Raw genomic sequence first — 109556 nt, 5'->3', positions numbered from 1 at the left:
GAGGTGTACATTAAGAACAGCATGTCCTCGGCGTCGCGGGTCACCGGCTCGACTTCGGCGCCCTCGTGGTCCGCGACGAGGTCGTCGTAGTCAAGCTGGTCGTCGCCGAGGTCGTGACCGAAGCCGTCGTCGTTCGGCCCGAGTCGATCGACGACGACCGTCGTCGTCTCGTGGTCGACGCCCGCGAGCCCCTCGTTCGCCTTGTCGAGGTGGTCGAGCGGGTCGCCGCGGCGGTAGTAGCCGTCGCAGGTGACCAGGTACTCGGAGTCCGCGCTGTTCATCCGCGTCGCGAGCGCGTCGGCCGAGAACCCGGCGAAGACGACGCTGTGTGGCGCGCCGATCCGCGCACACGCCAGCATCGCGATCGGCAGCTCCGGGATCATCGGCATGTACATCGTCACCACGTCGTCTTCCTCGACGCCCTGCTCCCGGAGCGCGGCCGCGAACTCGTTTACCTCGCGATGGAGTTCTTCATAGGTGTACGAGCGGTCGTCCTCGTCGACGGGCTCGCCGACCCACTCGATCGCGACCTCGTCGCCGCGCTCGTCGAGGTGTCGGTCGAGGCAGTTGGCCGACGCGTTCAGTTCGCCGCCCGTGAACCATTCGTAGAAGGGCGGGTTGCTGTCGTCGAGCACCTGATCGTAGTCGGTTTCCCAGTCGAGCAGGTCGGCGGCCCCCTCCCAACACTCCGGCCAGTTCTCCTCGAACTCGTCGTACACGTCGGGATCCGAGACGTTCGCCTGTTCGACGAACGACTCCGGCGGCTCGAACACCTCCTGCTCTGCGAGTCTCGCTTCCAGTTGACCTTCGCCCTCTGTCATGGTACGGACGTACCCAACCGATCTCACCATATAAACGGCGACGCTAAATACGAAAAATCGTGATAGATCCACCCGCGGATCACCGCCGCGAGGGCGTTCGCGGTCGGTTCAGTCCCGGTCGGCCCGCCGAGTCCGCGGCCCGTCTTCAAAGAGTCCGTCGAGGAGCTGCCGCTGTGCCTTCCGGAGGTGGTTGTGGAACGTCGGCGAGGAGACGCCCATGGCGTCGGCGACTTCCTCCGCCGTGCTCCCCCGCGGCCAGTCGAAGTATCCGCCGTGGTACGCGGCCGACAGCGCGGCCCACTGGCGGTCCGTGAACCGGTCGGCGACGCCCTCCCGAAGCGAATCCTCGCTCCGCGGCTCCCGCGGGACGGACCGCTTGCTCGCGAGGCGCGCCCCGGTGAAGGCGGTCCGCAGCCCGTCGGCGACGGGCCGCACGTCGGCGCCCTCGGGGAGGTGCGCGACGACGCGAACCCGGCCGTCGTCGGCGGTCGCGTCCCGGACAGTCGCGCCGTGTTCCGTGAGCGTGCGCACCGCGGAGCCGCCCGTGACGCGGACCGACACGTCGCAGCCGGCCTCGCGCGTCTCGATGACGCGCAGGTCCGAGACGCCGGACGCCCCGGCGATCACGTCGGCGAGCGGCTGGGGACGCGCGCCCTCGACTGATAAATAAAACCGCGACGTGTCGTCGTCGACCGTCACGGTCGAAGCCAACTCGATCCGGCAGTCGAGCGCCGCGCTCGCGCGGGCGAGGAATGCGTCGTCGTCCCCCGTGTGAAACTCCACCTCGGTCACCGCGTCGGAGTGGAGTAAGTCGCGCCAGCGTCCCGCGGTCACGGCCCAGCCGAGACACCGGCCGAGCGCCGTCAGTTCCCGCCGCTCGCTCGACGAGACCGGGCCGACCGGCGGGTCGTCGCCGGCGACGACACACAGCGCGCCGTGTGTCACGTCCCGGTATCGAACGGGGACGGCGATCGCCGGTCGGCCCGCGGTCGCCGGCGTCCCCTCGCTCACGACCGCGTCCCCGTTGGTGACCGCCTCTCGCCACGGCCCGTCGGTCGGGACGCCGCGGTCCGCGAGCTCCTCGCGCCCCACGCCGGCCGTCCCCGCGATCTCGGCGCGGTCGCGATCCCCGGCGCCGCGGACGACCCACGCCTCCGCCCACCGGTGCGACTCGACGACGCCCTCGGGAACCGCCGCGAGGGGGGTCGCTCGCGTGTCGCCGTCGGCGAGGGCCTCGAAGCCGCCGAGCGCGGTCGCCGCGGCCCCATCTCCCGGGTCGTCCCGTCTGTCCGCGATCGCCGAGACGATCGCGTCGCCGTCGAGCGGTCCGAGGTAGTCGTCGAGCGTCGCCATCGTCTCCCAGCCGCCCGCCTCGCGGACGGTGTGGGCGTCGACGCCGCGGTCGGCGAGGAGCCGCCGCGCGAAGGTCCGCCGGAGGTCTCGCGGCGTCACGTCCGGGTCGACGAGCCCGTCGGTCCGGGACGCCGCGCGCGAGGCCGTCTCGCTGACGATCATCTGGACGCGGCGCGGCGTCACGTCCACGAACGGCTCCGACTCGTCGAGGTCCGCGCTCTCCGCGTACCGGCGTAACTCCGCCGCCAGCGACGCCGGGACGACCGTCTCGCGGTCGATCCTGTCGCGGCCGTCCGCCGCGGCCGCCGGATCGGACTCGGGCGTCTCGCCGCTCTCGGGACCCGGCTCTGCCGCCGGGACCGCGAGGAGAGCCAGGTCGGCGTGTCGCTCCGTTTCTCGGAGGTCTCGGGGGGCGACGCGAGTGATCTCGCCGGTCCGAAGCCCCGCCTCGCCGCCGAGCCGGACGACGAGCGCGGCGCGGTACGTCTCCGCCGCGGTCACGAGCGCGTCGTACGCGTCGGCGTCCAGTCCCTCGCCCATCTCGGTTCGTATTCACACAGGAAACCGAAGTAAGCGTTTCGCCTGAAACGAGCCTCTGGTGCCGTGCCGAGCGACTGTGTCCGGATGAGTCGCGCTCACGGCCGACCTTTAGAGAAAACTGTCTGGATTCTGTTTCGGCTATAGATTTAAACGCGAAACGACTGCGCTAGCCCGACCGCGCACCCGCTCGCCCCCGGCGTCTCGCGTCGGCCCGAGCGATCGGCGGCCGTCACTCCTCGCGAACCGCCGACTCGATCTCGCCGACGACCTCGGGGTTGCGCAGGGCGCTCACGTCGCCGAACTCGTCGCCGCGGGCGATGTCTTCGAGCAGCCGACGCATGATCTTCCCCGAGCGCGTCTTCGGCAAGTCGGGCGTGAACACGATCCGGTCCGGCCGCGCCACGTCGCCGACCGACCGGACGAGCCCCTCGCCGATCGCTTCGCGGAGCGGTTCGTCCGGATCGACGTCGCCGCGAGTGGTGACGTAGGCGACGATCCGACCGTCGTCGTCGCCGACGACCGCGGCTTCGGTGACGCCGTCGGCCTCGACGATGGCCGCCTCCAACTCGGCGGTGTTGAACCGGTGGGTCCGGACGTTGATCACGTCGTCGACGCGCCCGAGGATCGTGATGTACCCGTCCTCGTCGACGGTCGCGCCGTCTCCGGTCCGATACCGCCACCCGTCGTCGCCCTCCAGCCAGTACTCCCGGCGGTAGCGCTCGTCGCCCTCGCGAAGCCCCCTGAGCATTCCGGGCCACGGGGCGGCGATCGTGAGGTACCCCGGCTCGCCGGGGTCGACTGGCTCGCCGTCCTCGTCGACGACGCGGGCGTCGATACCCGGCAACGGCGGGCCGACCTTTCCGGGCTTCATCGGCGTGACTCCCGGCAGGGTCGCGAGGGAGATGGCGCCCGTCTCGGTCTGCCACCACGTGTCGACTACCGGCGCCTCCCCGCCGCCGACGTGGTCGTGGTACCAGTGCCACGCCTTCGGCGTGATCGACTCGCCGACGGTCCCCAGAAGCCGGATCGAGGACAGGTCGTGGTCGTCTGGGTACTCGGCGCCCCACTTCATGAACGACCGAATCGCGGTCGGCGACGTATAAAAGACGCTGACCGCGTTGCGCTCGATCAGGTCCCACACCCGGTCGCGGTCCGGGTAGTCCGGCGAGCCCTCGTAGAGGACGGTCGTGGTCCCGACCGAGAGCGGGCCGTACACGCCGTACGAGTGGCCCGTGATCCAGCCGATGTCGGCCGCACACCAGTAGGTGTCGTCGGGCCGCACGTCGAGGACGTTCCGGGTCGTCCACGCGACGTGCGAGAGGTACCCGCCCGTCGCGTGCTCGACGCCCTTCGGGCGCCCCGTGGTCCCGGAGGTGTACATGACGAAGAGGAGGTCGGTGGCGTCGCGCGCGACCGGCTCGACCGTCTCCCCGTCGTTGGCCTCGACGACGGCCTCGTACGCGTGTTCGTCGGCGCCGAGCGACACGTCGAGCGCGTCGCCGAGCCGGTCGACGACGACGGTCGCCGAGAGGTCGGCGTCGGCGCGGAGCCGGGCGTTGTCCGCCTTCGACTTCTGGTTGAACGCGTCCTCCCGCCGGTAGTACCCGTCGCAGGTGACGAGGTACGACGAGTCGGCGGCGTCGATGCGCGTCGCGAGCGCCTCCGCGGACAGCCCCGCGAAGACGACGTTGTGGGGCGCGCCGATCCGGGCGCACGCCAACATCGCGATCGGTAACTCGGGGACCATCGGGAGGTACAGCGTCACCACGTCGTCGGCTTCGACCCCGAGGTCGCGGAGGCCGGCGGCGAGCGCGTTCACCTCGCGGTGTAAGTCGAGGTAGGTGTACGACCGGCGCTCCCCGCGCTTGCCGAACCAGCGGATCGCGAGCTGGTTCCGCCGCTCGTCGAGGTGGCGGTCGATGCAGTTGGCCGCGGCGTTGAGCCGTCCGTCCGGAAACCACTTATAAAAGGGCGGGTCGCTGTCGTCGAGGACGGTGTCGTAGTCGGTCTCCCAGTCGAGGAGGTCGGCCGCCCGCCGCCACGCGTCCGGTCCCTCCTCGTCGAACGCGTCGTACAGGTCCGCGTCGCTGGCGGCGGCCCGGTCGTCGAACGCGTCGGGTGGCTCGACGACGTCGTCGCCGGCGGCGCCCCCGCCCGTCGGCTGGCCGTCGACTCCGGCGTAATCCATGCCGTATTATGGCAATCGGAGGAATGTATACTTTGTCCGAGCGCTCGGCGACGAGACGGCGGCCGGTCGCCCCCACCGGCGTGAGACCTGTCGGATATTACGTCGACTCCACCGGCGCGAGCCCGGCCGCCTTCGACCGAGCGCGGGCGACGATCGACGGCTTCGCCTCGAAGTCGAGCGCGACCTGGTCGTCGGCGTACGACTCCTCGGCGACGTGACCGTGGTCGTGGATCCACGAGACGAGGCTCATCGCCTCGTCCGAGAGGGGTAAGACGAGGCGCTCGCGCTCCCAGTCGGGGAGCTCCGACTCCACGCGGTCGCGAAGTTCGGCGACGCCCGCGCCGGTCCGCGCCGAGACGGCGACCGGGTCCGGCGCGACCCCGGAGAGCGCGGCGCGTTTGTCCGCCAACTCGCCCGGCGCGAGCCGGTCGACCTTGTTGAACACGGTGACGATGGGCGCCTCGTTGCGCTCGTACAGGGTGTCGTGGCTCGTGACCAGCTTCTCGCGCATCTCCTCGACCGACTCGCTGGCGTCGACGACGAGCAACACGAGGTCGGCGCGGTACACCGAGTCGAGCGTCGACTCGAACGACTCCACCAGCCAGTGCGGCAGGTCCGCGATGAACCCGACCGTGTCGGTGAGGAGGACGTCGCGCTTCTCCATCTCGGCGCGCCGGGTCGTGGTGCCGAGCGTGGTGAAGAGCATGTCCTGAGACTCCGCGGTCGTGTCGAGGTCGGGGTGGCGGTCGGCGTTCTCGTCGACGTCGATCTCGGCGGCCAGCCGGCGCATCAGCGTCGACTTGCCGGCGTTCGTGTACCCCGCGAGCGCGACCAGGTCGAACCCGGAGTCGCGGCGCTGCTCGCGGCGGGACTCCTCTTTGTCGGCGATCGACGCCAACTCGTCGCGGATCTCCGATATCTGTCGTTTGATGTCGCGCTCGACGCTCTCGTCGTACTCGCCGAGCCCCATGAACCCCGGCCGCTCGTCGCGTTTCGCGAGGCTCGCCTTCGCCTCCGCCCGCGGGAGTTCGTACCGCAACTCGGCCAGTTCGACCTGCAGCTGGGCCTTCCGGGTGTTGGCGCGCTGGCCGAATATCTCGAGGATGAGCGTGAAGCGGTCGACGACCTCCACGCCGTCGGGGAGTTCGCCGCCGATGTTGAACGTCTGATAGGGGCCGACGTCGTTGTCGATGATGACCGTCTCGGCGCCGGTCCGGCGGACCACCTCGCGGAGTTCGGCGACTTTCCCCTTCCCGAACATGAACGCGGCGTCCTCGGTGCGGGTCTGGGTGAGCTCTCCGGCCACGTCGTACCCGGCGGCGGCCGCGAGATCGGTGATCTCGGTCAGATCGGCCGATCCGGACTCGACGCGCTTCGCGACGACGGCGCGCCGCTCGGCGGCCGGCGGCTCGGTGTCGGTGCCTCGCCCGTCGATGCTCCCCGTCATAACAGGAGGGTACGGGCGGCGTACGCGGCGTGGTGTGCTGCCTGCACAGTTTCGCGTTCTCCTATGCTCTCGACGTATTTAAACTCGGGTTGGAAGCTCAGCCCCACGCGCTCGGCCGGCTCCTCGTAGAACTCCCCGCCCTCGGCGACGATCGGTCCGGAGGGCGGCTCCGGGAGGTTCCCGACCGCCTCGGCCGTGAGCGCGACGGTCGCGTCGAGCGTCGGACCCTCGCGCACGGCGGCAAAGCCCATCCCCTCGACCGACCGGATGCGCGCCGAGTCGATCCGGGCGTGGACCGCGGCCGCGACCATCAGGTACTCGCCGGCCTCCTCGTGGCGACCGCTGATGTCGACGCCGACGACCTCAGGGATGGGCCGCCGTCACCTCGGTTCGGTCGGGGCGCGCGGCCGGTCCCACGAGTCTCGTCTCCATGCGTCCCGATACGGCACCGGTAGAATTGAACGTTTCCGTGGTCGAGGGCCCCCGGCGCCCGGGCGCGACGGCCGCCCCGTCAGTCGTACACCCGTCGCGTGCTGACCTCGCCGTCGGGCGTCAAGAGCGTCACCGCGTCGCCGTCGTCGTTGAGCGCCGCGGCCTCCCGACCGAGATGGATCTCGCCGGCGGAGTCGGTCCCGGCCCCAATCCGGATCGTGAGCGTCGCGCCGGGCGGAACCGTTTCCGCCGGGAGCGGGTCGCGTTGGCCGCCGAGATCGAGGACGTACCCGTCCAGGTCGACCGGGTCGTTCGCGTCGTTTCGAAGGGTCACCGACTCGTCGGTCGGGTCGTCCCCAGGGGCTGCGACGGGGTCGAGCGAGTCGATCACCAGCCCCTCGGGACGCGCCTCCTCGGCGAACGCGGTCAGGTCGGCGAGCGTGTACCCCCCGGTGGGGACGAGCCGGGGGAGCGACGGCTCCCACCCGTCCGGCGCGGCGTTCGGGTACGCGGTCTCGTTGCGTTCGACGAGCCCGATCAGCGTCTCGGCAACGATCCGGCTCCCGACCGCCCCCAACCGCTCGCCGTCCTGCTGGTAGCGCGCCTCGTCGAGGATGTAGTACCACAGCGGGGCGTCGGGGTCCGCCCCCCGACCGTGCCGCCGAAGGGTCTGCATGACCCCCGACTCCTCGCCGAACTCCTCGTTGCGGATCGGGTCGATCCCCATCCGGCGGGCCACGTCCTGTCCGGCCGGGAGCCCTAGCGCCTCCCCCCGAAGCAGGTTCCGCACGGCGAGCGAGTCCTCCCCGGCCATCGGCAGGTTGAACAGCGCCGGCGGGAGCAGCGCATCGATCTTGCGAGACCGCTGGTACGCCCCGTCGCCCGTGTCGAGCAGGCGGGTCCAGTCGACGGTCACCTCGTAGCGGACGGGGCCGAACCCGCGGAGGTTCGGCGACTCGTTCGGCTCCGAGGGGAACAGCGGCACGTTCCCGGACCGGTCGTTCACGTCGTACGCGTCGCGGATCATGCTGTGACCGAACCGATAGGCCGCGCCGGCGAACTCGACGGCGATAGCGACCTGCGACCCCTCCGGAAGGAAGAACCGTCGGCCGTTCCGTTCGACGTCGTCGAGGACGTACTCGTCGCAGATCTGCGGGAGGAAGTCGTGGCGGACGATCCACTGGTAGTGCCATCTGACGAGCCGCTGGGCCGCTTCGAGCACGGTCTCGTCGGACGCGACGAGCGACGACCCCGGTCCGCGGAGGTGGTCGACGACGCGGTTGTGGAAGTTCACGAACGCGAGTTGGAGCTGCGAGACGAGGACGGTCTCGTCGTTCCGCGGATCGCCGATCAGCGCGAACCCCTGCTCGTTCCGTTGCAAGTCAGTCCCCGGAAGCCCGTCCGGGCGGTCCGGGGCACCCTCCGCCTCACCGGTGATCAGGTGCGCCTCGTCGCTGTCGTGGTCGTACAGGAACGGCGCCGTCTCGCTCCCGTGGCGGTAGACCGAGTCTAAGTCGAGCGCCGGCGTCCGGAAGTTGCGCAGCGCCGCGGGGTCGTTTCGCCGATCGATGTCGGAGGTCGGATCGAAGGTGATGTCGTGATCGACGAACTGCCCGAAAATCCCGTATGCGGCCGGCGTCTCGGCATCGCCGACCGGGTCGTCGGGCGACTCCATCATCGGCGCACCGTCGGCGGCGGGGGCGTCCGTTTCCCCGTCGGCTCCCCCGAGGGTCCGGATCAGGTCCTCGCTCCGGTCGTACGTGTCGAGTTCGGGGAACTGCGTGTAAAACCGGTGACTCCGGACGGCTCCGGCGCGCGTGCACGCGGCCTCGTTCATCCCGCGATGTTCCGTTCCCCCGTGAGGCGTCCCGCGGCGCTCGCTCACGGTGAGCCGAATCGTCTCCCTGCCATCCGCGGGCCGCTCGCGGCGCCGGATCGACTCCTCGCTACCGCCTCGCATCGGGTCTCGAACCGTGAACGAGACCGCTTCGACGTCGACGCCGCCGTCGGCCTCGATGACGAACAGTCCGTCGTCGTCCGTGGTCCCGTGGCCGACCGGACCGCTCGCGTCGCTCCGGTCGTCCCGTCGTTCACCGATGACGATTCGCCCCGCTAGCGGCCGATCGCTCCCGGAGACGACCCGACCGACCAAGTTGTCATTCCCCACCATGGGGAAAGTCAACACGCGTCAATGATAAAATGATTAATAAATGAACTTTCAACGAATTTATCCTGCAGCGACCGCCGGTTCCGCGACCTCCGGGCGCCAGACTGCCGCCGTCTCCGGGCGGCCTACGGCTCGCGTATAAAAGGCGTTCTGCTTACGCTTCGTCGAAGAGGGTCTCGCCGTCGACCATGTGCTCCTCGACGGCGTCCATGTCGAGCGTCAGGCCGAGACCGGGCTTCTCCGGCACCTCGATGTAGCCGTCCTCGATGACGTCCTCCTCGACGAGGTCCTCCCACCAGCCCAGCTCGTAGGAGTGGTACTCGATGGCGAGCGAGTTCGGGATGGAGGCGCCGACGTGGGTCGCCGCCATCGTCGCGATGGGCGACGCGACGTTGTGCATCGCGACCGGGACGTAGTACTGGTTCGCTACGTCCGCGATCTTGCGGGTCTCGCGCATCCCGCCGACCTTCGGCAGGTCGGGCGCGACGATGTCGACCGCCTGGCTCTCGATGAGCCGGCGCAGTTCGGTGACGCGGTAGCGGTTCTCGCCGACCGCGATGGGCGTGACGGTGTTTTTCGTCACTTCCTCCTGCACTTCGAGGTTCTCCGGCGGCACGGGGTCTTCGAGCCACCACACGTCGTACTCCTCGATGGCGTCCGCGAGGCGCTTCGCGGAGCCGCCCGAGAACGTCCAGTGGCAGTCGAAGGCCACGTCGGCCTTGTCCTTGACGCGCTCGGTGACCGTCTCGACTATCTCCGCCTTGTGGCGGATCTCGCCGGGGCGAAGGTGGCGGTTCGCGCGGTCCTTCTCGAAGCCCGAGGGGACGTCGAGGTCGAACTTCAGCGCGTCGTAGCCGAGTTCGTCGACGACGCGCTCTGCCTCGTCGGCGCAGGCCTCGGGGTCCGCCTCCTCTTCGGTGTGGCAGTCGCAGTAGACGCGCATCTCGTCGCGGTACTTCCCGCCGAGCAGCTGGTAGGCGGGCACGTCGAGGATCTTGCCGGCCACGTCGTGGAGGGCGACCTCGATCCCCGAAATCGCCGTGACGGTGACGCCCTCGACGGAGCCCTCGCCCGACATCTTCTGGATGAGATGCTCGTAGAGGCGGTCGATGTCGAGCGGGTTCTCCCCGATCACGAACGGCTTCATGCGCTCGATGAGCTCCGGGACGCCCGCGCCCCAGTAGGCTTCGCCGGTGCCGACGACGCCCGCGTCGGTGTACACGCGGACCAGCGTCCACGGGAAGTTCCCGTCGACCATCGTCGTCTGCACGTCAGTGATCTCGACGTCGCGGCCGCCGCCCCGCGACCCCGTGGTCCCCATCGTCTCTGCGGAGAGTTCTCGCATCGTGTACTCCGCGTTCGGGTCGTGGAGCGACTCGTAGTTTCGGCTCATGGCTCTCGATTTATTCGGAACAGGGTAAACGTTTATGTTCCTTCGGGGGCCGACTCACGTCCGCCTCAGCGCCTGCCACGAGGGCTCGCCCGAATAGGGACCTTTTCATTGTCGTACTCGCAAGTAGCGGCATGGTCGAACTCACGGATTCGCTGAAGTGTCTCTTTACCGGCACCGTCGAAGAGCGGGGAGACGATCACGTCGTCCGAATCCCCGCCACGGAGATCGAACACGGCACGGTCGAGGCGGGAGGATCGTACCGCGTCGCGCTCATCAAACGCGAGGACGGCACGGAGGCCGCGAGCGTCGCCGTCGACGGCGAGTCCAGCGCACGGAGCCAGTCCGTCTCCGAGAACGGCGACCGCGGGAGCCGCGCGTCCACGACCCGAGAGACGACTCGCGGGGCGTCGGGGCCCCCGGTCTCCGAGGGCGACGTGCGAGAGGTCACGATCGAGACCCTCGGCGACAAAGGCGACGGGATCGCGAAGATCGAACGCGGCTACGTCGTCATCGTCCCGGACTCCGAGCCGGGCGACGAGCCGATCGTGAAGATCACGAGCGTCCGCGAGAACGTCTCGTTCGCGGAAGTCGTCGAAACGTAACGGAAGGGCTCCCCGAGAGCGCTACCGCGGCGCGTCCTCGGGCGTCGTTCGCGAGAACAGCTTCTTGAGGTGCGCCGGCGAGAAGAACGAACTCGGCCGGTCCATGTGGACGCCGATCTCTCCCGACAGCGCCCACAGTCCCGCGCGCTGGACCGGCTCCGGAAGCGAGTAACACCGCCGGACGGCCGAGCCGAGCCGGATCTCCATTTCGAGCGCGTCGCGCCACCCCGCCTCGTAGTCGGCGAGCGTCGCGGGGTCCGTCGGGTCGATCGTCTCTGCCGCCACGTCGGCCGCGGTCATCCCGTACAGGATGCCGCCGCCGGTGAACGGCTTCGTCTGTGCCGCCGCGTCGCCGATCAGGAACGCCCGGTCGGTCGTGACCCGGTCCGGCGGCCCGACCGGGATCGCGCCCGAACAGAACCGGTCCGTGGTCACGTCGTAGGCGTCGGTGAGCCGGTCGAACATGGCCGACACGTCGTCGCTCGGCGGCGCGGCGAGGCCGTACTCGACGCCGGCCGGGCCGCGGGGGATCCGCCACGCGAAGAACGTCGGCGCGGTGAGGTGAACGTCCACGAGGTCGCCGTCATCGGGCGCGTCGTCGAAGGCCAACACGCCGTGGAGCAGTTCGTCCGGTTCGGGCAGATCGAGCGACCGCCGGACGCGCGAGGTCGGCCCGTCGCAGCCGGCGAGCATCCGCGCCTCGACCTCCTCGACGTCGCCCCCCGGCGTCTTCACCTCGACGACGACGCGATCCGGTCGCTCCTCGACGCCGACAACGGTATGATTCTCCCGCACGTCGGCGCCCGCGTCGCGCGCGAGGTCGGCGAGGGTCCGGTCGAGTCCGACGCGGTCGATGACGTTCGAGACCGGCTCGGTCTTATAAAACGGGTACGCCCGCGACGCCGGCCCGCCGACGTGGAAGCGCGCGCCGTACACCCGGTTCTGGAGCAGTTCCTCGCGGGCCTCGTCGGGCACGTACTCCCACACGTCGTCCGAGACGTGACCGGAGCAGGCGAGGGGGGTCCCAACGGTCCCCTTCTCGAAGGCGACGACGTCGCGGCCGGCCTCGGCGGCGCGCCGGGCGAACCGCGACCCCGGCGGGCCGGCACCGACGACGACGAAATCGTGCATACCGGTAGATTGCGACCCGGAGGTATAATTGCGACGCGGTCCGCCTCGCTACGCCGACCGGCGTCGGTCCGCCAGCCACTCCAAGGCCGCGTCGAGGTCGGTCTCCGGCGGCGAGCACGTCCGCCCCTCGCAGACGTAGGCGGTCGGCTCGCCGTCGACCGCGTCGCGGTCGGCCCAGATCGGCGGGGCCTCTGACAGCCCGAGTCGGTCGAGCCACGCCGTCAACCCGTCCTCCGTCGGCGGGCGCGGGGCGACGAGCGCGCCGGGCAGGTAGCGCTCGCCGAGCGTCTCGCGCCACGCGTCGGGGACCCCGTCGGCGGCGACGGTGACTTCGATTCCCCCAGTGGCGACGCGGTCGGCGGCGCGCACGAGGGAGACGTGCTCCAGCGGGCTGGCGCGGATCCGGTCGGCGTGGGTCGTCACAACCGTCTCCGCGACCGACGCGAACTCCCGGTCGGTCCGGAAGCCGTCGACGAGCGCGAGCGTCTCGGCCGCCACGCCGAGGCTCGACGGCGTCGACCGGTCGGTGAACTCCTGCGGCCGGGCGAAGAGCGTGTCGTCGCCGTGGTCGCCGTGGGCCGCGGGGTCGCGGGTGAAGTAGATCGTCCCGTCGTCGGCGTCGTAGAAGTCGGCGACGATCGTCTCGGACAGGTCGAGCGCGAAGCCGAGCGCGTCCGGGTCGCCGGTGGCCGAGTACACGTCGAGCGCGCCGCGAGCGAGGAACGCGTAGTCGTCGAGGTACCCCGGCCCGCGGACGTCGCCGTCCAGCCAGCGCCGCGCGAGCGCGCCCGTCTCCTCGTCGTACAGGCGGTCGCGACAGAACGCGAGCGCCTCGCTGGCGATGTCGGCGTACGGTTCGCCGAGGACGCGGCTCGCGGCGGCGAACGCGGAGATCGCTCGCCCGTTCCACGACGCGAGCACCTTCTCGTCGCGGGCGGGGCGCGGCCGCGACTCGCGCGCCTCGAACAGTGCGACGCGGGCCGCCGTGAGCGCCTCTCGAACCGATTCGGGTGACATGTCGTGCGCCTCCGCGAGCTCCGCGATCGACGCCGCGACCGTGAGGACGGTCGTGCCGCGCTCGAAGTTCCCGCCGGACTCGATCCCGAACCGGTCCTTCGCGAGCGACGCCGCGGGCTCGTCGAGGACTTCGTCGACTTCAGACGGCGTCCAGACGTAGAACGCGCCCTCCACGTCGGCGTCCCCGCCCCCTCGGCTCGCCGGGGGGCGACTCCGTGCGTCGAGCGTGCTGAAGAAGCCGCCGTCGTCGTGGCGGAGCTCGCGGTCGAGGAAGCCGAGGGTCTCGCTCGCGACGCGGGCGTAGGTGGGGTCGCCCGTCAGTTGGTACCCGTCGAGGTACGCCAGCGGCAGCTCCGCGTTGTCGTACAGCATCTTCTCGAAGTGGGGGACCGTCCACTGGCGGTCGACCGCGTACCGGTGGAACCCGCCGCCGACCTGGTCGTACATTCCGCCGGCGGCCATCCCGTCGAGGGTCCCCGTCGCGGCCGCGAGGACGGCGTCGCGGCCGTTCTGCGCGTACGCTCGCAGGAGGACGTCGATCCGGCCCGGCATCGGGAACTTCGGGCCCCCGCTGCCGAAGCCGCCGTACGAGTCGTCGTAGCCCCGGACCGCGGCGGCCGCGGCCTCGTCGAGGAGGTCGGAGCCGGGGGCCTCCGCGTCGTCGCCGGCGGGTTGGGATGGGACCGATTCCAACTCGTCGCGGGCGCTCGTCGTCCACTGGTCCGCGCGCCGGCGCATCTCCTCGCGCTGTTCGGGGTCCGCCCACGAGTCGGCGATGCGCTCACAGAGGTCGCGGAACCCCGGCTGGTTCTGGCGCGGCTCCGGCGGGAAGTAGGTACCCACGTAGAACGGCTCTCCCTCGGGGGTACACCACGCGGAGAGCGGCCACCCGCCGCCCCCGGTGACGAGCTGTGAGACGGTCATGAAGGTGCTGTCGACGTCGGGGCGCTCCTCGCGGTCGACTTTGACCGGGACGAACTCGTCGTTGAGCACGGCGGCGAGCGACTCGTCTTCGAAGCTCTCCTCGGCCATGACGTGACACCAGTGACACGAGGAGTAGCCGATGGAGACGAACACCGGCACGTCGTGCTCGCGGGCGCGCTCGAACGCCTCGTCGCCCCACGGCTGCCAGTTGACGGGGTTGTCGGCGTGCTGCTGGAGGTACGGGCTCGCCTCCCCATCGAGGCGGTTCCGTTCGGTCGGCTGTGACATAGGGCCGATTCGGCCCGGCGCGGCAAAAACCCGTCTCACGAGCGCCGCCGCGAGCGCATATCCAAGATAGTGGATATTCGGCTGTAGAAAGAAAGCAAAGTTTACACTACCGTGCAGTTATCGGTCGCACATGACGGAGACCGTACTCCTGGTGGGGGGCGGCGGGCGCGAACACGCCATTGCCCGCGCCGTCGCCGACGACTGTGCGCTGTACGCCTGCGCGAGCAACCGCAATCCGGGAATTCGACGCCTCGCCGACGGGTTCGAGACGATAGACGAGACCGACGCCGAGGCGGTCGCCGACTACGCGACCGCGGTCGGCGCGGACATCGCCGTGATCGGCCCGGAGTCCGCGCTCGCGGCGGGCGTCGCCGACGCGCTCGACGCGGCCGGCGTGTACGCGTTCGGCCCGCAGGCCGAGGAAGCGCGACTGGAGACGGATAAAGCGTTCCAGCGCGAGTTCATGGAGGAGGCCGAGATCCCCGGCTGTCCCGACTACGCGGTGTTCGACGACATCGAGGCCGCCTGCGACTACATCGACGACTACGAGGGCGACCTCGCCGTGAAGCCGGTCGGACTCACCGGCGGCAAGGGCGTGAAAGTGATGGGCGATCAGGTGGACGCCGAGGGCGCGAAGGCGTACCTCCGCGACTCCGACTACGAGCGCGTCGTGCTCGAAGAGCGACTCGTCGGCGAGGAGTTCACGATTCAGGCGTTCGTCGCCAACGGCGACGTGCGGACGACGCCCGCGGTCCAGGACCACAAGCGCGCCTACGAGGGCGACGAGGGGCCGAACACCGGCGGGATGGGGTCGTACTCGGACACGGGCCTTTCGCTTCCCTTCATGGCCGAGGGCGACTACGAGGCCGCCGTCGCGGTGCTGGACGCGGTCGTCGAGTCGCTCCCCGACTACAAGGGCGTCCTCTACGGCCAGTTCATGCTCACCGACGAGGGGCCGAAGGTCGTCGAGTTCAACGCGCGCTTCGGCGACCCGGAGGCGATGAACACGCTCCCGGCCTTGTCGACGCCGTTCGTGGACGTGCTCACGGCCGCGCGCGACGAGGACCCGCTCCCCGAACTCGGCTTCTCCGGCGAGGCGACGGTCTGTAAGTACGCCGTCCCGGACGGCTACCCGGTCGACCCCGACGCGGGCGCGAAGATCGCGGTCGACGAGGAGAGCGTCGGCGACGCGCTCCTCTACTACGCCAGCGTCGACGAACGGGACGACGGCCTGTACACGACCACCTCGCGGGCGTTCGCGGTCGTCGGCCGCGGCGACTCCATCGCCGCCGCGGAGGCGCAGGCCGAAGACGGTCTCTCGGCCGCCGGCGACCGAGTCCGGATCCGCCACGACGTGGGGAAAGCCGACCTCGTCCAGCGCCGGATCGACCACATGGCCGAGATCCGCCGGTAACCCGCCTCGGCAGCGACCCTTTTACCGGCGCCGCCCGAACGACCCTCCGTGACTCACGACGACGGGCGGTCCGACGCCGCCGCAACCGACAAGGAGGCCCCCGGCGGCGCCCGGACCGACAGACTGGAGCGACACCGGACCGGCGGCGCGCGCAACTCGCTGTGGTCGTGGCCGGACGCGAAGTCGCCGCTCGTCGTCGTTCGCAACTACGTCGTCATCGTCCTCGCGCGGATCTGCCCGAGCCTCGCGCTGAAAAACTGGCTGCTCAGTCGGATCGGCGTCACGGTCGGCACCGGCGTCGCGTGGGGGTTAGAGTCGACGCCGGACGTGTTCTGGCCCGAGCGGATCACGGTCGGCGACCACGCGATCATCGGTTACGACGCGACGCTGCTCTGTCACGAGTTCCTCCGCGACGAGTACCGCCTCGGCGACGTCGTCGTCGAGGCGGGCGCGATGATCGGGGCCGGCGCGGTCGTCCTGCCGGGCGTGACGGTCGGCGAGGGCGCGCAGGTGGCCGCGAACTCGCTCGTCGCCGACGACGTGCCCCCGGACACGACGGTCGCGGGCGTGCCGGCCGAGGTCGTCTCGCGGGCGAAAGAAACGACCGACGCCGGCGACGAGTCCGACGAGTCCGACGAATAAGCACCACCGCACCGACGCGAACGCGACCGAGACGCCCCGACCGATCGGACGCTGCGCGCGTCTTACTGTTCGCCGCTCTCGCCGCCGGACTCGGCGGTCGCGTCCGCGCCGTCGCCGTCCGTCGCCGCCGCCTCGGCGTCGGTGATGTGCGCTTCCGTGCTCACGCTCTCCAAGTCGACGCCGACCCCGCGAGCGACAGCGTCGAGGACGGCGCGCTGTTCGGCCATCTCGTTTTCGAGCAGTTGGACTCGCTCGGAGGTCTCAACGACGGTCGACTGGGTGGTCTCGACCTCCTCGCGAAGTTCGTTGATCTTCTGGTACGTGCGCTCCGCCTTGTCGGCGAGCGTCTGAATCTTTTTTGCCGTGTCCCCGAATCCCATACCGGGCGATCGGACCGGTGGTACGTGGGCCTTTCCGTTCGGAACGGGGGCGTCGCGCGGCCGGCGGTTCGGAACGGGAGCGGCGCGCGGCCGGCGACTCGCCGCGTCGCCTCGCGACGGTGGACTTTTGCCCGAACCGCCCGAACAGATCGTATGAGTGTCGAACGCGTATTGTTGACGAACGACGACGGCATCGACGCCGCCGGTATCAGGGCGCTCTACGAGGGCCTGTCGGCCGACTACGACGTGGTCGCGGTCGCACCCACCGACGACCAGTCTTCGACCGGGCGCACCCTCTCGGACGGCGTCGATGTCGCGGAACACGAGCTGGGGTACGCCGTCGACGGCACCCCGGTCGACTGCGTGGTCGCGGGGCTCGACGCGCTGGTCCCGGACGCCGACATGGTCGTCGCCGGCTGTAACGAGGGCGCGAACCTCGGGGCGTACACCCTCGGACGCTCCGGAACCGTCTCCGCCGCGGTCGAGGCCGCCTTCTTCGGCGTGCCCGCGGTCGCGGCGTCGATGTACGTGCCCGGCGGAGACGACTGGTGGAAACGGGAGTTCTCGCCGCCCGAGTTCGCGAATGCGACGCGCGCGACCCGATTTTTGATTCGGGAGGCGACCGCGGCCGGCGCGTTCGAGCGCGTCGACTATTTAAATATCAACGCGCCGATCACGGAGGGCGACGACGAGGCGGCGGCGCCGATGCGCGTCACCGACCCCTCGCCGTGGTACGGGATGGAGGCGGCTCACGACGGGAACGGGCGCGTCACCTTCTCGGACCCGATCTGGGGGAAGATGAACGCGGAGGACGTACCGGACCCGGTCGGGACCGACCGCCGCGCGGTCGTCGACGGCGAGGTCTCCGTCTCGCCGCTGTCCGTGCCACACGAGACGGCCCCGGACGCGGACCTCGACGAGTTGGCGGCGGCGTACGGCGGCGTGACCGACAGCGCGTAGCCGACGCCGACTGAGAAATTCGGGTTACTCGTCGTCGCTGACGGTGACTTTCGCTTCCCTGATCACGCGGTCGCCCATCTCGTAGCCCGGTTCGTACACCTCGTGAACGGTGCCCGCGGGGCGGTCGCTCTCGACGCGCAACATCACCTGATGGCGGGCCGGGTCCACGTCCTCGCCCGGATCGGGTTCGATCGGCTCGACGCCCTCGTCGGCCAGCACCTCGTCGAACTTCTCCAGCGTCGACTCGACGCCGGGGCGGAGGTCGCTGCCCGCCTCCTGGTCGAGCGCACGCAGGAGGTCGTTGCGGACCGGGGTGATGCGCTCGACGAGCTGCTCAGAGGCGCGCTCGCGGATCTCGTCTTGCTTGCGTTTCGCGCGCTGTTTGTAGTTGCTGAAGTCGGCTTTGACCCGCGCCAGTTTGCTGGTAAGCTCCTCGTTTTCCGCCTCGGCGTCTAACAGTTCGTCGCGCGTCTCGTCGAGTTCCGCCTCCAGGGCCGCGACTTCCCGCGCGAGCGCCTCGTCGTGCTCGGCGACGGCGGCGGCGAGCGCCTCGCGGTCGTCAGCGATATCCTTGACGCCGGCTTCGTCCTCCGCGCCGGCGCCCTCGTCGCTCGGTTCTTCTGTCGCCGCGTCCGCGGTGCCGTTCGTTCGCGCCGCGTCGCTCGCGGCGTCGTCGGGGGACTCGACCTCGACGTCGACGGCGTCGTCGTCGCTCATGTCCAATAGAAGTCGGTCGGCGGGCATAAGCGTTGCAGAACGGAACGGACGCGCGGGCGAGGCGGCCCGAACCGGGGCGACCCGACCGGATTTATGCCGCCCGCGCCCGACGGTCCGAACCGTATGCCAGTCCGCCCCTCGACCTTCTCGATCGTCGCGCGCGACCCGGAGACCGACGCCGTCGGCGTCGCGGTCCAGTCGAAGTTCGTCGGCGTCGGCGCCGTCGTCCCGTTCGCGAGCGCCGACGCCGGCGCGATCGCCACCCAGAGCTACGCGAACGTCGCGTACGGACCCGACGGACTCGACCTCCTGCGCGAGGGCGACGACGCCCCCGCGGTCGTCGAGCGGCTCACCGACGAGGACGAGGAGGCGCCCTCGCGACAGGTCGGCGTCGTCGGCGCCGACGGCTCGGTGGCGGCGTTCACCGGCGACGAGTGTCACGACCACGCCGGCGACCGGCAGGGCGACCACTACACCGTCCAAGGTAACATCCTGGAGAACGCCGCCACCCTCGACGCGATGGCGGAGACGTTCGAGGCGACCGACGGCGGCCTCCCCGAACGGCTGATCGCGGCGCTCCACGCCGGCAACGAGGCCGGCGGCGACAAGCGCGGCGAGCAGTCGGCGGCGCTGTACGTCGCCAAGCCGGAGGGCGGCTACGACGGGCGCAACGACCGGTGGGTCGACGTGCGCGTCGACGACCACGAGGCGCCGATCGACGAGTTAGAGCGGGTGTTCAAGCTGTACGACGTGACCCTGCTGGAGCGCGAGTCGCCCGACGAAACCCGGGAACTGACCGGCGAGACCGCGGCGGCGGTGTCGGCCGCGCTCGTCGACCTCGGGTACCTCGACGCGGGTGAAGTCGGGGCGGGCGACGACGCGGCGTTCGGCGACGCCGAGCGCGACGCCCTGGAGACGTTCCGCGGGATGAACAACTTCGAAAACCACCCCGTCCCCGTGCTGGAGGACGCGCTCGCTCGCGGGTGGGAAGCGGCGGAGGGCGACGGGGAAGACCGCCTCGTCGACGCGGTGTGGCACGGGCTCTCGCGGCTGGACCGGCGGTGAGCGGCACCGGGGAGGCGCGGCCGCCGCCGTCCCCAGTCCCGACGCGCCCGACCCGCGGGAGTATTTAAATCCCGACCTCCAATCGGTCGTAATGACCGCGCCGAACCGGAACACGCTGTGGGCGCGCGCCCTCGTCGACGAGCTCGTCGCCGCGGGCGTCGACGCCGTCGTCGCCTCGCCCGGAAGCCGCTCCACGCCGCTGACGATGGCCGCCGCGCGCAACGACGAGCTACGAGTGTTCTCCCAGTTGGACGAGCGCTCGGCCGCCTACTTCGCCTTAGGCCGCGCGCGCCGGACCGGGACGGTGACGCCGCTTATCTGTACCTCCGGCACCGCCGCCGCCAACTACCACCCGGCCGTGATGGAGGCGAGCGAGGCCCGCGTCCCGCTGCTCGCGCTCACGGCCGACCGACCGCCGGAACTGCGCGACTCGGGCGCGAACCAGACCGCGGACCAGGAGAAGCTGTACGGCGACGCCGTCCGGTTTTATAAGGACCTCCCGGAGCCGGCGCCGAACGACCGGGCGCTGCGCTCGCTTCGGACCACCGTCGCGCGCGCCGTCGGGACCGCCGAGGGCGCCGACCCCGGACCCGTCCACCTCAACGTCCCATTTAAAAAGCCGCTGGAGCCGACGCGGGTGGCCGACGACGTGCCGGCCGACCTCGACCCGTCCGCCGAGCGCGGCCGCGACGGCGCCTACGTCGACGTGACACCCGGATCGCCGTCGCCGGGCGACGACGAGCTCCGGCGGCTCGCAAACGCGCTGTCGACGACCGAGCGCGGCCTGATCGTCGCCGGCCCCGCGGACCCGCCGGGGCTCGACGCCGAGGCGATCACGGCGCTGTCGCACGCGACGGGGTTCCCGATCCTCGCCGACCCCCTCTCCGGGGTCCGATTCGGCGGGCACACCCGCGTCGCGCCCGTGATCGGCGCCTACGACGCGTACCTCTCGGCGGCGGTCGCCGGCGAGTCGCACGGCTGGACCGACCCCGAACTCGTCGTCCGACTCGGCGCCTCCCCCACCTCGAAGCGACTCCGGAAGTACCTCGCCGGAACCGACGCCGACCAGTACCAGGTCGACCCCGCGGGTCGCTGGCGCGAAGCAGAGTTCGCGGCGACGGATCTGGTCGTCGCCGAGCCGAGCCGCCTCTGTGCCCGCCTCTCTCGGCTCGTCGCCGGCGGTGACGGCGACGGCGACTGGCGCGCGCAGTGGGAGGCTGCCGACCGCACCGCGGCGGCGATCCACGGGCGAGACGCGGACGCCGAAGCGACGGACGACCCCTTCCCCTTCCACGAGGGCGACGCGCTCCGGGTCGTCGCCGACGCGCTCCCCGACCCCGCGACGCTCTTCGTCTCCAACTCGATGCCGGTCCGCGACCTGGACCGCTTCGTTTCCCCCACGACGACGAGCGTCACCGCGCTCGGCAACCGCGGCGTCTCCGGGATCGACGGGATCGTGTCCAGCGCGCTCGGCGCCGGCTCCGCGACGACCGACGACCTCACGCTCGTCGTCGGCGACCTGGCCCTCTACCACGACTCGAACGGCCTGCTGGCGCTCGACCGGTGCGACGTCGACGCGACGGTCGTCCTGATCAACAACGACGGCGGCGGCATCTTCCACAAGCTCCCCATCGAGTCGTTCGAGCCGGAGTTCACGGAGGCGTTCAAGACGCCGCACGGGATCGAGTTCGAGCCCCTGGCCGACTTACACGGGCTGGCGTACGCCCGCATCGACGCGCGACCGGACGCCGAGGGCGCGGCGACGGCCCCGACGGCGACGGCCGACGCGCTCGCCGACGCGCTCACCGAGGCCCGCGAGACGCCCGGCTCGCACCTGATCGAAGTGCGCACGGACGCCGAGCCGAGCCATCGCACCCGCGAGCGCCTCGAAGCGGCAGTCGAGCGCGCGGTTCACGGCGACCCGGCGGAGTAGCGTGTCGCGGCGGACGGCGCCGACCGGACGCCCGGTGCGACGACGCGCCTAAGTCGGCGCTCCGCGTAGTGACACCCGTGCAAGTCGTCGGCTACGAGTCGGGCGAGGGACTCCACGTCGCCAGCGGCGGCGCGGTCGAGTTCGTCGAAGCGACGCCCGGCACCGAGTTGGCGTTCGGGCTCGGCGACCGCCGCTGTGCGGGAACGGTCCACGACGGTCGCCATATCGCCTGCGACGCCGCCGACGCACCCTACTGCGACGCGCACAGCCACGTCTGGGTGTGTGCCCGCTGTACGGGGACGTGTTTAAAAGACGAGATGGACTGTCACGAAGAGCACGCGGTGTACCTCGCCGGCTTCGCGCCCGACGTGTGGAAGGTCGGCGTCACCCGCCTGTGGCGGCTCGAAACCCGGCTTCGCGAGCAGGGAGCCGACCGCGCCGTCCACATCCGGACCTACCCGGACGGGCGCGTCGCCCGCGAGGTTGAGGCCGAACTCGCCGCGCGCGACGACCTGGTCGACCGCGTCCGCGTCCCGACGAAGATCGCCGGCTTCGGTCGCGACGTGGACCGAGCCGGGTGGGAGCGGTTGGTAGACGCGTTCGACCCGATCGAACGGTTCGCGTTCGACGACGGGGTCACGCTCGAAGACCGGCCCGTCACGGAGACGATGGCGGCCGGCACGGTGCGCGGGTGGAAGGGGCGCGTGTTGCTGTTAGCCCGCGGCGGGTCGACGTACGCCGTCGACGCCAGGGAGCTGGTCGGCTACGAGCTCACCGAGGCGGTGCCGGACCGCGAGCTGCAGTCGAGCCTCGGCGCGTTCGGGGAGTGACGCCCGGCGCGTCGAACCGCCTCACTCTACCCGTGCGAACTGGTGTCGCACCACGTCGGCGTCGTCGTCCCACTCGAAGTTGCCGCCGTGCGCCTCGACCATCCGCTCTTTGTACGCCGCCAGCGACGGCGACCCCTCCCGCTTCGCGTCCTCGTCGGTCATGTCGCCGAGTTTGCGTTCGGTCACCTCGGTGAGTTCGAAGGTTACGCCGTCGATGTCGAAGGTGTCGCCTTCCTCGCCGTACCGGTTCCCGCGGTGCAGTTGGGTCACGTCGCCGGAGAGGGCGGCCTGTTTCACGCGGTCGTTCGGGAGCAGGTCGGCCGGGTCGTTGGCGGACGCGTCCGCCGGGTCGCTCTCGCTCATACCCCTCCGTTGGTCGCGGATCGGTTTATAAGCGCGGTCGGTGCGGCGCGGGCGCACGGCGCGTGGTGACGGGCCGCGCGTTCTGCGAATCTCGAAGGCGTCTCCCGCGCTCGTGATCACGGACGTGAACACCCTCGCCGGCGGCCGAGCCGAGGGATTCAAGATACTGCCGACCCCCTTCTCCGACGATGCGTCAGGACCACCTCATCACCGCGACACAGCTCTCGCGGGATGACATCGAGGCGGTGCTCGACCGGGCCCGCGAGGTCGCCGACGACCCGGCTGCCTTCGCGGACCGGCACGCCGGGCGCGTGCTCGCGCTCTGTTTTTTCGAACCGAGCACGCGCACCCGGATGAGTTTCGATAGCGCGGCCAAACGCCTCGGGATCGAGACGGTCGACATGGGCGATGTCGACTCCTCGTCGGTCTCGAAGGGAGAGTCGCTCTCCGACACCGTCCGCGTCATCGAGGGCTACGCGGACGCCCTGGTGCTCCGCCACCCGAGCGAGGGCGCCGCGACGCTGGCCGCCGAACACGTCTCCGTCCCCGTCGTCAACGCCGGCGACGGCGCGGGCCAGCACCCCTCACAGACCCTCCTGGATCTCCACACCATCCGCGAGAACCACGGGCTCGACGACCTCACGGTCGGTATCATGGGCGACCTGAAGTACGGCCGTACGGTCCACTCGCTCGCGGCCGCGCTCACCGAGTTCGACGCCAACCAGCACTTCATCAGTCCCGAGTCGCTGCGGCTCCCCCGGTCGGTCCGGTTCGACCTCCACGAGACCGGCGCGCAGGTGCGCGAGCACACCGACCTCGAAGCGGTACTCGAAGAGCTCGACGTGCTGTACGTCACCCGGATCCAGAAGGAGCGATTCCCGGACGAAAACGAGTACCACCGCGTCGCCGGCGAGTACCAGATCGACGCCGAGACGCTCGAAGACGCCGCCGACGATCTCACCGTGATGCACCCGCTCCCGCGGGTCGACGAGATCGCCCCCGACGTCGACGAGACCGACCACGCGACGTACTTCGAGCAGGCGCACAACGGGATTCCGGTGCGGATGGCGCTGCTCGACACCCTCTTGGAGAACGCTGAGGCCGCCGAGGGGACGGAGGTGGACCGATGAGCGAGCACGAACTCCGCGTCTCGAAGATCCGTGACGGCACCGTGATCGACCACGTCGAGGGCGGACAGGCGCTCAACGTCCTCGCGATTCTCGGCATCGACGGCTCCGAGGGGTACGGCGTCTCGGTCGGGATGAACGTTCCCTCGGACAGGCTCGGTCGCAAGGACATCGTGAAAGTCGAAGAGCGAGAGCTCTCGCAGTCGGAGGTCGACGTGCTCTCGCTCATCGCGCCCGAGGCGACGATCAACATCGTCCGCGACTTCGAGGTGGTCGAGAAGAACCGCGTCACCCGCCCGGACAGCGTCGAGGGCGTCCTCTCCTGTCCGAACCGGAACTGCATCACCAACGCCGGCGAGCCGGTGGACACCCGGTTCGACGTGGTCGCGGACGGCGTCCGCTGTGACTACTGCTCGACGATCCTGCGCGCGGACATCGCCGATCACATCGACGTGTGAGTCGGTCGGCGTCGCGGTCGCGACGGCGGCCCGCGTTGGCTCCGGTAACTTTTAGCGCCCGCCCCGCGTTATGTCGAATATGAGCAAGAAAGTGAAGCTCGTCGTGGTCCTGTCGCTGGTCGCACTCGCGTACTTCCTGTTCGCCGGCGACAAGGAGCCGGTAACGGTCGAGTAAGGTCCCACGGCCCCGCCGCACCGTTCGCCGACCGCCTCCCGCGGGCGCGGATGCCCGCCGTTTTTATCCGTCAGTCACGTAGCGACAGCCATGTACGGGGTCGTCACGCGCAACGCCGACGAGGTCGAGATGGAGCCGTTCGACCTCGGCTTCTACGAGGTGAAAGACGTCACGGGGCGGTCTGCCGCCCCGCTGCCGAACGCCGTGAACATGGTGTCGTGTTTCGGCGACAACGCCGCGGCGGGGGAGAACCCCGACCTCGTGCCGGTCGACGAGCGCGGCGAGCCGGCGACCCGCGACCGCGACTACTTCGACTGGGCGTACATCTGCCCGACCCACCCGGAGTACCGCGCGGGACTGTTAGAGATCATCGAGGACTGCGCGGCCGAAAACGGCGACGTGCGACTCGACGACGTGGGGTTTCCCCGCGAGGGGTTCTGTCACTGCGAGCGCTGCGAGCGACTGTTCGCCGAGAGCGACCGCGACGACTGGAGCGACTGGCGCGCCGACGTCATCACCGAGTTCGTCGCCGAGGCCGCCGACCGGATCCCCGGTCGCGTGTTGCTGACGCTGTACCCGGACCCGTACCCCGACCACCTGCGGGCGCGGGCGGGCCTCGACCTCGACCGGCTGGCCGACCACGTCGACGAGTTCGTGGTCCCGCTGTACGACACGGAGTACGCCACCACCTACTGGCTGGAGACCATCGCCCGCGGGTTCCGGTCTCGGCTCGGCGGCGACTACGACGTCCACGGCGCGCCGCCGGAGACGCCGTTCTCGCTCGAACTGTACGCGGTCGACGTCGCCGTCGACGACCTCATTCACGCCACGGAGGTCGCCGAGACGTACGCCAAAGACGTGTTCTTCGGGTACGACGCCAACAACGCGGCCGCCGCGCTCCGCCGGAAGGACGCCGACGAGCGCGACGGGGAAGTTCACCGGCCGGAGTGACCGCGGTAGTATCGCCCGCTCGCACTCAACAACCGGGGGAGCCGCATGAACGAGGGTTTAAATACCCGAGCGGTCGACGTTCACTCGACCGGCCGCCGGTGTGCGACACAACTGGTCGTCTCGCGTTCGCGCGGGGCGGTCACCTTTCAACGTCCGCACCGTAGCGGCGGTCGCCTTACACCGCTGAGCCGTCGGATCGTCGCTCGGTCGGTCGAAAGTCAAGCCACGCAGCTGCGGGTGTCTCCGGCGCTTACGCCAGCGACGCGAGCGCGTCGCCGATCCGGTCGACGGCGTCCGCAACGTCCGCGTCGTCGACGTCGAGGTGGGTGGTGAACCGCGTCGTGTACTCGTCGAACTCCACGCAGCCGACGCCGGCGTCTTTACACGCCGTCACGAGGTCGGCCGCCTCGACGCCAGCCGCGTCGGTGTGGGCGACGACGATGTTCGTGTCCGGTTCGGGCGCCGTGACGCCGCTCAACGCGTCGAGGCCGGCGGCCAGTCGCTCGGCGCTCGCGTGGTCCTCCGCGAGTCGGTCGACGTTCTCCAACGCGCGGAGACCGGGTGCGGCGATCATCCCCGCCTGCCGCATCCCGCCCCCGAACAGTTTCCGGACGCGCCGCGCCTCGTCGACGAACGCCTCGTCGCCGGCGAGGATCGAGCCGACGGGCGCGCCGAGCCCCTTCGAGAGACAGAACGTGACGCTGTCGACGGGCGCGACGATCTCGCTCGCGTCGACGCCGAGCGCGACGGCCGCGTTGAACACCCGTGCGCCGTCGAGGTGAACCGGCACGTCGGCGTCGCCGGCGACCGCCGCGGCCGCCTCTATCTCCTCGACCGGGACCGCGACCCCGCCGCGGTAGTTGTGGGTGTTCTCAAGCGACAGGAGACCGGTGCCGGGGCGGTGTAAGTCCTCGCTCACGAGCCCGGCGGCGACCGCGTCGGGAGTCGGGACGCAGCGCCCGCCCGCGTCGATCGTCCGTGTCTGGACGCCGGAGAGCTTCGCGGCGCCGGCGAGCTCCCAGCGGTAGATGTGTGACTCCCGTTCCAAGAGGAGCTCTTGGCCCGGTTCGGTGTGGACGTGGACCGCGATCTGGTTCGCCATCGTCCCCGAGGGGACGTACAGCGCCGCCTCGGTGCCGACCGCCTCGGCTGCGCGCCGCTCTAGCTCGTTGACCGTGGGGTCGTCGCGATACACGTCGTCGCCGACCTCGGCGGTCGCGGCCGCCTCGCGCATCGCCTCGGAGGGCGTGGTGACGGTGTCGGATCGCAGGTCGATGGTGTCCTCGTCGATCTCCATTCGTTGCCGGCGGTTCGGCGGCCGGGCGGAAATAGGTCGCGCTCGGGGCGGTGCGGCCGGGGGTTTCAGATCGGCGGCCGGGGGTCTCGGATTAGCGGCCGGGGCCCGAGACCGCCCGTCAGTGTCGCGTGCCCCCAGCCGGTCGGCGGGCGGTCGCCGGCTCCGGTCCCTTCTTAACTCGCGCGGCCGATCGTAGAGGTATGACAGCGGAAGCAGCGGCCGACGAGACGGCGGAGGCCCCCGACGCGTACGAAGCCCTCCTCGACCGAGTTCGCCGATGGAACACGGTCGGGAGCGCCGCCGGCGTCCTCGGGTGGGATCAGCAGGTGATGATGCCCGAGGGGGGCACCCCCGCGCGGTCGAAACAGCTCTCGACGCTCTCGTCGATCCGCCACGACATGGTCACGGACGAGGAGACCGGCGCCCTCCTGACCGAACTCGCCGACGCCGACCTCACCGACGAGCAGGCGGCGGTCGTCCGCGAGATCCGTCGCGACTACGAGCGCGCCGACGCCGTCCCCGTCGAACTCGTCGAGGAGATATCCGAGACCAGCAGCGAGGCGCTGCAGGCGTGGGAGGCCGCGAAGGCCGACGACGACTTCGAGGCGTTCGCGCCGCACCTGGAGAAACACGTCGAACTGCAGCGCGAGTACGCCGAACACATCGACCCCGACAGAGACCCCTACGAGGTCCTCTTCGAGGAGTTCGAGCCGTGTCTCTCGATGGAACGAACGGAGGAGATACTGGCGGAACTCCGCGAGACGCTCGTCCCCATGATCGACGCGATCCGCGAGTCGGACGCCGACCTCGCCGTCGACACCTTCGAGGGTACCTTCCCCGAGGACGACCAGGAGGCGCTCGCCCGCGACGCCCTCGAACTGGTCGGGTACGACTTCGACCGCGGCCGCCTCGACGTCTCCTCGCACCCGTTCACCGCAGGCAACCAGTTCGACTGTCGCGTGACCACCCGGTTCGACGAGTCGGACCCGCTGGGTGCCGTCGGCTCGACGATCCACGAGTTCGGCCACGCGCAGTACAACCTCGGGCTTCCGCAGGAGCAGTTCGGAACGCCCCTCGGCGAGTCGCGCGACCTCTCGGTCCACGAGTCGCAGTCGCGGCTCTGGGAGAACCACGTCGGTCGCAGCCGGGCGTTCTGGGAGCGCTTCCTGCCGGTCTTCCAGGAGCACTTCCCGCAGACCGACGACGCGACCGTCGAGGACGCCTACCAGGCGTTCAATCAGGTCCACGAGGACAACCTCATCCGGGTCGAGGCCGACGAGCTCACCTACCACCTCCACATCGTCGTCCGGTTCGAGATCGAACGCGACCTGGTCCGCGGCGACCTCGCGGTCGAAGACGTGCCCGAGGTCTGGAACGACAAGTACGAGCAGTACCTCGGAATCCGTCCGGAAACCGACAGCGAGGGCTGCCTACAGGACATCCACTGGAGCCACGGCAACTTCGGCTACTTCCCCACCTACTCGCTCGGCTCCGTGATGGCCGCCCAACTGTTCGACGCCGCCGAGAGCGAGATCGACGACCTCGACGCGAAGATCGCGGCGGGCGACTTCGACGACCTCCAAGCGTGGCTCAACGAGAACGTTCACGAACACGGCGCTCGCTACGAGACGAACGAGCTCGTCGAGCGCGCGACCGGCGACCCGTTCTCGGCCGACGCGTTCACCGACTACGTCGAGAGCAAGTACGGCGACCTGTACGATTTATAAGCGCGACAACGACGGCCCGGCGGACGCGAGCGGAACGACCGGGTCGCCGCGCCCGCCGCTCACCCCAGCCGAAGCCCGGTCATCAGCACGATGATTCCGAGCATGACGGCCGCCTCGAACAGGCCGACGACGAGGTTCGTCTTCTCGATGGATTCGAGCCGTTCGGGGTCCGGCTCCTCGCGGCGGCTCTCGTAGTAGGCGCGCAGGTGGATCCGGTTCGGCACGACGAGTCCGAAGGCGAACAGCCCCCACCCGACGCCCAGCGAGAGCGTCGGCCAGCGCCCCGAGAACCCGTAGCCGAGACCGAGGTCGCCGGAGAGCAGCAGCGTCCCGGAGAGGACCGTGGTCAGCGAGAACCCGAGGAGGAAGAAGACGACCTTCGGCGTGAGCGCGGTCGTCACCGCGGACGCGGTCTCGCGGTCGAGGCCGCCGAGCGTCGGCCCGATGACCGCCGGGAAGATCAGCGCGAACCCGAACCACACCGCGCCGGCGGCGACGTGGGTATAAAAGAGCAGCCGCGGCGAGGTGTTGGAGCCGCTCGCCGATCGGACGCTCTGTGACGCGACCATGCTCGTGACTCACAGCCATGGATGGCAGACATGTAGAATATTTATTAATAGTTTCGGCGGCGAGCGGTCGCTTCGGTCACTCGGTCCACGGCTCCGCCGTTCGTATTCAGTGGCCTCGCGTCCGCTCGGCCACTCGGCTCGCGGTTTCACCGCTCGCGTACGGGGCCTCGCGCTGCTCGGCCCCGCTACTTCTCGATGATGCTCTCTTCGACCGCCTCGCCGAAGTGGCGCGCCACGTCCTCGTAGTAGACGAGCGCCTCGTCGCCGACTTCGAGGTCGGTGACCGCCTTTCGCCCCTCAGCGGTCGCGACCTTCACCGTCTCGGCGTTCTGGATGAGCGTCTCGACGCGGTCGACCCCCTCGTCGGTCTCTACTTCGGCCTGCAGCCGGAACATCGGTCGCTTCTCGATTTTCACGCGCCCGACGATGGCCTCTCGCGTGTGCCCCTCGGTGTCGACCAGTTGGACCTCGTCGCCGCTCGATAGCTCGGCGAGGTAGTTCGTGCCGCCCTCCGGGTTACGGACGTACGCGTGGACAGCGCCGGCGTTCACCCGGAACGGGCGCGACTCGACGTACGGCGACTCGGCCGTCTCGGCGTGGACGAAGAACAGCCCCCGCGACATCGACCCGACCAACATCCCCTCGTCGTCGTCCATCAGCGACCCGGTGTCGATACAGACGCGGTCGGCCATCCCGGTGCGCTCGACCGCGGTCACCTCGGCGTGCTGGAGGTCCAGCGTCTCGCGGTCGGCGGCGTCGCGCGCTTCGACGGCGCCCCGAATCTCGTCGGGGGAGTCGCTGTCGAGGAGGACGCCGTCGGCGCCGATCTCGAGCGTCTCGAAGGCCGTCTGCGCCTCGGCGGCGGTCGTCGCGCCCGCGACGAGGTGCGTCTCGTCGCCGACCCGCGCGATCAGGTTTTCGAGCGGGATGATCGACCAGTCCTCGCCGATGATGACCGTGAAGTCGGCGGCGGTGGCGGCCTCCTCGGCGAACTTCTCGTACTCGGTGCCGAGAACGCGGACGTACGCGCCCTGCGCCCGGTCGTCGCGGCGGCGGATCGTCGTGAGGTCCGCCGATCCGGCGAGATCCTCGGGCATGTCGATGGTCCCGTCCCCCTCGCCGGCCTTGCCGACGAAGTACGCGTCGGCCTCGGCGTCGGCCTCGGCGTCGTCTATCACGTCCGCCTCGGAGCGGAACGCGGCGACTGAGATGTCGCCCAGCTCGCGGGCGCGCCCCACGTCCGCCTCGTCGACGAGGACCCAGTCTGCGCCCGCTTCGATGGCGGCCGTGATACGCTGTTTGCGCGTCTCCCAGTCGCCGACGTCGCCGTCGGCTTTCACCCAGACCGTGCGTGTCATTGTCGGAACCTCACGGCGGGCGGGCTTGAAAACTGCGGAAGGGTCCTGCGTTGCGGGCACGGACGCGTCGACGACAAAGCACTTATCACAGAGATAACACCGTTCGATGTACACCACCGAATGACGCGCTCAGGCCGGCACCTCTCGAACGCGCGGTCTCGATACGCCGCGGTCCGCGAGTCGCTCGGCGAGCGCGCCGCACCGTTTCTCGGGATCGATCCGCGAGCGCTCGGCGCGTTCCGTATCGCGCTGGCGCTCGTCCTGCTGTGGGACCTGCTCGTCTACCGGCTTCCCGGCGTGAGCGCGTTCTACACGGACGGTGGCGTCCTCCCGCGCTCGACGCTCGCAGAGGCGTTTCCGCTGTTAGAGGCCGTCTCGATCCACGCGCTGTCCGGCTCGGCGTGGGCGCAGACGGGGCTGCTCGCGCTCGCGGCGTGTGCCGCCGTCTGCCTGCTCGTCGGCTATCGAACGCGGCTGGCAGCGGTCGTCTCGCTAATCCTGCTCGCGTCGCTGTACGCCCGGAACCCCTACGTGATCAACGGGGGGAACACGGTTCTGGTCGTGGTTCTCTTCGTCAGCCTCTCGCTCCCGCTCGACGCGCGCTGGTCGCTCGGGGCGGGCCGCCGGAGCGGCGAGACCGACCGAGCCGACGACGACGCGGACCCGCGGCGCTGTTCGGTCGGCACGGCCGTCACGCTCCTGACGCTCGTGTCGATTTACACGGTCAACGCGGTCGCCAAGTACCGGAGCGACGCGTGGATGTCGGGCGGCGCGGTCGCCCAGATATTCCAGTTGTCGGAGTTCGTCGTGCGATTCGGGCCGTTCGTCGCGGAACACGCCGCGATCCTCGAAACCGTCAACTGGCTCTGGACCGCGCTCCTGTCGGCGTCCGTGCTGTTGGTCGTCGCGACCGGTCGGCTCAGGACCGGGGTCGTCCTCGCGTTCGTCTCGGCACACCTCGGCATGGCCGCGACGATGCGGCTCGGCGTGTTCCCGTTCGTGATGATCTCGATCCTCCTGTTGTTTCTCCCGCCCGGCGTCTGGACGCTCTTCGAGTCCGTCACGCCGACGCTCCGCGGTTCGTCTCGCCCCGCGGAGGCGGACTCCGCCTACCGAGGCGACGGCGGGAGCGCGGCCGGGCCCGAGCGCCGCGGCGACGGGTCCGCGACCGACGCGGCGCCCCGGTCGAGGGGTCGCCGGGCGATTCGAGGGGGGTCGACCCTGCTTCTCGTGGGCTTCTTCGTCGCCCTCGTGTGGTGGCAGGCCGCGGGGGTCGGGCTCGTCGACCTCCCGGCCTCGGAGTCGGACGGCGGGCTCTCGGAGGTGAGCTGGTCGTTCTTCGCGCCGAACACGCCCGACGGCTCCAACTGGTACGTCGTCCGCGGGACGCTCGAATCGGGCGACGCGATCGACCTGCGCGACGGCGGCGCGGTCACCTACGACCGCCCGCCAGACGCGGCGGAGACGTATCCGTCCACGCTCTGGCACCAGTTCGGATTCAGGATGAAAAGCGCCGGAGCCGATCGGTACCGGCCGCTGGCGGCGTACGCCTGTGAGCAGTCGGACCGCAACGTGACCGCCGTGACCGTCTTCCACGTCGAACAGCCGGTCGATCCCGACGGGCCGGTAGGTGACCCGGTGACGGAGGAGAAGGTGCGGGTCGCCTGCTGAGAGGGATCGTCGTCGCGGGCGGAGCGTCGGGGGGTGCGGGATGTCCCGAGCGGTGCGGGGCGCCCCGAGCGTTTTACCGTGGCTGGCGCGTCGTGCGGACCATGTCCGACTCACCGCACGTCGTCGGTATCGCCGGCAGCCTCCGAGACGAGAGTTACACTCGCCTCGGCGTCGGTCGCGCGCTCGACGGCGTCCGCCGTGCGGGGGGAACCGCCGAACTGATCGACCTCCGAGCGTACGACCTCCCGACGTACGACGCCGACGCCGACGAGGCGGGGGACGCGGGCGAATTTAAAAGGCTCGTTCGCGAGGCCGACGCGGTCCTCCTCGGGACGCCGGTGTATCACGGCTCGTACTCGTCCGCGCTGAAGGCGGCGCTCGACTACTGCGGCTTCGAGGAGTTCGAAGACGAGACGGTCGGGCTGCTCGCGGTCGCCGGCGGCGGGTTCCCGGTGACGGCGCTAGAACACCTCCGGTCCGTCTGTCGCGCGCTCAACGCGTGGGTGATCCCCCATCAGGTGGCCGTCCCCCGCGCCCACGCGCAGTTCGAGGCCGGCGACGTCGTCGACGACGCCCTCGACGACCGGGTGCTCACGCTGGGGCGTCGCGCGGTACAGTACGCCGACATCGAGCCGGACCCGGACTCGTTCGAGTCCGGACAGAACGTCGGCGCCGAGTGAGTCTTACGCCTCGACGAAGCCGCCGGCCCGGAGCGCCTCGTCGACGCTCGCGTCGTCGTGGATGACCGCCGACACCGCGCGGGCGATCCCTTCGGGGTCCTCGTGCTGGAAGATAGACCGCCCCATCGACACGCCGGCGGCGTTGCCGTCCATCGCGCCGCGGACCATCTCGATGGTGTCGCGGTCCGTACCCCGCGACCCGCCGGCGATGACGACCGGGAGCCGAGTGGACTCGGTGACGCGAGCGAAGGAGTCGCCATCGCCGGAGTAGCCGGTTTTCACTACGTCGGCGCCGACCTCCTCGGCGAGCCGGACCGCGTGGCCCAGCGACTCGGGGTCGGTCTCGTCGACGCCCTCGCCGCGCGCGTACGCCATCGCGAGGACCGGCATGCCGAGCCGCGAGGCCTCGGCGGTCAGTTGCGAGAGGTCCTCGATCTGGTCCGGCTCGTGTTCGGAGCCGACGTTGATGTGGAACGAGACGGCGTCGGCGCCCGCGCGCACCGCGTCCTCGGCGGTGCCGGTGACGCGTTTGTCCTGTTCGTCGGGACCGATGGTCGTCGACCCGTTGACGTGGACGATGTAGCCCGCGTCGTTTTTGTGCTCGTGGACGCGCGGCGCGATGCCGCGCTGCGTGAGGACGGCGTCCGCGCCGCCGCTCGTCACGCCGTCTATCGTCGACTCGATGTCGACGAGCCCCTCGACGGCGCCCATCGTGAGCCCGTGGTCCATCGGGACGATGAGGTACTTGTCGTTCGTGGAGATGCGGTCGAGTCGTGCCGAGAGTCCTGCTGTCATAGTGGTACGGTCGTTGTGTGAGAGTGTGGCAATCGAAGGTAAGTGGGTTTCGTTCGGGGACGTATTGACTTCAAGCGGCGGCTACCGCGACTCCACGGCCTCGGTGCGGGCCGCCTGACCCCGTTCCGCGCCCGCGGTCAGCTCCCGCGAGAGGGCTTCGAGGCGGTCGGCGACCGCCTCGGTCGACAGGTCGTTTTCGACGCCCTCGGCGACGATGTCGACCAGCGCCGACCCGACGATGATCCCGTCTGCGCCGCCGGCGACGATGCGTTCGGCGTGGTCGCCGGCCGAGATGCCGAAGCCGACGGCCTTCGGCACGTCGTACTCGCGCAGTCGGTCGAGGCTGCTCGTGGTCTGGTCGGAGACGTCGTCGCGCGCGCCGGTCGTCCCGAGCCGCGCCTGCACGTAGACGTACCCCGACACCTGTCCCATGATCCGGTCGAGGCGGTCGCCCACCGTGGTCGGGGCGACGATGAACACGAGGTCGAGGCCGAACTCGTCGCAGGCCTCCCGCAGCGGGTCGGCCTCTTCCGCCGGTAGGTCCGGGACGACGAGCCCCTCGATCCCGGCCGCGGCGGCGCGCTCGACGAAGGGGCGGGGGCCGTCGGCCTCTCCGTACTGATAAATCAGGTTGTAGTAGGTCATGCAGACGAGCGGCGCCTCCACGTCCACCTCCTCGGCGAACTCGAAGAACCGACCGGGTGTCATCCCGCCGTCGAGCGAGCGCACGAGGGCGCCCTGGATCGTCGGCCCCTCCGCGATCGGTTCCGAGAAGGGGAGTCCCAACTCGATCACGTCGGCGCCGCCGCGGTCGAGCGCCTCGACGTACGCCTTCGACGACTCGTAGTCCGGGTCGCCGACGGCGAGGTACGGGATATAGGCGGGGCCGTCGTCGAACGCGGCCGCGATGGCGGCCGAGTTGCCCGTCTCCGCCATTCAGATCCCCCCCGTGAACATCGACATATCGGGCGCTTCTTCGATGTCGCGTTTGTCGGTCTCCTCGATGGCGGCGTCCAGATCCTTGTCGCCGCGCCCCGAGACGTTCACGACGACGCGCTCGCCGAGCTCCTCGTGGTGTTCCTCCAGGAACCCGAACGCGTGGGCGGTCTCTAACGCGGGGATGATCCCTTCGGTCGACGAGAGCCGGTGGAACCCTTCGAGCGCCGCGTCGTCGTCGACGGCGACGGGGTTCACCCGTCCCTCGTCGACGAGGTACGCGAGTTCGGGGCCGACGCCGGCGTAGTCGAGCCCGGACGAGATGGAGTGGCTCTCCATGATCTGGCCGTCAGAGTCCTGGAGCAGTTTGGTGCGCGCCCCGTGGAGAACCCCCTCCGCGCCGGCGTACAGCGACGCCGAGTTCGGGGCGACGCCGGTCTCCTCGTTGACTTCGAGCGTCGAGCCGCCGGCCTCGACCGCGTGGAGCGCGACCGACTCGTCGTCGACGAAGCCGGCGAACGTGCCCATCGTGTTCGAGCCGCCGCCCGCGCAGGCGACCACGTCGGTCGGCAGGTCGCCCAGCTTCGCCATCGACTGCTTGCGCGCCTCCTCGGCGATGACCGCCTGGAAGTCGCGGACCATCACCGGGAACGGGTGCGGACCGACGACCGACCCGATGATGTAGTGGGTGTTCTCGACGGTGGTCGCCCAGTCGCGCATCGTCTCCGAGATGGCCTCCTTCAATGTGCCTCGCCCGGCGGTGACCGGGTTCACCTCGGCGCCGTTGAGCTTCATCCGGAAGACGTTGGGGCGCTGGCGGTTGATGTCGCGCTCGCCCATGTAGATCTCGCAGGGCATATCGAGGTGGGCGGCCGCCATCGCGGTCGCGGTGCCGTGTTGGCCGGCGCCGGTCTCCGCGATGATCCGCTCTTTGCCCATGTACTTCGCGAGCAGCGCCTGTCCGAGCGCGTTGTTCAGCTTGTGTGCCCCACCGTGGAGCAGGTCTTCGCGTTTGAGGTACACCTCGCGGTCGTACCGCTCGGAGAGCCGGTCGGCGCGCTGGAGCGGCGTCGGTCGCCCCCCGAAGTCCGCGAGCCGCTCGCGGAACTCGTCCATGAACCCGTCCTCGTTGTTGAGGACGTACCGGTGGTAGGCGTCGGACAGTTCCTCGATGGCGGGCATCAGCGCCTCGGGGACGTACTGGCCCCCGTAGCGTCCGAACTTCCCGTCCTCGCGGCCGCGCTCGCGACCGGGCCGTCGCGACGGCGTCGCCGCGTCGGCCGCGTCTCCCGCGCTCGTCGCCTCGCTCGTCGTGGATTCCGTCTCGCTCATGTGGATGTCTCCGTGGTGTCTGGGGTGTCCCGCTCGTCGGTCGTCGCTCGCGTCAGCGCTCGCGCGTTCGCCGTCACGTCGCCGTCCATGATCGCGCTGCCGACGAGGAGGGCGTCGGCGCCGGCGGCGCGCATTCGTCGGACGTCGGCCGGCGAGCCGATCCCGCTTTCAGCGATGAGGGTCACGTCGTCTGGAACATGGGGCGCCACCGACTCGAACGTTTCGAGGTCGACGACCAGTTCGGCGAGGTCGCGGTTGTTCACGCCGACGATCGTCGCGCCCGCGTCGATCGCTCGCTCCAACTCGTCGCGGTCGTGGACTTCGACGAGGACCTGGAAGCCCCGGTCGCGCGCGGCGGCGAGCAGGTCCGCGAGGTCGTCGCCGACGAACCGGGCGATGAGCAGGATCACGTCGCTCTCGACGGCGTCGAGCTGCGACTCGTCGACGACGAAGTCCTTCCGGAGGACGGGCACGTCGACGGCCTCGCGCACCCGTTCGAGCGTCTCGACGCTCCCGCCGAAGTGCGCGGGCTCGGTGAGGACGCTCAGCGCGGCCGCGCCCCCGGCGACCATCCCCTTCGCGAGCGTCACCGGGTCGTCGTCGCGGGTGCCGTCCGTCGTCGGGCTCGTGGGCTTGATTTCGGCGATGAGCGGAACGCGTCCGTCGGCCGCGGCCCGGTCGAACGCCGCCCGCAGGTCGCGGGGGTCGACGCTGACCGCGCCGGATCGGCCCTCGGCCGCCCGGTCGCGAGCGGCGGACAGGATCGATCTGACCGCCGGGGCCAACTCGGTTTGATCCTCCATTAGTGTACACTAATGCACGTATCTGTTCATAAGACTTGCGGGCACCGACAGCGATTCGCGAGCGGGCGGCGAGAAATGGGTGGCGGCGCGCGAACCCCGGCCGCCTCCGGATTATTTAACCACCCCGGTGACAGTGTGTGTCCATGGACACGACGGGGACGACGGGCGTCTTCGCCCGCGAGGTCGACGGAGTCGGGCGGGCGATCGAGGTCGGATTCGCCGGCGGGCGGGTCATCTCGGTGTCGTTTCCGGCCACGGCGCCGGCGGACGCGGACGACGACCACGACCTGCTCGACCGGATCGAGGCGTTCCTCGACGGCGAGCGCGACGCGCTCGGCGATGTCGCCACCGGGCTCACGGTCCCGACCGACCGCCGCGCGGTCCTCGAAGCGCTCGAAACGATTCCGTACGGCGAGGAGGTGTCGGTGAGTCGCCTGACCCGGCTGGCCGCGCTCGACGCCGACGACGCCGACGACCTCGAACTGGTCACCGACGCGCTCCGGGAGAACCCGATTCCGATCCTCTTCCCGGACCACCGCGTGCAGGGCGGCCCGTACGCCACCCCGAGCGACGTGCGCGCGGCGTTCCGACGCGCAGAGGGTTTATAAACCGGATCGCGGCGCGCGACGCCGACCGGCACGACCCCAACCGGCACGACCCCGACCGACCCACGCACTCACCATGATCGAACTCTCGCGGCCAACCTACGACCACATCGTCGCCCACGCCCGCGACGGCGGCGCGTTGGAGGTCTGCGGCCTCCTCGCCGGCGTCCGCGGGGGAGACGGCGAGCCGAGCGTGGCCACCGAAGCGTACGCGGCCGAGAACGTCGCCGAAACACCCCAAACGCGGTACGCGATGGACGCCGAAGAGCAGCTGGAGCTCATCGAGCGGGCGGAGGCCGCGGGCCTCGACGTGGTCGGGTTCTACCACTCACACCCGGCCGGTCCGACCCGCCCGAGCCAGACGGACGCCGAGCGAGCGACGTGGCCGGGGCACTCGTACGTGATCTGCGCGCTCGACGGCGCACCGTTCGTCGGGTCGTGGCGGTGGCGCGGAGCCGACGGGTTCGAACAGGAGACGGTCGCGGTGCGGGGCGACCGGGAGGAGTGACGGGCGACGAGCGGCGTGTCGCCGGCGTCCGTGCGTAGGTTGATACCCGCGAGCGTCGACTACGACTCATGCAAACCCACCGAAGGCGGGGGGAGGAACTCCTCCGCGCGGTCGTCCACGAGGTCCGCGTCGAGAAGCTCACGTTCGTCGCCGGATCCATCGCGTACCACGCGTTCATCTCGATTCTCCCGCTCATCTTGCTGGTCGTGACCCTGCTACAGCAGACGCAAAACACCGCGTTACAGGACTCCATCATCGGACTCATGCAGGCGGTGCTCACGGCCGAGGCGAGCGCGCTCATCCAGCAGGGGCTCTCCGAGGCGGATGCGTCCGTCTCACTGCTCGGCGCGGCGTTCCTCGTCTGGGGCGCCCTGCGGATCTTCCGCGGGATGGACACCGCGTTCTCGGACATCTACGAGACGGAGGCGGAGAACACGTTCGCCGACCAGCTCAGCGACGGACTGGTGTTGCTCGCGACGGTGACGCTCTCGATAGTCGCCGCGAGCGTGATCGGGAGCCGCCTTCCCGCGACCGGGGCGGGCGTCGGCGGGACGGCCTTCCGAACCCTCACGACCGTCGTCGGGCTGTTCGTCGTCTTCTATCCGATGTACTACATTTTCCCGGACACCGACGTCTCCGCGCGGGAGGTCCTCCCCGGCGCGGCGTTCGCGGCCGTCGGCGTCGCGACCGCTCAGGTCGTGTTCACGCTCTTTAAGAGCGGCGCGACCGGCGGCAACCTCGTCGCGAGCATCCTCGTCTTGTTGACCTGGCTGTACATCATCGGCCTGCTGTTGTTGGTCGGCGCGGCGATCAACGCGGTGTTCTCGAACCGCTCCAGCGACGTCGACGTGGACCCCGTGTTCGGCGGGGTTCCCCGGTGGTCGCGGGCCGACGACGGCGCCGTAGATCGGGCCGAACTCGTCGAACGGCTGGAGGCGGTCGTCGCGGAAGTCGCCGAGACGGACGCCGGCGTCGTGATCGAGTTCGACGACGGCGTGTGCGTCGAACTGGGGACGCCACACACGGCGAGCGTCGGCCGGACGTCCGGCGTCTTCGGCCTCGACCGGGCCGTCAGCCTCACGCTCCACTGGTGGGCAAAGGAGTCGGCGAACGCGGAACGCGAGTAGGACCCCGCGGTCGGTGTTTATAACCAAGCGACCCGCGGCGACCACGCGGACCGGCGCGCCCGGTCAGATTTCGAAGTCGGGCGTGTCGAACGCGCCCTCGTCGGCCTCGATGTCGTAGTTCTCGATGGCCGTGAGGGCGAGTTCCAGCGTCGACTCGGCGTCCCAGCGGCCGGTGTTGATCGCCAGGTCGTAGATCGACCGGTCCGAGAGATCGATACCGTAGTACGACTGGTAGCGCTGCTCTTCGATCACCTCGCGCACCTGCATCTCGGAGGTCATCTCCTCGCGGTCGAGCGTCCGGTCGGCGCGCACCTCGTCGGGCGCGTCGAGCCAGATCCGCATGTCGGCGCGGTTGCCGGCGATCCAGCCCGCGAGCCGCGATTCGAGCACGAACGCCTTGTTCGCGGTGCCCCACTTCTCGGCGATCCGGCGGAGGCGCTCGTCCAGCGCCCGGTCGATCTCCTCGGACTCGCCCGTCTTCGCGATCAGCTGTGAGAGGCTCATGTCTCGCTCCGCGGCGATCTCGCGGAACAGTTCGCCGCCCGAGACGAAGCCGCAGTCGAGCGTCGCCGCGAGCTCTTCCACCAGCGTCGTCGCGCCGCAGCCCGGCGGCCCCGAGACCGTTATGAAGAGGTTCCGGTCGATATCGCGCTCCGTCGACGCCGAGGGTGTACTCATACGTGGGCGCCACGGACGGACCCCGGATAAACGGGCCGGTTCGGGCGAGTTCGAGTCGCGTCGGTCGATCGCGGCACGGCCGACGGGCGGTTCGTCTGCTCCCGTCCCCCGGCCGTGCAGCGATCTGCGAGACCGGAACACCGAACTGTGCGCGCGCCATCAGCGGTCGTATGCCGAGCGCCGACGCGCCCGACCGCGCCGACCATTCGCGCCTCCGACGGCGGTTTCTCGGAGCGGTCGCCGCCGGCGCGCTCGGCCTCGTCGCGCTCCGGCCGCTCTTCGGCGGGCGGTGGCTGCTCGGCGCGGCGCCGGTCGGCCTGTACCTGGCGGTGTACGCCGGAAGCAACCTGACTGCGAACCGGGCGCCGGGTGCCGCTCGCGCCCGCTCGACGCTCGGGGCCGCGAACGCCATCACGCTGTTCCGCGGGTGGCTCCTCGCCGTCCTCGCGGGAGCGCCGCTCGGGTCGGCGCCGAACCGGTGGGTGCCGGTCGCGCTGTTCTGCGTCGCCGTGTCGCTCGACGCGGTCGACGGGGCGGTCGCGAGGCGGACCCGCGAGACAGTCCTCGGCGCACGACTCGACGCGGCGGTCGACGCCCTCGCGGTCCTCGTCGGCGGGGTCGTCGCGGTCGGGGGCGGGGCGCTTCCGGCGTGGTACCTCGTCGCCGGCGGCGTCTGGTACGCCTACGCGGGGTCGCTGTGGCTCCGGAAGCGCGCCGGCGAACCGACCTACGAACTCCCGCCGAGCCGCGTCCGCGGACCGATCGGTATCGCGCAGTTTCTCGTCGTCGCCGCGGGGCTGGCTCCCGGTATCGGCGGCCGACCGCTCGCGGCGGTCGCGGGCGTCGCGCTGGCGGTCCTCCTCGCGAGTTTCGTCCGCGACTGGGCGGCCGCGACCGGGCGGTTGGGACGCGACGACCCGCCTATCGCTCCCGAGTGATCGGGCGGGCGGGTCGTCGGAGCGAAACGGTCACAGAAGCAAACGGTCACAGGAGCAAATGGTCACAGAAGCCGCCGTCGGTCGCCCTTACGTCTCTCGGCGAAGCAACACGATCAGCGCCGCGATCAGGACGACCTGCGCGCCCTTGTCGACGGCGTGACCCGCGGGTATCGGCGGCACGTCGTTCAGCAGGTACCACAAGACGATCTGCCCGCCCGTGAAGGGGATCCCGAGCAGGTAGACGAGCCGGGGACGGTACGCCACGAGCACCGCGGCGATCCCGAGCGCGAACCCCGCGGTCGCGAACAGGAACGACACACCGAACACGCCGCCGATCTGCACCCCGGTCACGAGGTGGTACACGCCCGTGACGGCGGCGGCGGCGATCCCGACCCAGTGGACCGGCGTCAGGGCGTCGAAGTCGATATTGTCGGTGAGTGCCATGTTCACGTTTGGTATGGTTCCCCGGTCCCTTAGGTGTGCCCGTGGCGTCCGCCGCGTCTCCGACACCACCGCCCGCACGCGCACACCACGTCACCGAACATCCAATAGGCACCGGCCTCAATAAAGTGCTATGCCGTCTCATATCTATCTCGCCCCGCGGACGGCGGAGGGTTCGTGAACGTGGGTGCCGCCCGCGCGATCGAGTTCTCGGCCTCTCGCGAGGTCGACGTGGTCGACGTCGACCCGCCGGCGCCCGACCGCGGCGAAGTCCTCGTCGAGACGACGGTGTCGGCCGTCAGCGCGGGGACGGAACTGCTCGCGTACCGCGGCGACCTCGACCCCGAGACCGCCGCCGACGAGGCGCTCGAAGCGCTCTCCGGCGATCTCTCGTACCCCCTCCGGTACGGCTACTCGGTGGTCGGGACCGTCGCCGCCGTCGGCGACGGCGTCGACCCCTCGTGGCGCGGCGAGACCGTGTTCGGTTTTAACCCCCACGAGGGCCGGTTTCTCGCCTCCACCGAGGAGTTACAGCCGGTCCCGGACGGGATCGGTCCCGAGACCGCGGCGCTTTTCGCCAACACCGAGACCGCGGTCAACTTCGCGCTCGACGGGGCGCCCCGGATCGGCGAGCGCATCGCCGTGTTCGGGCAGGGCGTCGTCGGCCTGCTGACGACCGCGCTCCTCTCGCGGTCGCCGGCGGCGGACGTCGTCGCCGTCGAGCCCAGAGCGGACCGCCGCGCCCTGGCCGACGCGCTCGGCGCCGACGCCACCGTCGATCCCTCGGCCGTCGACGCGAGCGAGGCGCTCCGCGATCGCACCGGCGGCGTCGACCTCGCGGTCGAGGTGAGCGGTCGCCCCGAGACGCTCGAAACCGCCGTGGAGGCGACCCGCTTCGGCGGCCGCGTCCTCGTCGGGTCGTGGTACGGGACGAAGCGCGCCGAGATCGGGTTCGGCGACCACTTCCACCGGGGGCGCGTGGCCGTCGAGAGCAGCCAGGTCTCGACCATCGCCCCCGAGCTTCGCGGCCGGTGGGACGCCGACCGCCGCCGCGAGACGGCCTGGCGCGAACTCCGCCGGCTCCAAGCCGAAGACCGCATCGCCGACCGGCTCGTGACCGACCGATTCGACGTCGAGGAGGCGCCCGCCGCGTACCGCCGGCTCGCTGACGACGCCGAACCGACCGTCCAGGTACTGTTCACCTACTAACCCCGCTCTCACGCCGCAACACATGTACGCGCTCACCGTCTCCGAACCGTTCGTCGCACAGCACTTCCTGACCGTCCCGAGCCCGCCGCCGGAGGAGGCGGCGCTCCACTCACACGCCTTCGAGGCCGAAGTGACCTTCCGCGGGTCGACGCTCGGCGAGTACGGCTACCTCCTCGACATCGACGTAGCGACCGCGCGGGTCGCCGAGGCGGTCGACGCGTACCGCGACGAGACGCTCAACGACCGGCTCGAAGGGAACCCGAGCGTCGAGCGGCTCGCGCGCGCCCTGTTCGACCGGCTCGCTGACATCGACGCCCCGGCGGTCGAGGAGCTGACCGTCGCCGTCCACGAGGACGACACGGCCCGCGTCTCCTACACCGGGTCGCTTCGGTGATGCACGTCGGCCTCGTCGTCGCCGGCGACATCGACAGCCGGTCGGGCGGGTTCTACTACGACCGGCGGCTTCGCGACCGCCTCCGCGAGCGCGGCCACGAGGTGACGGTGTGTTCGCTCCCGTGGCGGTCGTACGCGCGACAGCTCGCGGACTCGCTCCGAGCGCGCCGGATCGCGGCGCAGCTCGACGGGGTGGGCGCCGACGTGCTCGTCGAAGACGGGCTCGCGCACCCCTCGCTCGTCGCCGCGAACCGCCTCCTGGAGACTCCCACCGTGGCGCTCGTACACATGCTCGCCTCGCGGGCTCGCGAGGGCGTCGCTCGCCGCGTCGTCCGGCGGATCGAGGGCCGGTTCCTCGCCGGCGTCGACGCCGCGATATACAACTCGACGGCGACCCGCGAGGGGGCCGAGTCCCTCGGTGGGCCGCAAGTCGGCGTCGTCGCGCCGCCCGCGGGAGACCGCTTCGCGCCGTCGCCGTCGGGGCCGGAAATCCGCGAGCGCGCCGCCGCGGGGCCGCTCAGGCTCGTCTTCCTCGGCAACGTCGTCGAGCGAAAGGGGCTGGCCGCGCTCGTCGCGGGACTGGCCGGCGTCGAGCGGGCGCCGGACCGCGACGTGGACTGGCGGCTCACCGTCGTCGGGGACACCGGAGTCGATCCGGGGTACGTCGAGCGCGTCCGGGGACTGGCCGCCGAGGCGGGGATCGCCGGGCGGATCCGGTTCACCGGGCGGCTCGCGGACGACGCGGTCGCGGCGCGGCTCCGGGAGGCGCACGTCCTCGCCGTCCCCTCGCGCTACGAGCCGTTCGGCATGGCGCAGTTGGAGGCGATGGGGTTCGGCTGCGTCCCGCTCGCCTCGACCGCCGGCGGCACCGGCGAGTTCGTCGCCGACGGCGAGTCAGGCTTCCTCGTCCCCCCGGACGACGCGGACGCCGTCACGGACCGCATCCGCCGCCTCGACGACCGCGAGCGGCTGGCCGAGATGGCGGTCGCTGCCCGCCGCGCCTACGAGGCGTGGCCGACCTGGCCCGAGACGCTCGACGCGGCCGTCGACTTCTTAAAAGGGGTGCCGTCGCGATGACGGGCGAAGGCGGCTCGGAGGTGGACCACGCGACGTACCTCGACGCGAAGCGGGCATTGGACGACCGGTCGCTGAACCGCGACGTGCTCGACGCGTTCGGCGCCGCGCTCCCCGCCGAGCCGACCGTACTGGAGGTCGGCGCGGGCACGGCCACGATGGTCGAGCGGCTCGTCGAGTGGGGGGTCGTCGACGGCGGCCGGTGGGTCGCGGTCGACGCGCACGATGCGGCGCTCGCGGCCGGCCGCGACCGGCTCGGGGACCGGGTGGGCGACGTCGCGATGACGTACCGCGTCGCCGACGCGTTCGAGTTCGCGGCCGAGGCCGCCGAAGCGGGCGAGCGGTTCGACGCCGTCGTCGGCTGCGCGTTCTTCGACGTGGTCGACGCCGCCCCCGCGGTCGACGCGCTCTCCGCCGTCGCTCCCGTTGCGTACGCGCCGATCACGTACGACGGGGAGACGACGCTCGCGCCGGCGGACCCGGCCGACGACGCCGTGTTGGCGGCGTACCACCGACACATGCGAGACCGGCGTCCGGGCGGGCCGGACGGGGCGGAGGCGTTGGCGGACGCGGCCGCCGAGACGGTCGCGAGCGGGCCGTCGGCGTGGCGGATCGAGCCGCCGTACTCGCCCGGCGACCGGACCGTCCTCGCGCACCTCCTCGACACCATCGAGTCGGCGGTCGGCGAGGTCGGGTACGACGCGAGCGACTGGGCCGCGCGGCGCCGCGCGGCGATGGCGGCCGACGAACTCGCCTACCGCGCCGCGAACCGCGACCTCCTCGTCCGTTTTTAACTACCCGGCACGGACGGCGGCACCTGCGGGAGCGCGTCGAGCAGCGCGACGGTGTAGTAGACGAACACCGCGGTCGCCGCGATGGCCAGCAGGACCAGGAAAAGCAGGATCATGCGCTCGTCGCTCCTGACGACCGCGCTCGCGTCGGCGACGAACTGCGACGGGCTTCGGCGGGGACGCATCGCTGTTCGGTTGTACGGCGAGTGATAAATAGCGTGGGGCGGCCGCGACCGGGTTCGGCCGGGCCTTGCGGTCGAATCCGACCCCGGTCAGTCGCTGCCGGCGGTCGGCGTCTGCGAGTCTGATAAGGGCTCGCCGTCGACCGGCTCGTCCGGGTTCGCGTCGATGGCGGCGTCGCTGAGCCCCAGTTGGGCGTCCACGTCGGCGTCCTCGCGCACGTGGACCGTCCCCCGGTGGATCGCGATGGCGTCCGCGAGGTGGAGCCGGACGGCGTCGAGCAACACGTCGGCTTCGAGCGGTTGTCCGCGACGCTTGATCTCGTCGACGCCGGCGCCGGCGGGCACGTCGAAGGCGCGCTGTGCGATCACCGGCCCCTGATCGAGGTCGGTGGTGACGTAGTGGGCGGTGACGCCGGCGACCCGGACGCCGGCGTCGTTGGCCTGTCGGTACGCCTCCGCGCCGGGGAACGCCGGCAGAAGCGAGGGGTGGACGTTGATGATCCGGCCCTCGTAGCGGAAGACGACCTCCGGCGAGAGGATGCGCATGTAGCGGGCTAACGCGATGAGGTCGATCTCGTACTCGGCCAGCAGGTCGAGCAGGCGCTCTTCGTCCGTGTTGCCGTTGCCGTCGCCGACGTCGTAAAAGGGCTTGTCGTAGCGCTCCGCGAGCGAGCGGAGGTCGCCGCGGTTGCCGATCACGACCGGAATCTCGGCGCCCTCGCCGTCGTCGACGAGGTCGCCGTTGGCCTCGGCCTCAAGGAGGGCCTCGGGCGCGTGCGTCTCCTTCGTCACGAGGAGCGCGATCCGGCGGGCGTCGCGGTCGCTCGGGAACCGGACCTGGATGTCGACGCCGAGTTCGCGGCTGAGTTCGGCGAGCGCGCGCCGGAGTTCGTCTCGCGAGGTCTCCATCTCCGAGGCGTCGACGCGGGTCGTCATCCGGAAGACGCCCTCGCGGACCGCCTGGTCGAGGTCCTCGATGTTGATTCCCCGCTCGAACAGCAGGGAGGTGACTCGCGCGATGAGGCCGGTCTTGTCTCCTCCGACGACCGTAATTTCGGTTAGTTCGCGGGTCATGCGACGATCACCTCCGCAAGTTCGAACGGCTGCATACACCCACTTCGAGAACACGGAGGGGTTTGCCCCTTTCGTTCCGTGCCGACGTTGCTACCCACACGAACGACCACTAAATATCCACGAACGTGGATATAAAAGACGTTCCAAAACGGTTTTTACACACGACTCCGCACTCCACCACATGACGGCATACACCGCGACGGTGACGGTCCGCTTGAAGCGGGGCGTCCTCGACCCGGAGGCCGAGACGACACAGCAGGCGCTCGAACGCCTCGGGTTCGAGCTGTCCGACCTCCGGTCGGCCGACCGATTCGAGGTCGACCTCGACGCCGCCGACGCCGACGAGGCAGCCGACCGCGCCGACGAGATGGCCGAGCGGCTGCTCGCGAACCCGACCATCCACGACTACGAGGTCGCGGTCGCGGAGCGATGACGGTCGCCGTCGCCGAGACGACGCCGATCGTCACCGACGCGAGCGGCGCCGGCGGAACCGCTGCGGCCGCCCACGCGGGGTGGGCGGCGTGACGGTCGCCGTCGTCCAGTTCGGCGGCTCGAACTGCGACCGCGACGCGGTCCGCGCGCTCGACCACCTCGGCGTCGACGCGGAGCGCGTCTGGCACGAGGACGGCCTCCCGGACGACGCCGACGGCATCGTCCTCCCCGGCGGCTTCTCGTACGGCGACTACCTGCGAGCCGGTGCGATGGCCGCCCGCGATCCGATACTGCAAGCGGTCAGAGACGCGGCCGCGGAGGGCGTCCCGGTACTCGGCGTCTGTAACGGCGCCCAGATCGGCTCGGAATCCGGCCTCGCGCCCGGCGCGTTCACCACCAACGCCTCCGCGCGCTTCCAGTGTGAGCCCGTTCACCTGCGCGTCGAGCGCGCCGACACGCCGTGGACCGCCGCCTACGGCGAGGGCGCGGTCATCGAGGTCCCCATCGCGCACGGCGAGGGGCGCTTCGAGATCAGCGAGGCGGCCCACGCCGACCTCGTCGCCGACGACCGCGTCCTCTTCCGCTACTGCGACGCCGACGGCGCGGTCACCGACGAAGCCAACCCCAACGGCTCGACCGACAACATCGCCGGCGTCCTCGGCGAGCGCGACTCGGTCGCCGTGTTAATGCCCCACCCCGAGCGCGCGACGCTTCCCGACCTCGGCCGCAGCACCGACGGCGCGGGGATCCTGCGGGCGTTCGCCTGACGCGTTCGGCCGGCCGTCCGGATCACTTTTTCACGCGGCTCCGCGTAGGTCGTTCACATGCAGGCACGCCACATCGATCACGTCAACCTCCGGATCCCCGCGGACGGCGCCGCGGACGCCCGCGAGTTCTACGGTGAGCGACTCGGGTTCGACATCGAGGACGACCCGTACGAAGCCGGCGAGAAGCCCTTTTTCGACGTGCGGCTGTCGCCGACCGCCGTGATCCACTGCTGGCCGACCGCGGATTTCGAACCGCCGACGGCGACGAACTACGACCACGTCGCCGTCGGCGTCGAGGAGTCGGCCGACGAAATCGAGGCCGAGTTGGCGGCCGCCGGCGTGGAAATCGAGAAGTCGCTCGACGAACCGCTCGGCGCGACGGGGGAGTCGCCGGCGGTGTACGTTCGGGACCCGTTCGGGTACCGGGTTGAGATCAAGGCGGGAGCCTGACTCCCGCCCCGAACCGGTTCGCCTCGCCAAGCAACCCTTGTTTCGTTGCGGTCGTTTAATACCCCCGAGCGACACGGTGAGGTATGAGCGACCAGCAGCCGCGGTCGGAGGGAGACGGCTCCCGACGCCGCGACGACGCGGACCGGTTCGCGGGCGAGAAAGACGAGAGCCTGCGGAGCAGAGACGTGACGGAGGGGGCGGACAAGGCCCCGCACCGCGCGATGTTCCGAGCGATGGGGTTCGACGACGAGGACCTGTCTTCGCCCATCATCGGCGTCCCGAACCCGGCGGCCGACATCACGCCGTGTAACGTCCACCTCGACGACGTGGCGGACGCCGCCATCGAGGGCGTCGACGGCGCGGGCGGGATGCCGATCGAGTTCGGCACGATCACCATCTCCGACGCCATCTCGATGGGGACCGAGGGGATGAAAGCGAGCCTCATCTCCCGTGAAGTGATCGCCGACAGCGTCGAGCTCGTCTCCTTCGGCGAGCGGATGGACGCGCTGGTGACGGTCGCGGGCTGCGATAAGAACCTCCCCGGTATGCTGATGGCCGCGATCCGCACCGACCTCCCCTCGGTGTTCCTCTACGGCGGTTCGATCATGCCCGGCCAGCACGACGGTCGCGACGTGACCATCGTGCAGGTGTTCGAGGGCGTCGGCGCCTACGCCGAGGGCGACATGAGCGGCGAGGAGCTCGACGAGTTGGAGCGCCACGCCTGCCCCGGCGCGGGCTCCTGTGGCGGGATGTTCACGGCGAACACGATGGCCTCCATCGCCGAGGCGCTCGGGATGGCCCCGCTCGGCTCCGCCTCCGCGCCCGCCGAGGACCCGGAGCGCTACGAGGTCGCCGAGCGCGCCGGCGAACTCGCCATGGACTGCATCGAGAACGACCGCCGTCCCTCGGATATCCTCTCGCGGAAGTCGTTCGAGAACGCGATCGCACTGCAGACCGCCATCGGCGGCTCCACGAACGCGGTCCTCCACCTGCTCGCGCTGGCCGCCGAGGCCGACGTGGATCTTGCGATCGAGGACTTCGACGAGATTTCGCGGCGCACCCCGAAGATCGCGAACCTCCAGCCCGGCGGCACCCGCGTCATGAACGACCTCCACGAACTCGGCGGGGTTCCGGTGGTCCTCCGACGGCTCTTGGAGGCCGACCTGCTCCACGGCGACGCGATGACCGTCACCGGTCGTACCCTCGCCGATGAGGTGGCGGAACTGGAAGCGAACGGCACGCTCCCGCCGGAATCGGAGACCGAGGCGGACTTCCTCTACCCCGTCGAGGACCCGAAGGAGGCGGAGGGCGCGATCAAGATTCTCAAAGGCAATCTCGCGCCCGAGGGCGCCGTGCTGAAGGTGACCGGCGACGACGCCTTCTACCACGAGGGGCCGGCGCGCGTGTTCGAAAACGAGGAGGACGCGATGGAGTACGTCCAGTCGGGCGCCATCGACTCCGGCGACGTGATCGTGATCCGCAACGAGGGACCGACCGGCGGCCCCGGCATGCGCGAGATGCTCGGCGTCACCGCCGCCGTCGTCGGCGCGGGCCACGAGGAGGACGTGGCGCTGCTCACCGACGGTCGGTTCTCGGGCGGCACGCGCGGCCCGATGATCGGCCACGTCGCGCCGGAGGCCGCAGACGGCGGCCCGATCGGGCTCATCGAGGACGGCGACCACGTCACGGTCGACATCCCCGAGCGCGACCTGACCGTCGACCTCACCGAAGACGAACTCGCCGAGCGGCGCGAGGCGTGGGAGGCGCCGGAACCGCAGTACGCGGGCGGCGTCCTCGCGAAGTACGCCCGCGACTTCGCCGGCGCGTCCGACGGCGCCGTGACGAACCCGCGGCTGACCCGCGATTTATAAGTAGTCGAACGCGTACCAACTTTCGTTTATAAGTAGTCGGCGGTCGCCGCGGCGCGGTTCCTCCCCTCTACTCCCCCGTCGTGCCGCCGTCGGTGTGGGCCGTCCGGACCGACTCGGCGCGCCAGACGTTGCTCCGGCGACCCGCGCGCGACAGTTCCATCTTGACGACCGATCCGACCGGGAGGTCCGCGACGCGCTCGCGCGCGTCCTCGTCCGCGTACTCGACGACGTGGAAGGTCTCGTTGCGTGGATGTGCACGTACCGTGGTGCAATCGTGATCGTTCTGCTCGGAAATTACCGTGTACGCGTTGGTTCCGGACATCATACTCCGTTATTCTTGGACATACTACTTGAACACTTCGTATATTCACTACGGTCGTCGATCAAGTAGTAATACGAATATAAGGTGTTTAGTACTCGGATACGGCGAGTATTCGCGCACCGAGTGATCAGTCGTCAACTCGCGGCGAGACGCCGCCGCGCCGCTCACGAAGCCGCGCTGAGGTCCGCTGTGCCGCGTCAGCGAACGACGGTCACGGGCGCCGCGGAGCCGCGAACGATCTTCTCGGCGACGTTGCCCACGAGCAGGCGGTCCGCGAGCGTCCCGCTGTGGCTCCCGACGACGACGACGTCGAACTCGTCGCTCATCTGGACGACCGCCCGCGCCGGGTGGCCGGCGACCACCTCGGTGCCGATCTCCACGCCGCGCTCGGCGGCGATCTCGCGGGCGTGGTCGAACAGGCCGCGCGCCTGTTCTTCCGCCGCCGACCGCCAGTCGTCCGCGAGCGCGAGCCCCGCCGCGCTGCCCATCATCGAGGAGGGCTCGCCCACGACGTGGAGCACGACGAACTCGGCGTCCGGGTGCGCATCGAGCGCGAAGCGCAGCGCGCGCTCGGCCATCTCCGACTCGTCTATCGGCACCAGCACGCGAGATACCATGCGACGAGTACGGTCGGTGCGGTGATAAGTAATGTGTTCACACAGCGCAACCCGTCGAGCCACGCGCGGCCTCGGCGTCAGACCAGCACGCATATCTCCGCGGATCGCACACACAGAGGCATGGAATCTAGCCGGTCGGACGACGACCCAGTCGGCGTGGCGCTGTTCGTCGACGGGCCGAACGTGTTACGCGAGGAGTTCGACGTCGACCTCGACGACGTGCGGGTGGCGGCGGAAGCGGAGGGACAGCTCGTGACGACGCGGCTCTACCTCGACGAACACGCGACGCCGGGACTCATCCAGGCGGCAGAGGCCCGCGGGTTCGAGGTCGTCGTCACGAGCGGCGACGTCGACGTGAAACTCGCCGTCGACGCCGCCCGCTTCGCGGCCGAAGGCCGGATGTCGACGCTCGCCATCGCCTCGCGGGACACCGACTTTAAACCGGTCGTCGAGACCGCGAACAGCTACGGCATCAGGACGCTCGCAATCGCGCCCGGCGAGTTCGGACGGTCAGACGCGCTCCGCAACGCCACGAACGACTCGGTGACGCTCGACGGCGACGAGAGCGAGTAACGACCGCGGACGAACGCATCGGTCGCGGACGAACTCACCGGTCGCGCCGAGCGCGCCCCCGGTGACTTCGTCCGAGCCTGTTTAAAAACAGCGCGCCGAACCCGCCGGCGACGCCCGCGGCGCCCCCGACGCCGAGCACCGTCGGGAGGAGGCCGACGCGCGCGACGGCGGCGTCGACGCCGACCCGGAACCAGCCGAGGTTCGGGACGGCGACCAGCGCCTTGGCGGTGATCCACTCCTCGCGGACGACGGGCGTGATGCCGGCGCTCTGGTCGTACTGGCCGTTGGCGTCGCCGTACGTGAGGTAGCCGTCGTGGGGCGCGGGACACGCGGCGATGCTCGCGCAGTCGCCGTCGAGCAGGTCGGGGTCCGCCCGCTCGGTCCAGTCTTCGCCGGCGGTCACGGGAAACGCGAGGCGATGTAAGATCGGCGGGTTGCCGTCCGCGGGCGCGTCGAACACGACCACGTCGCCGGGGGCGCCGAACGCGGTCGGCGCGTCGGGCGCCGCCGCGCCGGTGAGGCCGCCCCACGGGAACCGGTCGGTCGACGTGACCACGACGAGGTCGCCGCGCTCGATCTCCGGGGCCATGCTCCCGCTCTCGACGGCCACGAACGGCGGCCACGCGCCCGCCACGGCGGCGACCACGACCGCGACCAGCACGACCGCGACGGCGGGCGCGAGGAGGCCGGAGGGGTTCCGCATTACGTGCCGTATCGGGAGTGGGACCGGCTTGAGGCTGTCGCCGGTGGTCGAAACAGCCGGCACGCGAGCGGTCACCAGTCCCCGCAGTCGGCGACTGGTTCCCCGATGGCAAGACCTTAGGTCCGGCCGAGCGACCGTTTTCGCATGTCTGACCGACGCACTCCCCTCCACGATATCCACGAGGAACGCGGCGCGAAGTTCACCGACTTCGGCGGCTGGCAGATGCCGGTCGAGTTCGACTCGATCAGCGAGGAACACGCCGCGGTCCGCGACTCGCTCGGGCGCTTCGACGTGTCGCACATGGCGGAGATCGAGGTGTCGGGACCGGACGCGACGACCCTGATGAACCGCCTCACGACCAACGACGTGACGGCGCTCGCGCCGGGCGACTCCCAGTACGCCGCGATCACCGACGACGACGGGATCATGCTCGACGACGCGGTCGTCTACCGGCTCCCGGACGGGATCGAGGCCGGCTCCGGGAGCGACGCGGTCGACGGCCTGGACCGCGATCTGGACGCCGGCGACGGCGACCCCGCGTACCTCTTCGTCCCCAACGCCGGCCACGACGAGCAGATGTACGACCGGTGGGTCGACTACCGCGACGCGAACGGGCTCGACGCCGCCGTCGCGAACGCGACCGACGACTGGGCCATGATCGCGGTACAGGGACCGGACGCTGCCGCCGCCCTCGACGCCGTGACCCCGGCCGACCGCGTCGTCGACCTCTCGAAGTTCCAGGCGACCGTCGCCGCGGTCGAGGGAGTCGACGCGTGGGTCGCGCGGACCGGCTACACCGGCGAGGACGGCTTCGAGGTCCTGTGCCCGGCCGCCGACGCGGTGACCGTCTGGGAAGCCATCGGCGACGCACAGCCCTGCGGGCTCGGCGCGCGAGACACCCTCCGGACCGAGATGGGGTACCTCCTCTCCGGGCAGGACTTCGATCCGGAGAGCGAGCCCCGGACTCCCTACGAGGCGCGGATCGGCTTCGTAGTCAAACTCGACACGGAGTTCGTCGGTCGCGACGCGCTCGAAGCCCAGAAGGAGGAGGGGTTCGACGAGCGGTTCGTCGGGGTCCGCCTGCTCGAACGGGGCGTCCCCCGGAACGGGTACGCGGTCACCGACGGCGACCTCACGCGGGTCGGACAGCTCACCTCCGGCACGATGAGCCCCACGCTCGACGAACCGATCGGGCTCGGCTACCTCCACGAACACTACGCGGACCCCGGTACCAAGGTGAGCGTCGTCGTCCACGGCGGGGAAAAGCGCGGAGAGGTCGTGATACCGCCCTTCCTCGACCGCTAAGCCCGCGCCGTCACCGGTCGCCGGTCACAGCGACCGGCCGGTGGCGGTCGCGTCCACGCTTCGAATGACCATGTAGAGCCGCCAGGGGTCGACGCCGAGTCGGTCGGTGAGCCCGGCCACCGCGTCGAGGTAGCGGTCGTACGCCTCGACCGTCATCGGCTCCGGGTAGGCGTCGTCGAGGCGGGCCTCGAACTGGGCGCCCGCGGTCAGCGCGGCGACGACCGCCCACTCGCGCTCGCCGACCACGATGTACTCCTGGGGGGCGAGGAACCACAACAGCGCCGAGGCGACCCCGACGTCGACGCCGGGGATCTGCGAGAGCGCGTCGAGTGCGCGATGGTGGGGTCGATTTCCATCTGGCTCTGCCGGCGGTCCGTCCTCGTCGGCCTCGCCGCCCTCGCCGCCCTCGCCGTCGAGCGCGTCGACGGCGTCCCACATCGCGCCGCGCAGTTCTCGGGGCTCCGTGTCGGCGACGGCGTCCTCGACCGCGCGGCGCTCGGCGTGGTCGACGTCCGTGACGGCCCGCCGGAAGTACCAGCGGACGACCCACTCGACGTCCCGGTTCCCGTACTCGCCGGCCCGGAACGCGGCGGGAAGCGAGGCTATCGCCTCCGACTCGACCGGATAGAACGGGGCCGACTCGCGGTACGTCTCGACGTGGTCGTCGACGCGCCCTGCTACGTCGGCGAGCGAGACATCCATACCCGCCGAACGACCGGGGGCGACAAAACGGTTCGCCGGGTGGATGCGGTGACAGTGGGAGTGACGCCGTGACGGCGGGCGTGACGCGGCGCCGCCGTAGCCGCCCGTGGCACCTCGTCGTGGGAACCACCGACACACTCATGCGGACGCGATCACAATTGTTCTGGCATGATCGAACGAGGTGAGCGTCATGTCGACTGACGGCGACGAGGGGGTCAACACCATCTGCCCGTACTGCGGCGTCGGATGCGGCATCAAGGTGAAACAGGGCGCGGAGCCCGGCGACGTGAACTTCATGCCGTGGGGCGAGGCGCCGGTCAACGAGGGGCGCGTCTGTATCAAAGGCGGCGCCGCGACGCAGGTCGTCGACCACGAGGACCGGCTCACGGAGCCATTAATAAAGGAAGACGGTGCGTTCCGCGAGGCGACGTGGGAGGAAGCCTATTCGCGGATCGTCTCGGAGATGGAGCGCATCCGAGCGGAGCACGGCCCCGACGCGATGGGCTTTTTCGGCTCCTCGAAGACGATGAACGAGGAGAACTACCTCCTCCAGAAGATCGCGCGTCGGTACGGCACGAACAACGTCGACAACTGCACGCGGATGTGCCACGCGTCGACGGTGTGGGCGCTCCGGACGAGCCTCGGCGCGGGCGCGATGACGAACAGCATGGCCGACCTGGAGGCGTCGGCGGACGTGTTCTGGATCCAGGGCGCGAACCCCGGCGAGCAACACCCGATCGCCAACAGTCAGTACTTCCGGCAGGCCGTCCTGGAGGGCGCGACCGTCATTCAGGTCGACCCGCACGCAAACAAGACCACCCGGTCGTTCGAAATCGACGAGACCGACCGGCACATGCACCTGCAGGTGAACCCCGGCGCCGACATCCCGCTGCTCAACGTCGTGTTGAAGACGATCCTCGACCGCCACGAGGCGGACCCCGACGCGGGGTGGATCGACGAGGAGTTCGTCGAAGCGCGCACGGAGGGGTTCGACCACTTAAAACAGACGCTCGCCGACTTCGACAAGGAAGCCGCCGCCGAGGAAGCGGGTGTCCCCCTCGAAGACATCGAACTCGCCGCCGAGAAGTACGCGATGGCGAACAACGCCGCCATCTTCACCGGGATGGGGATGAGCCAGCACGCCTGTGGGGTCGACAACGTCCAAAACGAGATCAACCTCGCGCTGATCACCGGGAACCTCGGGAAGCCGGGGACCGGCGTCAACCCGCTGCGCGGGCAGAACAACGTCCAGGGGACGAGCGACGTCGGCGCGATGCCGAACGTCCTCCCCGGCTACCAACTCGTCGACGACGACGCGGCCCGCGAAAGCGTCGAGGCGGTCTGGGGGTTCGACGTGCCCGACGAACCCGGCCTCACGAACGTGGAGATCTCCCACGAGGCGGGATCATCGATCAAGGGGCTGTACGTGATGGGCGAAAACCCCGTGATGAGCGAGCCCGACGGCAACGCCGTCGAAGCGCGGTTGGGGTCGCTGGATTTCATGGTCGCCCAAGACATCTTCATGACCGAGACTGCAGAACTCGCCGACGTGGTCCTCCCCGCGACGACGTGGGCCGAGCGCGGCGGCACCGTCACCAACACCGACCGCCGCGTCCAGCGCATGCGCGGGGTGAGGAAGGTCCACGAGAACACGAGACACGACCTCGACATCCTGATGGATATCGGGAGCCGCCTGTTCGGCGACGACGCGTTCCGATTCGCCGACGTGGAGGCCGTCTTCGAGGAGTTGCGCGAGGTGTGTCCGATCTACCACGGGATGAGTTACGACGCGCTCGGCGAGTCCGGGATCCAGTGGCCCTGCTACGAGCCGGGCGACGAGGGCGACCAGTACCTCTACGCGGACTCGTTCGACACCGAGAACGGCCTCGGGAAGATCGAGGGCGTCCGCCACCAGCCGCCGGCGGAGGTCCCCGACGAGGAGTATCCCCTCATCCTCACCACCGCGCGAATCGAGGAGCACTACAACACGGGGACGATGAGCCGGCGGTCGCCGACGCTCTCGCGGCAGCGCCCGGAGAACTTCGTCGACGTCCACCCGAACGACGCCGAGCGGTACGGCATCGAGGACGGAGAGACGGTCACGCTCCGCTCTCGGCGCGGCGAGATCGAGGTGCAAGCGCAGGTGACCGAGGACATCAAGGAGGGCGTCGTCTGGACGACGCCGCACTTCGCCGCCGCCTCCGCGAACCGGCTCACGAACGACGTGTTGGACGACCGCGCGAAGATTCCCGAGTACAAGGCCGCGGCCGCCGACATCGCGGTCACCGTCTCAGACGGGGGCGACCAAGACGATCCGGAGCCGGCCGACGACTGACCCGCCTGCTGGCCGACGACTGACCCGCCTGCCGACGACTGGCCCGCCTGCCGGCCCGGCTACCCGTCGAGCGCGCGCTTCTCTTTCGCGACGACCTCGACGTTCGCAATCTGTGTATCCGGATAGCCGCCGTCCGCGTCCTTCTCCGCGGCTTTCACCATGTCCCAGACGACGTTGAGGCCGGTCGTCACGCCCTCTAACGCCTCCATCTCGCAGCCGGTCTTGCCGGTCGTCTCGACCGCGACGGTGAGCTCGATGCGGTCGCGCTCGACCGCGAAGTCGGTGTCGACGTTCGTGATCGGGATCTGATGGCACATCGGGATCGTCTCCCAGGTGTGTTTGACGGCCTGGACCGCCCCGACGCGGGCGGTCGCGAGCACGTCGCCTTTCCCTATCTCGTCGGCCTCGACCGCCGCGATCGTCGATTCCGTCAGTCGGATCTCGCCGCGCGCGACGGCGCGGCGGCTCGTGTCGGGCTTGTCGCCCACGTCGACCATCCGGACCTCGCCGGAGGCGTCGGTGTGGGTCAGGTCGTCGGTGGGGTCGCCGGATGAGTCGTCCCCGCCGGCCGGCTGCTCGTCACGCATCACGCATCGCCTCCGGCAGCCGGTCGGGTAAGTCCGTCGCCACGAGCCCGTCCCCAAGGTCGGCGGCCGCCGAGTCGCCCGCGCGCCCGTTGACGTACGCGCCGACCGCAGCCGCGCGGAACGGGTTGGTAACCGCCGCGAGCGCGCCGACCGCGCCGGCGAGCACGTCGCCCGTGCCGCCCACCGTCATCCCCGGATTCCCCGTGCGATTCAGTCGCACGGCGTCGCCGTCGGTGATGACGTCGCGGGCGCCTTTCACGAGCAGGGTGTGCCCCGTCTCCTCGGCGAACGCCCGGACCAGCGCCGCGCGCTCGTCGGGGTCTGTCGCCGTCTCGCCGCCCATCTCGACCAGCTCGCCCTGGTGCGGCGTACAGATCAGTTCGGCGTCGGTGTCGGCGTCCGGGACCGCCCGCAGCGCGTCGGCGTCGACGACCGCGCGCCCGTCGTACGCGGAGAGGAACTCCCGCACGAACTCGCCCGTGCCGTCGCCGTCGCCGAGCCCCGGTCCGAGGACGACGACGTCGTTGCCGGCGGCCAGATCCAGCGCCCGGTCGACGTGGGCCGGACCGAGGCGGTCGCCCGGCAGGTCGCGGACGATCAGGTCGGCGGCGTACCCGCGGACCGTCTCCGCGACCGTCTCCGGGCAGGCGACGCGGACCAGATCGGCGCCGGCGCGGAGGGCCGACCGAGCCGCGAGCGCTGGCGCGCCGGTGTACGGCCCGCCGCCGATCACCAGCACCTCGCCGTTCTCGCCTTTGTGCGAGTCCGACTCGCGACCGATGGCACGCAGGTCGCCGGGGCCGGTGAACCGCTCGGCCGCGGCGGGAATTCCGATGTCGGCGACGGTCACCTCGGCATCGAGCGCCTCCAGCCCCGGCTTCTCGTCGTGGAACGTCACGACGCGGTCGGCGTCGACGGCGACCGCGGCGCGGTCGGCGCCACCGGTCGGCGTGCCGGTGTCGGCGTCAATCCCCGAGGGAACGTCGACGGCGACGACCGCCGCGTCGCTCTCGTTTATCAGTCGGGCCGCGGTCCGTTCCGGCTGGCGGAGCGCGCCGGCGACCCCGGACCCGAGCATCGCGTCGACCACGACGTCCGGGTCGTCGAGCGAGAGGTCGGCGGCGTCGGTGACCGACTCGGTCGGAATCTCGGCGGTTTCGAGGGCGGTCCAGTTCTCGCGGGCGATGTCGGTCCGGATCGAGTCGGGGCGACCGAGTAGCCGGACCGTCACGTCGTACGCCGAGAGGAACCGGGCCGCGACGAACGCGTCGCCGCCGTTGTTCCCCCGGCCGCAGAGTAGTGCGACGCTCGCGCCGGGGTCGGCGAGCGACCGGACCTCGCGGGCGACGGCGTTGCCCGACGACTCCATCAGCTGTTTCCGCGGGACGCCGAGGGCGGCGGCGTTGGCGTCGACCGCGGCCATCCGATCGGTGGTGATCATGGGCTGGCGTTGGCGCGCCGGGTGATTAATGATGTGGGCCGGCGGTTCCGGAAGGATGTGGGCCAGTGGTTCCGGACGAGCCGACCCGAACCGACCGCTCGCTCGGCGAACCGGGAGAGTCGCGAAATGAAAATGTTGATAGCCGTCGGAGGGAAACTCGCCAGACACCAACTGTGGCACAGCCTGGACACGACGGCGGCGCTGCGGGACGACCCCACACCGACTGCGGTGAGGCGGGCGCTGTGCGGCCCGCGGCGACGGGTCCGGTCCCCGACCGATCCGCGCGGTCGTCCGTGTCTCGGAACCGGTTCGGCGGCGCTCGACAGACGACACGGCAAGCCCTCACATGAACATCGGATTCTTCACCGACAGCTACTTTCCCGGCGTCGACGGCGTGACGTACACGATCCACGCGTGGCGGGACCGGCTCGAACAGCGCGGCCACGACGTGTACGTCGTCTACCCGGCGAGCAGCCACGAGCCCGACGAGCGGGAGCTTCCGGTGCCGTCGCTGCCGAACCCCTTCTACCGCCAGTATCGCGTGCCGACCTACCGACGGCTCTCGACGCTGCCGGACTTCGACGTCGTCCACTGTCACGGCCCGGCCTCGACCGGGCTGATGGGCCGGCGATACGCGAAACGACGCGGCGTTCCCTCCGTGTACACGCATCACACGCCCGTGGAGGACTACTTCGTCCAGGGGCTGAAAGTCGAGGCGCTGGCCGGCGTCGTCGGCCGGGCGTACGTGGCCTACGAGAACCGGTTTCTCGACTCGTTCGACTGCGTTACCGCGTCCACGTCGCGGATCCGGCGCGACGTGACGCCGCGAACGCTCCCCGTCGGCATCGAGACGGAGCTGTTCCGGCCGGTGACGGACGAGCGGTTCGTACACGACGAGCCGACGGTGGGGTATAGCGGCCGGATGACCCGAAAGAAACACGTCGACGAGATCCTCCGACTGGCCGACCGGCGGCCGGATCTCCGGTTCGAGTTGGTCGGCGACGGGCCGGTCCGCGACGATCTCGAGGCCGACGCCTCGGAGAACGTGCGATTCAGGGACTTCCTCCCGCGCGAGGACCTCCCGGCCTTTTACTCCGGGCTCGACGCCTTCGTCACCGCCTCCACCTGCGACACCCTCGGGCTCTCGACGCTCGAAGCGAACGCCTGTGGCACCCCGGTCGCGGCCGCCGACGTGCCCCCGTTCGACCGTACCATCGGCGAGGACAACGGCGCGCGGTTCGAACACGGCGACATCGCGGCGATGGAGCGGGCCGTCGTCGACTGTCTCGACCGCGACAGGCCGACTCGCGCGGCGGTCGAGGAGTTCTCCGTCGAACGGACGATAGACGAGCTAGAGGAGATATACGGGGTGAGCTAGATGGGCGCAGACAACGTCGACGTCTTCCAGCGACTGGTGTTCAGTGTCCCGCCGCTCTCGAAGCAGCTGCCGGCGATGGTCGCGCTCGGGGTCCTCTACAGCGTCGTCACGTTCGTCGCCTTCTCCGAGTTCACGCCGCTGGCGCTCGACCCCCCGACGCTGCTCCCGATCGCGGTCCTGCTCTTTATCCTCCCGTTCCTGTTCGCCGGCGAGCTGTTCCACCGCGCGCTCCCGCGGTATCCGCGGACCTGGAGCTTCTTTCTGGCGCTGACGAATCAGTTCGTCACCTTCGTGTACGCGCTGGTCCTGTCGGGGGCCAACGACGTGGGGAACGCCTGGAGTATCGTCTGGCTCCTCTTTATCACGCTGTACCTGATCAACATCTTCGTTCTCGTCCTCTCGACGGGGATCGACCACTACAAGCGACTGCTGGTCGTCGCGCTCGCGGAGCCGGCGGCGCTCATCGTGGCGTTTTACGCGTTCGCCGGCGGGAACCTGGGGTTCTCGACGTACCGCCACGTGTTCGCGTTCGCGTCGCTTTTGATCGCCGCGGCGTTCCTCGTCTTGGTCCTCGCCATCGTCGACTACCTCATCCGGAGCAACACCGACGTCTCCGCGTTCAAACTCACCTCCGGCATCCTCCAGAACGACCGCGCCTCGCTGGACCTGGGCGTCGAGGCCCGCCCGGCCGTCGAGACGCTCGCCGTCGACAACGGCGAGCGACTCACGCTCGCGGCGCCGTGGATCCACCCCGGTCCCCTCGGCGGGTTCGGCGGCGGCCAACTGAGCGCCAACGTGATCGACGCGCTGAACGACGGCTCGGACGACGAGACCGGGTTCTTCCTGCACGTCCCCTGTACCCACAAGGAGGACCTGTCGAACCCGGCGGACGCGGAGCGCGTTCTCGATGCGGTCACGGCGCCCGAGATGACCGCCCGCGCGTCGCGGCTCGTCACCGAGTCGTACGGCAAGCGCGAGGGGTACGCGGACGTACGGTTCCACGGGCGGAAGATCGGCGACCGGGAGGTGATCGTCTTACACGGCGAGGGGATAGACGACTACGACACGGGCGTGTTCATGGGCGACGTCGACCACGACGAGGTGCTGTTGATAGACCAGCACAAACACGACATTCAGAACGGCCCAGACGTCGAGATCCAGTACGGCTCGGCCGAGGCCGACCGCCTGAAACGCGCGTTCGACGACTTCCGAGCGCGTCTCGCCGAGGCGCCATTAGATGATTACGCCGCGGGATTCGCCCTGGCGGAGTCGGACCAGCACGCGCTGGCGTTCGTCGAGTCGGTCGGCGGCGAAGAGGTGTTGTGGATCGGCGTCGACACGAACGGGCTCACCCCCGACGTGCGGGAGACCGCCGACCGCTACCGCGACGCGTTCGACGAGGTGATCCCCTTCTCGACCGACACCCACGCCTCGATCCACGAACTCGCGAACATGCGCGAGTCCGACACCGACGCCATCGAGCGCGCGGTCGAGCGAGCGGCCGACGACGTGGCGCCGGCGAGCGTCGGCCTCGCGAGCCGCCGCACGGAGCCGGTGAAACTGCTTAAAAACGACTACAACGGGCTCGTGTTCAGCGTCAACATCCTCATCCGGCTGACGGTCATCGCGCTGGCGGGGCTGTACGTGCTGCTCGTGTTGTGGCTGTTCTTCTGAGCGCCGCTCCCGGTCCGCAGCCGTCGTCGCGGGCGACGCTCAGTTGACAGCCTTCGAAAGTTCGGCGCCCGCCTTGAACTTCACGACGTTTTTCGCCGCGCTCTGAGCCCTTTTGCCCGTCTGCGGGTTCCGGCCCGTCCGCGCGCTGCGCTTCGAGATGCTGAACGACCCGAACGAGTCGTCGGAGCCGTCCGGAGCGGGGATCGACAGCCGATCGCCCTTCTTCAGCGCCTCCGTCGTCACGCTGACGAGCGCGTCGATGGCCTTCTTCGAGTCCGCCTTCGAGAGCCCAGCGCGCGAGCCGTGCCTCGTCGCGCTCGCGACGTACGCCGCGTCGATCACCACGTCGGCGTCCCGGCACTTGGCGCTCGCCTCGTCTCCCTTTCCGGGATTCAATGCGAGGGCGGCCGCGAACTCGGGGCACGCGCCGAACGTCACCGCCGAATCGTCTTTGGGCCGGCGCCCGGTCTGCGGGTTCCGCCCCGTCCGCGCGCTGCGCTTCGAGATGCTGAACGATCCGAAGCCGACCAAGACGGCGCTGTCGCCCTTTTTCAGGGCCTCCGTCGTCCCGCCGGTGATCGCGTCGAGCGCCCGCTTCGCGTCCGCCTTCGAGAGGCCGGCCTCGCTCGCCATCGCCTCGACGAGTTCGGGCTTCTTCGACGCCGCGGCCCCGCCGGTCGTCGCGAGGGCCAGTCCGAAGGCCGTCGAGGCGAGCGCGCCTCGTCGTAGGACCGTCCGCCGCGAGAGTGTGTGTTGTGTCATGCCTGATATCCTCACCCACCTTACACGCGCTCAGAGCATAACTGTAGTGTGTATTTCGGGCGAAACTCCGCAAGACCCACGCGAAGCGCCTTTCGTCGCCGAGGCCTGCGATCGATACATGACCGAACGGAACGTTCTCGGCGAGGAGTTGGCCACCTGTAGCGACGACCCGCGGACCGGCTTCGAGCGCGACGGCTGCTGTGGCACCCATCCCGGCGATCGCGGGCGACACGAGCTGTGTGCGGTGATGACCGACGAGTTCCTGTCTTTCAGCGCCGAGCGGGGGAACGACCTGGTGACGCCGCGACCGGAGTTCGACTTCCCCGGACTCGCGCCCGGCGACCGCTGGTGTCTCTGTCTCGGGCGGTGGATCGAGGCGCTCGAAGCGACCCGCGACCGGCAGCTCCCCGAGACGACCGTGCCCCCCGTCGTCCTCGACGCGACGAACGAGGCGGTGTTGGACGCGGTCGACCGCGAGACGCTGGAAGCGCACGCGTACGACGCTTAAAAAGGGACGGCGCGAGCCGACTACCGAACCGTCCGAACCCCGAGGACCGACGCCGACACGCCGCCGACGGCGACCGGCATCCAGTAGACGCCGCCGCGGAAGACGAGGACGGCGGCCGTGACCGCGGAGGCCGGAACGCCCGTCGTCGGGACTAAGAGCGCGACGAACGCCGCCTCGATACCCCCGAGGCCGCCGGGAAGGGGGGTCGCGCCCGCCACGTACGCGAGCGGGACGGCGAACAGCGCGACCGCCGGCGGGATGGACGCGCCCACGGCGGCGAACGCGACCACGAGCGCGGCCGACTGGAACAGCCAGCCGGTGAGCGAGAGCCCGACCGCCGCGGCGAGTCGACCGGGGCTCGTCCCGACGCGCTCGATGTCCTCGAAGAAGTTCCGGAGTCGACGGCCGATCCCCTCCGTGACGCGCTCGGCGTCGAACCGGTCGAACCGCCCGACCAGCCGACCGACCGCCGCCGGGAGGCGCTCGACGACGGTGCGCCGGAACCGCCACACGAGGCCGATAACGGTGACGATGGCCGCGATGAGCGCCACCGCAACCGTGACGGCGACTTCGAGGCGCTCGCCGACGGCGGCCGTCGTCGCGTAGTAGCCGACGCCGAGCAGCACCAGAGAGAGGGAGGGGACGACGTTCAACACGTCGACGCTGGCGATGCCGACGAGGCTCGACTCGTAGCGGGAGCCGGAGACGCGGGAGATGAGCGCCGCGGCCACCGGCTCGCCGCCCGCCTGACCGAAGGGCGTGACGTTGTTGGCGAAGACGGCGCCGGCGTACACGAGGAAGGCGGTGGTGACTCCGAGCGAGATGTCGAGCGAGCCGAGCACGGTCCTGAGCATCAGGCTCCACGTGACGAGCCAGCAGAGCGCGAGGCCGAACGTCGCCGCGACGAGCGCGGGGTCCGCCGAGAGCAGGCTCTCGACCACGCGGTCCGTCCCGACGACGACGAAGAGGACGGCGAGGACCGCGAGCGCCGCGGCCCCGCCGACGAGCAGCCCCCGCCGCTGACCCCAGTCCATGGAGAGCATGGCGCGCTGGACGACTTTAAACGTCTGATCGGGTCGCGGACGGGCCGAGGGCGGGGGAACCGTCGCCGCGGAGCGACGCCGACGCCCGGCGAGGCGCGTCGGACGGCCGGCATCAACAAGAATACAACCGTTGACCGGGAACGAGGGCGTAACGATGGACGATCAGCGCTTCCTCGAATCGGAGTGGGACTACTGTCTCGTCTTAGACGCGTGTCGCTACGACGTGTTCGAGGACGTGTACGACGAGTACCTCGACGGCGACCTCGAAAAGCGGTGGAGCGTCGGATCGTCGACGCCGGAGTGGGCCTACCGGACGTTCACGGGCGACCACGACATCGCGTACTTCTCCGGGAACCCCTTTATCAACGACCTGGAAATTCCGCTGAACGAACTCAAGTGGGGAGCGAGCTGCGACTACGAGTGGACCGCCTCGGACCACATCAGCGACATCCACGACGTCTGGAAGAGCGGCTGGGACGACGACTTGGGCACCGTTCCGCCGGACGCGCTCGCGGAGGCGTACCACGACAATCTCGACGCCGTCGAGCGCGCCGACCGAACCGTGCTCCACTACATGCAGCCGCACGCGCCGTACCTCTCACGCGGGAAGGGCCAGAAACTCAAACAGATCCAGAAGGGGATCAAACGGCAGGAAGAGGAAGCAGAGTCGGACGACGACGACGGCGGCCTGCTCTCGTCGCTCAGCGACTCCGTTCGCCCGAAAATCGAGAGCCGGCTCGACGACAGCGAGTTCGCGCAGAAGGCGGGGCTCTGGCTGGAGCTCGACCCCAAGGACCTCGTGATGGACGGCACCCGCGTGACGGCGCTCAAACTCTACGAGGAGAACCTCCGGATCGCCTTGGAGTCCGTCGCCGAACTCGTCGACGAGTTGGACGGCACGGTCGTCGTCACCGCCGACCACGGCGAGGCGTTCGGCGAGGAGGGCGTGTGGGAACACCACATCGAGACCCACATCCCGCCGCTGATGGAGGTCCCGTGGCTGGAAGTGGAGTGAGCAGCCTCGCGCCGACCGGTTCCCCCGAGGCGACCCCACGATGAGAGTCAGCCACTACTTCGAGTTCGAGGACCACGTGACCGGCGGGATCCGCGAGTCGGTCGTCCACCAGCGGAAGATGCTCGACCGGGAGGGTATCGCGTACACCACCGAGCCGACGCTCGACGCCGACGTGTTCCACTGTAACCTGATGGGGCCGCGCTCGATATGGTACGCGAAGCGAGCGAGCGACCGCGGCGTCCCCGTGGTCGCGCACACCCACGTCACCGCGGAGGACTTCGGCGACAGCTTCCGGTTCACCAACGCGCTCGCGAAGCCGCTCAAACCCTACCTCGGCCGGGCGTACGGGCTGGCCGACGCGCTGGTCTGTCCCTCCGAGTACAACCGCGGCGTGATCGAGGCGTACGCCGACGTGCCGACGACGGTCATCTCGAACGGCGTCGACCGCGAGAAGCTCGACGGCTTCGAGTCGCTGGAGGCCGAGTACCGCGAGCGCTACGACCTCAACCCGCCGACCGTCTTCCTCGTCGGCCACGTCATCAAGCGGAAGGGGTTGGAGACGTTCGTCGACTTGGCCCGCGAACTGCCGGACATCGACTTCGCGTGGTTCGGCCCGCTCGATCTGTCTTTAAAAGGCCGCGAGACCACGCGGCTCATCGAGGAGTCGCCGGACAACTGCACGTTCACCGGGTTCGTCGACGACGTGCGGGGCGCCTTCGCCGCCGGCGACGTGTTCCTGTTCCCCACCCACGAGGAGAACGAGGGGATCGCGCTGCTCGAAGCGATGACCGCCGGGAAAGCGGTCGTCGTCCGCGACATCGAGACGTTCTCGTGGCTCGACGACGGCGACGACTGTTTAAAAGTGGACCCCGCCGCCGCGGCCGACGAGACGGCGGCGTTCGCCGACGCGATCCGACGCCTGTCCGACCCCGCGCTTCGGGACCGACTCGGGGCGAACGCGGCCGCGCGCAGCGAGTCGTTCTCGCTCGACGCCATCGCCGAGCGCTATCGCTCGCTGTACGAATCGCTTTGAGCCGACGGCTTCCGAGACGCCGCCCGCCCGGAGCCTTCACACGCGTCGGGGTTGCCGAACTCTCTCCTTAGCGCGCGCCTCGCGTCGGGACCCCCGCAAAGCGCTGTACCGCCGCGACGACGACGAGCGTGACGAAAAGCAGCACCAGCGCGACGGGGACGATGTCGTCGATGCCGCCGGCGATGAACTCGACCCAGATCCGCGTGGGCATCGTCCGGGGGTTGTACGCGACCATCAGCGTGGCCCCGAACTCGCCGACGGCCCGCGCGAACGTGAGCACGACGCCGGCCGCGATGGACCGACGCGCGAGCGGCAGCGAGACGCGCCGGAACGTGGCCGCCCGGCCGTGACCGAGCGTCCGTGCCGCCTGTTCGAGCCGTTCGTCGACCGCCTCGAACCCGGCGCGAGCGGTGACGACGACGAACGGCGCGGCGACGAACGTCTGTGCGAGCACGACGCCGACCAAACTGTCGGTCAGGGGGACGCCGGCGCGCGCGGCGAGGGCGCCGACCGGCGTGAACCGCCCGACGACGCTGAGCAGCAGCGCGCCGCCGACGACCGGCGGGACGACGAGCGGGAGCACGACGAAGGCCTCGACCAGCCGCTTTCCGCGGAAGCGTTCGCGGGCGAGGAGGTACGCGAGCGGGACGCCGAACCCGGTCGCTATCGCGGTGGCGACGGGGGCGGTGAGAAGCGAGTTGCGGACGGCGGTCCGGGTTCCCGGTTCGAGCAGCGTCTCGACGACGGGGACCGAGCCGGTTCGCGCGAGGAACACCGCGAACGGGACCGCGAAGTAGACGAGCAGGATGCCGCCGAGAACCCAGAAGACCAGCGGCTGCGAGGGCCCGAGCGCCCGGTCTGAGCCGTCGGCACTCACGCGTCTCCCCTCTCGGTGGGCCGCGCCGCGGGCGGAACGGCGCCTCGAGTCCGCGGGAACCGTTCCGTCTCGAACCCGTTCGCCCGGAGCGCGTCGCCCGCGTTCGCGAGCGCCCTGACGAACCGCCGCCCCGCCGCCGGCGAGTCCGCCGTTCCGAGGACCGTCGCGTTGTAGACGATGGGCGCGCCGGTCGCGGTGTACCCCTCGTCCGTCGTGTACGAGACCTCGCGGTATCGGTCGGCGTAGGCCGGGTTCGAGAAGTCGTACGCCTCGGGAAACGGGCGGAACGGGAGTCCGTGATCGGCGGCCATGTTCCGATAGACGACGGCCGCGGCGCGCTTGCCCGACTCGACGCCGGCGAGCAGTTGCGGCTCGTGCGGCTCCCGGTAGGCGGCGTCGACGGCGGCGTCGGCGAACCCGTCGAGCCCGTGCGCGCGCTCGGCCAGCCGGAAGGCGTGGACGGCCCGGTAGCCCAGCGGGTCCAAGTCGGGGTCGCTTATCGCGAGGTCGCCGGCGTCCGCGTCGCGGACGACCGCGTACCAGGGGGTTCCCGCCCCGAGTCGCTCTCCGAACCGCGTGTCGGGAGCGTACGCGATGCCGACGGCGTTAGACGCGAAGGCGACGTCCCACGTCGTGTGCGTCTCGTACAGGCGGTCGCGCAGGAGGCCGGCGTCGGCGCTCACGACGACGTCGGGGTACTTCCGCCCGTCGGTGACCATCCGCATCACCGCGTTCGTGCCGTAGTACGCCCCGTGGAAGGTGATCCCGGTATCGGCTTCGAACCGGGGGCCGAGGCGGTCGCCGAGGACGCTCGCGAGGCTCCCGGCGGCGAGGACCGAGACGGCGTCGCCGCCACCGAGACAGCCGGCGACCCCGAGGCCGCCCCCGGCGGAAAGCGCCGCGAGGACCGACCGTCGGGACCGCGAGTGCATGGACGCCGGTACAGGGTACGGCCGGATATAACCTTCTCTCGTTACAAAGTTCAGAAAAGAAATTGAATATGGTTTCGCTCACCGCCTCACGCGCGTCGTCCGCTCAACGAGCGACCGTCGTTCGCGGGCGACCGTCACGTCGGCGTACTTATCCGGACCGCCACTCGGAGTAGGTACCATGCACGCGAACACGGTCGATCGGATTCGTGACGGGGGCGTCGTCGCGATACTGCGCGGCGTCGCTCCGGAGGCGGCGGGCGACGTGGCGGCCGCCATCGTCGACGGCGGCGTGACGGCGCTCGAAGTGACCGCGGACACGCCCCGCGTCGCGGAGACGATTGAGTCGCTCACCGCGAGATTCGACGACGTCCTCGTCGGTGCGGGGACGGTGTTAGACAGCGAGACGGCGCGCGCCGTACAGCTCGCCGGCGCCGAGTTCATCGTCACGCCGACGGTCGACCGCGGTGTCATCGAAGCCGGGAACCGCTACGGCACGCCGGTCGCGGCGGGCGCGTTCACCCCGACCGAGGCCGTCCGCGCGTACGAGGCCGGCGCCGACTTCGTGAAGGTGTTCCCGGCCGCGACCGGCGGCCCGGACCACGTGTCCGCGCTCGGCGGCCCGCTCTCACAGATTCCGCTGGTTCCGACGGGCGGCGTCGGCCCCGCGAACGCCGGCGCGTACATCGAGGCGGGCGCCGCCGCGGTCGGCGTCGGCAGCGCCATCGTCGACGACGAGGCCGTCGCGAACGAGCAGTACGAGACCGTCGCCGACAACGCCAAACGAACCGTCGAGGCGGTCAACGCGGCGAGAGACCAGTAGCCGACCGCTGGATTATCACCGCATTTCACCACCCTCCGAGCGTGGGGGCTATCGGGTGGACTTGATATAGCGAAATACACTTTATGCGGGCGACTTCCGACAGAATTCTGTCGTCTAATAAACGGCACAACTGTGGTGGACTCCGGAACGATTACCCCGCACGCCCGCACACAGTCGCTCATGACGGACTCTGATTGGGGGAACTGGCTGCCGCGTGCGGTCGCGGACGCCGACCCCGACACGGTGGCGCTGTGGTATCTCGGCTGTAACGGTTTCGCGGTCAAGGGCAGCGAGGGCACCGTCCTCTGGATCGACCCGTACGTCGGCACCGGCGACCCGCCGCGGACGGTTCGGATGGTCCCGATCCCGTTCGACCCCGAAGACGTCGACGAGGCCGACGCCGTCTTGGCGACCCACGAACACACGGATCACGTCCACGGCCCCTCGCAGGCGCCGATCCTCGCGAACACCGACGCCGACCTGGTCGCGCCAGACGACTCGCTGGCGGTCGCGCGCGACGAGGAACGCTGGACCGACAATTGGGATGTCGACGAGGAGGCGTTCCTCGAAGTCACCGAGGGCGACGAGTTGAAGATCGGCGAGTTCACCGTTCACGTCGTCGAAACGCAGGACGCAGACGCCACCCACCCGGTCGGCTACGTGATCGAACACGAGTCGGGCACGCTGTTCCACGCGGGCGACAGCAAGCCGTCGGCGTCGTTTTCGGCGCTCGCGGACGAGTTCGACATCGACCTCGGCATCCTCGCGTTCGGGTCCGTGGGGCGGATTCCCGACAAAGAGACCGGGGAACCCATCGAGACGAAGTGGTACAGCGACGAAAACGAGATCGCCGCGGCCGCCGAGTCGCTCGCGCTCGATCGCTTGGTGCCGACCCATTGGGACATGTGGAAGGGGATGACCGCGGACCCGACCGCGCTCCACGAGCACGTCCGGAGCCGGTCGCACCCGAACCAGTTGGAGATAGTGGAGATCGGCGACCGGATCGACCTGTAGCGTTCGGGGCCGCTCGGCGGTGTAATCGCCGCCGCTCCGTGGGGTGGTTATCAGGGCCGAAACGCGGCCCGTGGAATTTAAGCCTCTGCTCCGGGAGGACATCCTATGAGCGAACGGACGGCAGAGACAACCACGACCGTCGACGAGGACGGTATTCGCGTCGAGAAATCCTTCACCGACGACGCGTTCCCCGTGCCTGCGGTGATGTACGAACTCTCTTCGACCCGCGAGGACCCGGTGCGCGTGCGCATCGTCGACCGCATCCCCGAGTCGTTCCCGATGGACCGAATCGGGTTCCACCCGGAGTACGAGAGCGACAGCTGGACGGCGTATAAAGACCACCGCGTCGAGTTCGAGCGCGTGATCGACCCCGGCGACACGGTCGAGACGGTCTTCGGGATCCGCGACGACGACCCGGACCTCGACGGGTTCCTCGGGAGCCCGGTCATCGAACACGTCCCGGTCGGCGAAGAGATCGAAGACGTGCTCGGCGCCGGCGACACGGACGCCGTCAGAGAGGTGCTCTCGGGCGACCGCGCCACCCTTCCCGGCATGGAAGAGCCGCTCGCCCCCGACGCCGACCTCGAAGCGGGCGAGGAGGCGGCAGGCGATCTCGCGGACCACGCCGCCGACGAACCTGAGGCCGACGAACCCGCGGTCGATGAACCCGCGGTCGACGAGGACGAACTCGACGACGAACCCCCGGCCGACGCCGAAGAGGCGACAGAGGACGCGCCAGAGGCGGAAACGGACGACGAGGGCGACGGTTCCGAGGCCGACGAGGAACTCGAAGAGGCGGACGAGGCGCCCGAGGCGGACGACCCCGCGCCGCGCGCGGTCACCGCGGGGACCGCCGCCGTCACTGAACGCGTAGAGGAGGCGGACGCCGAGGAGGACGAAGACGCCGACGACGAAGAGGTCGAAACGACAGAGGACGACGCGGCGCCGGCGGTCGTCGACGACGACGACTCGGAGCCGGAGCCGAGCGACGCCGACACCGAACCGCCCCGAACCGCGGCTCCGGAGTCGGGACTCGCCGCCGCGCTCGCGGCCGAAATCCGGGCCGGCGAGGTCGACGACGAGGACCTCGAAACGCTGCGCTCGGAGCTCGACATGGGCGTTCCACGCAGCGTAGACGTGCGAATCGGGCGATTACAGTCGAGCGTCGCCGACATCGAAGCGTACGCCGACGCGCTCGCGGAGTTCATCGACGGGGAGGGGACCGCCCGCGAGATTCTCGACGACCTCGACGAACAGCTCGCGGCGGTCGAAGCCGAGATGACCGCGTTAGACGAGCGCGTCGCGTCGGCCGACACGGACCGCGAGGACATCCGCGAGGAGGTTTCTCGCGTCGACGAGTCGGTGTCGTCGGTCACCGACGAGGTGGAGACCGTCACGGGCCGCGTCGAGGAGGTCGACGACCGGGTCGACACCGTCGCCGCCGACGTTTCGAGCGTAAACGAGTCCGTCACGAGCGTGGAGGAATCGGTCGAACGCGTCACCGACGACGTGTCGCGGCTCGACGACGAGTCGGCGTCGCTCGGAGAGGCGGTCGACGACCTCGGCGAAGACGTCGAGACGCTGTACGAGTCGGTCGACGACACCGCCGCCGACTTGGAGGCGACCGAGAACCGGGTCGACGATGTCGAGGATCGGCTCGGCCGGTTCGACGAGGAGTTCGACGACCTGTGGAACGATCTCGCCGAGGTCGACACCCGTCTGACGGATATCGAGGACCGCCTCGGTGGCGACTTAGACGACGTCGAGGCGGAACTGGAGGCCATCAACGACCACCTCGAAGAGCTCGAAGCGTTCAGAAACCGGCTCAACGAGGCCTTCGGCCCGTAACTTCGACACGGACCGCACGGCCGGTTCGTATCGGCCGAAAAGCGCAACCCGTTTTACCCGCGGCGGCGCAGTCCCGATAATGAGCGAACCGGTTCCGGTCGCCGTTCCGCGGAAAGGTCGCCCGCTCGAAGCGGTCCTCGAACGGATCGCCACCGTCGCGCCGGACGACCGGCTCAGCGAGCTCGCGGACCACGTGAGCAACACCCTTCGGTACGAGAAGGCCGTCACGAAGGGGCGCGTCGACAACGAAGACGGTCCCTACGAGCGGCTGATCGAGTACTCCGACCCCGAGGACCCGCGCGAGCCCGAGTTCACCCTCCTGCGTGACGACCGGGACGGGAAGCCCCGCCGGATCGTCTTCGACGCGGCGACGGTCGACCTCGGCGCGGTCACGCTGAAACTCGTCGGGCGCGAAGAGCCGTTCCGGGCGCTTCGAACCCACGAGTTCGCGCTCGGATTCGACTCCGCGGACCTCGTGTTAGAGGAAGTCGTCGGGATCCGACCGGGCGGCCTCGGGCAGATCGCCGACATCAACGAGCGAATCGACCCGGTCGACACCGACGTTCGCGTGGTCGACGGGCTCGGAGACACCGTCTATCACACGCTGATGGGTCGACTGGAGGGAACCGACCCCGGCACCACCCTCGACAGGGGCTACGTCGAGGGGTACGAGGGGCCGCTGTGCATCTCGCCGCGCTACGAGCGACTCGTCACCGCCGTGTTGGGAACGGACGCGCTCGCGGGCGTCGAGTTCGTGTATCCGAACGCCGACGAGGAAGAGGAGGCCGCCATCGCCCGCACCGGACTGGGCGTCTACCTCACCGTCACCGGGTCGACGGCCCGCGAACACGGCCTCTCCGTCGGCGAACACCTCTTTCCCAGCGAGACCGTCCTCATGTGTAACGCCGCCGAGCGCGGCACGGCCGTAACGCAGGCGCTCGACGCGCTCGCGGTCGACACGTCCTCCTCGGAGATCCGCGTCTGAGTCCGCAGTTTCTATCGCGGCATATGGTTTATTTGATCGCGTTCGACCGATACTTTGCTCCCCTGTGGCGCCGAGTCGGCTCAAACGACGTGTGCAGCGCTGTCCGCGTCTAACGGTATTCGTCTCTCAAGAGACAAACGCTCGTCACAACGCCGTCAACACGCCGAGAACTCGCACTCAGGCGTCGAAGACGGCGGGTGAGTCCCTCCATGGTGAGAGACAACGTCTAGACGTCGAGGGCGTCCGAACGCTCAGTCGGTACCCGGACACAGCCGCTTGGCGTGTCCCGCACGTAGCCAGGTAGCGGGCACCCCGCCAGACGACGACTACGATATCCTCGCTCCTCGCGAACCCGGCCGGCCGTCGCCAACGTGACCAGTCAGTAAGAGCGGGAGCCGGCAAACGGGGAACAATAGTATATCCAGAAATATAGCACTAACAGCGAGAAAATATAGTGCTATAAAAACAGATATGCGTATTACACCGGTCGAATAACAGTCCCACAGACCAGTATAAGTGACCTTATCCCGAAATATGGGTCAAATTGAAGTGGTGGCCCGGAGAACACAGATTCGAGAGATGAGCGACGACCGCCGTTCAGTGAAGACGTACGTCCCGGCCGATCAAAAGGCTATCTGGCAAGACCACGCAGACGAGTTGGGGATGTCACAGAGCGAGTTCGTCAGAACGATGGTACAGGCCGGGAGACGGGGGTTCTCCATCGAGGGAGACAGTAACCCCGTCGAACCCGATCCTTCGGGGTCTGACCCCAGGGGTAACGACATCGAACGACGGGTCGAAGCGGCACTCGCTGACGGGGTGTTGTCGTGGGACGCGCTCGTCGATGCGGTGTTCGACGATTTCGAGGGGCAGTTGGAGGACACGCTCGATTCGCTCCAGGATCAGAACCGCGTCAGGTACAACGGCCGAGAAGGGGGGTACACGCTGGTCGATGAGTAGCACGCGCGCTCCCGCAGACGTCGACGACTCGATCGCGTACTTCCTCGAAGACCTCACCTACCACGGGAAGACCGAGCGGACGCGCGGCTCCTACCAGCGAGTCCTCCGGCAGTTCGAGTCGTTTCTGGACGGAGAGACGGAGCCCCGAGCGGCCACGCACCGCGACTGCATGGCGTTCGTCCACTCGCTCCGCGGCGACGTGGCCGAGAGCACGGTGGCGACCTACGCGGCGTATCTCCACCGGTTTTACGGCTACATGACCGAGGTCGGCGTCTTCGAGGGCAATCCCATGACCCTCGTCATGGAGGAGATGGACGAGACCATCGACAAGGACCCGGCCCGCCGAGACGTGTCGATCCCGGCGATGCGCGAGTTCGTCGCCGGCATCCGGCATCCGCTCCATCGGGCGCTCGTCGTGACGCTTTTAAAAACCGGGATGCGGGTCGGCGAGTTGTGTAACCTCGATCTCAGAGACCTCGCCATCGACGACGAGGAGGCGAGGGCGACCTTCGATCTGGGGACGCGACCAGCGCTCGTCGAACGCCCGAATTCGCTGTACGTGACGCCCGACGCGACGGTCGGCGCCGAGTTACACGGGGAGGTCCGGACCGCATCGAACAAGCGGAAACGGGCTACCGTGATACCGATAGACGACGAGCTGGCGCGGACACTCAAGCGATGGCTCGCCGTGCGACCGGACAGCCCGTCACCTGCGGAGCCGCTCTTCGTCGGGACCGCGGAAGGGTGGGGTGAGCGGCTCGACCCGCAAGCGGTCAGACACGTCGTCGAGCGATACGCCCGCGACGCGGGGTGGTATCGGACGGGCGGCGGCGCCGCCGAAAACGTCACGCCACACTACTTTCGGCACTTCTTCACGACACATCTCCGCGACCGGACGGGCGACCGCGGGGTCGTCAAGTACCTCCGCGGCGACGTCGCCGACGACGTGATCGACACGTACACGCACAACTGGGGCGATCAGGTCCGCGAGACGTACGAGGCGAACGTGTACCGCCTGTTGGAATAACTCGGACAATTCCCGGGATCGGCGTGATTTCTGTGGCTTTGATAACGACGGAAACCCGATCGACGCCGCACAAATAAACTATATTCCGCTATATCAAAATCGGCGGCGGGGTCGAGCGCAGAGCGCTGTCGCTCACGTGCACAAAAGGACCGAGAGACGGCACGACGCGGGAAGAGAGACTGGGGTCGGAGTACGTGACGACCGGGTTAGTCTTCGCGACGAGCGAACGCGAGATTTCCGGACACGTTCTTGATGTAGGCTTTCACCGTCTCGCCCTCCTGTGCGCCCGGAACGAAGATGGTGTACTCGCCGCGCTCGGCGACGCCGTCGCCTTTGCGCCCGGTGCCGACGATCTCGAGTTCGTACGTGGTCCCCGACTCGACGGCCTCCTCTTGGCGCTGGGTGTTCGAGGTGTTCTGCTTTGCGACCGGTCGGAAGGCACCACAGGCCTCACAGCGGAGCATCGGCGTGCGGTTCTCGGTTTCGAGCCGCGTGTCGGGGAGCCCACACTCGGAACAGGTGACGAACGACTCGATATACGAGTCGATGGCGGCTTGGAAGTCGCGCTCGCGGAAGTTCCCGCTGTATCGGGCGCGGCCGTCCTCGTACTGGCCGGCGGTACCGAGCTCCTGCTGGATCTTCGAGTGGACGTGTTCGGGGTCGCGACTCAGGGCGTCGGCGACCGCCGAGAGGTTCGTCAGCCGAGTGAACGCGCCGTCTTTCTGCGCTTCCGGGTCGGGAACCGACAGCCGTTCGTCGGAGCCACCGAGGTCAGGGACCTCCTCCATCGCACGGTCGAGGCTCGATTCGTAATCCATGCCGAAGGGAACGACGGCGCGACGGAAATCGCTTCCGGGTTTCGAATCGGGACGGCGACGGATAACGAGAGAGGCGATGGGAAACGCCGGCCGCACGGCTTCGAGTGTGGCGTTCGTCCAGAAGTAGCGGGAGGTAGATTTGAACTACCGATCTCCGGGTTATGAGCCCGGCGGAATCTCCTGGCTATCCCATCCCGCTATCATAGCAAAACCGCGTGGAACTGTTAAGGGTTCTGATCCCGTCGCCCGTATGCGATTCGTCCACGATGCGTTTATATACGCATCGGCGGGCGATCTGCCGGGCGTCAGGGCGGCTCGACGGCCGAGACGCCCCCGGCCGATCCGTTGCTCGCCGTCACGCACCGCGGTCGTATCCCACGGATTGCGAGGGGACCGCTCGCGAGACCGACGCGCAGAGACGGGAGCCCGGCGACGGCGTCCACTTTGCGCCGGCCGCAAACGCTTTTATAGATCATAAATAGTGATAAAACGATGCGAAAGCCACTACTGACGACAGATTTCTTAGACCGGGCTCGACGGCACTACGCCGACGAGGAGGCCGTCCTCGCCACGGACGGGACGCGGTACACCTACGCCGAACTCGGCGAGCGCGCCGACCGGTTCTCCGCCGCGCTGCAGGCGCGCGGCGTCGAGAAGGGCGACCGCGTCGCGGTGTTGGACCCGAACACCCACTATCATCTGGAGGCGGCCTACGGGACCATGCAGGTCGGCGCGATCCACACCCCGCTTAACTACCGACTCACGCCGAACGACTTCTCGTATATGCTCTCTGACGCCGGCGTGGACGTGATTTACGCCGACGCCGAGTACGCCGAGAACGTCGAGGCGATCCGCGACGAGGTGCCGACCGAGACCTTCCTCACGAACGACGTCGACGCCGTCGAGGGTGACTGGGAGTCCTTCGACGACGCGCTCGACGAGGCGGACCCGGACGCCTACGAGCGCCCGGAGATGGACGAAGACGACGTCATCACCATCAACTACACCTCGGGCACGACGGGAGATCCGAAGGGGGTCTGTCGGACCCATCGCGCCGAGACGCTCCACGCGTACCTCATCGCGATGCACCTGGAGATCACCGACGACGACGTGTACCTCTGGACGCTGCCGATGTTCCACGTCAACGGCTGGGGACACATCTACGCGATCACCGGGATGGGGGCCCGACACGTCTGTACCCGCGGCGTCGACGTCGAGTCCGTCTTCGATCGCATCCGGAACGAGGACGTGTCGTACTTCTGTGCGGCGCCGACCGTGCTCAACATGCTCGGCGACCACTACGCCGAACACGGCGGCGAGACGAGCGGCGCGAACGACGTGCGCGCCGCCACCGCCGGCGCGGCTCCCCCCGAGACGACGATCCGCACCGTGGAAGAGGAGTTCGGGTGGGACCTCAAACACGTCTACGGGGCGACCGAGACGGGGCCGCTCGTGACGACCTCGGACGCGAAGCGACACTACGACGCCGACTCCGACGACCGGTTCGCGGTCAAGAAGACGCAGGGGATCGGCTTCCTCGGCACCGACGTGCGCGTCGTGGACGACGACGGCAACGACGTCACCGCGGACGGGGAGACGATCGGCGAGATCATCGTCCGCGGGAACCAGGTGATGGACCGCTACTGGGAGAAGCCCGAGGAGACCGAGGCGGCGTTCTCGGAGCGCGTCGACGGCTACTACCACATGGGCGACCTGGCCGTCGTCGACGAGGACGGCTTCGTCTCGATCCAGGACCGGAAGAAGGACATCATCATCTCCGGCGGCGAGAACATCTCCTCTATCGAGTTGGAAGACACGCTCTTCGAACACGACGTCGTCTCCGAGGTCGCGGTCATCCCGGCGCCCGACGAGCGGTGGGGCGAGACACCGAAGGCGTTCGTCGTCCCGGAGAGCGGCGACGCCGACAACGCGGGCGCAACGCCGGAAGAGATCAAGGCGTTCGTCCGCGAGCGCGTCGCGACCTACAAGACGCCCGGTGAGGTGGAGTTCGTGAACGAACTGCCGACCACGGCGACCGGCAAGATCCAGAAGTACGAGCTGCGCGAGCGCGAGTGGGACGACGAAGACCGGATGGTCGGAGAAGGGTAGCCGAAAGCGAACCGGGTCGTCAGTACCGGCGCCCGAACGTCACTCTTTGCCGAGCAGGCTCTCGACGAGCTCCTCGGGGTCGAACAGCGTCAGGTCGTCGTACCCCTGTCCCGTCCCGAGAAAGAGGATCGGCTTCCCGGTGACGTACGCGACGGAGATGGCGGCCCCGCCGGAGGAGTCGGCGTCGGCTTTCGTCAGCACGGCGCCGTCGATCTCGGCGGCGTCGTTGAACTCCTTCGCGCGGTTCACCGCGTCCTGCCCCGCGACCGCCTCGTCGACGAACAGGGTCATGTCCGGCTCGACGACGCGGTCGATCTTCTCGAGTTGCGCCATCAGGTCGTCGCTCGTGTGCAGCCGTCCGGCGGTGTCGCCGAGGACCACGTCGACGTCGTTCGCCGCGGCGTACTCGACGCCGTCGTAGATCACGGCCGCCGGGTCGCCGCCCTGATCGTGAGAGATGAGCTCTCGGTCGAGGCGGTCGGCGTGCTCTTGGATCTGTTCGTTCGCGCCGGCCCGGTACGTGTCGCCGTTGGCCATCACCGACGAGTAGCCGCGGTCGGCGAGCCACTCCGAGAGCTTCGCGATGCTCGTCGTCTTCCCGACGCCGTTGACGCCGGTGAAGACGATCGTGACGGGTTTGTCGGCCTCGGCGATCCGCTCTTCGAAGTCGAACTGCCCGACGGCGATCACGTCGAGGAGCGCGTCGTGGAGCGCCGACTCGACGAGTTCGCCGGTCGTCTCGACCTGTTTGCGGGACTCGCCGAGCATCTTCTCTCGGACGGTATCGAGGATGCGCTCGGCGACGCTCATCTCCACGTCGCTCTCTAACAGCGCCATCTCGAGGTCCCAGAGGGGCTGTTCTAAGTCCTCCTCCTCGATGATGATCCGGCCCGTCGCGAACGCCTTCGCGCGCTGGAAGGTGCTCGGTTCGTTGTCGTCGTCGGAGTCGCCGGACTCGTCAGCCGCGTCGCGCGGAGCGTCCGCTTCGACTGCCCCGGCGTCGCTCGCGGCGGGCTGGTCGTCGTCGGACTCGGCGGCGGGGCTCTCGGCGCCCGCTGAGTCGTCTTCCTCCGCGGGCTCCTCTTGGCGTTCGTCTTCCTCAACGTCGGCGTTCTCCTCGACGTCTTTGCGGAACCCGGAGAGCTTGTCTTTCAGTCCGTCGAACACGGTCTACCTTACTCCTCGTCGCCCTGCTGTTGCTGCATCTGCTGCATCTGCTGTTGCTGCATCTGCTGTTGCATCTGCTGGGCCTGCTGTTCGAGCTCCTGGCTCTCGGACTCCAGTTCCTCGACTTCCGCTTCCGTCTCCTCGATGCGGTCGTTGAGCGCGTCCTGCTTCCGGCGGAGCACGTCGATGGCGTCGCCCTCGCTCTGCTCGGCCGAGTAGTTGCCGCCGAGCGAGACGATGATCTCGTCGATGTCCTGCACTTCGGCGCGGACGTAGGCGCCGCCGCCGAGCGGGACCTGCACCGTCGAGCCCGTGTCGAGGGTCTCGATGGCTTCGACCGCGTCGTCGATGTCGGACTGCTCTTCGCGGTAATCGGCGATCTCGGCTTCGAGGGCCTCGATCTCCTCGTCGAGCGCCTGCAGCTCCTGGGAGAGCTGCTGGAGCTGCTGTTGTCCGCCGCCCATCATGCCGCGGACACCTCCTCGATCTCGATCTGGGTACGCTTCCGGCTGTGCTGGCTCCCGACCGTGGTGTAGATTCGCTCGCGGGCGAGGTCTTCGTTCTCCGCTTCGACGTCTTTGGTGAACGGCTGGAAGCCGTCTCGACTCTGGAACCGTCCACTCACCGTGTAGGTACTCATGTTCTCCGATCTGGCAGGGACAGGGAAGTATCTTCCTAAAAGGCGAGACGCGGCCGACGACGCCGAGACCGGCGGAAACGAGGGCGGGAAGCCCTCAGACGGCGCGTCCGCTTTCGGTCGATGTATCGGTCGCATCGAGATCAGCGATAGCAGGAGGAGCGACCGCGCGCACGGTCGTCGTGGCCGGCGGTGAGACGGGGCGACCGCCGAGCCGTGAGAAAGCCGTCGCGAGGCGGTCAGTCGATGAACCCGAGCGTCTCTTCGATCCGCCCGAGCTCGGGGCCGGTCGTGTCCTCGCCGACGACGTATCCCTCGTCGGTGGCGACGAGACCCGAGCCGACGAGCGGCGCGCCGTAGTTTATCGTCCCGAGGTCGGCGCGCACGTCGAGCGCCTCCTCGACGGCCTGTAGCTCCGACTCGGTCGCTTGCGGGTGACAGAGCACGCCCGTGTTGTTGGCAACCGCGGCGGTCCCGGCCGTTCGCACGCCGCCGATGTCGCCGCGAGCCACGGGGACGTCGAGCGTCTCTTTGATCCGTACGATCGACTCGCGCGGGAGGTCCGGGTGGACGTACGCGCCGTAGTCGTTCGCGAGGACGACGTTCCCGGCCGCGTTGATTTCGCCGGGGAGCTCGCCGACCTCGCGGTCGGCGGCCTCCGCGATCCGCGACTGCTCCCGTTCGGTGGCTCGCGAGGAGACGAGGACGCCGTTCTCGTTCCCTGTCGCGAGAGAGCCGACGGTGTTCGAGCCGCCGACAGTCGTGAGAAGCGGGTCGGCGTCGAGTTCCTCGCCGAGCGCGTCGGCGAGTTCCTCGTCGACGTCCGGTCGAACCAACAGGAGGTCGTCGATCGCACGGGCGAACACGCCAACGTACGACGAGCCGGTAAATGTCGCCCGTAACACGTTACTCGGCGTACTCGGCTTCGACGACCGGCTCGCCGTCTTCGACGAACCTGGCCGCGCGGACGCGGACCTTGCTCGGCGGGTTCTGGCGGCCGTTCGCCCAGACCGCCTCGTTGACCGAGGTGTCGATGACGACGTCCGCCTCGTCGACGGAGAAGTGCTGTGCGAGGTGGTCGCGGACGATCTTCATCGCGAAGTCGGCGCGTTCCTGGACCGGCTTGTCGTTGGCGTCGCGGAGCGGGACGGTGACGACGCGCTCTTCGAAATCACTCGTCGACATTTATTCGTCTAGGTCGTTCCGGCGCCAGTTGCGCCGCTTGGGGTTTCGCGTGACGTTCATGTCCGTCTTCATCATGACCCACGCGGGGACGCGGGTGTTCTGGCGCTCCGCCTTCGCCAGACGCTTCTTTTGAGCCTTCGATTTGTCTCCCATAGTGGCGCACACTTTCCACGGGTCGCATAAAACCCCTTCCATACCGCGTCGGAGCCGCGAGTCGGACCGGCCACGAGAACTCCGGCTGCGACGCGTTTCGAACGGTCACACCGAGCGCTCCGCCACGCCCCGATAGATCCGGTAGCACCGTTCTAACACGTCGATCGCGACGCTCTCCGTCTCGGTGTGTGCCTCGCCGGGCTCCGAGGCCCCGCAGACGAGACACTCCGTGCCGGCGTCGGCGAGCCAGCCCGCGTCGGTCGCGTGCGGCTTGACCACGTGCTCGGGCGAGTCGAGCCCCAACTCGCTGTGTACCTCGCGGACGACCGCGAGCGCGGCGTCGGCGAAGGCGTCGTCTTCACAGCCCATCGGCGGGAGGTCCTGGTCGACCTCCCACGCGACGCCCTCGACCGCCTCGACCACGCGACCGATGTCGGCGCGGTCGCCGGGGACGGTCCGCTCGTCGACCGTCACCTCGCAGCGCTCCGGGATCACGTTCCACGTCTCGCCGCCGTGGACCATCGTCACCGCGAGCGACCCGGACACGGGCTCGTCGAAGACGGTCGCGGCCGGCGCGTCGAGCTCTCGGAGGGCGGTTATCGCGTCGCTCGCGCGGTAGACCGCGTTCTCGCCGGCCTCCGGCTCGGAGGCGTGCGCGCTGGCGCCGCTCGCGACGAGCGTCGAGGCGCGGCGCCCCTTGTGTGCCACGGCCACGTCCGTGACGCCCGGCTTCGAGTAGTCGTTCGACCCCTCGGCGACGAGCGCGCGGTCCGGGGCGAACCCCTCGTCGATGGCGTGGCGCGCGCCGGTCCCCCCGACCTCCTCGCCGACGAACGAAGCGAACGCGAGCTCGCGGTCCGCCGGCGGGTCGGCGTCGCGAAACGCCAGCAGACAGGCCGCCACCGAGCCTTTCATGTCGGCCGTGCCGCGCCCGTGGATCCGCCCGTCGCGGCGCTCGACGACGTACTCGCCCGTGGTTCCCTCACCGGTCGTCTGCCGGTCCGCGGGCGGAACCACGTCGTGGTGGCCGACGAAGGCGAGGGTGTCGGCGTCGCCGTCGTCCGTTGCGCCTTTATAAGCGATGACGTTGCCGACGGCGTCCCGCTCGACGCGCGCGTCGGTCTCCGCGCGGAGCCACTCCGCTATCGCGTCCCCGGCCGCGGTCTCGTCCTCGTGTGAGGGAATCGCGACCAACGTCTCGGTTAACTCCACGAGTTCGTCCATACCGCCGGGTCGGCGCTCGGCGAGTTAAACACCGAGGCTGCGGAGGCGATTTATAAACGGACCGCCGCGTCGCGCGCCATTAATACGTCTCCGAGCCCTTATAGAACGTATGTCCGATCAGCTCGAAACCGCGACCGTCGGCGGCGGCTGCTTCTGGTGTACCGAGGCTGCGCTCGAACAGCTCGCCGGCGTGGAGTCGGTCACGTCCGGCTACGCGGGCGGCACCGTCGACGACCCGACGTACAAGCAGGTGTGTTCCGGCAACACCGGCCACGCGGAGGTCGTGCAGGTCGAGTTCGACTCCGACGTGATCGCGTACGACGAGGTACTGGAGGCGTTCTTCGCGATCCACGACCCGACGCAGCTCAACCGACAGGGCCCCGACGTGGGGAGCCAGTACCGGTCCATCGTCCTCTATCACGGCGAGGCGCAGCGCGAGGCCGCCGCCGCCTACATCGAGGCGCTCGACGAGGAGTACGACGACGACGTGGTGACGGAGCTCGACCGGCTGGAGACGTTCTACCGGGCCGAAGAGCACCACCAGGACTACTTCGCGAAGAACCCGAACGACGCCTACTGCACGTTCCACGCCAAGCCGAAGATGGAGAAGGTCCGCGAGAAGTTCGAGGCGAAGGTCGCGGAGTAGCGCGCGGCGTCCGGAGGCGTGTGGCGTCCGGAGGCGTGCGGCCGTCTCGACCCCGAACTCACGGCCGATCCGTCCCGCGTCCCGAACGTGTTCGCCCGGCAACTGACGACCGGAACGGTAGACCTTTGCCGCCGCCGGTGTGAGCCTTCGTATGGTCTCGCTGGGACTGGTAGTGGCACGATTCAACGGCTCCGTGACGGAGCCGATGGCCGAGGCCGCCAGAGAGGCGGCCGCCGACCGCGACGCCGTCGTCGTCGACGAACTGTCGGTTCCGGGCGCGTACGACAGCCCGCTGGCCGCCGACCGGCTCGCGCGGCGGGACGAGGTCGACGCCGTCGCGGTCGTCGGCGCCATCGTCACCGGCGACACCGACCACGACCACGTCATCGCGAGCGCGACCGCGGAGAAACTCACGCAGGTGAGTCTCGACCGAGACACCCCCGTCACGTTCGGCGTGAGCGGACCGGGGATGTCCGGCGCGGAGGCGCGCGAGCGGATAGACAAGGGCGCGGACGCGGCGGAAGCCGCCATCGACCTCGCGGAGGAACTCGAATGACGACCCAGCGGTCAGACCGGAGGACACCACAATGAGCGACGCATACGACTTTTCAGAGCGGATCGGACGCGTAGAGCCCAGCGCCACGCTGGCGATATCGAACCTCGCGGCAGAGAAGGAAGCGGAAGGCGCCGACATCGTCGACCTGTCGGTCGGCGAGCCGGACTTCGACACGCCCGCGAACATCGTCGAGGCGGGCAAGGCGGCCCTCGACGCGGGGCACACCGGGTACACGTCGTCGAACGGGGTCCCGGAGTTAAAAGACGCCATCGCGGCGAAACTCCGCGGCACGGGCATCGACGCCGACGCCGACGAGGTGGTCGTCACCCCCGGCGGCAAGCAGGCGCTGTACGAGACGTTCCAGACGCTGATCGACGACGGCGACGAGGTCGTCCTGCTCGACCCGGCGTGGGTCTCCTACGAGGCGATGGTGAAACTCGCCGGCGGCGACCTCTCGCGGGTCGATCTGGCGCCGCACGGGTTCCAGCTTGAGCCCGCGCTCGACGACCTCGCCGAGACGGTCTCCGACGACACCGAACTGCTCGTCGTCAACTCGCCGTCGAACCCGACCGGCGCGGTCTTCTCCGAGGCCGCGATGGAGGGCGTCCGCGACCTGGCCGTCGAACACGACATCGCCGTCATCTCCGACGAGATCTACGAGCGGATCACCTACGACGCGGACCACGTCTCGCTCGCGAGCCTCGACGGGATGGCCGACCGCACCATCACGATCAACGGCTTCTCGAAGGCGTTCTCGATGACGGGCTGGCGGCTCGGCTACCTCCACGCGACCGAGGAGTTCGTCGGGCAGGCCGGCAAACTGCACTCCCACTCCGTCTCCTGTGCGACGAACTTCGTCCAGCGGGCGGGCGTCGAGGCGCTGGAGAACACCGACGACGCGGTCGCCGAGATGCGCGACGCGTTCCGCGAGCGCCGCGACCTCCTCGTCGAACTGTTCGACGAACACGACGTCGACGTCGACGTCGGCGACGGCGCCTTCTACATGATGATCCCGGTCGACGACGACGACCAGGCGTGGTGTGAGGCGGCCATCGAGCAGGCGTCCGTCGCCTGCGTCCCCGGCGCCGCGTTCAACGCACCCGGCTACGCCCGGATCTCCTACGCGGCGAGCGAAGAGCGCCTGCGAGAGGCGGTCGAGCGGCTCGTGTCGAACGACCTGCTGTAAGCGCGCGACGCGCTCGGCTGTCCGAACCGCACTCGACGGGTCGAGCCGGGCGATTTTCCAACGCAACAGGCCCCGAGAACCTGCGGTGCGTTTTTATCGCCGGCGCGAGAAGTTTCATTTTGGTGGTACGATGTACGACCGGATACTGTATCCGACGGACGGGAGCAGCGGGTCGAAAGCGGCGGCGGCGCACGTAAAACAGCTCGCGTCGGCGTTCGACGCGACCGTGCACGTGCTGTACGTCGTCGACACGACGCATCCCGGCGGCGGGATGACCGGCAACCCCCTCGCGGAGGAGGGCTCGTGGTTCGGCGGCAGCGGTGAGGAGAGCGAGTCGGGGATGGTCGGCGACCAAAGCGACGGCGAAAAACGCCGGGAGGCGCTCGCCGAGCGCGCCGAGGCGGTCGTCGAGGAGGCGGCCTCGGCCTTCGAGGGCGTCGAGTCCGTGACGGCCGTCGAGTACGGGACGCCCCACTCCGCCATCCTCGAATACGCCGACGAGCACGGGGTTGACCTCGTGGTGATGGGCACCCACGGGCGGACCGGCGTCGAGCGCTACCTCCTCGGCAGCGTCACGGAGAAGGTGGTCAGACTCGCGGACCCGCCGGTGGTGACGGTCCGGGCCGACGAGAGCGAGTGACGCCCCCGCAGCCGATTTTTCCGGGCGGCGCCGATGCGACGTTCCGAAACGCTTACTCCCGGAGCGAAACACCTCCGCGTATGAGCGAAACGCCTGAGTCGGCGGATGACGCGGGGGCGGCGCCCGACGGGGGCGACGCGGCCGCGGCCGTCGACGCCGAAGCGGTCCGGCACGTCGCGGACCTGGCCCGTGTCCGACTCGACGACGACGAGGTCGAGACGTTCGTCGACCAGTTCGGCGACATCCTGGAGTACTTCGAGGCGCTCGACGAGGTGCCCGAAACCGAGCGCACCGAGGAGCTCGTCAACGTGATGCGCCCCGACGAAGTCGAGGAGGGACTCACCCAAGAAGCGGCGCTCTCGAACGCCGAGGAGACGGAAGACGGCTTCTTCGTCGGCCCGAAGGTGTCGTAATGGCGGCCGACTACAACGCCTTCATCACGGAGGCGACGATCGACGGCGCAGACGACGGCCCGCTCGCCGGGAAGACAGTCGCCGTCAAAGACAACATCTCCACCGAGGGTATCAGGACGACCTGCGGCTCCGAGATGCTCGCCGACTACGTCCCGCCGTACTCCGCGACGGTCGTCGACCGACTGACCGACGCGGGCGCGACGGTGGTCGGCAAGACGAACATGGACGAGTTCGGGATGGGAACGACGACCGAGACCTCGGCGTTCGGCGCCACGCGGAACCCGGCCGACCCGGACCGCGTCCCCGGCGGCTCCTCCGGCGGATCGGCGGCGGCGGTCGCCGCGGGCGAGGCCGACATCGCGCTCGGCTCCGACACCGGCGGCTCGGTTCGCTGCCCGGCGGCCTTCTGCGGCGTCGTCGGCATCAAGCCGACCTACGGGCTCGTCTCCCGGTACGGACTCGTCGCGTACGCGAACTCCTTAGAGCAGATCGGCCCGATCGCCGGCACCGTCGAGGAGGCCGCGGCCGCGCTCGACGCGATCGCCGGCCCGGACCCGCACGACGGGACCACCCGCGACCTCGCCGAGGTCGACGGGGCCGACCCCGACGCGAACTACGCGGCGGCCGCCGACGGCGACGTCGACGGGCTCACGGTCGGCGTCCCCACCGAGCTGTTCGAGGGGGCCGACGAGCGCGTCGTCGAGACGGTCGAGGCGGCGATCGACGCGCTCGAAGCGCAGGGCGCGGAGACGACCGACATCTCGCTGCCCTCTGTCGAGCACGCGGTTCAGGCCTACTACGTCATCGCGATGGCCGAGGCGTCCTCGAACCTCGCGCGCTTCGACGGCGTGCGGTACGGGAACCGCGCCGAGTCCGACGGGAACTGGAACGAGTCGTTCGCCGAGAGCCGCGACGAGGGGTTCGGCGCGGAGGTCAAACGCCGGATCCTCCTGGGGACGTACGCGCTCTCGGCGGGCTACCACGACAAGTACTACCAGAAGGCCCAGGACGCCCGCGCGTGGGTCAGAGACGACTTCGAGGAGGCGTTCGCCGACGTCGACGTGATCGCCTCGCCGACGATGCCGGTCGTGCCCTTCGAACTCGGCGAGAGCCTCGACGACCCGCTCCGGATGTACCTCGCGGACGCGAACACGACGCCGGTGAACCTCGCGAACCTCCCGGCGATTTCGGTGCCGGCCGGCGAGGCGGACGGGCTCCCCGTGGGGCTCCAGCTCGTCGGGCCGAAGTTCGGCGAGGAGACGGTGATCCGCGCGGCGAGCGCGGTCGAGGACAGATGAGCCTGACCGACGAAGAGCGGAGCCGCCTCGCCGACATCGTCCGCCTCCAGCCGACGAAGAACGGCGAGCTCCAGGACGCGTGGGGGCTCGAAAGCGGCAGCGAAGTCCACCAGTACCTCGAAGGGCATTTAAAAGAGTACTACTACCGCGACGACGACAGCCTGATCCGGTCGACCGCGGAGGCGAACGACCTCGTCGATGTCGAACCGGGAATCGAGGCCGACGCGGTCGCGAAGGGCGGGGCGCCGGAGACCATCCGCGTCCCCGAACTGGAGGCGCAGGTGTTCGCGGTCGTCGCGGGACCCGACGAGCGCTCGCAGTCGGTCGTCGCCGTGCTCAACGCGGTCCGCGAGGCGTCCGATCTGGACCCCGAGGTCGACGCGGTGCGGCGCGCGCTCCGGAGCCTCGAACGGAAGAACGTCGTCGAGGTCGTCTACCGGACCGTGCCGACGTTCCGGTTGGCGGTCGAGCGCGACGAGATCACCGTCGAGATCGCGGAGTAGTCGGCGGAACCGCACCGGAGTGCCGGCCGACCCCCACCGCACCGGTTCGATGCGTCGACGCGGTTTTTTCAGCAAGCGAACGTCGGACAACGACATCTTATAAGCCGACGCGCCCGGAACCCTCTCAATAATGCTACAGGGGGTCAACGTCGCGCTCGGCGTCTCGGGGAGCATCGCGGCGGTGAAGGTCGTCGAACTCGCGCACGAACTGCGCCGTCACGGCGCGAGCGTGCGGGCCGTCATGTCCCCGGCGGCGACGAACATCATTCACCCGTGGGCCGTCGACTTCGCGACCGACGAGCCCGTGGTCACCGAGATCACCGGGGCCGTCGAACACGTCGAACTCTGCGGCCGAGACGGGTGGGCCGACGTGCTCCTGCTCGCGCCCGCGACCGCGAACACCGCCGGGAAGATCGCGGCCGCGGTCGACGACACCCCGGTCACGACCTGCGCGACGACGGCGCTCGGCGCTGACGTGCCGGTCGTGATGGCGCCGGCGATGCACGAGCCGATGTACGACCACCCCGGCGTCCTCGACGCGCTCGATCGGCTCGAAGCGTGGGGCGTCCGGTTCGCGGACCCTCGGATCGAGGAGGGGAAAGCGAAGATCGCCACCGAAGAAGACATCATCACGCAGCTCGCCCGCGCGACGACGCCGCAGTCGCTCGCGGGGACCCACGTGGTCGTCACCGCGGGCGCGACGAAAGAGCGGATCGACCCGATCCGCATCCTGACCAACCGAGCGTCGGGAAAGACCGGGCGGGCGGTCGCCCGCGCGCTCTACGTCCGGGGGGCGAGCGTGACGCTGGTCCAAGACGGCCCCAAAGTGCCCTACGCCGACGTGGTACGGATCGAGACCGCCGCGGAGATGATGGACGCGTGCCGCCGGACCGCGGCCACCGCGGACGCGCTGATCTCGGCGGCGGCCATCGCCGATTTCACCGCCGACGCGGTCGACGAGAAGATCCGGTCCGGGTCGCCGCTGTCGGTGAATCTCGAACCGACGCCGAAGTTAATCGACTCGGTTCGAGAGGCGTATCCCGACCTCCCGATCGTCGGATTTAAAGCCGAAACGTCCGGCGACGAGGCCGCGATGGTCGCGGAGGCGGAGCGCATCCGCGACCGGGTCGGCCTCGATTTCGTCGTCGCCAACGACGCGAGCGTGATGGGCGCCGACGAGACGCGCGTCCTCCTCGTCGGCGACGACGGGACCGACCCGGAGGAGGCCGTCGGCTCGAAGGACGCCGTAGCCGGTCGGATCGCCGACCGGCTGGCCGAGACGCTCGGCTTGTCGGCGTGAGCGCTCGGCGGCCGAACTCAGCGGGCGGCTGCGGCACTTAAAAGCGAAAACGGCAAAGCGGCGTTTCGGACGCTTCCAGGGAGCCGCGACCTTACAGCTCGTCGAGCAGCGTCGCCGCCGCGGCCGCGGACGACCCCGGCCCGCGTGCGGTGATCAGGTCGCCGTCGACCGTGACGCTCGTGTCGGCGTCGAGTTCGGCGTCCCAGTCGGCGCCGGCGAGGACGACCTCGTCTTCGACCCAGTACGGGAGTTTTCTGCCGTCCGGCATCACGTCGTGGTCGTCGACGATGTCCTCCTCCCACGCGTTCGGGAAGCCGGTCACCGAGCGCCCCTCGACGAGCGGCGTCCCGTCGGCCTCGCGGGTGAACCCGAGGATGCCGACCGCGTGGCAGACGACGAGCGCGACGCCCGCCTCGCCCGCGACCGCGTCGAGCAGGAGCTGGCGCGCGTGTCGGTCCTGGTTCACGTCCCAGACCGTCCCGTGGCCCCCGGGGAACACGACGGCGTCGTAGTCGTCGGCCGCGACCGTCGCGACCGGTTCGGGGTCGTTGAGCTTCGGGTGTTCCTCGTCGACCGCTCGTAGCTCTGCGACCCGCTCTTCGCCGCCCGCGGCCTCCGGGTCGAGCGACCGCTCGTCGACGACCGGCGGCGATCCGGACGGGGTCGCGACGGTCACGTCGACGCCCTCGGCTTCGAGGGTCGTCAGCGGCTCGATGCACTCTTCGGCCCAGTACCCCTCCTCGCTCACGACGAACAGCGCGGTGCTCATCTGTGAACTCCGTTGACGGGCGAGGTATAAAACGCGCCCGTGGCCGGAAGCAACGAGGGGCGGCGCGGGGTTTATAAGCGGTCGACCGCAGTCCGGCTCAGGTCGTGAACAGTTCCGTGTCGTCGGGGACGGCGAACAGCCCCAGCCGGACGCCGGCGTCGAGCCACCCGTAGCCGTACGAGTACGACGCGAGCGCGTTGACCGGGTCGCCGTCCGCGCGGAAGTGACGGCCGTCTTCGAGGTACGACTCCGCCATCTCGGCGATGTCGGCGGCGGCCTCGCCGAGCGGCGTCTCGGCGGGCGGGCGCGGCTCCGCGACCGCCAGGGCGTCGGCGAGCATCTGCTCGTAGCGGTCCGTCTTCTCTGCTAACTCGGCGGGCATACGCAGGTGTTCCGGCCGGCGGACAAAAGCGACCGGGTCGGCGACGGGTGGTCCGGGGGCGGCGTCGCGACCGGAGGGCGGTCGACGCGTCTCGCGTGGGGTCACGACGTGTTCGGACTCGCCCGGCCGCAAAGCGCAACGTCGATACGCTCCGAGTCGAAACGACGCGTCATGTACGAGGCCGTCCACGCACACCCCGACGGCGAGTCGACCGCCGCCCGCCACGCGGCCACGGCGGCGCGGTACGGCTACGAGGGGGTCGTCGTCCGGACGCGCGACGCGCTCGAACCGCCGCGCGACGACGGCACGCCGTCGGCCGACGCCGCCGCCTTGAGCGAGGAACACGGAATCGACGTGGTCGACGCGGTGGAGATAGACGTCGACAGCGCCACGAGCGCGTCCGGCGCGGTCGGCAACTACCGACCGAGTCGCACCGTGGTCTGTCTCGTCGGCGGCGACGACGCGCTCAACCGCTTCGCGGTCGAGGAGCCCCGGATCGACGTGTTAGTTCGGCCGATGGGCGGGTCGGGGGATTTCAACCACGTGCTCGCGAAGGCCGCCAGCGAGAACGGCGTCCACGTCGAGTTCGACTTCGGGCCGCTGCTCCGCGCGACGGGCGGGAAGCGGGTCCGCGCGCTGAGCGACCTCCGGAAGCTCCGCGAGATCGTCTCCTACTACGACGCGCCGTACGTGGTCAGCGCGAACCCGCGGTCGCACCTCGACCTCCGCGCGCCGCGAGAGGTCGTCGCCGCCGCCACGGCCGTCGGGTTCGAGGCGGAGTGGGTCAGGTCGGGGCTGCGGGCATGGGGCGATGTCGTGGCTCGAAACCGGGAGCGTGCCTCCGAGGCCTTCATAGAGCCAGGGGTCAGACTGGGACGGTATGAAGAAGACGGTTGACGAACACGCCGCTCGCTTCTCCGAGAAGGCCGCCGAGTACGACGACTCGAAGAGCGAGGAGTACCGCGCCTGCGCGGATCTGGTGATCGAACACGCCGCCCCCCGTCCCGACGACGTGGTCCTCGATCTGGGCGCCGGCACCGGCGCCATCGCGCTCGCGCTCGCGCCCGACGCCGAACGGGTCCTCGCCCGCGACATCAGCGAGGGCATGATGGCGGAGGGGCGTCGCAAGGCCGACGAGCGGGGGCTCTCGAACGTCTCCTTCGCGTACGGCGAGTTCCGAAGCCCCGAGGTCGACGCGGACCAGCGGGTCGACGTCGTCACCTCGAACTTCGCGCTCCACCACCTCGCGGACGACGAGAAGCGAGCGGCGATCCGCGAGATGGCCGCTACGGGGGCCCGCCGGATCGTCCTCGGCGACGTGGCGTTCTTCGAGACGCCGGACCCGGACGCGCCGTTCTACAGCCCGGCGGTCGACGATCCGGCCACCGTTGGCACGCTCGTCGCGGCGATCACGGCCGAGGGGTTCGCGGTCACCGCCGTCGAGCGCGTCCACGATCAGGTGGCCGTGATCGTCGCCGAGCGACTCGGTGAGAGTGACGGCGGCCACGGAACCACCACCCCGCAGTGAGCCTCGTATGAAACACCTCCCCAAACACCTCCGACCGCGGTGGCGCTACCTCGCCGTCGGCATCGAGACGTGGCCCGACGCCGAACTCGGGCGGCGAGCGTTCCAGCGCGCGCTGTGGTACGCCGCCGGCAACCTCCTCGGCGACGCCAGCAGCGCGGACGCCGACCTGACGCTGCTCTCCTTCGCACACGACGACGGCGAGGGGGAGGCGATCGTTCGGGCCCGCCACGGTCACGTCGACGAGGCGCGCGCGGCCATCGCGTGCGTGAGCGAGGTCGACGGCGACCCCGTCGGAATCCGGGTTCGGGGGATTTCGGGGACGGTACGTGCCTGTGAGGAAAGATATATGGGTCGCGCGGGCCCACCTTCGACACAGCGAGACGTCGCGTTCGAGGACACCGAGCGGTCCGCCGTGGTGCGCGAAGACGCGTACGACGTGTGGGTCGAGTCGGAGTACGTCGGCGCGACGGCGTTCGACACCGAGTGATATCATGCAGGGACAATCCCAACAGCAGGCGTACGACCGAGGAATTACTATCTTCTCTCCCGACGGCAGGCTCTACCAGGTCGAGTACGCCAGGGAGGCGGTGAAACGCGGGACCGCGAGCATCGGTATCCGCGCCGAGGACGGCGTCGTCCTCGCGGCGGACAAGCGCGCCCGGTCCCCGCTGATGGAACCGGAGAGCATCGAGAAACTCCACAAGGCCGACGACCACGCCGGCGTCGCGAGCGCGGGCCACGTCGCCGACGCCCGCCAACTCATCGACTTCGCCCGCCGGCAGGCGCAGATCAACCGCCTCCGCTACGGCGAGGCCATCGGCATCGAGACGCTCACGAAGAACATCACCGACCACATCCAGCAGTACACGCAGGTCGGCGGCGCGCGCCCCTTCGGCGTCGCGCTGATCGTCGGCGGCATCGAAGACGGCGAGCCGCGCCTGTTCGAGACCGACCCGTCCGGCACGCCCTACGAGTGGCAGGCGCTCTCGATCGGTTCGAACCGGAACGATCTCCGGGACTACCTCGAAGCGGAATACGAAGAGAACCTCTCCACCGACGAGGCGGTCGGGCTGGCGCTCGACACCCTCGCCCAGCCGAACGACGGCGAGCTGACGCCCGACGGTGTCGGCGTGGCCACGATCACGCCCGAGGACGGCTACACCGAACTCCCGACCGACGAGGTGGCGTCGATCCTCGAAGAACGCGATCTGGTCGCGAGTGAGGACGACGAGGACGAAGACGACGAGGAGAACGAGGAGAACGACGCCGACGACGCAGACGAAGACGCGTCGGACGAGTAACTCCCCCTCTCGGCGCGTCTTCGCGCCACGCGCGCTTTTGTTCCCGGTCGATTGCGTTTCGCTCGACGCGGTCGCTTGTCGAACCCTGTCAGTCGCCGGTCGGGAGAGTTATGCCGCCGGGGGGCGACCGACAACGCGTGCAGAAGACGGTACTCATCACCGGCTGTTCCTCGGGTATCGGACGCGCCGCGGCGCGGGCGTTCCTTGACGAGGGGTGGACCGTGTACGCGACCGCGCGCAATCCCGCAGATATCGAGACGCTCGGCGACGCGGGCTGTGAACTGGCCACGCTCGACGTGACGGACCAGTCCGATATCGACCGCGTCGTCGACCGCATCCTCGACGAGGAGGGGGCGATCGACGCGCTGATCAACAACGCCGGCTACGGGCAGTTCGGGCCGGTCGAGGACGTGCCGACCGCGAAGGTTCACGAGCAGTTCGACGTGAACGTGTACGGCCCGCATCGGCTCATCAAGGCCGTGTTGCCCGGTATGCGCCGCGAGCGCGAGGGAACGATCGTCAACGTGTCGTCGGTCGCCGGACGAATCTCGTTCCCCGGCGGCGGCGTCTACAGCGGCTCGAAGTTCGCCATGGAGGCGCTGTCGGACGCCCTCCGCAACGAGGTCGCGGAGTTCGGCGTCGACGTGGTCGTCGTCGAACCCGGCCCCGTGCGAACCAACTTCTCGAAGCGAGCGGAGCGAGAGGCGCCCGGAAGCGGGTCGGAGGCCGACGACGCCGACGGCGACGCGGACGACGGCGCCCTCGACCGAACGGGCGCTTACGAGGCGTTCTACGCGCTCTTCGAGGAGACGCAGTTGGTCGGCGGCGACGGCCCCGGCGCGGTGGAGCCGGAGGTCGTCGCCGACGCCATCGTCAACGCCGCGAGCGCGACCCAGCCGCCGGCGCGCGTCCAGCCCGGCACCGTCGCTCGCGTCGGCGTCCTCGCGCGGTTCCTCCCCGACTCGGTCCTCGACGCGGGGTACGACTTCGTCCGGAAGTTCACGAGTTAAGCGTCCTCGTCCGACGGCGACACCGCGAACGGGCTCGCTTCCTCTCGCCAGTCCCAGCCGGGGAGCCGCGTCTGGAACCCCGCCGCGAGCGCGGCGTCGAGGTCGTCCGCGCCGGCGGCCCCCGCCCCGTCCGCCGTCTCGTCTCCGCTCACCCGCACGTCGACGAGGTGGAAGGTCGCCTGCGCGAGCAGCGAGAGCGGGCGTCCGCCGGCGACGGTCGCCGCCAGCTCGCGGCCGAGGACCTCGTCGACCACGAAGCCCGGATAGTCGCCCGCCACGTCGAGGTCGCGGAGCAGCGCCACGCAGGCGGCGACGTTGACCGCCACCTCGCCGTCGGCGAACACCGCGTTCACCTCTCTGCGATACGTCTCGGGGGCCACGGAGTCCACGTCGGTTTCGAAGAGCCGACCCAGCCGCTCGCGGGTCTCGTTGAGAATCGGGACGACGACCGGGGCTCGCTCGCGGACCCACGCGCGTTCCCGTCGGACCGTCTCGGGCGTGATTCGCATACGCTTCTTTTCACGACAAGGGGGTTTGCCCTTTGCGAAGGGTTTTATAACGGCCGGGATAATCTTCTTGCAAGCGGGTTTTCGCAGGCTGTTCCCGCACGGTTCCGTCTACGGACAGTACTACCACTATGCCTACTCCGTCACGGTCGACCGTTCGTTGCCGAGGCGCGTCCTGCCGCTCGACGACGACGGCGGTCCCGACGACCCGCAGTGAGATATGAGTCAAGTCGATAAGCAACTCGATACCATAAAATCAGAGATCGAACAGGAGATTCCGAACGACATCACGGTCACCGACGTCAAATACGAGGGGCCGGAACTGGTCGTGTACACCCGCGATCCGAAGCGGTTCGCCGGTGACGGCGACCTCATTCGTCGGCTCGCCTCAAAGCTCCGGAAGCGGATCACCGTCCGTCCGGACCCGAGCGCGCTCGCCCCGCCGGCGCGCGCCGAAGAGGAGGTCCGTTCGGTGATCCCCGAGGAGGCCGGCGTGACCGACCTCGACTTCCACGAAGACACCGGCGAGGTCGTCATCGAGGCCGAAAAGCCCGGCATGGTGATCGGCCGCCGCGGTTCGACGCTCCGGGAGATCACCCAGGAGGTCGGCTGGACGCCGGAAGTCGTGCGGACGCCACCGATCGAATCCTCCACCGTTTCGAACGTCCGCGGATTCCTGAAAAACGAGCGCGAGGAGCGGCGCGACATCCTCGAACGCGTCGGGCGACAGATCCACCGCGAGGAGATGTCCGACGACGAGTGGGTCCGGATCACGACGCTCGGCTGCTGTCGCGAGGTCGGCCGCGCCGCCTTCATCCTCTCGACGCCCGAGACGCGGATCCTGATCGACTGCGGCGACAAGCCGGGCGCCGAGGGCGAGGTCCCGTACCTCCAGGTCCCCGAGGCGCTCGGGGCCGGCGCCGCGACGCTCGACGCGGTCATCCTCACGCACGCCCACCTCGACCACTCGGCGTTGATGCCGCTCTTATTTAAGTACGGCTACGACGGCCCGATATACACGACGGAGCCGACCCGCGACCTGATGGGTCTGCTCACGCTCGACTACCTCGATGTCGCCGCCAAGGACGGTCGGACGCCGCCCTACGAGTCCGCACAGGTCCGCGAGGCGATCAAACACACCATCCCGCTGGAGTACGGCGACGTGACGGACATCGCGCCGGACGTGAAACTCACCTTCCACAACGCGGGCCACATCCTCGGGAGCGCCGTCACTCACTTCCACATCGGAGACGGGCTCTACAACGTCGCGTTCTCCGGCGACATCCACTACGAGGACACGCGCCTGTTCAACGGCGCCGTCAACGACTTCCCGCGGGTCGAGACGCTCGTCTTGGAGTCCACCTACGGCGGTCGCGACGACTACCAGACCGATCAGGCGGACTCCGAGGAGGCGTTAAAGGAGGTCATCAACGAGACGTACGAGGCGGGCGGGAAGGTCGTCATCCCCGCGTTCGCCGTGGGACGGTCCCAAGAGATCATGCTCGTCTTAGAGGAGGCGATGCGGAACGGCGATATCCCGGAGATGCCCGTCCACCTCGACGGGATGATCTGGGAGGCGACCGCGATCCACACCACCTACCCCGAGTACCTCCGCGACGACCTCCGCGACCGCATCTTCCACGACGACGAGAACCCGTTCCTCGCCGACCAGTTCAACCACATCGACGGCGGCGAAGACGAGCGGCAGGACGTCGCCGACGGCGACGAGTGTATCATCATCTCCACGTCGGGGATGATCGAGGGCGGCCCCATCATGTCGTGGCTGCGCCACATCGGCCCCGAGCCCGATTCGAACCTCGTGTTCGTCGGCTACCAGGCACAGGGAACGCTCGGTCGCCGGATCCAGAACGGCTGGGACGAGATTCCCGTCGACGGCTGGGGCGGCGGCGGTCGCGGCGACACTCTCACCCTAGAGATGGGGACCGAGGTCGTCGACGGCTTCTCCGGCCACGCCGACCGGCAGGGGTTAGAGAACTTCGTGAAGACGATGAACCCGCGTCCGGAGAAGGTGCTGTGCGTTCACGGCGACGAGCGCTCCGTCCAGGACCTCTCGTCGGCGCTGTACCACGACTACAACATGCGGACGTTCGCGCCCAAGAACCTGGAGACGTTCCGGTTTAAGTAACCGAGTCGTCCGCGGCTCCGTGACCGTCGACGGGCCTCAACAACCGGGCTTGCTCCGCGCTGTCGGCTTGTCGGTCGCCGCGGTCGCGACTGCGGTCGTTCTGGCGATCGGCTGTTTGTCGTTGACGCCGATGAACAATATCTCCACGGAGTCGCCCGGCTCCATCGGGCGGTCGCCGCTGAAGTCGACCGGATACCTGTTTTCGACCCGGAAGAAGGGCTCGTCGCCGCCGCGAGCGATGTCGTTCTGGTTCGACTCGACATATTGCTCTCCCCCGATCTTGTCTGGATCAGTTTCTCCTCCGCCTTGATACCGGTTGTGAGCCATCCGGATCGTGAGCGTGTCGCCGACGCCGAAATCGCCCGTGCAGAACTCCCCGACATCGCCGTCGTGGAACGTCTGGTTGGAGTCAGCGTCGAAGCGGTTCGGATTCAGGAACCGAACCTGACCGCTCTCGCCGTCGCTGCCTTCCCAGCGGATCAGTATCGAACCGATCTCGTCGCCCTGGAAGGTCGGCCCCGCGACGTAGGGCACACGAACGATGTCGATGTCACCGCGGGGCGGAGGTGAGTAGCTGTCGTTGCCGTCCCATCCGCCCCACGATCGGTTTTCGGGCCCGAGCGTCACCTCGGCGTCGCCGAAACCGCGCAGCTCTTGCGGCTCCGCGAGCCCGCTCTCGAAGTCGAACACGGCGACGCCGATGGTCGCCGCGATTATCACGACGAGGGCGACCATGAGAATCGTGGCGACGACACTCGTGACGCCGCGGTCGCGGCTACGGTCCATCGCTCGCTCCGGCGCAGGCGACCTGACTGCGACTCATACCGGTACAACGGCCCGTTCCGGACCTATACGTTCCGATCCACATATCAGTTCTAATACTGGTTTTCAGTACTCACTTATACCGTAAGCGAGAACGGAACGTATGCGCATCGCCCTTATCGCTCACGACGAACTGAAAGACGAGATGGTCGAGTTCGTCACCGCTCACGCCGACGCGCTCGGCGCGTGCGAACTCGTCACCACCGGCACGACCGGGAAACGCATCGCCGACGCGACGGGGTTGACCGTGGACCGCCAGGCCTCGGGCCCCTACGGAGGCGACCTCCAGATCGGCGCGGAGATCGCCGACGAAAAGATCGACGGCGTCGTCTTCCTCCGCGACCCGCTTACCGCGCAGGCTCACGAGCCCGATATCTCCGCGCTCTTGCGCGTCTGTGACGTGAAAGACGTCCCGCTCGCGACGAACGTCGCCTCCGCGGAGCTCCTCGTCGGGGGACTCTTAAACGAGGCGTGACCGGGGCGACACCCTCCGGTGACGCGGTCTGACGACGCGTCTCTCTGAGTATCACACCGGATAACCGATCCCGCGCCGTTTTTATCCGCCCTGACAAATATCCACTCGATGACACGCCGCGTCAAGCCCGCGACCGCCGCGTTCGCCGCGTGTGCCGTCGCGCTGCTCGTCGTGACGGCGACCGTCGCGAGCGGCGCCCTCGTCGGTGGCGCGGCGGCGGTCGACGGCGACACGGCCGAGACGGCTGCCATCGACGCGGACGAACCGACCGACGGCGAGGGGTTCGCCGGCGCTAGTCTCGGTCAGATGTCCGGCGATGACCGAGCCGAGTCGCCCACGCGGTGCTTCTCGGGGAAGGGGTACCCGATCGGTATCGGCGACGGGCAGACGAGGATCGCGACGATCGTTCACCTCTCCGTGCTGACCGACCCCGCCGCCGGCAACGAGTTCGGGTTGGAGGCGGCGGGGACCATCGCCGGAGACCCGATCGTGACGCTCGGCGCGGGGGTCCGGTTGACCGCGCGCGACGCGATCGCGAACGGCCTGGACCCCTTCGCGGCGTTCGACGTGTTGTACGCCTACGAGCTTCACCTCCCGATGTTCGCCGGCGCCATCGACGAGTCGGACTACCGCGACGACGGCTCGCCGATCGATTCGAGCGCGACGCCGGTGCCCTGTTAGACTCTCACGGGGATCAACACGGCCGCTCGCCGCGTCACGCCGGTGACTCGATCTCGCGTACGATCGCGATCAGCTCGCTTCGGGCGTCCGCGGGGCCCGTTCCGTCCGGATACGCGTCCTCGTCGAGTGGATACGCGCCCCCGCCGAGGAGGTACTCGCCGGCCACCCAGACCGCGAGCAGCGCCTCGACGCGCACGCCGCGCCTGTCGCCGACCCGCGCGACGCCGCGGAACGTCGACAGCGTCGCTCGCGACGCGTTCGGGTCGGCGACCGATATCTCTCGGTCGCCGCGGTGCTCCACGGCGTCGATCGCGCGGTCGGCGAGCCGGTCGCGGAACCCGGCTCGCGCCTTTCGCTCGACGAGCGCGGTGAGCGCCCGGTTCGGCGCGCTCGGCGGCCGGATGCGGAGGCGGCTCGCGAAACAGAACGGGCGAGGCGGGTCCGCCAACGCCCGCTCGTACCGCACCGTGCTCGCGTCGACGGAGACCGGGCCGGCGACGAACGCCTGCTCGGCGGTCTCGTCGACGAGCCGCCAGTCGTCGAGGCGGTCGCGCGGAACGACGGGCGGGTCCATGGAGGCGGTTCTGCACCGAGACAGTTAAAAGAGACGCGGCGGCCGGGGGGTCGGTGAGTTCAGTGGTCGTCTTCTCGCCACTTGTGTTCACACTCGGTACAGACGAAAAAGCGGGTCTCGGACTCGTCCGCCGACCGGATCTGCTGCATGTACCAGTACGCGCGGCCGTTGCCACACTCCGGACAGTGTGCGTTCGTCTGCGGGAGCCCCTTGTCTTCCGCGTCGCTCACGTCGATAATTTCGGACTCGACCTGCGACTCCGTGGTCCACTCGTCGTCGTCTGACTCGCGGCCGATCTCGTAGCCACAGGAGTCACACACCCAGTGGTCCTCGCCCTCGCCGGACTTCATCATCGATCCGCACTCGTCGCAGAACTTCATGGCGGAACCAACCGCGGATCGTATTTAAACGGCGGGATCGCTCCCTACGGGCGGCGCGTCAGCGCGACCTCACGTCTCCCCGAGGTGGTCGGCGAGCGCGAACCGGACGCGCTCCTCGTCGCTCCCCTTCGTCTCGCGGCCCGTGACGACGACGCGGCCGATGTCGGCGGTGGTCGCGACGTGCGTCCCCGCACAGGCGGTCCGGTCGTACGGTTCGGTGCCGTCGTCCGCACCGCCGGGCGATCCGATCTCGACGATCCGTAGCTCCGTGATCGAGTCGGGAAGCAGGTCGATTCGCGTGCGGTCGGTGTCGAGCGTCTCTTCGGCCGCCGCGCGCTCCATGGTGTAGCGTTCGACGGGACGGTCTTCGTCGATGAGCTCGTTGAGCCGCGTTTCGATCCGGTCGAGGTCGCTCGCCTCGAAGCGGTCGTACGCCGCGTCGAGGTGGGCGTGGTCGTCGTAGAGCTGATTTCCGGTCGTCGACGCGTCGAACTCGTCGACGAGCAGCGCCGAGAGCAGATGCTGTGCCGTGTGATACCGCGAGTGCGCGCGGCGGCGATCCACCGCAATCTCGCCGATGACCGCGGTTCCGGGCTCCGGGAGGGGCACCGGATCGTCCGCCGAAGCCGCCTCGACCGGTTCGAGCGTGTGATAAATCGTGTCCGTCTTCTGGACGTCGACGACCCGCCACCGCCGGCCGGCGTCGGCGGCCTCGGCCGTCTGACCGTCGGCCCCGTCGTTCGTCGCCGACGCGGCGACCCGGAGCGTCCCGGTGTCGTGCGGTTGGCCGCCCCCGGTTGGGTAGAAATGCGTCCGGTCGAGGACGACGCGGTCGTCAAGCGCCCGTTCGACGGTCGCCTCGAACGTCGTCACCGCGTCGTCCGCGAGGTACAACTGCTCGGTCATACGCGAACGATGCGGCCCAGCGGGCTTAGGTGATGTGGCGGGGCCGCAACCGAACGCCTCAGCGAAGGAGGCGGACGTTGACGGCGTCGTCCGCGACGAACACCGTGTCGCTGTGGTTGAGATGTGCGACGACGGTGTCGTTTGCGGTGTCAGTCGCGTCCGTGTTCACGGAGAACCCGTCGGTGCGAACGAAGTACCGTTCCCACGCCTCGGCGTACGGCGACTCGATCCACAGGTCGAAGGGACCGTCGTCGGCGCTGGCGTCCGCCGTCTCCACGAGTTGGGGACGAGAGGACCGTTCGACGACGATCTGGACCGTCCCCTCCTGTTCGACGGTCTCTTCGCCGAGCGGGTACAATCGAACGATCGGGAGCGTCGTCCGCCCGTCCGCGGCGACGAACCGCGGCTCGGAGCGCATCACGGCGCCCGTGCCGTCGCCGCGGAACCACGCTCCGTTCTCGTACGCGATCGTCGTGTCCCCGCTCGTGTACGTGAGCGAGCGGCTGTCGAGCGACCGCCCGACGAGGCCGCCGGACGCGTTCCGCAGTTCCACGGCGGTCGGCTCCGTGAGCGAGATCGTTCCGCCACTGAGCCGGATCTCCGTGGAGCGGCTCGGGTCGCCGTATCGCTGCACGTCTCGCACGTTGTCGTCGAACACGTCGAAGGCGCGCTCGACGTTCGCGACGCGCTCGGCCGCCTGTCGGTCTTCGAGCCCCGTGATCCCGACCGCAAACACCGTACCGATCGTTATCGTCACGAGCGAGAAGATCAGGACGTAGCCGACGACGTTGCTCACGCCGCGCGCGTCGCTCGCGAAGGCCGTCCGCTCTCCGTCCCCGATCGAGACGGTCGGCGATCGCCGGTCCGTCATCGCTCCACCACGGTCAGGTTGCCGGCGTCGGCGCCGGTGGAACTGTACGCGAGCCGTATCGACCCGCCGCGGACCGTCGCCGGGGTGACGTTCAGCCGCGCCGCGTGGTCGATGACGAGCGTCGTCTCGGGGCGTTCGGTGCGCAGCGTCACCGCGTCGTCGTCGACCGTAATCTCGTAGGGAACCCCGGCGACCCGGCTCGGGAGGCGAACGACGACCGAGACGTTGGCGGCCGTCGCTCCGGGGTCGGTCGACCGGTCGACCTCCGACGCGCGCGCCAGCCGGTCGGCGCTCTCGACGTTCGCCGCCGCGGTCTGGCCGAGGACCGAGAGGTCGCTTTCCACCGTGCGCTCCGTCTGAGATTCGACCACGCCGCCGACGCCGATGGCGACCCCCGAGAGCAAGATGGCGCCGATGGCGAGCGTCATGACGTAGCCGACGGTGACGCTCACGGCGCGCCCGTCGTCCCGGAAGCGAGCGCCGCCGGAGCCGCGCGGGTCACGCATCGGGCTCACCGGGTGCGACCCGTACGGCGGTCTCGAACCGCAGGTCCGCGGTCCGGTACCAGAGGTTGATCGTCGCCTCGTAGGTGGCGGGCTGTCGCGCCGCGGTGAGGTCGGTCGTGACGGTGTCACCGGAGCGCGGCCGCGCGGTCACGGTCACCTCGCCGGCGGCCTCGCTCGCATTTATCAGGCCGATGTCGTAGGCGTCGCCGGGGGCGACGAGCGACGGCGGCCAGATCCCCGGACACGGCCGGTCTCCGAGCCTTTCGGCGGTGAAGTCGACGACGACGCGGTCGTCCGGCGGGACCGAACAGCGGACGCTCGGCTCGCCGCCGTCCTCGCCGACCGCGACCGTGACGTTGCCGTCGGTCCCGTTGTACACGTACACTTGTCGGCTCCCGCCCGTCGACGCGTTGAGGTCGACGTGGAACGCGTCGGTGTCGGCGTTCGCCGCGTCCGTGTCGGTAAGTCCGGTCGGGTCGGCCGCGAACACGAAGCCCCGCGTCCGGTCGACATCGCCCGCGAGCGTCGCCGCGCTCGGATCGGCCGCGGCCAGCGCGGCGGCGATGCGGCTCCCGTTTTCGGTCCCCACCAGTTCGACGCGCGCGACGCCACCGCGCTCCGCGTAGGACCGCGCCATCGCCTCGTCGAGGTCCGCGACCCCGGCCCGGACGGTCGTCTCGGCGTCGCCGTGTCCGCTCGGTCCCGCGCGGTTGGTCGAGTCGAGGAGCTCGCCCGTCCCGCCGACCGCGGTCGAGCGCACCTCCATCGCCTCTCCGTCGGCCGATTCGATCCCGCGGGTCGCGACGTTCTCGCTGTAGATAGTCGAGTTGAGAAGCACCACCAACACCACGAGCGACACGGCCATCACCAGCCCCGCGACGAGCAGCAGCTGGCCGCGGTCGCTGCCGCGGGCGCCGTCGCCGAACAGGCCCCCCCGGTCCGGGAGGTCGAAGCTCACATCCGCCATACGATCATGCGCACCTCCACGTGGGTGAAAAGCGGTCCGGAGGCCGTCTCGGTCGCGTAGAACGCGCCCGGATCGGTCCCGTCCGCCAGTCCCCGCAGCGTCGTGTCCGTGTAGTTCGGCGCGGTCAAGTTCGCGTCGTCCGGGAGCGCGACCGTTCGGGTCGCGGTCACCGCGTTGTTGCTCGGCTCGCCCATGTCGACGAGCGAGGTCACGTTCCGCTCCGTGCGCGCCGACGTGTTGTAGTGGCGGAGTTCGACGTTGACCGCGATCGACCGCTCAACGAACGTCCGGTTCAGCGACTCGCCGAACGGCCCGAGCGCGGCGTCGAAGCCGTTCGGCCCCCTCGCTTGGGTGTATCCCTCGCCGTCGACGTCGGGGGGGCTGTCGACGAACGTCTCGTTTTCCGGGTCCCAGCGCAGTATCGCCGCCGTGAGGTCGCCGTTCTCGGCGCTCGTCGTCAGGAAGTCCGTGGCGACCGCCCGCTCCTGGTTCTCGATGTGCTGGTTCGACGTGCTGGCCGAAAGCGGCGTCACGGCGGTCGCCTGCAGCGCGAAGGTGAGCCCGGCGACGAGCAGTATCGCCGCCGCGAACGCCTCCAGCGTGTGCGCCTGTCCCCGGTCGTTCGACGAGCCCATGATCACCACACCCGTACCGTGAGCCGGTACTGCGTCCCGCCGAGCGAGACGAGTCGCTGTGAGACGGTCACGTCCCCGCGTCCCACGTCGTTCGGATCGCCGGTCGACCGACTCTGTTCGACATCGAACACGCCGTACCGGGTCGCGATAGAGAGGTTCGACGGGTTCTGGTTGGGAGTTCGCTCGTCGAGGTCGTGGATCACCACCTGTACGTCGCCGTCGATTCCGTAGTGGCTCGCGAGGCTCGCGGCGACCTCCGGGTGACAGCCCGCTTGGGTCCCGAGCGTCGCGTTCGCGGTCAGGAACGCGACGGTACACGCCGGCGACAACACGCCGGGTTCCGTCGGCGACGCCGCGAGGAGATCGCCGGCGACGCCGGACGCGACGCGGTCGCTCACGACGGGCGAGGCGGTCGCGGCCGCCGAGAACGGGTCGAAGAGCGTCGGGACGAACGCGACCACGAACGCGAGCGTCAACACGAACACGCCCGCGCCGACGGCGAAGTCGACCGGGGTCTGCGCGCGGGCGCCGTCAGCCGACATAGATCCACACCCCCAGCGCGAGCGTCATGAGGACGACGGAGAACTTGACGCCGGAGACGAGGTCGGCGTTACGGATGTAGCCGCTGATAAAGCCGGAGAGGATCGCCTGCAGCGTCACGGCGTGGAAGAACAGCAGCGAGAGCACGTCCGGCTCGACGCCCCCGCCGCCGAAGCTCGGCCCGCCGCCCGCCGAGGCGGTGCTGGCGCTGTCGGCCTGCGAGGCCAACCCGCCCATCACCTCGATGAACTGCGTCTGGAGGATCGCCATGACGCCGAGGAGGGTGACGTACGTCATCACGATGATCGCCACCTGCATCCGGGTTCGAGACCGCCGGTCGCGTTCGATGTCGTCCTGGTTCTCCGAGGCCTGCGCGGCCGTGGTCAACACGTCCGTGATCTCCGAGGAAGCCTCTTGGGCCTCCGAGATGAGCTTCACCGTCCGGGCGAGTCGGGGGACCGCGTAGGTGTTGTTGAACTCGACGAAGGCGTCCCGCAGGCTCATACCGTAGTTCACCTTCGCGTGTATCACTTCGAACTCTTCTGCGAGTTTACCGCTCGACGTCTCGGAGACCGCCGCCACCGATTCGAGGAGCGTCTGTCCGGTGTCGTTCGCAGACGAGAGCTTTCGGAGGCTCTCGGAGAGGTTCTCGGTCACCGCCCGCTGTGACCGTCGGCTCCACTCGTGAAACACTGCGAGCGGGACCATCACGATGTAGGCGGGGACGTACACCCAGATGAACGTCGACCACACGGGCCGGCCGACCCACCCGTCGACGGTCGTGGGTGCGGTCCCCGAGGCGGCCGCGATGGCGACGAGGACGAGCGCGGTCGGAACCGACACCGCGAGCGTGTACAGCGGGTTGTCTCGGAAGAACACGTGCGGCTCGGAGACGATCTGTTTTGTCTTGTACGTCCCCTCCTTGTCGCGAATTCGGTCGAAGACGCTGAACTGCCCGACGAACCCCTCGATGAGCCCGAAGTGGATCAGCCCTTCCTGGCTGGCCTGTTGAAGCCGGTCGCTCCCCCCGTCTGGATGGAGGTAGCCGTCGCCCGGCTCGTCCTGCTTGACGGTGGAGACCAACACGAGGAACCCGACGCCCGTCAGCGGAATGAGCGCGTACACGGTCGCGTAGAGCAGGCGCGGGTCGGACTCGCCCATCATCCCCATGATGACGAGGATGATGATGAGAAGCAGCGGGAACAGCGACAGCGTCATGTACATCTCGCCGAACAGCTCCAGCGTCTCCAGTGTCATCTCGCGCTCCTGTTTCGACGTGCGGAGGTGTTTCTCCTTTTTGTCTTTTAAGAACCCCTCCATGTCGCCGCCGGAGTTGACGATAGAGAGCATGTCGGCGAGGAACTGCGAGAGCTCGTCGGAGGGCGTCTCCATCGACTGCTGGCGGATCGCGTTCCGGTAGTCGGTCCCGAAGTACTCCGTCTCGTTGACGATGCTCTGGAACTCGCGTGACACCTCGCCGTAGGTGTCTTCCGCCGCCGCCATCGCGCGCAGGATTTCGAGCTGGTTCAGCCCGCCGACAGACAGCGCGTACATGAACGACACCGAGTCGGCCAAGAGGAGGTTTATCTCGCGTTTCCGCGCCGACGCCCGCGAGTACGGCATCGCGACGATGCCGCCGAACCCGGTCGCGAACCCGATAGAGCCGAACACGAGCCCGCTGACGAGCACCGCCGTCGGCACGACGAGCGCGCGCAGGAACGCCTGCATCTCCGGCCCCGACACGGGCACGCCGAGCGAGAGCGACTCCGGCTGGACCAGTCCGAGCGAAAAGGCGCCGTACCCAATCAGCGTCCCGACGGCCCAGAGCACCCCGCCGACGATCAGGCCGACACCGAGCGCCCTGGAGATGAACATCTCCACTTGGTCCGCCATGCGCGCCTCCGCGAGTTTGCGCTCCACGTCGGCCACGAAGTCGCCGTCGGGGTCGAACAGCAGTTCGAAGACGGGGTAAAACAGCTCCGCGAGGAGGTTCCCCTCGGCGGTGCCGTCCGTGACGCCGATGTCGAGACTCATGGGTGCCGCCTCGCGCGAGTCATCGGACTATCGATCCTCCGGCGACTCGACGGACCCGAAGCCCCAGTCGTCGATCTCCTCGGGGTCGGGGTCGCCGTCTCCGTTTCCGTCGCTGTCACCCTCCGAGTCCTCGTCGAGGTCCGCATCGGCCGCTTCGTCGGTGGCGGCCTCTTGGTCGTTGTCAGCGTCCTCGTCGAGGTCCGCATCGGCCTCTTCGTCGGCGTCGGCGTTTTCGCTGACGCCCGGATTCTCGTCGGCAGGAGCGTTCGCTACCGGGTCGAGCACGTCGATACCCTCGTCGAACGGCTCTTCGAAGTCGATGCCCTCGTCGTCGCTATCCGACTGCTCGTCGTCGAGGTCGATGTCCGCCCTGCCGTCATTCGGTGTCTCGACGTCTCCTGCGCCGGTTTCGTGCGGTGATCGGGCGCCCGGCGAATCATCGCGTTCGGCGTCTGCTTCGTTCGTGCCGTCTTCCCCGCCGCCGTCGTCCGCGGTCCCTTCGGGCTCCGCCGCGTGTGTCGTGCCGAATTGGCCGTTCGACGGCGGCTGGCCGGCGCTACGAGCCGTGTCTGCGAGTTCGTCCCGCTCGTCGACTCCGCCGTGCTCACCGACGGGACCGACCGCGCCGAAGGTCCCGCTCTGGTCGGGGGCATCGACCGGCCCGACCGCGTCGGCCTCGGCCTCGTCGGCCGACTCCGGCGGGGGCTCGTCGGTGTCAGACGGTTGTGCGCTCTCGCGTTCGGCTCCCGACTCGCCCGCCACAGTCGCCTCGAGTTCCGCTTCGAGGTCGGCCGCCGCCTCGGCGGCCTCCGCGAGCGCCTCGTGGTCGGTGCCGGGCTCCGCTTCCACGTCCTCCGCAGGCTCGATGTCGAGCAGCGCGTCGGCGACGGAGTCGGGGATCTGACCGCGGTACTCCGCGAACAGGTCCTCGGCCTCTTCGAGGATCTGTTCGACCTCCTCGCGGCCGTCCTCGTCCGGCTCCGGTCGCGGCACCATCTCCTCTTTGTCGCGGTCGACGTTGATGAGCACCGACTCCATCTCGCGGAGGTCCTCGAGCGACCGCTCCAACTGGTCGTTGGCCATCAGCGCGAGCACCGTGTCGGGGTCGTTGATGAAGGCCATGAACGTCGCGGCGACCTGCGCGTAGCTGTTGAGTCCACGGTCGATGAGGTACGCCAACACGACTCGGCGTTTCTGGAGCTCCTCGTTTAACACCGCCCGACTCCAGCCGCGGTCGAACATGATGTCTTCGAGGGTGTTCGACGCGCCCATCTGGAGGTACTCGTCCGTCTCCGCCTGCCACTGGAACACGTCTTGGACGTTGATCTCGTCGTTTTCGGCGTCGTAGTGGTTGATCTCGGTCAGCGACTTGTTCCGGCGCACCTTCTTCCCCTGGACCCGCGTGGAGGTCTGGACGGAGACCAGATCGAGCGCCGTGAACATCGTCTTCGAGACGTTGATCGGTTCGGTGGTGAACCGCTTGAGGACCTCGCCGACCGTGTCGGCGTGGAACGTCGTGTACGTGGTGTGACCCGTCGACATCACCTGGAAGGCGGTTCGGCCCTCCTCGCCGCGGATCTCGCCCATCACGATGTAGTCCGGACGCTGTCGGAGCGCCGCTTCGAGCAGGTTGAACTCGTCGATGTCGCCCTTGTCGTCGTCGGAGAAGGAGGGCCGGGTGACGGAGGCGATCCAGTTGCGCTGGGGGAGTTCGACCTCGCGGGTGTCCTCGATGGAGACGATCTTCGCGTTCGAGGGGATAAAGAGGGAGACCGCGTTCAGGCTCGTCGTCTTCCCGGAGGCGGTACCGCCCGCGAAGATCAGGCTCTTGTGGTTCTCGATGGAGAGCCAGAGGAACGCCATCTGGTCGAGCGAGAACGTCTTCCAGTTTATCAGGTCGATCGGCGTGAAGGGGACGTCGTTGAACTGCCGGATGGTGTAGTTCGTCCCGTGGTCCGACACCTCTCGGCCGAGCGTGAGCTGCGCGCGGGAGCCGTCCGTGAGCGTGGCGTCGACTTGGGGGCGCCGCTTCGAGATACCCTTTCCGGAGCGCTGCGCCAGCTTCACCACGAAGTCGTCGAGTTCGTCGGTCCCGTGGTAGATGTTGGTGATGATCTGCTCGTAGTCGGAGTGGTAGACGAAGACGGGCGAGTTGTACCCGTCACAGGAGATGTCCTCGACGTTGATGTCGTATTTGATCGGGTCGATACGCTCGTACCCGATGAAGTCCCGCTTGAGGTAGTAGAGCAGCCGCTCGACCTGGTGTTCGGAGAGGGTGTCCGGGTCCTCCGCGAGTATGGCCGGCTCGGGCCGGGCGAGTATCTTCGACGACCGCGGCTCGGACTCGGTCGGCGGCTCGTAGCCGAGCGACTCGCTGATCCGGCCGAGAATACCCTCCGTGAGGTCGAAGCCGAAGCGCCCGGCGAGGGAGTCGACGACATCGTCGATGGCGCTCGGCCGGTCCGTCGTCCGCTCGTAGAGGTCGTACCGGTCGAGCAGGCGGAGCGTCTCGTCGACGATCACCTCTTGGCGGAACGTCTCGTCGCCCCCGGATATCGCCTCGTCGGCGTACTTGATCGAGGTCCGGAGTTTCCCCGTCAGGAACTCGACCAGATCGGTCTCGATCTCCGTCCGGTACGGCTGGACGGCGTAGTACTTGACCTCGTTCTCCTTCGTCGAGCGGAAGACGATCACGAACGCGTACGGCTTGTTCACCCAGTAGCGCTCTATCTCCCGGAAGTGGAGCTTCTTCGGCATGGGGACCGACTTCTCTAGGTCGTACCGGTTCGCGAGGGTCGTGTGCCCCTCGTCCGTCGAGAAGAACGCGTCCTCGTCGACCTCGGGATTCACGTTCACCGTGCGCTCGTCGACGAGGTCCGCGAGGTCGGCGGCGGCGCCTCCCCCCGCCCCGAGCAACTCCTCGGTCCGGTCGGGGTCGAAGCCGAGCGCCTCGACTTTGTCCTCGTGGGTGAACTCCAAGGGCTCGTCCTCCTCGTCGGTCGGAGGGTTCCCCTCCTCGTCGAAGAAGAACTCGTCGCGGTAGTCGTCCCACGTGTAGTACCCCTTGAGAACCGGGACCTCGTAGAGGTTGTACCGCGCAGAACACAGGTCCCACAGCAGGTCGGCGACCGCACCGCCGTCCTCGACGCGAGCGCGCGTCTCCGAGGGGTGAAACCCGAGAAACTCGCTCGGGTCGACGCCCGATCGCTCCCACTCCTCGGCCGTCGGCGTCCGCCGCGGGACCATCTCGACGGCGCTCCCGGCGGCGACGACGACACCGGGGACGCCCGGCCCGTCGACGTCGATTCCGGGTCGCGGCTCGGGGTCGGCCCGCTCCGGGCTGTCGTCTCCGGGCGGATCGTCCCGGTCGGCCGGATCGTCGCGTGCGTCGTCGTCCTGGTCGGCTCCGTCTTCGTTGTCTTCGATTTCGTCGTGTTCGCCCTCGTCAGCCTCGTCGCTCTCGTCTCCACCGTCTTCCTCGTCGCCGTCGGCCGCCTCCTCGTTGATCCCGTCGTTGCTCTCGTCGTCGACCGACTCCGCCTCCGGGGGCGGCGTCACCGCTGCGACGCTAGTTCCGGCCGGAACGACGGCCGCGCCGCTGAGGACGACGTGGTCGGTTCCGATCACGAGCGTGCCGGCTTCCGGCGTCTCGTGGCCCGGAACGGCGGTGTCGCCGTCGGCGAGGTACGGCTCCTCGACGCCCGCCGCGCGGATCACTCGGTCGACGCCGTCCTCGAAGTGCCCCTCGACGGCTGTCGACGGAACGACCGCCTGCTCGCCGATGTCCGTATACAGCGTCGAGACGGCCTCGTCGTGTCCCTGATCGCGGAGGAACGTCCGCCACGAGTATCGCCCCACGGACACGGGGCGATCAGACGCCGCCGAATCCGCCGTCTCCTCGGGAGAGAGCGGCAGACGCTCGGCGTCGTCAGATTCCATGCGTGGGACAACGGCGCAGCCGTTTAAAAAGGTGTCCTGAAAAAAACCGAAGTTGATAATCCCCGGAAGGCGTCGCTTGGTCCCGATCGCGTTTCTGTTTCACTCGGTGAATCAGACCCACAAATCGTCCCCGAGGGCGGCGGTCTTTAGGTCGCCGCGCTCGAAGCGGTCGCCGTGACACGCTCCGACGACGCCGGCCGGCTCCGATCGCTCGGTCGGCTCCGCCGCGCGCCCGTCCGGCGACGCGTTCGCGACGCGGTCGCCGGCGAGCTGCTCGGCACCGTCCGGAGTCTCGGCGTCGTCCTCGGGTTCACCGCGTTCATGCTCGCGGTCGGGATCGGCTACTACGCGCCGACCGCCGGCGAGGTGCCGGTCCCGCTGTGGCCGCTGTACGCGGACTCGGCCGTCGCGGTCGCGCTCGGCGGACTGGTCCTCGTCGACGTCCTGTCGACGGTCCGTCGCGGCGAGCGCGTGACCGACGCCCCGGTCTCCCGCGGTCGCGCGTACCTCCAGACGCTCGCGTTCGTCTGGTTGGTCCAGTTCGGCCTCTGGCCGCTCGTCTCGCTGAACCTCGCGTTCGGGTCGTACGTCGCGGCCCCCGACGCGTGGATCTACTACTGGGGCGTCCTCGGGACGCACCTCTGTTTCGTCGGTCTCGCGCTGCTGTTCCCGGCGTTCGGCCGGACCACCCGCGGCGCGTTGGCGCTCGCGGTCGCGGTCGTCGTCGGCAACGTCGGCCTCGATTACGGGCTGGGGTATCACCCGCCGCTGTTGTACGAGCCGGGACCGCTGCTGGCCGGAGCGACGCTCGCCATCGGCCTCGGGTCGGTGTGGCTCGCCGGCCGGTCGTTCCGACGGCTCGGCGACGATGGTCGCTGAGCGCTGGTGGGAGGACGACGAGAGGCGGGCACGGCGAGATCCCCGCAAGCGAACGCAGTGAGCGAGCGTGGAGCCGGTCGTGCCCGTGACTGAGCGAAGCGAAGAAACGGGCGCGACGGGATTCGAACCCGCGATCGAGAGGTTAGGAACCTCTCGCCCTGTCCGCTAGGCCACGCGCCCAAATCCGATACAAAAAACGCCGCGACGGGGATCGGTCGGCCTCGGAGCGCCGATCAGGCGCTGGTTTCTTTTTCGGTTTCCGTTTCGGTCTCGGACTCGACTCCGGCGTCCTCGTCGTCGATCACCGAGTCGGCCGCGACGGCCTCTTCCTCCTCGCCGTCTTTCATCTGTTTCAGTTCGTCCTCAACCTCCTCACGTCCCTT

General features: G+C 69.3%; 113 protein-coding genes, 2 tRNA genes and 2 pseudogenes (2 of these 117 running past the window's edge). 58 read left to right on the top strand and 59 right to left on the bottom strand.

What is annotated here, in order from left to right; translation table 11 throughout:
* The 7 genes from acs (DOS48_RS20160) to DOS48_RS20130 form a co-directional block, all read right to left on the bottom strand.
* Window positions 1-821, bottom strand: partial view of an acetate--CoA ligase gene (acs, locus tag DOS48_RS20160; protein ID WP_127117452.1) — the start only. It extends 1174 nt beyond the left edge of the window; only the first 821 of its 1995 coding nucleotides appear in the window; its start codon is at window positions 819-821; its stop codon lies off the left edge, out of view.
* Window positions 822-929: 108 nt separating this feature from the next.
* A complete protein-coding gene (locus DOS48_RS20155; RefSeq protein WP_127117451.1) occupies window positions 930-2714 on the bottom strand; it encodes a bacterio-opsin activator domain-containing protein in 1785 nt (594 codons plus the stop codon).
* 229 nt (window positions 2715-2943) lie between these two features.
* On the bottom strand, window positions 2944-4902 hold the full coding sequence (gene acs, locus DOS48_RS20150) for an acetate--CoA ligase (protein WP_127117450.1): 1959 nt from the start codon (window positions 4900-4902) through the stop codon (window positions 2944-2946).
* Window positions 4903-4999: 97 nt separating this feature from the next.
* A complete protein-coding gene (gene hflX / locus DOS48_RS20145; RefSeq protein WP_127117449.1) occupies window positions 5000-6349 on the bottom strand; it encodes a GTPase HflX in 1350 nt (449 codons plus the stop codon).
* Window positions 6346-6720, bottom strand: coding sequence for a DUF2209 family protein (locus tag DOS48_RS20140; RefSeq protein ID WP_127117448.1), 375 nt, complete (start codon window positions 6718-6720; stop codon window positions 6346-6348). The genes hflX and DOS48_RS20140 overlap by 4 nt, the downstream gene beginning before the upstream one ends.
* A gap of 140 nt (window positions 6721-6860) precedes the next feature.
* Complete coding sequence (locus tag DOS48_RS20135; RefSeq protein WP_127117447.1) at window positions 6861-8951, bottom strand: peroxidase family protein; 2091 nt, start codon at window positions 8949-8951, stop codon at window positions 6861-6863.
* A gap of 151 nt (window positions 8952-9102) precedes the next feature.
* The gene (locus DOS48_RS20130) at window positions 9103-10341 is read right to left on the bottom strand and encodes a mandelate racemase/muconate lactonizing enzyme family protein (protein WP_127117446.1); all 1239 of its coding nucleotides are present in this window, start codon (window positions 10339-10341) and stop codon (window positions 9103-9105) included.
* Window positions 10342-10472: 131 nt separating this feature from the next.
* Between DOS48_RS20130 and DOS48_RS20125 the strand changes: the two genes are divergently transcribed.
* A complete protein-coding gene (locus DOS48_RS20125) occupies window positions 10473-10943 on the top strand; it encodes a TRAM domain-containing protein (protein WP_127117445.1) in 471 nt (156 codons plus the stop codon).
* 21 nt (window positions 10944-10964) lie between these two features.
* Here the strand turns inward: DOS48_RS20125 and DOS48_RS20120 are convergent, their stop codons facing one another.
* Both DOS48_RS20120 and DOS48_RS20115 read right to left on the bottom strand, forming a co-directional pair.
* On the bottom strand, window positions 10965-12074 hold the full coding sequence (locus tag DOS48_RS20120; protein ID WP_127117444.1) for a geranylgeranyl reductase family protein: 1110 nt from the start codon (window positions 12072-12074) through the stop codon (window positions 10965-10967).
* Between the two features lie 48 nt (window positions 12075-12122).
* Window positions 12123-14303, bottom strand: coding sequence for a thioredoxin domain-containing protein (locus tag DOS48_RS20115; RefSeq protein WP_127117443.1), 2181 nt, complete (start codon window positions 14301-14303; stop codon window positions 12123-12125).
* Window positions 14304-14433: 130 nt separating this feature from the next.
* On the opposite strand from DOS48_RS20115, the gene purD reads away from it, so the two are divergent.
* The gene (gene purD / locus DOS48_RS20110) at window positions 14434-15717 is read left to right on the top strand and encodes a phosphoribosylamine--glycine ligase (protein WP_127117442.1); all 1284 of its coding nucleotides are present in this window, start codon (window positions 14434-14436) and stop codon (window positions 15715-15717) included.
* A 48-nt stretch (window positions 15718-15765) separates the two neighbouring features.
* Window positions 15766-16359 (top strand): acyltransferase, encoded by a 594-nt coding sequence (locus tag DOS48_RS20105; protein WP_127117441.1) that lies wholly within the window; start codon window positions 15766-15768, stop codon window positions 16357-16359.
* Between the two features lie 62 nt (window positions 16360-16421).
* Here the strand turns inward: DOS48_RS20105 and DOS48_RS20100 are convergent, their stop codons facing one another.
* Window positions 16422-16739 (bottom strand): DUF5798 family protein, encoded by a 318-nt coding sequence (locus DOS48_RS20100; protein WP_127117440.1) that lies wholly within the window; start codon window positions 16737-16739, stop codon window positions 16422-16424.
* A gap of 153 nt (window positions 16740-16892) precedes the next feature.
* Here DOS48_RS20100 and surE point away from each other — a divergent pair, with 153 nt between their 5' ends.
* Window positions 16893-17699, top strand: a complete 807-nt coding sequence (gene surE / locus DOS48_RS20095) for a 5'/3'-nucleotidase SurE (protein ID WP_127117439.1) — start codon at window positions 16893-16895, stop codon at window positions 17697-17699.
* A 24-nt stretch (window positions 17700-17723) separates the two neighbouring features.
* Here surE and grpE read toward each other — a convergent pair whose 3' ends face one another.
* The gene (grpE, locus tag DOS48_RS20090) at window positions 17724-18416 is read right to left on the bottom strand and encodes a nucleotide exchange factor GrpE (protein ID WP_127117438.1); all 693 of its coding nucleotides are present in this window, start codon (window positions 18414-18416) and stop codon (window positions 17724-17726) included.
* A 123-nt stretch (window positions 18417-18539) separates the two neighbouring features.
* On the opposite strand from grpE, the gene DOS48_RS20085 reads away from it, so the two are divergent.
* The 3 genes from DOS48_RS20085 (at window position 18540) to DOS48_RS20075 (ending at window position 22244) form a co-directional block, all read left to right on the top strand.
* Window positions 18540-19481, top strand: a complete 942-nt coding sequence (locus DOS48_RS20085; RefSeq protein ID WP_127117437.1) for a DUF1028 domain-containing protein — start codon at window positions 18540-18542, stop codon at window positions 19479-19481.
* 91 nt (window positions 19482-19572) lie between these two features.
* On the top strand, window positions 19573-21414 hold the full coding sequence (gene menD, locus DOS48_RS20080) for a 2-succinyl-5-enolpyruvyl-6-hydroxy-3-cyclohexene-1-carboxylic-acid synthase (protein WP_127117436.1): 1842 nt from the start codon (window positions 19573-19575) through the stop codon (window positions 21412-21414).
* A 77-nt stretch (window positions 21415-21491) separates the two neighbouring features.
* A complete protein-coding gene (locus tag DOS48_RS20075; RefSeq protein WP_127117435.1) occupies window positions 21492-22244 on the top strand; it encodes a DUF2797 domain-containing protein in 753 nt (250 codons plus the stop codon).
* Window positions 22245-22265: 21 nt separating this feature from the next.
* On the opposite strand, the gene DOS48_RS20070 is transcribed toward DOS48_RS20075, so the two are convergent.
* Entirely contained in the window at window positions 22266-22607 is a 342-nt protein-coding gene (locus DOS48_RS20070; protein ID WP_127117434.1) for an ASCH domain-containing protein, read from the bottom strand.
* A 188-nt stretch (window positions 22608-22795) separates the two neighbouring features.
* Between DOS48_RS20070 and pyrB the strand changes: the two genes are divergently transcribed.
* From pyrB to DOS48_RS20055, 3 genes are all read left to right on the top strand, one after another.
* Entirely contained in the window at window positions 22796-23737 is a 942-nt protein-coding gene (gene pyrB, locus DOS48_RS20065) for an aspartate carbamoyltransferase (protein WP_127117433.1), read from the top strand.
* Complete coding sequence (gene pyrI, locus DOS48_RS20060; protein WP_127117432.1) at window positions 23734-24192, top strand: aspartate carbamoyltransferase regulatory subunit; 459 nt, start codon at window positions 23734-23736, stop codon at window positions 24190-24192. Before pyrB ends, pyrI begins: the two co-directional genes overlap by 4 nt.
* Window positions 24193-24457: 265 nt before the next feature.
* On the top strand, window positions 24458-25318 hold the full coding sequence (locus tag DOS48_RS20055) for a hypothetical protein (RefSeq protein ID WP_127117431.1): 861 nt from the start codon (window positions 24458-24460) through the stop codon (window positions 25316-25318).
* Window positions 25319-25568: 250 nt separating this feature from the next.
* On the opposite strand, the gene DOS48_RS20050 is transcribed toward DOS48_RS20055, so the two are convergent.
* Complete coding sequence (locus DOS48_RS20050; RefSeq protein ID WP_127117430.1) at window positions 25569-26615, bottom strand: low specificity L-threonine aldolase; 1047 nt, start codon at window positions 26613-26615, stop codon at window positions 25569-25571.
* Window positions 26616-26815: 200 nt separating this feature from the next.
* Here DOS48_RS20050 and DOS48_RS20045 point away from each other — a divergent pair, with 200 nt between their 5' ends.
* A complete protein-coding gene (locus DOS48_RS20045; RefSeq protein WP_127117429.1) occupies window positions 26816-28342 on the top strand; it encodes a carboxypeptidase M32 in 1527 nt (508 codons plus the stop codon).
* A gap of 59 nt (window positions 28343-28401) precedes the next feature.
* Here DOS48_RS20045 and DOS48_RS20040 read toward each other — a convergent pair whose 3' ends face one another.
* Together DOS48_RS20040 and DOS48_RS20035 are read right to left on the bottom strand one after the other, a co-directional pair.
* Window positions 28402-28911, bottom strand: coding sequence for a hypothetical protein (locus DOS48_RS20040; RefSeq protein WP_127117428.1), 510 nt, complete (start codon window positions 28909-28911; stop codon window positions 28402-28404).
* Window positions 28912-29096: 185 nt separating this feature from the next.
* Window positions 29097-30269 (bottom strand): 3-dehydroquinate synthase II, encoded by a 1173-nt coding sequence (locus DOS48_RS20035; protein WP_127117427.1) that lies wholly within the window; start codon window positions 30267-30269, stop codon window positions 29097-29099.
* Window positions 30270-30389: 120 nt separating this feature from the next.
* Between DOS48_RS20035 and DOS48_RS20030 the strand changes: the two genes are divergently transcribed.
* Entirely contained in the window at window positions 30390-31940 is a 1551-nt protein-coding gene (locus DOS48_RS20030) for an HTTM domain-containing protein (RefSeq protein WP_127117426.1), read from the top strand.
* Window positions 31941-32041: 101 nt separating this feature from the next.
* Window positions 32042-32620 (top strand): NADPH-dependent FMN reductase, encoded by a 579-nt coding sequence (locus DOS48_RS20025; RefSeq protein WP_127117425.1) that lies wholly within the window; start codon window positions 32042-32044, stop codon window positions 32618-32620.
* Between the two features lie 3 nt (window positions 32621-32623).
* On the opposite strand, the gene DOS48_RS20020 is transcribed toward DOS48_RS20025, so the two are convergent.
* From DOS48_RS20020 to trpC, 4 genes are all read right to left on the bottom strand, one after another.
* Entirely contained in the window at window positions 32624-33415 is a 792-nt protein-coding gene (locus tag DOS48_RS20020) for a 2-amino-3,7-dideoxy-D-threo-hept-6-ulosonate synthase (protein WP_127117424.1), read from the bottom strand.
* An 81-nt stretch (window positions 33416-33496) separates the two neighbouring features.
* Complete coding sequence (trpA, locus tag DOS48_RS20015; protein ID WP_127117423.1) at window positions 33497-34351, bottom strand: tryptophan synthase subunit alpha; 855 nt, start codon at window positions 34349-34351, stop codon at window positions 33497-33499.
* A complete protein-coding gene (gene trpB / locus DOS48_RS20010) occupies window positions 34352-35683 on the bottom strand; it encodes a tryptophan synthase subunit beta (protein WP_127117422.1) in 1332 nt (443 codons plus the stop codon).
* Complete coding sequence (gene trpC / locus DOS48_RS20005; RefSeq protein WP_127117421.1) at window positions 35680-36486, bottom strand: indole-3-glycerol phosphate synthase; 807 nt, start codon at window positions 36484-36486, stop codon at window positions 35680-35682. The genes trpB and trpC overlap by 4 nt, the downstream gene beginning before the upstream one ends.
* Before the next feature lie 143 nt (window positions 36487-36629).
* Between trpC and DOS48_RS20000 the strand changes: the two genes are divergently transcribed.
* The 3 genes from DOS48_RS20000 to DOS48_RS19990 all read left to right on the top strand — a co-directional run bounded on the left by DOS48_RS20000 (window position 36630) and on the right by DOS48_RS19990 (window position 38726).
* The gene (locus DOS48_RS20000; RefSeq protein WP_127117420.1) at window positions 36630-37094 is read left to right on the top strand and encodes an MGMT family protein; all 465 of its coding nucleotides are present in this window, start codon (window positions 36630-36632) and stop codon (window positions 37092-37094) included.
* Window positions 37095-37167: 73 nt separating this feature from the next.
* Window positions 37168-37599: a desampylase gene (locus DOS48_RS19995; protein WP_127117419.1), complete on the top strand. Its 432-nt coding sequence runs from the start codon at window positions 37168-37170 to the stop codon at window positions 37597-37599.
* Between the two features lie 68 nt (window positions 37600-37667).
* Window positions 37668-38726, top strand: coding sequence for a YihY/virulence factor BrkB family protein (locus DOS48_RS19990; RefSeq protein ID WP_127117418.1), 1059 nt, complete (start codon window positions 37668-37670; stop codon window positions 38724-38726).
* Window positions 38727-38789: 63 nt separating this feature from the next.
* Here DOS48_RS19990 and cmk read toward each other — a convergent pair whose 3' ends face one another.
* Window positions 38790-39404, bottom strand: a complete 615-nt coding sequence (cmk, locus tag DOS48_RS19985) for a (d)CMP kinase (protein WP_127117417.1) — start codon at window positions 39402-39404, stop codon at window positions 38790-38792.
* Window positions 39405-39574: 170 nt separating this feature from the next.
* On the opposite strand from cmk, the gene DOS48_RS19980 reads away from it, so the two are divergent.
* Window positions 39575-40342: a CDP-alcohol phosphatidyltransferase family protein gene (locus DOS48_RS19980; RefSeq protein ID WP_127117416.1), complete on the top strand. Its 768-nt coding sequence runs from the start codon at window positions 39575-39577 to the stop codon at window positions 40340-40342.
* An 87-nt stretch (window positions 40343-40429) separates the two neighbouring features.
* On the opposite strand, the gene DOS48_RS19975 is transcribed toward DOS48_RS19980, so the two are convergent.
* Complete coding sequence (locus DOS48_RS19975; protein ID WP_127117415.1) at window positions 40430-40786, bottom strand: hypothetical protein; 357 nt, start codon at window positions 40784-40786, stop codon at window positions 40430-40432.
* 174 nt (window positions 40787-40960) lie between these two features.
* Here DOS48_RS19975 and DOS48_RS19970 point away from each other — a divergent pair, with 174 nt between their 5' ends.
* The 4 genes from DOS48_RS19970 to DOS48_RS19955 are packed head-to-tail and all read left to right on the top strand — an operon-like array spanning window position 40961 to window position 44253.
* Window positions 40961-41992, top strand: a complete 1032-nt coding sequence (locus tag DOS48_RS19970) for a zinc-binding alcohol dehydrogenase (RefSeq protein WP_127117414.1) — start codon at window positions 40961-40963, stop codon at window positions 41990-41992.
* A gap of 22 nt (window positions 41993-42014) precedes the next feature.
* Window positions 42015-42386 (top strand): 6-carboxytetrahydropterin synthase, encoded by a 372-nt coding sequence (locus tag DOS48_RS19965; protein ID WP_127117413.1) that lies wholly within the window; start codon window positions 42015-42017, stop codon window positions 42384-42386.
* Window positions 42386-43462 carry a glycosyltransferase family 4 protein gene (locus tag DOS48_RS19960; RefSeq protein WP_127117412.1) on the top strand — a complete coding sequence of 359 codons (1077 nt, stop codon included), beginning with the start codon at window positions 42386-42388 and terminating at the stop codon, window positions 43460-43462. The genes DOS48_RS19965 and DOS48_RS19960 overlap by 1 nt, the downstream gene beginning before the upstream one ends.
* Window positions 43459-44253 carry a class I SAM-dependent methyltransferase gene (locus tag DOS48_RS19955; RefSeq protein WP_127117411.1) on the top strand — a complete coding sequence of 265 codons (795 nt, stop codon included), beginning with the start codon at window positions 43459-43461 and terminating at the stop codon, window positions 44251-44253. Before DOS48_RS19960 ends, DOS48_RS19955 begins: the two co-directional genes overlap by 4 nt.
* Here DOS48_RS19955 and DOS48_RS19950 read toward each other — a convergent pair.
* Both DOS48_RS19950 and DOS48_RS19945 read right to left on the bottom strand, forming a co-directional pair.
* Window positions 44250-44435: a hypothetical protein gene (locus DOS48_RS19950; RefSeq protein WP_127117410.1), complete on the bottom strand. Its 186-nt coding sequence runs from the start codon at window positions 44433-44435 to the stop codon at window positions 44250-44252. The genes DOS48_RS19955 and DOS48_RS19950 overlap by 4 nt on opposite strands.
* A gap of 87 nt (window positions 44436-44522) precedes the next feature.
* Window positions 44523-45506 carry a formyltransferase family protein gene (locus DOS48_RS19945; RefSeq protein WP_127117409.1) on the bottom strand — a complete coding sequence of 328 codons (984 nt, stop codon included), beginning with the start codon at window positions 45504-45506 and terminating at the stop codon, window positions 44523-44525.
* Window positions 45507-45687: 181 nt separating this feature from the next.
* Here DOS48_RS19945 and purS point away from each other — a divergent pair, with 181 nt between their 5' ends.
* The 4 genes from purS (at window position 45688) to ilvD (ending at window position 49026) form a co-directional block, all read left to right on the top strand.
* Window positions 45688-45939: a phosphoribosylformylglycinamidine synthase subunit PurS gene (gene purS, locus DOS48_RS19940; protein WP_004045690.1), complete on the top strand. Its 252-nt coding sequence runs from the start codon at window positions 45688-45690 to the stop codon at window positions 45937-45939.
* Window positions 45940-46027: 88 nt separating this feature from the next.
* Window positions 46028-46705: a phosphoribosylformylglycinamidine synthase I gene (gene purQ, locus DOS48_RS19935; protein WP_127117408.1), complete on the top strand. Its 678-nt coding sequence runs from the start codon at window positions 46028-46030 to the stop codon at window positions 46703-46705.
* A gap of 57 nt (window positions 46706-46762) precedes the next feature.
* A complete protein-coding gene (locus tag DOS48_RS19930; RefSeq protein ID WP_127117407.1) occupies window positions 46763-47155 on the top strand; it encodes a VOC family protein in 393 nt (130 codons plus the stop codon).
* An 83-nt stretch (window positions 47156-47238) separates the two neighbouring features.
* The gene (ilvD, locus tag DOS48_RS19925; protein WP_127117406.1) at window positions 47239-49026 is read left to right on the top strand and encodes a dihydroxy-acid dehydratase; all 1788 of its coding nucleotides are present in this window, start codon (window positions 47239-47241) and stop codon (window positions 49024-49026) included.
* A gap of 67 nt (window positions 49027-49093) precedes the next feature.
* On the opposite strand, the gene DOS48_RS19920 is transcribed toward ilvD, so the two are convergent.
* Both DOS48_RS19920 and DOS48_RS19915 read right to left on the bottom strand, forming a co-directional pair.
* On the bottom strand, window positions 49094-49348 hold the full coding sequence (locus DOS48_RS19920) for a hypothetical protein (protein ID WP_127118852.1): 255 nt from the start codon (window positions 49346-49348) through the stop codon (window positions 49094-49096).
* Window positions 49349-49545: 197 nt separating this feature from the next.
* Window positions 49546-49965 carry a universal stress protein gene (locus DOS48_RS19915; protein ID WP_127117405.1) on the bottom strand — a complete coding sequence of 140 codons (420 nt, stop codon included), beginning with the start codon at window positions 49963-49965 and terminating at the stop codon, window positions 49546-49548.
* A 120-nt stretch (window positions 49966-50085) separates the two neighbouring features.
* Here DOS48_RS19915 and DOS48_RS19910 point away from each other — a divergent pair, with 120 nt between their 5' ends.
* Window positions 50086-50538 (top strand): NYN domain-containing protein, encoded by a 453-nt coding sequence (locus tag DOS48_RS19910; RefSeq protein WP_127117404.1) that lies wholly within the window; start codon window positions 50086-50088, stop codon window positions 50536-50538.
* Window positions 50539-50572: 34 nt separating this feature from the next.
* Here DOS48_RS19910 and DOS48_RS19905 read toward each other — a convergent pair whose 3' ends face one another.
* Window positions 50573-51241 carry a S26 family signal peptidase gene (locus DOS48_RS19905; protein ID WP_127117403.1) on the bottom strand — a complete coding sequence of 223 codons (669 nt, stop codon included), beginning with the start codon at window positions 51239-51241 and terminating at the stop codon, window positions 50573-50575.
* Window positions 51242-51385: 144 nt separating this feature from the next.
* Here DOS48_RS19905 and gcvT point away from each other — a divergent pair, with 144 nt between their 5' ends.
* On the top strand, window positions 51386-52546 hold the full coding sequence (gcvT, locus tag DOS48_RS19900; RefSeq protein WP_127117402.1) for a glycine cleavage system aminomethyltransferase GcvT: 1161 nt from the start codon (window positions 51386-51388) through the stop codon (window positions 52544-52546).
* A 24-nt stretch (window positions 52547-52570) separates the two neighbouring features.
* On the opposite strand, the gene DOS48_RS19895 is transcribed toward gcvT, so the two are convergent.
* Entirely contained in the window at window positions 52571-53248 is a 678-nt protein-coding gene (locus DOS48_RS19895; protein ID WP_127117401.1) for a hypothetical protein, read from the bottom strand.
* Between the two features lie 190 nt (window positions 53249-53438).
* Between DOS48_RS19895 and fdhF the strand changes: the two genes are divergently transcribed.
* Window positions 53439-55583, top strand: a complete 2145-nt coding sequence (gene fdhF, locus DOS48_RS19890; protein ID WP_127117400.1) for a formate dehydrogenase subunit alpha — start codon at window positions 53439-53441, stop codon at window positions 55581-55583.
* A gap of 59 nt (window positions 55584-55642) precedes the next feature.
* On the opposite strand, the gene moaC is transcribed toward fdhF, so the two are convergent.
* Window positions 55643-56170 (bottom strand): cyclic pyranopterin monophosphate synthase MoaC, encoded by a 528-nt coding sequence (moaC, locus tag DOS48_RS19885; protein ID WP_127117399.1) that lies wholly within the window; start codon window positions 56168-56170, stop codon window positions 55643-55645.
* Complete coding sequence (locus DOS48_RS19880) at window positions 56163-57611, bottom strand: NAD(P)H-hydrate dehydratase (protein ID WP_127117398.1); 1449 nt, start codon at window positions 57609-57611, stop codon at window positions 56163-56165. The genes moaC and DOS48_RS19880 overlap by 8 nt, the downstream gene beginning before the upstream one ends.
* 346 nt (window positions 57612-57957) lie before the next feature.
* Here DOS48_RS19880 and DOS48_RS19875 point away from each other — a divergent pair, with 346 nt between their 5' ends.
* Window positions 57958-58989 (top strand): glycosyltransferase, encoded by a 1032-nt coding sequence (locus tag DOS48_RS19875; protein ID WP_127117397.1) that lies wholly within the window; start codon window positions 57958-57960, stop codon window positions 58987-58989.
* Window positions 58990-60663, top strand: coding sequence for a DUF2070 family protein (locus tag DOS48_RS19870; protein ID WP_127117396.1), 1674 nt, complete (start codon window positions 58990-58992; stop codon window positions 60661-60663). It begins immediately after the preceding gene.
* Between the two features lie 39 nt (window positions 60664-60702).
* On the opposite strand, the pseudogene DOS48_RS29660 reads toward DOS48_RS19870, so the two are convergent.
* Window positions 60703-60948: pseudogene (locus DOS48_RS29660) on the bottom strand (HU family DNA-binding protein); the annotation flags it as partial.
* Window positions 60949-61122: 174 nt separating this feature from the next.
* Window positions 61123-61356, bottom strand: a pseudogene (locus DOS48_RS29655) (HU family DNA-binding protein); the annotation flags it as partial.
* 187 nt (window positions 61357-61543) lie between these two features.
* Here DOS48_RS29655 and DOS48_RS19860 point away from each other — a divergent pair.
* On the top strand, window positions 61544-61933 hold the full coding sequence (locus DOS48_RS19860) for a DUF2237 family protein (RefSeq protein WP_127117394.1): 390 nt from the start codon (window positions 61544-61546) through the stop codon (window positions 61931-61933).
* A gap of 20 nt (window positions 61934-61953) precedes the next feature.
* Here DOS48_RS19860 and DOS48_RS19855 read toward each other — a convergent pair whose 3' ends face one another.
* On the bottom strand, window positions 61954-62967 hold the full coding sequence (locus tag DOS48_RS19855) for a lysylphosphatidylglycerol synthase transmembrane domain-containing protein (protein ID WP_127117393.1): 1014 nt from the start codon (window positions 62965-62967) through the stop codon (window positions 61954-61956).
* 163 nt (window positions 62968-63130) lie between these two features.
* Between DOS48_RS19855 and DOS48_RS19850 the strand changes: the two genes are divergently transcribed.
* Complete coding sequence (locus DOS48_RS19850; RefSeq protein ID WP_127117392.1) at window positions 63131-63991, top strand: hypothetical protein; 861 nt, start codon at window positions 63131-63133, stop codon at window positions 63989-63991.
* 40 nt (window positions 63992-64031) lie between these two features.
* Entirely contained in the window at window positions 64032-65024 is a 993-nt protein-coding gene (locus DOS48_RS19845; RefSeq protein ID WP_127117391.1) for a glycosyltransferase family 4 protein, read from the top strand.
* A gap of 67 nt (window positions 65025-65091) precedes the next feature.
* Here DOS48_RS19845 and DOS48_RS19840 read toward each other — a convergent pair whose 3' ends face one another.
* A complete protein-coding gene (locus tag DOS48_RS19840; protein ID WP_127117390.1) occupies window positions 65092-65901 on the bottom strand; it encodes an ABC transporter permease in 810 nt (269 codons plus the stop codon).
* Window positions 65898-66833 (bottom strand): extracellular solute-binding protein, encoded by a 936-nt coding sequence (locus tag DOS48_RS19835; protein ID WP_127117389.1) that lies wholly within the window; start codon window positions 66831-66833, stop codon window positions 65898-65900. The genes DOS48_RS19840 and DOS48_RS19835 overlap by 4 nt, the downstream gene beginning before the upstream one ends.
* A 178-nt stretch (window positions 66834-67011) precedes the next feature.
* Between DOS48_RS19835 and DOS48_RS19830 the strand changes: the two genes are divergently transcribed.
* The 6 genes from DOS48_RS19830 (at window position 67012) to DOS48_RS19805 (ending at window position 73487) form a co-directional block, all read left to right on the top strand.
* Window positions 67012-67653 carry a bifunctional 4-hydroxy-2-oxoglutarate aldolase/2-dehydro-3-deoxy-phosphogluconate aldolase gene (locus DOS48_RS19830; protein ID WP_127117388.1) on the top strand — a complete coding sequence of 214 codons (642 nt, stop codon included), beginning with the start codon at window positions 67012-67014 and terminating at the stop codon, window positions 67651-67653.
* Window positions 67654-67833: 180 nt separating this feature from the next.
* Window positions 67834-68667 (top strand): MBL fold metallo-hydrolase, encoded by an 834-nt coding sequence (locus tag DOS48_RS19825; RefSeq protein WP_127117387.1) that lies wholly within the window; start codon window positions 67834-67836, stop codon window positions 68665-68667.
* A gap of 105 nt (window positions 68668-68772) precedes the next feature.
* A complete protein-coding gene (locus DOS48_RS19820; RefSeq protein ID WP_127117386.1) occupies window positions 68773-70515 on the top strand; it encodes a hypothetical protein in 1743 nt (580 codons plus the stop codon).
* A gap of 79 nt (window positions 70516-70594) precedes the next feature.
* Window positions 70595-71500, top strand: a complete 906-nt coding sequence (locus DOS48_RS19815; RefSeq protein ID WP_127117385.1) for a hypothetical protein — start codon at window positions 70595-70597, stop codon at window positions 71498-71500.
* Between the two features lie 579 nt (window positions 71501-72079).
* Entirely contained in the window at window positions 72080-72460 is a 381-nt protein-coding gene (locus DOS48_RS19810) for a DUF5805 domain-containing protein (protein ID WP_127117384.1), read from the top strand.
* Window positions 72453-73487: a tyrosine-type recombinase/integrase gene (locus DOS48_RS19805; RefSeq protein WP_127117383.1), complete on the top strand. Its 1035-nt coding sequence runs from the start codon at window positions 72453-72455 to the stop codon at window positions 73485-73487. Before DOS48_RS19810 ends, DOS48_RS19805 begins: the two co-directional genes overlap by 8 nt.
* Before the next feature lie 206 nt (window positions 73488-73693).
* On the opposite strand, the gene DOS48_RS19800 is transcribed toward DOS48_RS19805, so the two are convergent.
* Both DOS48_RS19800 and DOS48_RS19795 read right to left on the bottom strand, forming a co-directional pair.
* The gene (locus tag DOS48_RS19800) at window positions 73694-74305 is read right to left on the bottom strand and encodes a translation initiation factor IF-2 subunit beta (protein ID WP_127117382.1); all 612 of its coding nucleotides are present in this window, start codon (window positions 74303-74305) and stop codon (window positions 73694-73696) included.
* A 124-nt stretch (window positions 74306-74429) separates the two neighbouring features.
* Window positions 74430-74504 (bottom strand) — tRNA-Met (locus tag DOS48_RS19795).
* 293 nt (window positions 74505-74797) lie between these two features.
* On the opposite strand from DOS48_RS19795, the gene DOS48_RS19790 reads away from it, so the two are divergent.
* Window positions 74798-76414: a long-chain-fatty-acid--CoA ligase gene (locus tag DOS48_RS19790; RefSeq protein ID WP_127117381.1), complete on the top strand. Its 1617-nt coding sequence runs from the start codon at window positions 74798-74800 to the stop codon at window positions 76412-76414.
* A 39-nt stretch (window positions 76415-76453) separates the two neighbouring features.
* Here DOS48_RS19790 and ftsY read toward each other — a convergent pair whose 3' ends face one another.
* The 7 genes from ftsY to DOS48_RS19755 all read right to left on the bottom strand — a co-directional run bounded on the left by ftsY (window position 76454) and on the right by DOS48_RS19755 (window position 80780).
* A complete protein-coding gene (gene ftsY / locus DOS48_RS19785; protein WP_127117380.1) occupies window positions 76454-77581 on the bottom strand; it encodes a signal recognition particle-docking protein FtsY in 1128 nt (375 codons plus the stop codon).
* An 8-nt stretch (window positions 77582-77589) separates the two neighbouring features.
* Window positions 77590-78045, bottom strand: a complete 456-nt coding sequence (gene pfdA / locus DOS48_RS19780; protein WP_127118851.1) for a prefoldin subunit alpha — start codon at window positions 78043-78045, stop codon at window positions 77590-77592.
* A complete protein-coding gene (gene rpl18a, locus DOS48_RS19775) occupies window positions 78045-78221 on the bottom strand; it encodes a 50S ribosomal protein L18Ae (RefSeq protein WP_004050131.1) in 177 nt (58 codons plus the stop codon). Before rpl18a ends, pfdA begins: the two co-directional genes overlap by 1 nt.
* Before the next feature lie 236 nt (window positions 78222-78457).
* Window positions 78458-79123 carry a translation initiation factor IF-6 gene (locus DOS48_RS19770; protein ID WP_127117379.1) on the bottom strand — a complete coding sequence of 222 codons (666 nt, stop codon included), beginning with the start codon at window positions 79121-79123 and terminating at the stop codon, window positions 78458-78460.
* A gap of 1 nt (window position 79124) precedes the next feature.
* A complete protein-coding gene (locus DOS48_RS19765; protein WP_127117378.1) occupies window positions 79125-79403 on the bottom strand; it encodes a 50S ribosomal protein L31e in 279 nt (92 codons plus the stop codon).
* Window positions 79404-79556 carry a 50S ribosomal protein L39e gene (locus DOS48_RS19760; protein WP_004050128.1) on the bottom strand — a complete coding sequence of 51 codons (153 nt, stop codon included), beginning with the start codon at window positions 79554-79556 and terminating at the stop codon, window positions 79404-79406.
* 105 nt (window positions 79557-79661) lie between these two features.
* Complete coding sequence (locus tag DOS48_RS19755) at window positions 79662-80780, bottom strand: M20 family metallopeptidase (RefSeq protein ID WP_127117377.1); 1119 nt, start codon at window positions 80778-80780, stop codon at window positions 79662-79664.
* Between the two features lie 109 nt (window positions 80781-80889).
* Between DOS48_RS19755 and msrA the strand changes: the two genes are divergently transcribed.
* From msrA to coaBC, 8 genes are all read left to right on the top strand, one after another.
* The gene (msrA, locus tag DOS48_RS19750; protein ID WP_127117376.1) at window positions 80890-81426 is read left to right on the top strand and encodes a peptide-methionine (S)-S-oxide reductase MsrA; all 537 of its coding nucleotides are present in this window, start codon (window positions 80890-80892) and stop codon (window positions 81424-81426) included.
* Between the two features lie 151 nt (window positions 81427-81577).
* Entirely contained in the window at window positions 81578-81982 is a 405-nt protein-coding gene (gene ribH / locus DOS48_RS19745) for a 6,7-dimethyl-8-ribityllumazine synthase (RefSeq protein ID WP_127117375.1), read from the top strand.
* Between the two features lie 31 nt (window positions 81983-82013).
* Window positions 82014-83168 (top strand): pyridoxal phosphate-dependent aminotransferase, encoded by a 1155-nt coding sequence (locus DOS48_RS19740; protein WP_127117374.1) that lies wholly within the window; start codon window positions 82014-82016, stop codon window positions 83166-83168.
* A 130-nt stretch (window positions 83169-83298) separates the two neighbouring features.
* Window positions 83299-83808: a universal stress protein gene (locus DOS48_RS19735; RefSeq protein ID WP_127117373.1), complete on the top strand. Its 510-nt coding sequence runs from the start codon at window positions 83299-83301 to the stop codon at window positions 83806-83808.
* Window positions 83809-83888: 80 nt separating this feature from the next.
* Window positions 83889-84221, top strand: coding sequence for an Asp-tRNA(Asn)/Glu-tRNA(Gln) amidotransferase subunit GatC (gene gatC / locus DOS48_RS19730; RefSeq protein ID WP_127117372.1), 333 nt, complete (start codon window positions 83889-83891; stop codon window positions 84219-84221).
* Window positions 84221-85519, top strand: coding sequence for an Asp-tRNA(Asn)/Glu-tRNA(Gln) amidotransferase subunit GatA (gene gatA, locus DOS48_RS19725; RefSeq protein ID WP_127117371.1), 1299 nt, complete (start codon window positions 84221-84223; stop codon window positions 85517-85519). Before gatC ends, gatA begins: the two co-directional genes overlap by 1 nt.
* Window positions 85516-86022, top strand: a complete 507-nt coding sequence (locus DOS48_RS19720; RefSeq protein WP_127117370.1) for a DUF5797 family protein — start codon at window positions 85516-85518, stop codon at window positions 86020-86022. Before gatA ends, DOS48_RS19720 begins: the two co-directional genes overlap by 4 nt.
* 130 nt (window positions 86023-86152) lie before the next feature.
* Window positions 86153-87322 carry a bifunctional phosphopantothenoylcysteine decarboxylase/phosphopantothenate--cysteine ligase CoaBC gene (coaBC, locus tag DOS48_RS19715; protein WP_127117369.1) on the top strand — a complete coding sequence of 390 codons (1170 nt, stop codon included), beginning with the start codon at window positions 86153-86155 and terminating at the stop codon, window positions 87320-87322.
* 91 nt (window positions 87323-87413) lie between these two features.
* Here coaBC and DOS48_RS19710 read toward each other — a convergent pair whose 3' ends face one another.
* Both DOS48_RS19710 and DOS48_RS19705 read right to left on the bottom strand, forming a co-directional pair.
* Window positions 87414-88091, bottom strand: coding sequence for a DJ-1/PfpI family protein (locus DOS48_RS19710; RefSeq protein WP_127117368.1), 678 nt, complete (start codon window positions 88089-88091; stop codon window positions 87414-87416).
* Window positions 88092-88188: 97 nt separating this feature from the next.
* A complete protein-coding gene (locus tag DOS48_RS19705; RefSeq protein WP_127117367.1) occupies window positions 88189-88473 on the bottom strand; it encodes a DUF357 domain-containing protein in 285 nt (94 codons plus the stop codon).
* A 171-nt stretch (window positions 88474-88644) separates the two neighbouring features.
* Here DOS48_RS19705 and DOS48_RS19700 point away from each other — a divergent pair, with 171 nt between their 5' ends.
* From DOS48_RS19700 to DOS48_RS19680, 5 genes are all read left to right on the top strand, one after another.
* Window positions 88645-89370 carry an RNase P subunit p30 family protein gene (locus DOS48_RS19700; protein ID WP_127117366.1) on the top strand — a complete coding sequence of 242 codons (726 nt, stop codon included), beginning with the start codon at window positions 88645-88647 and terminating at the stop codon, window positions 89368-89370.
* Window positions 89354-90001, top strand: coding sequence for a class I SAM-dependent methyltransferase (locus DOS48_RS19695; protein WP_127117365.1), 648 nt, complete (start codon window positions 89354-89356; stop codon window positions 89999-90001). Before DOS48_RS19700 ends, DOS48_RS19695 begins: the two co-directional genes overlap by 17 nt.
* A gap of 7 nt (window positions 90002-90008) precedes the next feature.
* Window positions 90009-90488 carry an Rpp14/Pop5 family protein gene (locus DOS48_RS19690; protein ID WP_127117364.1) on the top strand — a complete coding sequence of 160 codons (480 nt, stop codon included), beginning with the start codon at window positions 90009-90011 and terminating at the stop codon, window positions 90486-90488.
* Window positions 90489-90492: 4 nt separating this feature from the next.
* The gene (gene psmA, locus DOS48_RS19685; protein ID WP_127117363.1) at window positions 90493-91302 is read left to right on the top strand and encodes an archaeal proteasome endopeptidase complex subunit alpha; all 810 of its coding nucleotides are present in this window, start codon (window positions 90493-90495) and stop codon (window positions 91300-91302) included.
* Window positions 91303-91412: 110 nt separating this feature from the next.
* Complete coding sequence (locus DOS48_RS19680; RefSeq protein ID WP_127117362.1) at window positions 91413-92312, top strand: SDR family oxidoreductase; 900 nt, start codon at window positions 91413-91415, stop codon at window positions 92310-92312.
* Here DOS48_RS19680 and DOS48_RS19675 read toward each other — a convergent pair.
* Window positions 92309-92821, bottom strand: coding sequence for a hypothetical protein (locus DOS48_RS19675; RefSeq protein ID WP_127117361.1), 513 nt, complete (start codon window positions 92819-92821; stop codon window positions 92309-92311). The genes DOS48_RS19680 and DOS48_RS19675 overlap by 4 nt on opposite strands.
* A gap of 25 nt (window positions 92822-92846) precedes the next feature.
* Here DOS48_RS19675 and DOS48_RS19670 point away from each other — a divergent pair, with 25 nt between their 5' ends.
* Complete coding sequence (locus tag DOS48_RS19670) at window positions 92847-93035, top strand: hypothetical protein (protein WP_168654249.1); 189 nt, start codon at window positions 92847-92849, stop codon at window positions 93033-93035.
* A gap of 3 nt (window positions 93036-93038) precedes the next feature.
* A complete protein-coding gene (locus DOS48_RS19665; protein ID WP_127117360.1) occupies window positions 93039-94964 on the top strand; it encodes a beta-CASP ribonuclease aCPSF1 in 1926 nt (641 codons plus the stop codon).
* 36 nt (window positions 94965-95000) lie between these two features.
* On the opposite strand, the gene DOS48_RS19660 is transcribed toward DOS48_RS19665, so the two are convergent.
* Entirely contained in the window at window positions 95001-95750 is a 750-nt protein-coding gene (locus DOS48_RS19660) for a type IV pilin N-terminal domain-containing protein (RefSeq protein WP_127117359.1), read from the bottom strand.
* A gap of 139 nt (window positions 95751-95889) precedes the next feature.
* Between DOS48_RS19660 and DOS48_RS19655 the strand changes: the two genes are divergently transcribed.
* Both DOS48_RS19655 and DOS48_RS19650 read left to right on the top strand, forming a co-directional pair.
* A complete protein-coding gene (locus tag DOS48_RS19655) occupies window positions 95890-96261 on the top strand; it encodes a methylglyoxal synthase (protein ID WP_127117358.1) in 372 nt (123 codons plus the stop codon).
* Between the two features lie 108 nt (window positions 96262-96369).
* Window positions 96370-96942, top strand: a complete 573-nt coding sequence (locus DOS48_RS19650) for a hypothetical protein (protein ID WP_127117357.1) — start codon at window positions 96370-96372, stop codon at window positions 96940-96942.
* Between the two features lie 34 nt (window positions 96943-96976).
* Here DOS48_RS19650 and DOS48_RS19645 read toward each other — a convergent pair whose 3' ends face one another.
* The 10 genes from DOS48_RS19645 to DOS48_RS19600 all read right to left on the bottom strand — a co-directional run bounded on the left by DOS48_RS19645 (window position 96977) and on the right by DOS48_RS19600 (window position 108294).
* A complete protein-coding gene (locus tag DOS48_RS19645; RefSeq protein ID WP_127117356.1) occupies window positions 96977-97516 on the bottom strand; it encodes a hypothetical protein in 540 nt (179 codons plus the stop codon).
* A gap of 59 nt (window positions 97517-97575) precedes the next feature.
* Window positions 97576-97896, bottom strand: coding sequence for a transcription factor S (locus DOS48_RS19640; RefSeq protein ID WP_127117355.1), 321 nt, complete (start codon window positions 97894-97896; stop codon window positions 97576-97578).
* Between the two features lie 69 nt (window positions 97897-97965).
* Window positions 97966-98802 carry an alanyl-tRNA editing protein gene (locus tag DOS48_RS19635; RefSeq protein WP_127117354.1) on the bottom strand — a complete coding sequence of 279 codons (837 nt, stop codon included), beginning with the start codon at window positions 98800-98802 and terminating at the stop codon, window positions 97966-97968.
* 58 nt (window positions 98803-98860) lie between these two features.
* Window positions 98861-99673 (bottom strand): hypothetical protein, encoded by an 813-nt coding sequence (locus tag DOS48_RS19630; protein WP_127117353.1) that lies wholly within the window; start codon window positions 99671-99673, stop codon window positions 98861-98863.
* The gene (locus DOS48_RS19625; RefSeq protein WP_127117352.1) at window positions 99670-100179 is read right to left on the bottom strand and encodes a hypothetical protein; all 510 of its coding nucleotides are present in this window, start codon (window positions 100177-100179) and stop codon (window positions 99670-99672) included. Before DOS48_RS19625 ends, DOS48_RS19630 begins: the two co-directional genes overlap by 4 nt.
* Window positions 100172-101146, bottom strand: coding sequence for a hypothetical protein (locus tag DOS48_RS19620; protein WP_127117351.1), 975 nt, complete (start codon window positions 101144-101146; stop codon window positions 100172-100174). The genes DOS48_RS19625 and DOS48_RS19620 overlap by 8 nt, the downstream gene beginning before the upstream one ends.
* Window positions 101134-101781, bottom strand: a complete 648-nt coding sequence (locus DOS48_RS19615; RefSeq protein ID WP_127117350.1) for a hypothetical protein — start codon at window positions 101779-101781, stop codon at window positions 101134-101136. The genes DOS48_RS19620 and DOS48_RS19615 overlap by 13 nt, the downstream gene beginning before the upstream one ends.
* 2 nt (window positions 101782-101783) lie before the next feature.
* Window positions 101784-102323: a hypothetical protein gene (locus DOS48_RS19610; protein WP_127117349.1), complete on the bottom strand. Its 540-nt coding sequence runs from the start codon at window positions 102321-102323 to the stop codon at window positions 101784-101786.
* Entirely contained in the window at window positions 102313-104355 is a 2043-nt protein-coding gene (locus tag DOS48_RS19605; RefSeq protein WP_127117348.1) for a type II secretion system F family protein, read from the bottom strand. The genes DOS48_RS19610 and DOS48_RS19605 overlap by 11 nt, the downstream gene beginning before the upstream one ends.
* A gap of 27 nt (window positions 104356-104382) precedes the next feature.
* Complete coding sequence (locus tag DOS48_RS19600; protein ID WP_127117347.1) at window positions 104383-108294, bottom strand: ATPase, T2SS/T4P/T4SS family; 3912 nt, start codon at window positions 108292-108294, stop codon at window positions 104383-104385.
* A gap of 174 nt (window positions 108295-108468) precedes the next feature.
* Between DOS48_RS19600 and DOS48_RS19595 the strand changes: the two genes are divergently transcribed.
* Window positions 108469-109173: a DUF1405 domain-containing protein gene (locus DOS48_RS19595; protein WP_127117346.1), complete on the top strand. Its 705-nt coding sequence runs from the start codon at window positions 108469-108471 to the stop codon at window positions 109171-109173.
* A gap of 107 nt (window positions 109174-109280) precedes the next feature.
* Here DOS48_RS19595 and DOS48_RS19590 read toward each other — a convergent pair.
* A tRNA-Arg gene (locus tag DOS48_RS19590) sits at window positions 109281-109353 on the bottom strand.
* 53 nt (window positions 109354-109406) lie between these two features.
* Window positions 109407-109556, bottom strand: partial view of a twin-arginine translocase TatA/TatE family subunit gene (locus DOS48_RS19585; protein WP_127117345.1) — the 3' portion only. The gene runs 144 nt beyond the window's last position; only the last 150 of its 294 coding nucleotides appear in the window; the start codon falls outside the window, past its right edge; it ends in the stop codon at window positions 109407-109409.

The organism is Halorubrum sp. PV6, assembly GCF_003990725.2.
Taxonomy (GTDB): domain Archaea; phylum Halobacteriota; class Halobacteria; order Halobacteriales; family Haloferacaceae; genus Halorubrum.
Note: the sequence above shows the minus strand (reverse complement) of the source record. Positions and strands in the feature narration are given on the sequence as shown.

What these genes read in the sequence shown, in the direction of transcription:
- DOS48_RS19615 (WP_127117350.1), bottom strand. Translation starts at nt 101,781, where the DNA reads ATGGGCTCGTCGAACGACCGGGGACAGGCGCACACGCTGGAGGCGTTC.
- DOS48_RS19810 (WP_127117384.1), top strand. Translation starts at nt 72,080, where the DNA reads ATGAGCGACGACCGCCGTTCAGTGAAGACGTACGTCCCGGCCGATCAA.
- DOS48_RS19620 (WP_127117351.1), bottom strand. Translation starts at nt 101,146, where the DNA reads ATGGCGGATGTGAGCTTCGACCTCCCGGACCGGGGGGGCCTGTTCGGC.
- DOS48_RS20070 (WP_127117434.1), bottom strand. Translation starts at nt 22,607, where the DNA reads ATGAGCGAGAGCGACCCGGCGGACGCGTCCGCCAACGACCCGGCCGAC.
- DOS48_RS19960 (WP_127117412.1), top strand. Translation starts at nt 42,386, where the DNA reads ATGCACGTCGGCCTCGTCGTCGCCGGCGACATCGACAGCCGGTCGGGC.
- DOS48_RS19710 (WP_127117368.1), bottom strand. Translation starts at nt 88,091, where the DNA reads ATGAGCACCGCGCTGTTCGTCGTGAGCGAGGAGGGGTACTGGGCCGAA.
- rpl18a (WP_004050131.1), bottom strand. Translation starts at nt 78,221, where the DNA reads ATGAGTACCTACACGGTGAGTGGACGGTTCCAGAGTCGAGACGGCTTC.
- DOS48_RS19735 (WP_127117373.1), top strand. Translation starts at nt 83,299, where the DNA reads ATGTACGACCGGATACTGTATCCGACGGACGGGAGCAGCGGGTCGAAA.
- DOS48_RS19655 (WP_127117358.1), top strand. Translation starts at nt 95,890, where the DNA reads ATGCGCATCGCCCTTATCGCTCACGACGAACTGAAAGACGAGATGGTC.
- menD (WP_127117436.1), top strand. Translation starts at nt 19,573, where the DNA reads ATGACCGCGCCGAACCGGAACACGCTGTGGGCGCGCGCCCTCGTCGAC.
- DOS48_RS19720 (WP_127117370.1), top strand. Translation starts at nt 85,516, where the DNA reads ATGAGCCTGACCGACGAAGAGCGGAGCCGCCTCGCCGACATCGTCCGC.
- DOS48_RS20100 (WP_127117440.1), bottom strand. Translation starts at nt 16,739, where the DNA reads ATGGGATTCGGGGACACGGCAAAAAAGATTCAGACGCTCGCCGACAAG.
- DOS48_RS20120 (WP_127117444.1), bottom strand. Translation starts at nt 12,074, where the DNA reads ATGCACGATTTCGTCGTCGTCGGTGCCGGCCCGCCGGGGTCGCGGTTC.
- DOS48_RS19975 (WP_127117415.1), bottom strand. Translation starts at nt 40,786, where the DNA reads ATGGCACTCACCGACAATATCGACTTCGACGCCCTGACGCCGGTCCAC.
- DOS48_RS20045 (WP_127117429.1), top strand. Translation starts at nt 26,816, where the DNA reads ATGACAGCGGAAGCAGCGGCCGACGAGACGGCGGAGGCCCCCGACGCG.
- cmk (WP_127117417.1), bottom strand. Translation starts at nt 39,404, where the DNA reads ATGAGTACACCCTCGGCGTCGACGGAGCGCGATATCGACCGGAACCTC.
- DOS48_RS20055 (WP_127117431.1), top strand. Translation starts at nt 24,458, where the DNA reads ATGTACGGGGTCGTCACGCGCAACGCCGACGAGGTCGAGATGGAGCCG.
- DOS48_RS19660 (WP_127117359.1), bottom strand. Translation starts at nt 95,750, where the DNA reads ATGGACCGTAGCCGCGACCGCGGCGTCACGAGTGTCGTCGCCACGATT.
- DOS48_RS19650 (WP_127117357.1), top strand. Translation starts at nt 96,370, where the DNA reads ATGACACGCCGCGTCAAGCCCGCGACCGCCGCGTTCGCCGCGTGTGCC.
- psmA (WP_127117363.1), top strand. Translation starts at nt 90,493, where the DNA reads ATGCAGGGACAATCCCAACAGCAGGCGTACGACCGAGGAATTACTATC.
- DOS48_RS20050 (WP_127117430.1), bottom strand. Translation starts at nt 26,615, where the DNA reads ATGGAGATCGACGAGGACACCATCGACCTGCGATCCGACACCGTCACC.
- DOS48_RS19855 (WP_127117393.1), bottom strand. Translation starts at nt 62,967, where the DNA reads ATGGACTGGGGTCAGCGGCGGGGGCTGCTCGTCGGCGGGGCCGCGGCG.
- DOS48_RS19980 (WP_127117416.1), top strand. Translation starts at nt 39,575, where the DNA reads ATGCCGAGCGCCGACGCGCCCGACCGCGCCGACCATTCGCGCCTCCGA.
- pyrI (WP_127117432.1), top strand. Translation starts at nt 23,734, where the DNA reads ATGAGCGAGCACGAACTCCGCGTCTCGAAGATCCGTGACGGCACCGTG.
- DOS48_RS20155 (WP_127117451.1), bottom strand. Translation starts at nt 2,714, where the DNA reads ATGGGCGAGGGACTGGACGCCGACGCGTACGACGCGCTCGTGACCGCG.
- DOS48_RS20035 (WP_127117427.1), bottom strand. Translation starts at nt 30,269, where the DNA reads ATGACACGCACGGTCTGGGTGAAAGCCGACGGCGACGTCGGCGACTGG.
- DOS48_RS20040 (WP_127117428.1), bottom strand. Translation starts at nt 28,911, where the DNA reads ATGGTCGCGTCACAGAGCGTCCGATCGGCGAGCGGCTCCAACACCTCG.
- DOS48_RS19835 (WP_127117389.1), bottom strand. Translation starts at nt 66,833, where the DNA reads ATGCACTCGCGGTCCCGACGGTCGGTCCTCGCGGCGCTTTCCGCCGGG.
- DOS48_RS20085 (WP_127117437.1), top strand. Translation starts at nt 18,540, where the DNA reads ATGCCAGTCCGCCCCTCGACCTTCTCGATCGTCGCGCGCGACCCGGAG.
- DOS48_RS19690 (WP_127117364.1), top strand. Translation starts at nt 90,009, where the DNA reads ATGAAACACCTCCCCAAACACCTCCGACCGCGGTGGCGCTACCTCGCC.
- DOS48_RS19830 (WP_127117388.1), top strand. Translation starts at nt 67,012, where the DNA reads ATGCACGCGAACACGGTCGATCGGATTCGTGACGGGGGCGTCGTCGCG.
- DOS48_RS19945 (WP_127117409.1), bottom strand. Translation starts at nt 45,506, where the DNA reads ATGACCCGCGAACTAACCGAAATTACGGTCGTCGGAGGAGACAAGACC.
- DOS48_RS19760 (WP_004050128.1), bottom strand. Translation starts at nt 79,556, where the DNA reads ATGGGAGACAAATCGAAGGCTCAAAAGAAGCGTCTGGCGAAGGCGGAG.
- DOS48_RS19895 (WP_127117401.1), bottom strand. Translation starts at nt 53,248, where the DNA reads ATGGATGTCTCGCTCGCCGACGTAGCAGGGCGCGTCGACGACCACGTC.
- acs (WP_127117450.1), bottom strand. Translation starts at nt 4,902, where the DNA reads ATGGATTACGCCGGAGTCGACGGCCAGCCGACGGGCGGGGGCGCCGCC.
- gatA (WP_127117371.1), top strand. Translation starts at nt 84,221, where the DNA reads ATGGCGGCCGACTACAACGCCTTCATCACGGAGGCGACGATCGACGGC.
- DOS48_RS19870 (WP_127117396.1), top strand. Translation starts at nt 58,990, where the DNA reads ATGGGCGCAGACAACGTCGACGTCTTCCAGCGACTGGTGTTCAGTGTC.
- DOS48_RS20000 (WP_127117420.1), top strand. Translation starts at nt 36,630, where the DNA reads ATGGACACGACGGGGACGACGGGCGTCTTCGCCCGCGAGGTCGACGGA.
- pfdA (WP_127118851.1), bottom strand. Translation starts at nt 78,045, where the DNA reads ATGGGCGGCGGACAACAGCAGCTCCAGCAGCTCTCCCAGGAGCTGCAG.
- trpB (WP_127117422.1), bottom strand. Translation starts at nt 35,683, where the DNA reads ATGAGCGAGACGGAATCCACGACGAGCGAGGCGACGAGCGCGGGAGAC.
- DOS48_RS20030 (WP_127117426.1), top strand. Translation starts at nt 30,390, where the DNA reads ATGACGCGCTCAGGCCGGCACCTCTCGAACGCGCGGTCTCGATACGCC.
- pyrB (WP_127117433.1), top strand. Translation starts at nt 22,796, where the DNA reads ATGCGTCAGGACCACCTCATCACCGCGACACAGCTCTCGCGGGATGAC.
- purS (WP_004045690.1), top strand. Translation starts at nt 45,688, where the DNA reads ATGACGGCATACACCGCGACGGTGACGGTCCGCTTGAAGCGGGGCGTC.
- DOS48_RS19790 (WP_127117381.1), top strand. Translation starts at nt 74,798, where the DNA reads ATGCGAAAGCCACTACTGACGACAGATTTCTTAGACCGGGCTCGACGG.
- DOS48_RS19920 (WP_127118852.1), bottom strand. Translation starts at nt 49,348, where the DNA reads ATGTCCGGAACCAACGCGTACACGGTAATTTCCGAGCAGAACGATCAC.
- fdhF (WP_127117400.1), top strand. Translation starts at nt 53,439, where the DNA reads ATGTCGACTGACGGCGACGAGGGGGTCAACACCATCTGCCCGTACTGC.
- DOS48_RS19820 (WP_127117386.1), top strand. Translation starts at nt 68,773, where the DNA reads ATGAGCGAACGGACGGCAGAGACAACCACGACCGTCGACGAGGACGGT.
- surE (WP_127117439.1), top strand. Translation starts at nt 16,893, where the DNA reads ATGAGTGTCGAACGCGTATTGTTGACGAACGACGACGGCATCGACGCC.
- DOS48_RS19645 (WP_127117356.1), bottom strand. Translation starts at nt 97,516, where the DNA reads ATGGACCCGCCCGTCGTTCCGCGCGACCGCCTCGACGACTGGCGGCTC.
- DOS48_RS19930 (WP_127117407.1), top strand. Translation starts at nt 46,763, where the DNA reads ATGCAGGCACGCCACATCGATCACGTCAACCTCCGGATCCCCGCGGAC.
- DOS48_RS19740 (WP_127117374.1), top strand. Translation starts at nt 82,014, where the DNA reads ATGAGCGACGCATACGACTTTTCAGAGCGGATCGGACGCGTAGAGCCC.
- DOS48_RS19995 (WP_127117419.1), top strand. Translation starts at nt 37,168, where the DNA reads ATGATCGAACTCTCGCGGCCAACCTACGACCACATCGTCGCCCACGCC.
- DOS48_RS19635 (WP_127117354.1), bottom strand. Translation starts at nt 98,802, where the DNA reads ATGACCGAGCAGTTGTACCTCGCGGACGACGCGGTGACGACGTTCGAG.
- DOS48_RS19910 (WP_127117404.1), top strand. Translation starts at nt 50,086, where the DNA reads ATGGAATCTAGCCGGTCGGACGACGACCCAGTCGGCGTGGCGCTGTTC.
- DOS48_RS20135 (WP_127117447.1), bottom strand. Translation starts at nt 8,951, where the DNA reads ATGGTGGGGAATGACAACTTGGTCGGTCGGGTCGTCTCCGGGAGCGAT.
- DOS48_RS19640 (WP_127117355.1), bottom strand. Translation starts at nt 97,896, where the DNA reads ATGAAGTTCTGCGACGAGTGCGGATCGATGATGAAGTCCGGCGAGGGC.
- DOS48_RS19695 (WP_127117365.1), top strand. Translation starts at nt 89,354, where the DNA reads ATGAAGAAGACGGTTGACGAACACGCCGCTCGCTTCTCCGAGAAGGCC.
- DOS48_RS19950 (WP_127117410.1), bottom strand. Translation starts at nt 44,435, where the DNA reads ATGCGTCCCCGCCGAAGCCCGTCGCAGTTCGTCGCCGACGCGAGCGCG.
- DOS48_RS19955 (WP_127117411.1), top strand. Translation starts at nt 43,459, where the DNA reads ATGACGGGCGAAGGCGGCTCGGAGGTGGACCACGCGACGTACCTCGAC.
- DOS48_RS20130 (WP_127117446.1), bottom strand. Translation starts at nt 10,341, where the DNA reads ATGAGCCGAAACTACGAGTCGCTCCACGACCCGAACGCGGAGTACACG.
- DOS48_RS19965 (WP_127117413.1), top strand. Translation starts at nt 42,015, where the DNA reads ATGTACGCGCTCACCGTCTCCGAACCGTTCGTCGCACAGCACTTCCTG.
- DOS48_RS19825 (WP_127117387.1), top strand. Translation starts at nt 67,834, where the DNA reads ATGACGGACTCTGATTGGGGGAACTGGCTGCCGCGTGCGGTCGCGGAC.
- DOS48_RS19665 (WP_127117360.1), top strand. Translation starts at nt 93,039, where the DNA reads ATGAGTCAAGTCGATAAGCAACTCGATACCATAAAATCAGAGATCGAA.
- ilvD (WP_127117406.1), top strand. Translation starts at nt 47,239, where the DNA reads ATGAGCGACCAGCAGCCGCGGTCGGAGGGAGACGGCTCCCGACGCCGC.
- DOS48_RS19815 (WP_127117385.1), top strand. Translation starts at nt 70,595, where the DNA reads ATGAGCGAACCGGTTCCGGTCGCCGTTCCGCGGAAAGGTCGCCCGCTC.
- DOS48_RS19850 (WP_127117392.1), top strand. Translation starts at nt 63,131, where the DNA reads ATGGACGATCAGCGCTTCCTCGAATCGGAGTGGGACTACTGTCTCGTC.
- DOS48_RS19845 (WP_127117391.1), top strand. Translation starts at nt 64,032, where the DNA reads ATGAGAGTCAGCCACTACTTCGAGTTCGAGGACCACGTGACCGGCGGG.
- DOS48_RS19605 (WP_127117348.1), bottom strand. Translation starts at nt 104,355, where the DNA reads ATGAGTCTCGACATCGGCGTCACGGACGGCACCGCCGAGGGGAACCTC.
- DOS48_RS19630 (WP_127117353.1), bottom strand. Translation starts at nt 99,673, where the DNA reads ATGACGGACCGGCGATCGCCGACCGTCTCGATCGGGGACGGAGAGCGG.
- DOS48_RS19990 (WP_127117418.1), top strand. Translation starts at nt 37,668, where the DNA reads ATGCAAACCCACCGAAGGCGGGGGGAGGAACTCCTCCGCGCGGTCGTC.
- DOS48_RS19800 (WP_127117382.1), bottom strand. Translation starts at nt 74,305, where the DNA reads ATGGATTACGAATCGAGCCTCGACCGTGCGATGGAGGAGGTCCCTGAC.
- DOS48_RS19805 (WP_127117383.1), top strand. Translation starts at nt 72,453, where the DNA reads ATGAGTAGCACGCGCGCTCCCGCAGACGTCGACGACTCGATCGCGTAC.
- DOS48_RS20020 (WP_127117424.1), bottom strand. Translation starts at nt 33,415, where the DNA reads ATGACAGCAGGACTCTCGGCACGACTCGACCGCATCTCCACGAACGAC.
- DOS48_RS19705 (WP_127117367.1), bottom strand. Translation starts at nt 88,473, where the DNA reads ATGCCCGCCGAGTTAGCAGAGAAGACGGACCGCTACGAGCAGATGCTC.
- DOS48_RS19610 (WP_127117349.1), bottom strand. Translation starts at nt 102,323, where the DNA reads ATGTCGGCTGACGGCGCCCGCGCGCAGACCCCGGTCGACTTCGCCGTC.
- gcvT (WP_127117402.1), top strand. Translation starts at nt 51,386, where the DNA reads ATGTCTGACCGACGCACTCCCCTCCACGATATCCACGAGGAACGCGGC.
- DOS48_RS19905 (WP_127117403.1), bottom strand. Translation starts at nt 51,241, where the DNA reads ATGCGGAACCCCTCCGGCCTCCTCGCGCCCGCCGTCGCGGTCGTGCTG.
- grpE (WP_127117438.1), bottom strand. Translation starts at nt 18,416, where the DNA reads ATGAGCGACGACGACGCCGTCGACGTCGAGGTCGAGTCCCCCGACGAC.
- DOS48_RS19600 (WP_127117347.1), bottom strand. Translation starts at nt 108,294, where the DNA reads ATGGAATCTGACGACGCCGAGCGTCTGCCGCTCTCTCCCGAGGAGACG.
- trpC (WP_127117421.1), bottom strand. Translation starts at nt 36,486, where the DNA reads ATGGAGGATCAAACCGAGTTGGCCCCGGCGGTCAGATCGATCCTGTCC.
- msrA (WP_127117376.1), top strand. Translation starts at nt 80,890, where the DNA reads ATGTCCGATCAGCTCGAAACCGCGACCGTCGGCGGCGGCTGCTTCTGG.
- DOS48_RS19875 (WP_127117397.1), top strand. Translation starts at nt 57,958, where the DNA reads ATGAACATCGGATTCTTCACCGACAGCTACTTTCCCGGCGTCGACGGC.
- purD (WP_127117442.1), top strand. Translation starts at nt 14,434, where the DNA reads ATGACGGAGACCGTACTCCTGGTGGGGGGCGGCGGGCGCGAACACGCC.
- gatC (WP_127117372.1), top strand. Translation starts at nt 83,889, where the DNA reads ATGAGCGAAACGCCTGAGTCGGCGGATGACGCGGGGGCGGCGCCCGAC.
- DOS48_RS19860 (WP_127117394.1), top strand. Translation starts at nt 61,544, where the DNA reads ATGACCGAACGGAACGTTCTCGGCGAGGAGTTGGCCACCTGTAGCGAC.
- DOS48_RS19625 (WP_127117352.1), bottom strand. Translation starts at nt 100,179, where the DNA reads ATGCGTGACCCGCGCGGCTCCGGCGGCGCTCGCTTCCGGGACGACGGG.
- trpA (WP_127117423.1), bottom strand. Translation starts at nt 34,351, where the DNA reads ATGGCGGAGACGGGCAACTCGGCCGCCATCGCGGCCGCGTTCGACGAC.
- DOS48_RS19880 (WP_127117398.1), bottom strand. Translation starts at nt 57,611, where the DNA reads ATGATCACCACCGATCGGATGGCCGCGGTCGACGCCAACGCCGCCGCC.
- DOS48_RS20025 (WP_127117425.1), top strand. Translation starts at nt 32,042, where the DNA reads ATGTCCGACTCACCGCACGTCGTCGGTATCGCCGGCAGCCTCCGAGAC.
- DOS48_RS19680 (WP_127117362.1), top strand. Translation starts at nt 91,413, where the DNA reads ATGCCGCCGGGGGGCGACCGACAACGCGTGCAGAAGACGGTACTCATC.
- hflX (WP_127117449.1), bottom strand. Translation starts at nt 6,349, where the DNA reads ATGACGGGGAGCATCGACGGGCGAGGCACCGACACCGAGCCGCCGGCC.
- DOS48_RS19755 (WP_127117377.1), bottom strand. Translation starts at nt 80,780, where the DNA reads ATGGACGAACTCGTGGAGTTAACCGAGACGTTGGTCGCGATTCCCTCA.
- coaBC (WP_127117369.1), top strand. Translation starts at nt 86,153, where the DNA reads ATGCTACAGGGGGTCAACGTCGCGCTCGGCGTCTCGGGGAGCATCGCG.
- moaC (WP_127117399.1), bottom strand. Translation starts at nt 56,170, where the DNA reads ATGCGTGACGAGCAGCCGGCCGGCGGGGACGACTCATCCGGCGACCCC.
- DOS48_RS19700 (WP_127117366.1), top strand. Translation starts at nt 88,645, where the DNA reads ATGTACGAGGCCGTCCACGCACACCCCGACGGCGAGTCGACCGCCGCC.
- ribH (WP_127117375.1), top strand. Translation starts at nt 81,578, where the DNA reads ATGGTCTCGCTGGGACTGGTAGTGGCACGATTCAACGGCTCCGTGACG.
- DOS48_RS19915 (WP_127117405.1), bottom strand. Translation starts at nt 49,965, where the DNA reads ATGGTATCTCGCGTGCTGGTGCCGATAGACGAGTCGGAGATGGCCGAG.
- DOS48_RS19675 (WP_127117361.1), bottom strand. Translation starts at nt 92,821, where the DNA reads ATGCGAATCACGCCCGAGACGGTCCGACGGGAACGCGCGTGGGTCCGC.
- DOS48_RS20115 (WP_127117443.1), bottom strand. Translation starts at nt 14,303, where the DNA reads ATGTCACAGCCGACCGAACGGAACCGCCTCGATGGGGAGGCGAGCCCG.
- DOS48_RS19765 (WP_127117378.1), bottom strand. Translation starts at nt 79,403, where the DNA reads ATGTCGACGAGTGATTTCGAAGAGCGCGTCGTCACCGTCCCGCTCCGC.
- DOS48_RS20125 (WP_127117445.1), top strand. Translation starts at nt 10,473, where the DNA reads ATGGTCGAACTCACGGATTCGCTGAAGTGTCTCTTTACCGGCACCGTC.